97 protein-coding genes, 3 tRNA genes and 1 pseudogene (1 of these 101 only partly in view) are annotated in these 112,890 nt (G+C 71.9%); 50 read left to right on the forward strand and 51 right to left on the reverse strand.

From position 1 onward, the window contains the following. Positions 1-181: 181 nt before the first annotated feature. The 7 genes from AC4BDD_RS10390 to AC4BDD_RS10420 all read left to right on the forward strand — a co-directional run bounded on the left by AC4BDD_RS10390 (position 182) and on the right by AC4BDD_RS10420 (position 5,926). Positions 182-253: transfer RNA gene (locus AC4BDD_RS10390), tRNA-Gln, on the forward strand. A 107-nt stretch (positions 254-360) separates the two neighbouring features. Beyond that, on the forward strand, positions 361-1,815 hold the full coding sequence (gene glmU, locus AC4BDD_RS10395; RefSeq protein ID WP_490690710.1) for a bifunctional UDP-N-acetylglucosamine diphosphorylase/glucosamine-1-phosphate N-acetyltransferase GlmU: 1,455 nt from the start codon (positions 361-363) through the stop codon (positions 1,813-1,815). Between the two features lie 82 nt (positions 1,816-1,897). Then, a complete protein-coding gene (locus tag AC4BDD_RS10400) occupies positions 1,898-2,869 on the forward strand; it encodes a ribose-phosphate diphosphokinase (protein WP_490690711.1) in 972 nt (323 codons plus the stop codon). A gap of 280 nt (positions 2,870-3,149) precedes the next feature. Next, positions 3,150-3,737 (forward strand): 50S ribosomal protein L25/general stress protein Ctc, encoded by a 588-nt coding sequence (locus AC4BDD_RS10405; protein ID WP_490690712.1) that lies wholly within the window; start codon positions 3,150-3,152, stop codon positions 3,735-3,737. 127 nt (positions 3,738-3,864) lie between these two features. Next, entirely contained in the window at positions 3,865-4,455 is a 591-nt protein-coding gene (pth, locus tag AC4BDD_RS10410; RefSeq protein WP_490691730.1) for an aminoacyl-tRNA hydrolase, read from the forward strand. Positions 4,456-4,545: 90 nt separating this feature from the next. After that, positions 4,546-5,070 carry a hypothetical protein gene (locus AC4BDD_RS10415; RefSeq protein ID WP_490690713.1) on the forward strand — a complete coding sequence of 175 codons (525 nt, stop codon included), beginning with the start codon at positions 4,546-4,548 and terminating at the stop codon, positions 5,068-5,070. Positions 5,071-5,251: 181 nt separating this feature from the next. Next, a complete protein-coding gene (locus AC4BDD_RS10420) occupies positions 5,252-5,926 on the forward strand; it encodes an LAVTG motif-containing sortase-dependent surface protein (protein WP_490690714.1) in 675 nt (224 codons plus the stop codon). Positions 5,927-6,275: 349 nt separating this feature from the next. Here AC4BDD_RS10420 and ppc read toward each other — a convergent pair whose 3' ends face one another. Further along, positions 6,276-8,996, reverse strand: coding sequence for a phosphoenolpyruvate carboxylase (gene ppc, locus AC4BDD_RS10425; protein ID WP_490690715.1), 2,721 nt, complete (start codon positions 8,994-8,996; stop codon positions 6,276-6,278). Positions 8,997-9,239: 243 nt separating this feature from the next. Between ppc and AC4BDD_RS10430 the strand changes: the two genes are divergently transcribed. Beyond that, positions 9,240-10,220, forward strand: coding sequence for an acyl-CoA desaturase (locus AC4BDD_RS10430; protein ID WP_490690716.1), 981 nt, complete (start codon positions 9,240-9,242; stop codon positions 10,218-10,220). Between the two features lie 13 nt (positions 10,221-10,233). Next, positions 10,234-10,917, forward strand: coding sequence for a TetR/AcrR family transcriptional regulator (locus tag AC4BDD_RS10435; protein ID WP_490691731.1), 684 nt, complete (start codon positions 10,234-10,236; stop codon positions 10,915-10,917). 79 nt (positions 10,918-10,996) lie between these two features. Here AC4BDD_RS10435 and AC4BDD_RS10440 read toward each other — a convergent pair whose 3' ends face one another. After that, on the reverse strand, positions 10,997-11,821 hold the full coding sequence (locus AC4BDD_RS10440) for a trans-aconitate 2-methyltransferase (RefSeq protein WP_490690717.1): 825 nt from the start codon (positions 11,819-11,821) through the stop codon (positions 10,997-10,999). Positions 11,822-11,955: 134 nt separating this feature from the next. On the opposite strand from AC4BDD_RS10440, the gene AC4BDD_RS10445 reads away from it, so the two are divergent. Further along, positions 11,956-12,453 (forward strand): MarR family winged helix-turn-helix transcriptional regulator, encoded by a 498-nt coding sequence (locus AC4BDD_RS10445; RefSeq protein WP_490690718.1) that lies wholly within the window; start codon positions 11,956-11,958, stop codon positions 12,451-12,453. Here AC4BDD_RS10445 and AC4BDD_RS10450 read toward each other — a convergent pair. The 4 genes from AC4BDD_RS10450 to galT form a co-directional block, all read right to left on the reverse strand. After that, positions 12,412-13,182: a LuxR C-terminal-related transcriptional regulator gene (locus AC4BDD_RS10450; protein ID WP_490690719.1), complete on the reverse strand. Its 771-nt coding sequence runs from the start codon at positions 13,180-13,182 to the stop codon at positions 12,412-12,414. The genes AC4BDD_RS10445 and AC4BDD_RS10450 overlap by 42 nt on opposite strands. A gap of 194 nt (positions 13,183-13,376) precedes the next feature. Then, on the reverse strand, positions 13,377-14,555 hold the full coding sequence (gene galK, locus AC4BDD_RS10455; protein WP_490690720.1) for a galactokinase: 1,179 nt from the start codon (positions 14,553-14,555) through the stop codon (positions 13,377-13,379). Further along, positions 14,552-15,544 carry a UDP-glucose 4-epimerase GalE gene (gene galE / locus AC4BDD_RS10460; RefSeq protein ID WP_490690721.1) on the reverse strand — a complete coding sequence of 331 codons (993 nt, stop codon included), beginning with the start codon at positions 15,542-15,544 and terminating at the stop codon, positions 14,552-14,554. Before galE ends, galK begins: the two co-directional genes overlap by 4 nt. Then, the gene (gene galT, locus AC4BDD_RS10465) at positions 15,541-16,584 is read right to left on the reverse strand and encodes a galactose-1-phosphate uridylyltransferase (protein WP_490690722.1); all 1,044 of its coding nucleotides are present in this window, start codon (positions 16,582-16,584) and stop codon (positions 15,541-15,543) included. The genes galE and galT overlap by 4 nt, the downstream gene beginning before the upstream one ends. Before the next feature lie 144 nt (positions 16,585-16,728). Here galT and AC4BDD_RS10470 point away from each other — a divergent pair, with 144 nt between their 5' ends. Continuing rightward, positions 16,729-18,399: a sodium:solute symporter family protein gene (locus AC4BDD_RS10470; RefSeq protein WP_490690723.1), complete on the forward strand. Its 1,671-nt coding sequence runs from the start codon at positions 16,729-16,731 to the stop codon at positions 18,397-18,399. 34 nt (positions 18,400-18,433) lie between these two features. Then, on the forward strand, positions 18,434-18,754 hold the full coding sequence (locus tag AC4BDD_RS10475; protein WP_490690724.1) for a hypothetical protein: 321 nt from the start codon (positions 18,434-18,436) through the stop codon (positions 18,752-18,754). Here AC4BDD_RS10475 and AC4BDD_RS10480 read toward each other — a convergent pair. The 9 genes from AC4BDD_RS10480 to rsmI form a co-directional block, all read right to left on the reverse strand. Then, positions 18,734-19,426: a helix-turn-helix transcriptional regulator gene (locus AC4BDD_RS10480; RefSeq protein ID WP_490690725.1), complete on the reverse strand. Its 693-nt coding sequence runs from the start codon at positions 19,424-19,426 to the stop codon at positions 18,734-18,736. The two genes, AC4BDD_RS10475 and AC4BDD_RS10480, sit on opposite strands and share 21 nt — an antisense overlap. 106 nt (positions 19,427-19,532) lie before the next feature. Beyond that, positions 19,533-21,476 carry a DUF1720 domain-containing protein gene (locus AC4BDD_RS10485; protein ID WP_490690726.1) on the reverse strand — a complete coding sequence of 648 codons (1,944 nt, stop codon included), beginning with the start codon at positions 21,474-21,476 and terminating at the stop codon, positions 19,533-19,535. 319 nt (positions 21,477-21,795) lie between these two features. Beyond that, a complete protein-coding gene (locus AC4BDD_RS10490) occupies positions 21,796-23,607 on the reverse strand; it encodes an ABC-F family ATP-binding cassette domain-containing protein (protein WP_490690727.1) in 1,812 nt (603 codons plus the stop codon). A 154-nt stretch (positions 23,608-23,761) separates the two neighbouring features. Further along, positions 23,762-24,745 carry a 4-(cytidine 5'-diphospho)-2-C-methyl-D-erythritol kinase gene (locus AC4BDD_RS10495; protein ID WP_490690728.1) on the reverse strand — a complete coding sequence of 328 codons (984 nt, stop codon included), beginning with the start codon at positions 24,743-24,745 and terminating at the stop codon, positions 23,762-23,764. Continuing rightward, on the reverse strand, positions 24,742-25,680 hold the full coding sequence (rsmA, locus tag AC4BDD_RS10500) for a 16S rRNA (adenine(1518)-N(6)/adenine(1519)-N(6))-dimethyltransferase RsmA (protein WP_490691732.1): 939 nt from the start codon (positions 25,678-25,680) through the stop codon (positions 24,742-24,744). Before rsmA ends, AC4BDD_RS10495 begins: the two co-directional genes overlap by 4 nt. Before the next feature lie 17 nt (positions 25,681-25,697). After that, on the reverse strand, positions 25,698-26,849 hold the full coding sequence (locus AC4BDD_RS10505) for a resuscitation-promoting factor (RefSeq protein ID WP_490690729.1): 1,152 nt from the start codon (positions 26,847-26,849) through the stop codon (positions 25,698-25,700). A 160-nt stretch (positions 26,850-27,009) separates the two neighbouring features. After that, positions 27,010-27,882: a TatD family hydrolase gene (locus AC4BDD_RS10510; RefSeq protein ID WP_490690730.1), complete on the reverse strand. Its 873-nt coding sequence runs from the start codon at positions 27,880-27,882 to the stop codon at positions 27,010-27,012. A gap of 78 nt (positions 27,883-27,960) precedes the next feature. After that, positions 27,961-28,413, reverse strand: a complete 453-nt coding sequence (locus AC4BDD_RS10515) for a hypothetical protein (RefSeq protein WP_490690731.1) — start codon at positions 28,411-28,413, stop codon at positions 27,961-27,963. A 308-nt stretch (positions 28,414-28,721) separates the two neighbouring features. Next, positions 28,722-29,579 (reverse strand): 16S rRNA (cytidine(1402)-2'-O)-methyltransferase, encoded by an 858-nt coding sequence (gene rsmI / locus AC4BDD_RS10520; RefSeq protein WP_490690732.1) that lies wholly within the window; start codon positions 29,577-29,579, stop codon positions 28,722-28,724. 130 nt (positions 29,580-29,709) lie between these two features. Here rsmI and AC4BDD_RS10525 point away from each other — a divergent pair, with 130 nt between their 5' ends. The 3 genes from AC4BDD_RS10525 (at position 29,710) to AC4BDD_RS10535 (ending at position 34,469) form a co-directional block, all read left to right on the forward strand. Next, positions 29,710-31,479, forward strand: coding sequence for a dolichyl-phosphate-mannose--protein mannosyltransferase (locus AC4BDD_RS10525; protein WP_490690733.1), 1,770 nt, complete (start codon positions 29,710-29,712; stop codon positions 31,477-31,479). A gap of 84 nt (positions 31,480-31,563) precedes the next feature. Continuing rightward, positions 31,564-33,228 carry a penicillin-binding transpeptidase domain-containing protein gene (locus AC4BDD_RS10530; RefSeq protein ID WP_490690734.1) on the forward strand — a complete coding sequence of 555 codons (1,665 nt, stop codon included), beginning with the start codon at positions 31,564-31,566 and terminating at the stop codon, positions 33,226-33,228. 389 nt (positions 33,229-33,617) lie between these two features. Beyond that, positions 33,618-34,469 carry an EamA family transporter gene (locus AC4BDD_RS10535; RefSeq protein ID WP_490690735.1) on the forward strand — a complete coding sequence of 284 codons (852 nt, stop codon included), beginning with the start codon at positions 33,618-33,620 and terminating at the stop codon, positions 34,467-34,469. Positions 34,470-34,637: 168 nt separating this feature from the next. Here AC4BDD_RS10535 and AC4BDD_RS10540 read toward each other — a convergent pair whose 3' ends face one another. From AC4BDD_RS10540 to AC4BDD_RS10560, 5 genes are all read right to left on the reverse strand, one after another. Continuing rightward, positions 34,638-34,934, reverse strand: a complete 297-nt coding sequence (locus AC4BDD_RS10540; RefSeq protein ID WP_490690736.1) for a DUF1876 domain-containing protein — start codon at positions 34,932-34,934, stop codon at positions 34,638-34,640. Positions 34,935-34,969: 35 nt separating this feature from the next. Then, positions 34,970-36,178, reverse strand: coding sequence for a serine hydrolase domain-containing protein (locus AC4BDD_RS10545; RefSeq protein ID WP_490690737.1), 1,209 nt, complete (start codon positions 36,176-36,178; stop codon positions 34,970-34,972). Positions 36,179-36,277: 99 nt separating this feature from the next. Then, the gene (locus AC4BDD_RS10550) at positions 36,278-37,057 is read right to left on the reverse strand and encodes an energy-coupling factor ABC transporter ATP-binding protein (RefSeq protein WP_490690738.1); all 780 of its coding nucleotides are present in this window, start codon (positions 37,055-37,057) and stop codon (positions 36,278-36,280) included. Beyond that, positions 37,045-37,821 carry a cobalt ECF transporter T component CbiQ gene (gene cbiQ, locus AC4BDD_RS10555; RefSeq protein WP_490690739.1) on the reverse strand — a complete coding sequence of 259 codons (777 nt, stop codon included), beginning with the start codon at positions 37,819-37,821 and terminating at the stop codon, positions 37,045-37,047. The genes AC4BDD_RS10550 and cbiQ overlap by 13 nt, the downstream gene beginning before the upstream one ends. A 1-nt stretch (position 37,822) precedes the next feature. After that, on the reverse strand, positions 37,823-39,103 hold the full coding sequence (locus AC4BDD_RS10560; RefSeq protein ID WP_490690740.1) for an energy-coupling factor ABC transporter permease: 1,281 nt from the start codon (positions 39,101-39,103) through the stop codon (positions 37,823-37,825). A gap of 223 nt (positions 39,104-39,326) precedes the next feature. Between AC4BDD_RS10560 and AC4BDD_RS10565 the strand changes: the two genes are divergently transcribed. Together AC4BDD_RS10565 and AC4BDD_RS10570 are read left to right on the forward strand one after the other, a co-directional pair. Further along, positions 39,327-41,366: an MFS transporter gene (locus tag AC4BDD_RS10565; protein ID WP_490690741.1), complete on the forward strand. Its 2,040-nt coding sequence runs from the start codon at positions 39,327-39,329 to the stop codon at positions 41,364-41,366. Positions 41,367-41,545: 179 nt separating this feature from the next. Continuing rightward, complete coding sequence (locus AC4BDD_RS10570) at positions 41,546-41,839, forward strand: hypothetical protein (RefSeq protein WP_490690742.1); 294 nt, start codon at positions 41,546-41,548, stop codon at positions 41,837-41,839. Positions 41,840-41,935: 96 nt separating this feature from the next. Here AC4BDD_RS10570 and AC4BDD_RS10575 read toward each other — a convergent pair whose 3' ends face one another. After that, positions 41,936-44,179 (reverse strand): MMPL family transporter, encoded by a 2,244-nt coding sequence (locus AC4BDD_RS10575; protein ID WP_490690743.1) that lies wholly within the window; start codon positions 44,177-44,179, stop codon positions 41,936-41,938. Positions 44,180-44,371: 192 nt separating this feature from the next. After that, complete coding sequence (locus AC4BDD_RS10580; RefSeq protein ID WP_490690744.1) at positions 44,372-44,971, reverse strand: TetR/AcrR family transcriptional regulator; 600 nt, start codon at positions 44,969-44,971, stop codon at positions 44,372-44,374. Between the two features lie 146 nt (positions 44,972-45,117). Between AC4BDD_RS10580 and AC4BDD_RS10585 the strand changes: the two genes are divergently transcribed. Then, on the forward strand, positions 45,118-48,846 hold the full coding sequence (locus AC4BDD_RS10585; RefSeq protein ID WP_490690745.1) for a S41 family peptidase: 3,729 nt from the start codon (positions 45,118-45,120) through the stop codon (positions 48,844-48,846). A 122-nt stretch (positions 48,847-48,968) separates the two neighbouring features. Here the strand turns inward: AC4BDD_RS10585 and AC4BDD_RS10590 are convergent, their stop codons facing one another. The 4 genes from AC4BDD_RS10590 to AC4BDD_RS10605 all read right to left on the reverse strand — a co-directional run bounded on the left by AC4BDD_RS10590 (position 48,969) and on the right by AC4BDD_RS10605 (position 52,894). Next, on the reverse strand, positions 48,969-49,154 hold the full coding sequence (locus AC4BDD_RS10590) for a hypothetical protein (protein WP_490690746.1): 186 nt from the start codon (positions 49,152-49,154) through the stop codon (positions 48,969-48,971). Between the two features lie 130 nt (positions 49,155-49,284). Continuing rightward, the gene (locus AC4BDD_RS10595; protein ID WP_490690747.1) at positions 49,285-50,172 is read right to left on the reverse strand and encodes an SDR family oxidoreductase; all 888 of its coding nucleotides are present in this window, start codon (positions 50,170-50,172) and stop codon (positions 49,285-49,287) included. Further along, a complete protein-coding gene (locus AC4BDD_RS10600; protein WP_490690748.1) occupies positions 50,169-51,233 on the reverse strand; it encodes an alpha/beta fold hydrolase in 1,065 nt (354 codons plus the stop codon). Before AC4BDD_RS10600 ends, AC4BDD_RS10595 begins: the two co-directional genes overlap by 4 nt. Further along, positions 51,230-52,894: a flavin-containing monooxygenase gene (locus AC4BDD_RS10605; RefSeq protein WP_490690749.1), complete on the reverse strand. Its 1,665-nt coding sequence runs from the start codon at positions 52,892-52,894 to the stop codon at positions 51,230-51,232. The genes AC4BDD_RS10600 and AC4BDD_RS10605 overlap by 4 nt, the downstream gene beginning before the upstream one ends. 244 nt (positions 52,895-53,138) lie before the next feature. On the opposite strand from AC4BDD_RS10605, the gene AC4BDD_RS10610 reads away from it, so the two are divergent. Continuing rightward, complete coding sequence (locus AC4BDD_RS10610) at positions 53,139-54,011, forward strand: MerR family transcriptional regulator (RefSeq protein WP_490690750.1); 873 nt, start codon at positions 53,139-53,141, stop codon at positions 54,009-54,011. A 32-nt stretch (positions 54,012-54,043) separates the two neighbouring features. Here AC4BDD_RS10610 and AC4BDD_RS10615 read toward each other — a convergent pair whose 3' ends face one another. Further along, the gene (locus AC4BDD_RS10615; protein WP_490690751.1) at positions 54,044-54,841 is read right to left on the reverse strand and encodes an exodeoxyribonuclease III; all 798 of its coding nucleotides are present in this window, start codon (positions 54,839-54,841) and stop codon (positions 54,044-54,046) included. A 69-nt stretch (positions 54,842-54,910) separates the two neighbouring features. Here AC4BDD_RS10615 and AC4BDD_RS10620 point away from each other — a divergent pair, with 69 nt between their 5' ends. Both AC4BDD_RS10620 and AC4BDD_RS10625 read left to right on the forward strand, forming a co-directional pair. Then, positions 54,911-55,489, forward strand: coding sequence for a GNAT family N-acetyltransferase (locus AC4BDD_RS10620; RefSeq protein ID WP_490690752.1), 579 nt, complete (start codon positions 54,911-54,913; stop codon positions 55,487-55,489). A 169-nt stretch (positions 55,490-55,658) separates the two neighbouring features. Further along, positions 55,659-56,243 (forward strand): snapalysin family zinc-dependent metalloprotease, encoded by a 585-nt coding sequence (locus tag AC4BDD_RS10625; protein ID WP_490690753.1) that lies wholly within the window; start codon positions 55,659-55,661, stop codon positions 56,241-56,243. 351 nt (positions 56,244-56,594) lie between these two features. Here AC4BDD_RS10625 and AC4BDD_RS10630 read toward each other — a convergent pair. The 7 genes from AC4BDD_RS10630 to galU form a co-directional block, all read right to left on the reverse strand. Beyond that, positions 56,595-56,668, reverse strand: a tRNA-Ala gene (locus AC4BDD_RS10630). A gap of 75 nt (positions 56,669-56,743) precedes the next feature. Next, positions 56,744-58,207, reverse strand: coding sequence for a divisome protein SepX/GlpR (sepX, locus tag AC4BDD_RS10635; protein WP_490690754.1), 1,464 nt, complete (start codon positions 58,205-58,207; stop codon positions 56,744-56,746). Between the two features lie 150 nt (positions 58,208-58,357). Further along, positions 58,358-58,963: a GNAT family N-acetyltransferase gene (locus tag AC4BDD_RS10640; protein WP_490690755.1), complete on the reverse strand. Its 606-nt coding sequence runs from the start codon at positions 58,961-58,963 to the stop codon at positions 58,358-58,360. Between the two features lie 14 nt (positions 58,964-58,977). Then, on the reverse strand, positions 58,978-59,523 hold the full coding sequence (locus AC4BDD_RS10645) for a MogA/MoaB family molybdenum cofactor biosynthesis protein (protein ID WP_490691733.1): 546 nt from the start codon (positions 59,521-59,523) through the stop codon (positions 58,978-58,980). After that, entirely contained in the window at positions 59,508-59,990 is a 483-nt protein-coding gene (gene moaC / locus AC4BDD_RS10650; RefSeq protein ID WP_490690756.1) for a cyclic pyranopterin monophosphate synthase MoaC, read from the reverse strand. Before moaC ends, AC4BDD_RS10645 begins: the two co-directional genes overlap by 16 nt. Before the next feature lie 63 nt (positions 59,991-60,053). Beyond that, complete coding sequence (glp, locus tag AC4BDD_RS10655; RefSeq protein ID WP_490691734.1) at positions 60,054-61,325, reverse strand: molybdotransferase-like divisome protein Glp; 1,272 nt, start codon at positions 61,323-61,325, stop codon at positions 60,054-60,056. A gap of 205 nt (positions 61,326-61,530) precedes the next feature. Then, on the reverse strand, positions 61,531-62,433 hold the full coding sequence (gene galU / locus AC4BDD_RS10660; RefSeq protein WP_490690757.1) for a UTP--glucose-1-phosphate uridylyltransferase GalU: 903 nt from the start codon (positions 62,431-62,433) through the stop codon (positions 61,531-61,533). A gap of 82 nt (positions 62,434-62,515) precedes the next feature. On the opposite strand from galU, the gene AC4BDD_RS10665 reads away from it, so the two are divergent. Then, positions 62,516-63,112 carry a 5-formyltetrahydrofolate cyclo-ligase gene (locus tag AC4BDD_RS10665; protein WP_490690758.1) on the forward strand — a complete coding sequence of 199 codons (597 nt, stop codon included), beginning with the start codon at positions 62,516-62,518 and terminating at the stop codon, positions 63,110-63,112. 71 nt (positions 63,113-63,183) lie between these two features. On the opposite strand, the gene AC4BDD_RS10670 is transcribed toward AC4BDD_RS10665, so the two are convergent. Next, positions 63,184-66,009, reverse strand: a complete 2,826-nt coding sequence (locus AC4BDD_RS10670; RefSeq protein ID WP_490690759.1) for a penicillin acylase family protein — start codon at positions 66,007-66,009, stop codon at positions 63,184-63,186. A 201-nt stretch (positions 66,010-66,210) separates the two neighbouring features. Here AC4BDD_RS10670 and AC4BDD_RS10675 point away from each other — a divergent pair, with 201 nt between their 5' ends. The 6 genes from AC4BDD_RS10675 (at position 66,211) to mscL (ending at position 72,409) form a co-directional block, all read left to right on the forward strand. After that, the gene (locus tag AC4BDD_RS10675) at positions 66,211-67,725 is read left to right on the forward strand and encodes a potassium/proton antiporter (RefSeq protein WP_490691735.1); all 1,515 of its coding nucleotides are present in this window, start codon (positions 66,211-66,213) and stop codon (positions 67,723-67,725) included. Between the two features lie 456 nt (positions 67,726-68,181). Beyond that, positions 68,182-69,441: an MFS transporter gene (locus tag AC4BDD_RS10680; protein WP_490691736.1), complete on the forward strand. Its 1,260-nt coding sequence runs from the start codon at positions 68,182-68,184 to the stop codon at positions 69,439-69,441. A 66-nt stretch (positions 69,442-69,507) separates the two neighbouring features. Then, the gene (locus tag AC4BDD_RS10685; protein ID WP_490690760.1) at positions 69,508-69,834 is read left to right on the forward strand and encodes an FmdB family zinc ribbon protein; all 327 of its coding nucleotides are present in this window, start codon (positions 69,508-69,510) and stop codon (positions 69,832-69,834) included. A 125-nt stretch (positions 69,835-69,959) separates the two neighbouring features. Next, positions 69,960-70,808, forward strand: a complete 849-nt coding sequence (locus AC4BDD_RS10690; RefSeq protein ID WP_490690761.1) for an S-methyl-5'-thioadenosine phosphorylase — start codon at positions 69,960-69,962, stop codon at positions 70,806-70,808. Between the two features lie 281 nt (positions 70,809-71,089). Beyond that, complete coding sequence (locus AC4BDD_RS10695) at positions 71,090-71,680, forward strand: hypothetical protein (RefSeq protein WP_490690762.1); 591 nt, start codon at positions 71,090-71,092, stop codon at positions 71,678-71,680. Positions 71,681-71,827: 147 nt separating this feature from the next. Continuing rightward, positions 71,828-72,409, forward strand: coding sequence for a large conductance mechanosensitive channel protein MscL (gene mscL, locus AC4BDD_RS10700; RefSeq protein ID WP_490690763.1), 582 nt, complete (start codon positions 71,828-71,830; stop codon positions 72,407-72,409). A gap of 49 nt (positions 72,410-72,458) precedes the next feature. On the opposite strand, the gene AC4BDD_RS10705 is transcribed toward mscL, so the two are convergent. Beyond that, positions 72,459-72,641, reverse strand: a complete 183-nt coding sequence (locus AC4BDD_RS10705; RefSeq protein WP_490690764.1) for a hypothetical protein — start codon at positions 72,639-72,641, stop codon at positions 72,459-72,461. A 19-nt stretch (positions 72,642-72,660) separates the two neighbouring features. Next, entirely contained in the window at positions 72,661-73,302 is a 642-nt protein-coding gene (locus AC4BDD_RS10710; protein ID WP_490690765.1) for an AMP-binding protein, read from the reverse strand. Positions 73,303-73,423: 121 nt separating this feature from the next. Here AC4BDD_RS10710 and AC4BDD_RS10715 point away from each other — a divergent pair, with 121 nt between their 5' ends. From AC4BDD_RS10715 to AC4BDD_RS10725, 3 genes are all read left to right on the forward strand, one after another. Further along, positions 73,424-74,641 carry a low temperature requirement protein A gene (locus tag AC4BDD_RS10715; protein WP_490690766.1) on the forward strand — a complete coding sequence of 406 codons (1,218 nt, stop codon included), beginning with the start codon at positions 73,424-73,426 and terminating at the stop codon, positions 74,639-74,641. 205 nt (positions 74,642-74,846) lie between these two features. Further along, a complete protein-coding gene (locus AC4BDD_RS10720) occupies positions 74,847-76,094 on the forward strand; it encodes a P1 family peptidase (protein WP_490690767.1) in 1,248 nt (415 codons plus the stop codon). Between the two features lie 117 nt (positions 76,095-76,211). After that, positions 76,212-76,952, forward strand: a complete 741-nt coding sequence (locus tag AC4BDD_RS10725; RefSeq protein WP_490690768.1) for an SDR family NAD(P)-dependent oxidoreductase — start codon at positions 76,212-76,214, stop codon at positions 76,950-76,952. A gap of 185 nt (positions 76,953-77,137) precedes the next feature. Here AC4BDD_RS10725 and AC4BDD_RS10730 read toward each other — a convergent pair whose 3' ends face one another. Continuing rightward, on the reverse strand, positions 77,138-78,172 hold the full coding sequence (locus AC4BDD_RS10730) for a sigma-70 family RNA polymerase sigma factor (RefSeq protein WP_490690769.1): 1,035 nt from the start codon (positions 78,170-78,172) through the stop codon (positions 77,138-77,140). Between the two features lie 468 nt (positions 78,173-78,640). Between AC4BDD_RS10730 and AC4BDD_RS10735 the strand changes: the two genes are divergently transcribed. Further along, the gene (locus AC4BDD_RS10735; protein ID WP_490690770.1) at positions 78,641-79,234 is read left to right on the forward strand and encodes a hypothetical protein; all 594 of its coding nucleotides are present in this window, start codon (positions 78,641-78,643) and stop codon (positions 79,232-79,234) included. Positions 79,235-79,256: 22 nt separating this feature from the next. Here the strand turns inward: AC4BDD_RS10735 and AC4BDD_RS10740 are convergent, their stop codons facing one another. Continuing rightward, on the reverse strand, positions 79,257-80,018 hold the full coding sequence (locus tag AC4BDD_RS10740; RefSeq protein WP_490691737.1) for a dioxygenase family protein: 762 nt from the start codon (positions 80,016-80,018) through the stop codon (positions 79,257-79,259). A gap of 167 nt (positions 80,019-80,185) precedes the next feature. Here AC4BDD_RS10740 and AC4BDD_RS10745 point away from each other — a divergent pair, with 167 nt between their 5' ends. Next, entirely contained in the window at positions 80,186-80,767 is a 582-nt protein-coding gene (locus AC4BDD_RS10745; protein WP_490691738.1) for a MarR family winged helix-turn-helix transcriptional regulator, read from the forward strand. Positions 80,768-80,977: 210 nt separating this feature from the next. Here the strand turns inward: AC4BDD_RS10745 and AC4BDD_RS10750 are convergent, their stop codons facing one another. Beyond that, positions 80,978-82,489 (reverse strand): MFS transporter, encoded by a 1,512-nt coding sequence (locus AC4BDD_RS10750; RefSeq protein WP_490690771.1) that lies wholly within the window; start codon positions 82,487-82,489, stop codon positions 80,978-80,980. 131 nt (positions 82,490-82,620) lie between these two features. Continuing rightward, a complete protein-coding gene (locus tag AC4BDD_RS10755; RefSeq protein ID WP_490690772.1) occupies positions 82,621-83,301 on the reverse strand; it encodes a TetR/AcrR family transcriptional regulator in 681 nt (226 codons plus the stop codon). Positions 83,302-83,534: 233 nt separating this feature from the next. On the opposite strand from AC4BDD_RS10755, the gene AC4BDD_RS10760 reads away from it, so the two are divergent. Further along, positions 83,535-84,902: a M6 family metalloprotease domain-containing protein gene (locus AC4BDD_RS10760; protein WP_490690773.1), complete on the forward strand. Its 1,368-nt coding sequence runs from the start codon at positions 83,535-83,537 to the stop codon at positions 84,900-84,902. Here the strand turns inward: AC4BDD_RS10760 and AC4BDD_RS10765 are convergent. Continuing rightward, entirely contained in the window at positions 84,871-85,653 is a 783-nt protein-coding gene (locus AC4BDD_RS10765; RefSeq protein WP_490690774.1) for a TetR family transcriptional regulator, read from the reverse strand. The genes AC4BDD_RS10760 and AC4BDD_RS10765 overlap by 32 nt on opposite strands. A 128-nt stretch (positions 85,654-85,781) precedes the next feature. Between AC4BDD_RS10765 and AC4BDD_RS10770 the strand changes: the two genes are divergently transcribed. The 9 genes from AC4BDD_RS10770 to AC4BDD_RS10810 all read left to right on the forward strand — a co-directional run bounded on the left by AC4BDD_RS10770 (position 85,782) and on the right by AC4BDD_RS10810 (position 94,632). Then, positions 85,782-85,937 (forward strand): hypothetical protein, encoded by a 156-nt coding sequence (locus tag AC4BDD_RS10770; protein ID WP_490690775.1) that lies wholly within the window; start codon positions 85,782-85,784, stop codon positions 85,935-85,937. A gap of 3 nt (positions 85,938-85,940) precedes the next feature. After that, complete coding sequence (locus tag AC4BDD_RS10775; RefSeq protein ID WP_490690776.1) at positions 85,941-86,255, forward strand: DUF4190 domain-containing protein; 315 nt, start codon at positions 85,941-85,943, stop codon at positions 86,253-86,255. Between the two features lie 212 nt (positions 86,256-86,467). After that, entirely contained in the window at positions 86,468-87,508 is a 1,041-nt protein-coding gene (locus AC4BDD_RS10780; RefSeq protein WP_490690777.1) for an ABC transporter substrate-binding protein, read from the forward strand. A gap of 154 nt (positions 87,509-87,662) precedes the next feature. Further along, positions 87,663-88,586, forward strand: a complete 924-nt coding sequence (locus AC4BDD_RS10785) for a siderophore-interacting protein (protein WP_490690778.1) — start codon at positions 87,663-87,665, stop codon at positions 88,584-88,586. A gap of 289 nt (positions 88,587-88,875) precedes the next feature. Continuing rightward, on the forward strand, positions 88,876-90,519 hold the full coding sequence (locus AC4BDD_RS10790) for a pyridoxal phosphate-dependent decarboxylase family protein (protein WP_490690779.1): 1,644 nt from the start codon (positions 88,876-88,878) through the stop codon (positions 90,517-90,519). Between the two features lie 11 nt (positions 90,520-90,530). Continuing rightward, positions 90,531-91,835, forward strand: coding sequence for a lysine N(6)-hydroxylase/L-ornithine N(5)-oxygenase family protein (locus AC4BDD_RS10795; RefSeq protein WP_490690780.1), 1,305 nt, complete (start codon positions 90,531-90,533; stop codon positions 91,833-91,835). After that, a complete protein-coding gene (locus AC4BDD_RS10800; protein ID WP_490690781.1) occupies positions 91,828-92,439 on the forward strand; it encodes a GNAT family N-acetyltransferase in 612 nt (203 codons plus the stop codon). The genes AC4BDD_RS10795 and AC4BDD_RS10800 overlap by 8 nt, the downstream gene beginning before the upstream one ends. Continuing rightward, positions 92,436-94,382 (forward strand): IucA/IucC family protein, encoded by a 1,947-nt coding sequence (locus AC4BDD_RS10805; RefSeq protein ID WP_490690782.1) that lies wholly within the window; start codon positions 92,436-92,438, stop codon positions 94,380-94,382. Before AC4BDD_RS10800 ends, AC4BDD_RS10805 begins: the two co-directional genes overlap by 4 nt. Before the next feature lie 177 nt (positions 94,383-94,559). After that, positions 94,560-94,632, forward strand: a tRNA-Arg gene (locus tag AC4BDD_RS10810). A gap of 121 nt (positions 94,633-94,753) precedes the next feature. Here the strand turns inward: AC4BDD_RS10810 and AC4BDD_RS10815 are convergent. The 4 genes from AC4BDD_RS10815 to AC4BDD_RS10830 all read right to left on the reverse strand — a co-directional run bounded on the left by AC4BDD_RS10815 (position 94,754) and on the right by AC4BDD_RS10830 (position 98,179). Then, complete coding sequence (locus AC4BDD_RS10815; protein WP_490690783.1) at positions 94,754-95,440, reverse strand: response regulator; 687 nt, start codon at positions 95,438-95,440, stop codon at positions 94,754-94,756. A gap of 5 nt (positions 95,441-95,445) precedes the next feature. Next, the gene (locus AC4BDD_RS10820; RefSeq protein WP_490690784.1) at positions 95,446-96,597 is read right to left on the reverse strand and encodes a sensor histidine kinase; all 1,152 of its coding nucleotides are present in this window, start codon (positions 96,595-96,597) and stop codon (positions 95,446-95,448) included. Between the two features lie 27 nt (positions 96,598-96,624). Then, the gene (locus tag AC4BDD_RS10825) at positions 96,625-97,413 is read right to left on the reverse strand and encodes a hypothetical protein (protein ID WP_490690785.1); all 789 of its coding nucleotides are present in this window, start codon (positions 97,411-97,413) and stop codon (positions 96,625-96,627) included. A 331-nt stretch (positions 97,414-97,744) separates the two neighbouring features. Beyond that, positions 97,745-98,179 (reverse strand): hypothetical protein, encoded by a 435-nt coding sequence (locus AC4BDD_RS10830; RefSeq protein ID WP_490690786.1) that lies wholly within the window; start codon positions 98,177-98,179, stop codon positions 97,745-97,747. Positions 98,180-98,864: 685 nt separating this feature from the next. Here AC4BDD_RS10830 and AC4BDD_RS10835 point away from each other — a divergent pair. After that, positions 98,865-99,638 (forward strand): DUF3761 domain-containing protein, encoded by a 774-nt coding sequence (locus tag AC4BDD_RS10835; protein WP_490690787.1) that lies wholly within the window; start codon positions 98,865-98,867, stop codon positions 99,636-99,638. 245 nt (positions 99,639-99,883) lie between these two features. Here AC4BDD_RS10835 and AC4BDD_RS10840 read toward each other — a convergent pair. Next, positions 99,884-100,270: pseudogene (locus AC4BDD_RS10840) on the reverse strand (DNA-binding protein NsdB); the annotation flags it as partial. A gap of 581 nt (positions 100,271-100,851) precedes the next feature. Between AC4BDD_RS10840 and AC4BDD_RS10845 the strand changes: the two are divergent. Together AC4BDD_RS10845 and AC4BDD_RS10850 are read left to right on the forward strand one after the other, a co-directional pair. Continuing rightward, complete coding sequence (locus tag AC4BDD_RS10845; RefSeq protein ID WP_490690788.1) at positions 100,852-101,022, forward strand: hypothetical protein; 171 nt, start codon at positions 100,852-100,854, stop codon at positions 101,020-101,022. Between the two features lie 145 nt (positions 101,023-101,167). After that, positions 101,168-101,488, forward strand: a complete 321-nt coding sequence (locus tag AC4BDD_RS10850) for a GYD domain-containing protein (RefSeq protein WP_490690789.1) — start codon at positions 101,168-101,170, stop codon at positions 101,486-101,488. 34 nt (positions 101,489-101,522) lie between these two features. On the opposite strand, the gene AC4BDD_RS10855 is transcribed toward AC4BDD_RS10850, so the two are convergent. After that, entirely contained in the window at positions 101,523-102,941 is a 1,419-nt protein-coding gene (locus AC4BDD_RS10855; protein WP_490691739.1) for an ATP-binding protein, read from the reverse strand. A 328-nt stretch (positions 102,942-103,269) separates the two neighbouring features. Between AC4BDD_RS10855 and AC4BDD_RS10860 the strand changes: the two genes are divergently transcribed. The 3 genes from AC4BDD_RS10860 to glpK all read left to right on the forward strand — a co-directional run bounded on the left by AC4BDD_RS10860 (position 103,270) and on the right by glpK (position 106,642). Next, positions 103,270-103,929, forward strand: coding sequence for a DUF4360 domain-containing protein (locus AC4BDD_RS10860; RefSeq protein WP_490691740.1), 660 nt, complete (start codon positions 103,270-103,272; stop codon positions 103,927-103,929). A gap of 184 nt (positions 103,930-104,113) precedes the next feature. Beyond that, entirely contained in the window at positions 104,114-104,959 is an 846-nt protein-coding gene (locus AC4BDD_RS10865; RefSeq protein WP_490690790.1) for an MIP/aquaporin family protein, read from the forward strand. Positions 104,960-105,121: 162 nt separating this feature from the next. Further along, on the forward strand, positions 105,122-106,642 hold the full coding sequence (gene glpK, locus AC4BDD_RS10870) for a glycerol kinase GlpK (protein ID WP_490690791.1): 1,521 nt from the start codon (positions 105,122-105,124) through the stop codon (positions 106,640-106,642). Between the two features lie 105 nt (positions 106,643-106,747). Here the strand turns inward: glpK and AC4BDD_RS10875 are convergent, their stop codons facing one another. The 3 genes from AC4BDD_RS10875 to ligD all read right to left on the reverse strand — a co-directional run bounded on the left by AC4BDD_RS10875 (position 106,748) and on the right by ligD (position 112,504). Further along, the gene (locus AC4BDD_RS10875; protein WP_490690792.1) at positions 106,748-108,007 is read right to left on the reverse strand and encodes an acyltransferase family protein; all 1,260 of its coding nucleotides are present in this window, start codon (positions 108,005-108,007) and stop codon (positions 106,748-106,750) included. Then, a complete protein-coding gene (locus tag AC4BDD_RS10880) occupies positions 108,004-110,598 on the reverse strand; it encodes a glycosyltransferase (RefSeq protein WP_490690793.1) in 2,595 nt (864 codons plus the stop codon). The genes AC4BDD_RS10875 and AC4BDD_RS10880 overlap by 4 nt, the downstream gene beginning before the upstream one ends. 1,012 nt (positions 110,599-111,610) lie before the next feature. Continuing rightward, the gene (gene ligD / locus AC4BDD_RS10885) at positions 111,611-112,504 is read right to left on the reverse strand and encodes a non-homologous end-joining DNA ligase (RefSeq protein ID WP_490690794.1); all 894 of its coding nucleotides are present in this window, start codon (positions 112,502-112,504) and stop codon (positions 111,611-111,613) included. Positions 112,505-112,534: 30 nt separating this feature from the next. Here ligD and ku point away from each other — a divergent pair, with 30 nt between their 5' ends. Beyond that, positions 112,535-112,890, forward strand: the 5' end (the start) of a protein-coding gene (ku, locus tag AC4BDD_RS10890; protein ID WP_490691741.1) for a non-homologous end joining protein Ku. Its footprint extends 679 nt past the window's final position; the window shows 356 of its 1,035 coding nt (coding positions 1-356); its start codon is at positions 112,535-112,537; its stop codon lies off the right edge, out of view.

Genomic DNA, 112,890 nt, shown 5'->3' on the forward strand with positions numbered 1-112,890 from the left:
TCCCTCGAACTAGTGAATCGACCAGGGTTTCGAACCAGATGCTCCAGGCGTCCGCTCAGCGAGGTCACACGGAGTACGGAGCCCGATCGTCTATCGTCGCGTCGGAGGCCGGTGGTACGGCATAGTGTGAGGTGCCGAGCCCAACGGCCTGACCAAATGTCCCAAATGGGTCATTTCGCCATCCCCTGTGGTGTAATCGGCAGCACAGCGGCCTTTGGAGCCGTTTGTCAAGGTTCGAGTCCTTGCGGGGGAGCTCTCACTCCGGGTCCTGACCACCAAGGTCAGGACCCGCGCTCGTTTCGGCCGGACAACCCCCCGGTATCCTGCGGTTGTCCACCCCCGAAGCCGAAGGGCACACCCGTGAGCGCCAACCGCCCGGCAGCCGTCGTCGTTCTCGCAGCGGGTGAGGGCACCCGCATGAAGTCGGCGACCCCGAAGGTCCTGCACGCGATCTGCGGCCGGTCCCTTGTCGGACATGTCATCACCGCCTCCCGCACACTCGACCCCGAGCACCTGGTCGTGGTCGTCGGACACGCCCGCGAGCGGGTCGCCGCCCACATCGCAGAGGTGGACGCGGGCGCGCTGACCGCCGTCCAGGCGGAGCAGCGGGGCACCGGGCACGCGGTCCGGATGGGCTTGGAGCAGCTCGGCGACAGCGGCGTCACCCTCGACGGCACCGTGGTCGTGGTCTGCGGCGACACCCCGCTGCTGACCGGCGAGACCCTCGGCACGCTGGTCTCCACCCACCAGAGCGACGGCAACGCGGTGACCGTGCTCACCGCCGAGGTGCCCGACGCCACCGGCTACGGACGGATCATGCGCGGCCCGGACGGCGCCGTCACCGAGATCGTCGAGCACAAGGACGCCACCGACGTCCAGCGCGCGATCCAGGAGATCAACTCCGGGGTCTTCGCCTTCGACGCGGCCCTGCTCACCGACGCGCTCGGCAAGGTCCGCACCGACAACAGCCAGGGCGAGGAGTACCTCACCGACGTGCTCGGCATCCTGCGTGCGGCCGGCCACCGGGTGGGCGCCTCGCTGGCGGCCGACCACCGCGAGATCGTCGGCATCAACAACCGGGTCCAGCTGGCCGAGGCCCGCCGGATGCTCAACGAGCGGCTGCTGCGGCAGGCCATGCTGGACGGCGTGACCGTCGTCGACCCGGCCACCACCTGGGTGGACGCCACCGTCTCCTTCGAGCCCGACGCGCTGATCCACCCCGGCACCCAGCTGCTGGGCGCCACCCGGATCGGCGCGGGCGCCGAGGTCGGGCCGAACACCCGGCTCACCGACACGGCCGTCCACGCCGGTGCCACGGTGAGCTTCACCGTCGCCGACAGCGCGGTGATCGGCGAGGGCGCCGGCGTCGGCCCGTACGCGTACCTGCGCCCCGGCACCCGGCTCGGTGCCAAGGCCAAGGCCGGCACCTACGTGGAGATGAAGAACGCCGAGATCGGCGAGGGCACCAAGGTGCCGCACCTGTCCTACGTGGGCGACGCGACGATCGGCGAGTACACCAACATCGGTGCGGCCAGCGTCTTCGTGAACTACGACGGCGAGGCCAAGCACCACACCACGGTGGGCTCCCACTGCAAGACGGGCTCGGACAACATGTTTGTGGCTCCTGTCACGATCGGGGACGGCGCCTACACCGCCGCCGGCTCCGTCATCACCAAGGACGTGCCCCCGGGTTCGCTCGCTGTCGCCCGAGGCCAGCAGCGGAATATCGAGGGCTGGGTGGACCGCAAGCGCCCCGGCAGCGCCGCGGCGCAGGCCGCCCAGGCCGCCCGTCAGGCGGACGACGAGCGGCTGTGACGTGCGCGGGTGCGCCGTGCGGGGCGTACCGTAAGGAAGCGCACCCAATAGCACATGAAGTGATATCCAAGGAGACTGTGCTGTGACCGGGATCAAGACGACCGGCGAGAAGAAGCTGATGCTCTTCTCCGGCCGCGCCCACCCCGAGCTGGCCGAGGAGGTCGCCCAACAGTTGGGCGTCAGCTTGGTCCCGACCAAGGCATTCGACTTCGCGAACGGCGAGATCTACGTTCGCTTCGAGGAGTCGGCGCGCGGCGCCGACTGCTTCGTGATCCAGAGCCACACGACCCCGATCAACCAGTGGGTCATGGAGCAGCTGATCATGATCGATGCTCTGAAGCGCGCCTCCGCGCGGAGCATCACCGTGATCGTCCCGTTCTACGGCTATGCCCGGCAGGACAAGAAGCACCGCGGCCGCGAGCCGATCTCGGCCCGCCTGATCGCCGACCTGCTCAAGACCGCGGGTGCCGACCGGATCCTCACGGTCGACCTGCACACCGACCAGATCCAGGGCTTCTTCGACGGCCCGGTCGACCACCTCTTCGCGCTGCCGATCCTCGCGGACTACGTGGGTGCCAAGGTCGACCGCTCCAAGCTGACCGTCGTCTCGCCGGACGCCGGCCGGGTGCGGGTGGCCGACCGCTGGTGCGACCGGCTCGGCGCCCCGCTGGCGATCGTGCACAAGCGGCGCGACCCGGACGTCGCCAACCAGGTCACCGTGCACGAGGTCGTCGGTGACGTGAAGGACCGCGTCTGCGTCCTGGTCGACGACATGATCGACACCGGCGGCACCATCTGCGCCGCGGCTGACGCGCTCTTCGCCAACGGCGCGGCGGACGTCATCGTCACCGCCACGCACGGCGTGCTCTCCGGCCCGGCCGCCGACCGCCTGAAGAACTCCAAGGTGAGCGAGTTCGTCTTCACCAACACCCTGCCCACGCCGAGCGAGATCGAGCTGGACAAGGTCACGGTGCTCTCGATGGCTCCGACGATCGCCCGCGCGGTCCGCGAGGTCTTCGAGGACGGCTCGGTCACCAGCCTGTTCGACGAGTAGGCCCGGTCGGTCATGTCCGGCTTATCTGCTCCACTGAGGCCACCCGTCCGGGGTGGCCTCAGTCGTCTCCGCGGTCGTATCCGCAGTCGTATCCGCAGGCCACGGCGGTAAGCGGCACCACGGGGGCGATCAAGAAACGGTGGGATAGAATCGGTGAGTTGCTCGGCGAGGGAGGCTGTGTCCGCACAGCTCATCCGTTATCGACGCGCTCTTCGTAGCAGGTCTTTCGTGGCCGGGTGACGTCCACCAGATCGCTTTATCGACTACGAGGAGTGCTCTCATGGCCGAGGTCAAGATCTCCGCTGAGCCCCGCAACGAGTTCGGCAAGGGTGCCGCCCGCCGCGCCCGCCGCGCCGGCAAGGTTCCCGCCGTCATCTACGGTCACGGCAGCGAGCCGGTCCACGTCGTGCTCCCGGGCCACGACCTGTTCCTCGCGCTGAAGACCCCGAACGTGCTCATCGGCCTCGACCTCGAGGGCAAGAACGAGCTCGTCATCCCCAAGGCCGTGCAGCGCGACCCGCTGAAGGGCTTCGTCGAGCACGTCGACCTGCTGCTGGTCAAGCGCGGCGAGAAGGTCACCGTCGAGGTTCCGGTCCACACCGAGGGCGAGCTGGCCCCGGGCGGCAACCTGCTCGAGCACATCCTCGCCGCGCTGCCGGTCGAGGCCGAGGCCACCCACATCCCGGAGTCGGTCACCGTCTCCATCGCGGGCCTGGACGCCGGTCACTCGGTCCTCGCCAAGGACATCACGCTGCCCGAGGGCACCACGCTGGCCGTCGAGGAGGACGCTGTCGTCCTCCAGGTCGTCGCCGCCCAGGCCGAGGCTCCGGCCGAGGAGGGCGCCGAGGCCGAGGGCGCCGAGGGCTGATCCTCCCCCTCCCTCATCACCCGCCGCCGCCCCGCTCCGCTGGAGCGGGGCGGCGGTGTATGTGTGGAGCAGCAGCGAAACAGGCGAAGACGGGCCAGGAGCAGGAGAGAGAAGGACAATGAGCGAGATGAGCGACGCGGACAGCCCCTGGCTGATCGTGGGACTGGGCAACCCCGGCCCGGAGTACGCCGCCAACCGCCACAACGTGGGCTTCATGGTGGCCGACCTGCTCGCCGAGCGGATGGGCGGCCGGTTCAAGTCGCACAAGTCGCGGGCACAGGTGGTCGAGGGCCGGGTCGGTGCGCCGGGCCCGGGCAGCCGCCGGGTCGTCGTCGCCAAGCCGATGTCCTTCATGAACCTCTCCGGCGGCCCGACCACCGCGCTGCGCGACTTCTACAAGGTGCCAGTCGGCCGGGTCATCGCCATCCACGACGAGCTGGACATCGACTACGGCGCGCTGCGGCTGAAGCTGGGCGGCGGCGACAACGGGCACAACGGGCTGAAGTCGATCACCAAGTCGCTGGGCCCGGACTACTTCCGGGTGCGGTTCGGGATCGGGCGCCCGCCGGGCCGGATGGACGTGGCCGCCTTCGTCCTGAAGGACTTCTCCACGGCCGAGCGCAAGGAGCTGGACTACTTCGTGGACCGGGCCGCCGACGCGGTGGAGACGCTGATCGTGGACGGCCTGGAGCGCGCCCAAGGCACGTACAACTCCTGAATCGGGCCACGGACGACATGGCCGGACAGGAGCCGTCGAACCACCCCCGCGAGGTTGACCGGCGCCGACCGATGGCCAAGGATCGCCGCCATGCCTTCCAGCAGTGGCACTCTTCCGGTCAGACGCAGCCGTACGCGACGCATGGGCGAGAGCGCGTACGGACTGCTGCTGCTCGCCAGGCAGACCGCGCTGGCGCTGCTCGCCCTGCTCGTGATCGTCGCAGGGGTGTGGGCCTCCTGGGGCACCGCCCGGCACGCCATGTTCGCCAAGGGGCATGAGCGCGGCACCCTGCGGGTCTCCGCGTGCAAGGGCGACTGGTGCACCGGCACCTTCATCCCGCCCGGCGGACCCGCCGAGGCGCGCACCGGGATGCGGATCGACGCGGCGGTCACCGACGGCAAGGGCGACGAGGTGCCGGTGGCGGTCAAGTCCGGCACCGACGAGGTGATCCGTACCGGACTGGCCGGGACCCTGCATGCCTGGGTGCCGTTCGGCGGCTCCCTGCTGCTGGCCGCGGTGCTGGTGGGCGGGGGCATGCGACTGCGCCGTACGGCCTGGGTGATGGGCGGACTGGGCGGGGCGCTGCTGGTGGCGTCCTTCGCGACCCTGCTCTGACGCACCCCGAACATCCGGAATCGCGCATTCACCGGATCGTTACCCGGAGTAATAGGGATGGATGCGCCTCAAAGCCGCGCGAGGGGCGCAACCTCCGTTGACCAGCGGGCGAGCTGACAGGAAGCTGAGCCACCACCCCCCCGACTTCCCCGTAGCTCGACACCGAAGTTGGTATTCCCCTATGCGCACTCTCCCCTTTGCATGCGCGGTCGCGGCCGCGGCGGTATCCCCGCTGTTCGCGTCGGCCGCCGCGCACGCGACCCCGCCCGGCGACAACGGCACCGTCAAGATCCACGACGCCGCCACGGGCGAGGAGCTCCGCAAGAACGAGCCCCATGTGTGCACCTTCTACCTGGACGCCTTCGGCTTCGACGGCGGTCAGCAGGCGGACTGGAAGATCGTCGAGATGCCGCCCACCGGCACCAAGGACGCCGAGGCCAAGTCCGGTGCGATCGCGCTGGACGACGAGGGCCACGGCCGCACCGAGGATCTGACCCTGCCGGACGGCCACTACAAGCTGATCTGGAACTTCGACGGCGAACACGGCAAGGCCAAGCACAAGGTCTTCTGGACCGAGTGCGCGGACGACGACGGCGGCCAGACCCCGCCGTCCTCGTCCCCGTCCTCGTCCGCCACGGCGTCCGCGTCGGCGACGGCCTCCCCCTCGGCCGGAGCGTCCCCCTCCGAGTCGGGCTCCGCGTCGGTGCCGGGCGCCTCCGCCTCCCCCTCCGCCAAGGCTGAGGACGGCAACCTCGCCGAGACCGGCGCCGGCTCCTCGATCTGGATCATCGGCGGCGCGGCCCTCGCGCTGCTGGCCGGCGGCGGCCTGCTCGTCCGCCGCCTCTCCCGCGGCTGAGCCGCCCCTCATGTGACCGGGGCGCCGCCCCGGAGCCCCGGTCCTCAAACGCCGGACGGGCTTTACAGCCCGCCCGGCGTTTTTCGATGACGAAGACGTCACCCCGTATTGCGAAGCCCCGGCACGGTGGACAGGCGGCCAAGCTCGCCGACACCCACCGGGGGCCGGGGCCGCCAAGGGCCGGCGCCGAGCCCGCCAGGGGTCGGGGCCGGGCTCGCCGAAGGGCGGCGGCGGAGCTCGCCGGTGGGCATCCGGGGGCCGGGGCCTGGCGCCGGAAAGAGACGACTCGGCCGGGGCGCTCCGTGAGGAGCGCCCCGGCCGAGTCATGCCACGGTCGCCGACCGCGAGGTCACCCCGTGTTGCGGAGCCCCGCCGCCACGCCGTTGACGGTCAGCAGCAGCGCCCGGGCCAGCAGCGGATCGGGCTCCTCACCGCGCTCGCGGGCCGAGCGCTGCCGGTCCAGCAGCGCGACCTGGAGGTAGGAGATCGGGTCCAGGTACGCGTCGCGGACCCGGAAGGTCTGCTGCAGCACCGGGCTGGAGTCCAGTAGCTCCGCCTCGCCGGTGATGCCCAGCACCTCGCGGACCGTCAGCTCGTGCTCCGCCTCGATCGTCTCGAAGACGTGCCGCAGCTCCTGCGGGACGAGGGTGTCGACGTAGTGCCGGGCGATCCGCAGATCGGTCTTGGCCAGCGTCATCTCGACGTTGGAGAGGAAGTTGCGGAAGAAGTGCCAGTGCTGGTGCATCTCGTCCAGCACGTTGCCCAGGCCGGCCTCGCGCGCGGCCTTGAGCCCGGAGCCCACACCGAACCAGCCGGGCACGATCTGCCGGGACTGGGTCCAGCCGAAGACCCACGGGATGGCGCGGAGCCCGTCCAGACCGGCGCCGGAGTCGGGGCGGCGGGACGGCCGGGAGCCCAGGTGCAGTTCGGCGAGCTGGTCCACCGGGGTGGCGGCGAAGAAGTAGGCGGGCAGGTCGGGGTCCTCCACCAGCCGCCGGTAGGCGCCGTGCGCGGCCTCGGAGACGGTCTCCATCGCGGCGTCCCAGCGGGCCAGCGCCTCGTCGGACTGGCGGGGGGCGGTGTGCAGCGCGGACGCCTGGAGGGTGGCGGCGACCGTCAGCTCCAGGTTCTCCCGGGCGAGCGCGGGCACCAGGTACTTGTCGGAGATGACCTCGCCCTGCTCGGTCACCTTGATCTCGCCCTCCAGGGTGCCCCAGGGCTGGGCGAGGATCGCGTCGTGGGTGGGCCCGCCGCCACGGCCGACGGTGCCGCCGCGGCCGTGGAACAGCCGCAGCCGCACGCCGTGCCGGTGGGCGACGTCACGCAGCAGCCGCTGGGCGCGGTGGATCTCCCACTGGCTGGTGGTGATGCCGCCGAACTTCGAGGAGTCGCTGTAGCCGAGCATGACCTCCTGGACGTCGCCGCGCAGGGCGACCAGCCGCCGGTAGGAGGGGTCGGAGAGCATTTCGTCGAGCAGCCGGTCGGCGATCTTCAGCTCGTCGGTGGTCTCCAGCAGCGGCACGATGCCGATCTTCGCCCAGCCGGCGTGCAGGTCGATCAGCCCGGCCTCGCGGGCGAGCACGGCGGCCGCGAGGACGTCGTCCGAGCCCTGGCACATGGAGATGATGTACGACTCGATGACCTCGGGCCCGAAGCGCTCGAAGGCCTCCCGGATGGTGCGGAAGACGCCGAGCGTCTTGGCTCCGGCGGCGTCCAGCGGGGCGGGCTGGGGGGCGAGCGGGCGGCGCGAGCGCAGCTCCTTGGCGAGCAGCTTGCGCCGGTAGTCGCGCGGCATGTCGGCGTACCGCCAGGACTCCTCACCGAGCCGGTCGAACAGCTGACCGAGGGCGTGGTGGTGGGCGTCGGCGTGCTCGCGGACGTCCATGGTGGCGAGCTGGAGGCCGAAGGCGGCCAGCGTGCGCAGGGAGCGCTCCACCCGGCCGTCGGCGATCAGCCCGCCGCGGTGGGCGCGCAGCGAGTCCTGGATCAGGCTCAGGTCGGCGAGGAGTTCGGCGGTGCCGAGGTAGTCGCGGCCGGGCTGGTGCGGGGTGCCGCCCGCGAGCCGCTCCCGGGTGTTGAGGAGCTTCTGCCGTACGCAGGTGGCCTTGAGGCGGTAGGGCTCCTCGGCGTTGAGCCGCTTGTAGCGGGGGCTGATCTCCGGCAGCAGCTCCAGATCGGTGCCGAGGGAGTCGAGGAGCTCCTTGGTGGCGCCGCTGTTGCGGATGGAGTTCGACAGCGCGGCGCGCAGGTCGTCGACGAGGGCGAGGGCGTCGGTGATGCCGTGCTCGTGCTGGAGGATCAGAACGTCCCAGGTCACCTCGGGGGTGACGTTGGGGTTGCCGTCGCGGTCGCCGCCGATCCAGGTGCCGAAGGTGAGCGGTCGGGTGCTGGCCGGCAGGCTGACGCCGACGCGCTCCAGCTCGGCGATCAGGTCCTCCAGGACGTCACCGACCGCGCCCGCGTGGAGTTCGTCGAGGTAGTAGATGGCGTTGCGGGCCTCGTCGGCGGGCTCGGGGCGGGCGACGCGCAGCTCGTCGGTCTGCCAGAGCAGGTCGATGTTCTCGGCGAGGCGGACGTCGACGCGGCGGGAGTCGCCGCCGGCGGCCAGGGTGTCCAGCAGGGCGGCGATGCGGCGCAGCTTGTTCAGCACGCTGCGGCGGGCGGCCTCGGTGGGGTGCGCGGTGAAGACCGGGCGGACGTTCAGGCGCTCGACGGTCTGCCGCAGGTGCTCGGGGTCGGCGTCCTTGAGCTGGTCGGCGGTGCGGGCGAGGATGCCGCCCTCGGCGGCGCGCTTGGTGCTCAGCTCGCGGCCGCGGTGCACCTGCTCGGTGACGTTCGCCAGGTGGAAGTAGGTGGAGAAGGCGCGCACCAGCTTGGCCGCGGTCTGAAGATCGGTGGAGCCGAGCAGTTCCGCGGCTGCCTCACCATCCGTACGGGTGAGGGCGCGGACGCGCTCGACGAGATCCAGCAGCTCCGGGCCTTCCTGCCGGACGAGGGTCTCGCCGAGCAGATCGCCCAGCCGGCGGATGTCGGCGCGCAGGGCGGCGTTGGTGTTGTCGGCACTGCTCACAGGTCGGCTCCTTGGCAAGCGGTACGGGCTCAAACCGGTTAAGTGCACCTGCGGCTGTGGCCGCGGGCCCACGACCCGGTGCTTCTGGCGAGGTGCGGACCGCGCTGTCCGACGCCCTCCAGGATAGGTGCCGCGCCGCCTGCCGGGTGAACAGCCCTCTTGCCCGCCATGGTCGCCCTGCCATACTTACGACGCCGTAGGTTACGTATCTGTAGCCGTCCCCCGAGCCCCCCGAGGGATCCCATGACTGCAAGCCCCGACGTGGTCGAAGACACGCCGAAGGCCCAGGAAACCCCGCTTCCCTCCGCCACGCTCGGCGGGGACAGCAAGCGGTCCGTCGAGCAGATCACCCTGATGCTGTTCATCGTCGTTCCCTTCATCGCCCTGCTGGCGGCGATCCCGCTGGCCTGGGGCTGGGGGGTGAGCTGGCTGGACCTGGGCCTGATGGTGGCCATGTACTACATCGGCTGCCACGGCATCACCATCGGCTTCCACCGCTACTTCACGCACGGCTCCTTCAAGGCGAAGCGGCCGCTGCGTATCGCGCTGGCGATCGCCGGTTCACTGGCGGTGGAGGGGCCGCTGGTGCGCTGGGTCGCCGACCACCGCAAGCACCACAAGTTCTCCGACGCCGAGGGCGACCCGCATTCGCCGTGGCGGTACGGCGAGACGGTCCCGGCCCTGATGAAGGGGCTGTGGTGGGCGCACATCGCCTGGATGTTCGATGAGGAGCAGACGCCGCAGCAAAAGTACGCGCCGGACCTGATCAAGGACGACGCGATCCGCCGGGTCTCCCGCCAGTTCGTGCTGTGGACGGTGGTCTCGCTGGCCATCCCGCCGGTGATCGGCGGCCTGGTGACCTGGTCCTGGCAGGGCGCGGTGACCGCGTTCTTCTGGGGATCACTCGTGCGGGTGGCGTTGCTGCACCACGTCACCTGGTCGATCAACTCGATCTGCCACGCGGTGGGCAAGCGTCCGTTCAAGTCGCGCGACAAGTCGGGGAACGTCTGGTGGCTGGCGGTGCTGTCCTGCGGCGAGTCGTGGCACAACCTGCACCACGCCGACCCCACCTGCGCGCGGCACGGCGTACTGAAGGGGCAGCTGGACTCCAGCGCCCGGATCATCCGCTGGTTCGAGAAGGCGGGCTGGGCGTACGACGTGCGGTGGCCCAGTGAGGCCCGCATCGACGCCCGCCGCCAGGAGGACGCCGCGCACGCGGCATGATTGAGGCGTGGCGATCGACAGCGGACGAAGCAGTTCAACCAAGGAACGGGACCGGGGCCCGGCTTCCGGGAGCCGGCGTGCCCGCCGGGTGCGGATGACCGGCGCGGAGCGCCGGGAGCAGCTGCTGGACATCGGTCGCACGCTCTTCGCCGAGCGGGGCTTCGAGGGCACGTCGGTGGAGGAGATCGCGGCGAAGGCCGGGGTCTCCAAGCCGGTGGTGTACGAGCACTTCGGCGGCAAGGAGGGGCTGTACGCGGTGGTCGTGGACCGCGAGATGCGTCAGCTCCTGGACATGGTGACGGGCGCGCTGACCGCGGGCCATCCGCGGGAGCTGCTGGAGCAGGCCGCGTTCGCGCTGCTCGACTACATCGACGAGTACACCGACGGGTTCCGCATCCTGGTGCGGGACTCGCCCGTGGCCCAGTCGACCGGCACCTTCGCCTCGCTGATCAGCGATATCGCGACGCAGGTGGAGGACATCCTGGGGCTGGAGTTCAAGGCCCGGGGCTTCGAGCCGAAGCTGGCCCCGCTGTACGCGCAGGCGCTGGTCGGCATGGTCGCGCTGACCGGCCAGTGGTGGCTGGACGTGCGCAAGCCCAAGAAGGCCGAGGTCGCCGCGCACCTGGTCAATCTGGCCTGGCACGGCCTGGACGGCCTTGAGCCCAAGCCGCGGCTGATCGGCCACCGGCGCAGCTGACCTCCCGAAACAGCTACGTCCCCGGGCCCTTCCCCCCGCAAAAGTGCGGGGGGAAGGGCCCGGGGCGTGAGCGGAGGGATCAGCCCAGATGCTCCCTGCGGGCCACCACGAAGATGCGCCGGAAGGGGAACGGCGTCCCGTACGGGCCCGCGGGATACGCCTTGCGCAGCAGGTCCCGGTATTCGTCGAGGAACTCCTCCCGGGCCGGCGGGTCGTCGCGCAGCGCGGTCAGCACCGGCCGCAGGGCCGTGCCCTTGACCCACTCCAGGACCGGGTCCTCGCCTTGCAGCAGCTGCACATAGGTGGTCTCCCAGGCGTCGACCGCGCAGCCCAGGACGGTCAGCCGCTCCAGGTAGTCGGCCGGGGTGAGGATGTGCACGAAGGCGCGGCCGTATCCCCGCAGGCGGTCGCGCCACCGCGGGGTGTCGCAGAGTTCGCCGAGCAGCGCGTGACTGGGCGCGGTGAAGTTGCCGGGGACCTGGAAGGCGAAGGTGCCACCGGGCGTCAGCGCGTCGATCCAGGCGGGGAAGGAGTCCGCGTGGCCCCGCACCCACTGGAGGGCGGCGTTGGAGACGATCAGGTCGTAGCGCTCGTCGGGCGTCCACTCCGCGGCGTCGGCGTACCGGAAGTCGAGACGTCCGCCGCCGGGGGTGCGCCCCGCGCGGGTCCGGGCTTCGGCCAGCATCTCCGGGGAGTTGTCGAAGCCGGTGATACGGGCGTCGGGCCAGCGGTCGGCGAGCAGCGCGGTGACGTTGCCGGGACCGCAGCCGAGATCGGCGATCCGGGGCGGCCGGCCGGCGGCCGGCAGGCCGGGTATCCGGGCCAGCAGGTCATGGAAGGGGCGGGTCCGGTGAGTGGCGTGCCGCAGGTATTGGTGTGGATCCCAGGTCGGTGGGTGGTGCATGGGTCGAGCCCCCTAGCATGTGCGGGACGGTGCGAAGCGGAGCGATTGCTCCCGCCTTCGATGCCCAGCAGTCCACCATAATATCTCTTGACATCAAGAGACTTCATGTCGACAGACCTATTACACTGATCGCCATGGAGGACGAGGTCGATCGGCTGGTCGCAGCGTGGCGCCGCGAGCGCCCTGACCTCGACGTGGAACCGCTGGAAGTGCTCAGCCGGGTCAGCAGGCTCGCCCGCCATCTGGACCGGGCGCGGCGGCTCGCCTTCGCCGAGCATCAGCTGGAGCCCTGGGAGTTCGACGTGCTGACCTCGCTGCGCCGCGCGGGGGCTCCCTACCAGCTCTCACCAGGGCAGTTGCTCACCCAGACGCTGGTCACCTCGGGCACCATGACCAACCGCATCGACAGGCTGGCCAAGAAGGGCCTTGTGGAGCGCCTGCCCGACCCCAGTGACCGGCGTGGAGTGCTGGTCCGGCTCACCGCCGAGGGGCGCGACCGGGCCGATGAGGCGCTGGCCGGACTGCTGGCCCAGGAGCGGGCCATCCTGGCCGAGCTGAGCCATGCCCAGCGCGCCGAACTCGCCGCGCTGCTACGCCAGTTGACTGCCCCGTTCGACAACGTCCCCGGCTAGCGGGGCGGGGCCGACCCCGGCCCGGCGGGCGAGCGCGACGGCCGCCAGCGTGGAGTGCACCCCCAGCTTGCCCAGCACGTTCTGCATATGAGTGCGGACCGTGTGGGGCGAGAGATACAGCCGCTCGGCCACTGCCTTGCGGCCCAGCCCCGCCACCATGCAGCGCAGCACCTCGCGCTCGCGCGGGGTGAGCGACTCCACCAGCCGCTCGCTCTCCGACCGGTGCTTGCGGGCCGCGGTCAGCTCGCGCAGCACCCCGGTGAGCAGCGCGGGCGGCAGGTGGGTCTCGTCGCGCAGCACCCCGCGGATGACGACCAGCAGCCGGGAGAGCGAGCAGTCCTTGGCCACCCAGCCGCACGCCCCGGCCTGCAGCGCGGCGGCGGCCCGGCGCGGGTCGTCGCGCTCGGCGAGCACCACCGAGCGCGCCGCCGGATGGGCCGAGCGGACCGCGCTGACCAGGGACAGACCGTCGAGGACCGGCCGCGGCCCGGCGCCCTGCTCGGCCGTACAGGAGCCGAGGGCTCCATCGGACGACAGGCCCAGCTCGGCGTCGACCAGCGTCACATCGAAACGGCGCCCCTCGGCCGCGCCGCGGTCCAGGCAGCGCAGCGCGGCCGGTCCGCTGCCGGCCGCCGCCACCTCGACGTCCTGCTCGGCCGCAAGGGCAGCGGCGAGCGACTCGGCGAAGATGCGGTGATCGTCCACCACGAGAACCCGGATACGTGCCACAGCCACCCCCATGTCGCCGGATGCGGAGAAGACCCGTGGCCCTTCCGCCCGTCGTCCTCCATCACCCTCAAACCCCTGGAGAGTGTCGGCCCCCACCGATCGCAGTGGGGTCAGTGTTCCTCATCGGTGCTCAAGTCAATCAACTTTGACGGAATTTGATCGGGAAAGGTGGCCGTCGAGCGCGTCAGCGCCGTTCACACCAGCCGCCGCGCGCCGTCCGAAGGCAACGCCGGGAAGATGCGCGGCTCCTGGTGACCGGCCGCGGCGAACGCCTCGCGCACCGCCCCGCTCACCCGGCCGACCGCCTCCTCGGCCACCAGCACGATCGCGGAACCGCCGAATCCGCCGCCTGTCATCCGGGCCCCGAGGGCACCCGCGGTGACCGCGGACGCCACGACGAGATCCAGCTCCGGGCAGGAGACCTCGAAGTCGTCCCGGCAGGAGGCGTGTCCGGCGGTCAGCAGCGGCCCGACCTCCTCGATCTTCCCGGCGTCGAGGAGGTCGGCGACTTCCTCGACGCGTCGATTCTCGGTCACCACATGGCGCACCCGCCGCTGGACGGTCCGGTCACCGGCCAATTGGGTCAGGGCCTCTTTCAGTTGCACGAACGGCACATCGCGCAGGGCGCGCACACCGAGCGCCCGCGCGCCGACTTCGCAGGAGGCGCGCCGCTGGGCGTACGCGCCGTCCGCCAGCTCGTGCTTGACCCGGGTGTCGACCACCAGCAGACGCAGCCCCCGGGCCGCCGGATCGAACGGCACCTGCACCTGCCGCAGGTCCCGGGTGTCCAGGAAGAGCGCGTGCCCGGCGGTGCAGCAGGCCGAGGCGGTCTGGTCCATGATCCCGCAGGGCACGCCCACGAAGGCGTTCTCCGCGCGCTGGCACAGCCGGGCGATACGCCGCCGGTCCAGCCCCAGTCCGTACAGCTCGCTGAGCGCGGTGGCGGTGGCCACCTCCAGGGCGGCGGACGAGGACAGCCCGGCCCCGGTGGGCACCGAGCTGTCGATGTGCAGGTCCAGGCCGCCGACCGGCAGTCCGGCCTCCCGCAGCGCCCACACCACCCCCGCCGGGTACGCCGCCCAGGACCCCGCCGTCGCGGCCGGGACCAGCCCGTCCGGCGCCAGCTCCACCACCGGCCCCGGCATGGCGCCGGAGGTCAGCCGCAGCAGCCCGTCGGCGCGCCGGGAGGCGGCGGCGAGCGTGGTGTGCGGCAGCGCGAGCGGCATCACGAAACCGTCGTTGTAGTCGGTGTGCTCGCCGATCAGGTTGATCCGTCCCGGCGCCGCCCAGACCCCCTCGGGCAGCGCCCCGAAGACCTCCCGGAAGGCTGCCGCGGTGATGCCGGGGCCGTGCTCGGCCGGGTCGTGGGTCACTCCGTCTCCGCCTCCTTGAGCTGGGCGAACTCCCAGGCGTCCGCCACGATTCCGGCGAGGTCGGCGCGGCTGGGCTGCCAGCCGAGCCGCTGCCTGGCGCGGGTCGCGGAGGCCACCAGGACGGCCGGGTCGCCGCCCCGGCGGGGAGCGGTGACCTCCGGGACCGGGTGCCCGGTCACCTTGCGCACCGTCTCGATCACCTCGCGGACGGTGAAGCCGTTGCCGTTGCCGAGGTTGCAGATCAGGTGCTCGCCGCCGCGCGCCGCGGTCAGCGCGAGCAGGTGTGCCTCGGCGAGGTCGGCGACATGGATGTAGTCGCGGACGCAGGTGCCGTCCGGCGTCGGGTAGTCGTCGCCGAAGACGGAGATCGCCTCCCGCTTGCCCTGCGCGACCTGGAGGACCAGCGGGATCAGGTGCGACTCGGGGTCGTGCCGCTCGCCGTGGACGGTGCCGTCGGCGGCCCGGTAGGCGCCGGCGACGTTGAAGTAGCGCAGCGAGACGGCGGCCAGGCCGTGCGCCGCGCACTCCCCGCTGATCATGTGGTCGACGGCGAGCTTGCTCGCGCCGTAGGGGTTGGTCGGCGCGGTGACGGCGTCCTCGGTGATCGGGGTGGCGGTGGGCTCGCCGTAGGTGGCGGCGGTGGAGGAGAAGACCAGGGTGCGCACGCCCGCCTCGCGCATGGCGGCCAGCAGCTCGATGGTGCCGCCGAGGTTGTTCACCCAGTACTTCTCCGGGTTGACCACGGACTCGCCGACCTGCGAGAACGCGGCGAAGTGCAGCACCGCGTCGTAGGAGGGGTCGAGCCACTTGGCGGCGGCGATGTCCTGGATCCGCCCCTCGATGAACTCCGCGCCCTTGGGCACCCCGGCGAGGTGGCCGGTGGACAGGTCGTCGACCACCGTGACCTGGTGCCCGGCCTGGAGAAGGTGGGCCGCCACGACACTGCCGACATAGCCCGCGCCGCCGGTCACCAGGTACTTGTGGGTCATGGGATCGCTACCTCTCGCAGTCGCATCGCCGCGGCTTCCGGCGGCACATCGTTGATGAACACACTCATGCCGGATTCGGAACCCGCGAGAAACTTCAGCTTTCCGGAAGTGCGTCGAATGGTGAAAAGCTCGAGGTGGAGCGCGAACGCCTCGCGATCCGGGTGGCGGAACGGCGCCTGGTGCCAGCCCGCGATGTACGGGGTGGGCGGCTGATCGGGGCCGAAGATCCGGTCGAAGCGCCGCAGCAGCTCCAGGTAGACCCGCGGGAACTCCGCGCGCGCCGCCTCGTCCAGCGCCCGCAGATCCGGCACCCGCCGCCGGGGGTAGAGGTGCACCTCGTACGGCCAGTGCGCGGCGTGCGGCACGAATGCCGTCCAGTGCTCGCCCTCCAGCACGATCCGCCGGCCGTCCGCCCGCTCGTCCGCGAGCACGTCGTCGAAGAGGTTGCGGCCGGTGGCCTGGCGGTGCTCGGCGAGCGAGCGCAGCATCAGCCGGGTGCGCGGCGTGACGAACGGGTAGCCGTAGATCTGGCCGTGCGGGTGGGCGAGGGTGACGCCGATCTCCGCGCCCCGGTTCTCGAAGCAGAACACCTGCTCCACGCCGGGCAGTTCGGCCAGCTCGGCGGTGCGGTCGGTCCAGGCGTCCAGGACCAGGGCGGCCTGACCGGGGGTGAGGGCGGCGAAGGAGGCGTCGTGGTCGGAGGTGAAGCAGACCACCTCGCACCGGCCCATGTCCCCGGCCAGGGAGGGGAAACGGTTCTCGAAGACGACGACGTCGTACTCCGCGGCCGGGATCTCGCTGGGCCGCCCGTCCCGCGTCGGGCACAGCGGGCACTGGTCGGCGGGCGGGTGGTAGGTGCGGCCCTGCCGGTGGGAGGCGATGGCGACGGCGTCCCCCAGCAGCCGGTCCCGGCGGATCTCGGAGGTCGTGACGGTCGGCTCCAGCGGCCGCCGGTCGATGGTGTCCCGCACCGCGTCGTCCCGGGAGTCGTAGTAGATCAGCTCGCGGCCGTCCGCGAGCCGGGTCGCCGTCTTCTTCACCGTGAAGCTCCTCCCTCGCCCGCCCCCGGCCGCACTCACTCGACCACACATTACAACGCGACCGAACAGAAGTATTCAGAATCTCATACTGGCCGTGTACGTTCCTGTGCGTTCCCGTTCTCGCATCGCCGCGGAGAGTGACCCATGCACTACTTGGCCGAGGGGCTACGACTCCCCACCAACGGGCTGGACTACACCATCCTGGGCATCTATTTCGCCGTTGTGCTGGGCATCGGTTTCGCCGCCCGGCGCAGCGTGAAGACGTCGCTCGACTTCTTCCTGTCGGGCCGCTCGCTGCCGGCCTGGGTCACCGGTCTCGCCTTCGTCGCCGCCAACCTGGGCGCCACCGAGATCCTCGGCATGGCGGCCAACGGCGCGCAGTACGGGGCGTACACCGTGCACTGGTACTGGATCGGCGCCATCCCGGCCATGGTCTTCCTGGGCCTGGTGATGATGCCCTTCTACTACGGCTCCAAGGTGCGGTCGGTGCCGGAGTTCCTGCTGCACCGCTTCGGTCCCGCCTCCCACCTGCTCTCCTCGATCATCTTCGCGGTGTCCTCGGTGCTGATCGCGGGCGTCAACCTCTACGCGATGGCGATCGTGCTGGAGGCGTTGATCGGCTGGCCGCAGTGGCTGGCGATCGTGGTCGCCGGCTTCTTCGTGCTGGCGTACATCACCCTGGGCGGCCTGTCCTCCGCCATCTACAACGAGGTGCTGCAGTTCTTCGTCATCCTGGCGGCGCTCATTCCGCTCACCGTCGTCGGCCTGAAGCGGGTGGGCGGCGTGGACGGGCTGACGGACAAGCTCGGCGACAGCCACGGCGATGACTTCCTCTCCGCCTGGGGCGGCACCGGCATCGGCTCGGACAACGCGCTGGGCGCCAACTGGCTGACCATCGTCCTCGGCCTCGGCTTCGTGATGAGCTTCGGCTACTGGACGACCAACTTCGCCGAGGTGCAGCGGGCCCTCTCCGCCAAGAACCTCTCCGCCGCCCAGCGCACCCCGCTGATCGCCGCCTTCCCCAAGCTCCTCATCCCGATGGTGGTGGTCGTCCCCGGCCTGATCGCGCTGGTGATGGAGCCGTCGCTGGGCAAGGAGGGCAGCGATCTCCAGTACAACGACGCGATTCCGGTGCTCATGCGCGACCTGCTGCCCAACGGCGTCCTCGGCATCGCCGTGACCGGCCTGCTCGCCGCCTTCATGGCCGGCATGGCGGCCAACGTCTCCTCGTTCAACACCGTCTTCACCAACGACATCTGGGCCGCGTACGTCCGCAAGGGCCGCCCGGACAGCCACTACCTGGCGACCGGCCGGGTGGTCACCGCCGTCGGCGTGCTGATCGGCATGGGGACGGCGTTCATCGCCTCGTCCTTCAGCAACATCATGAACTACCTGCAGACGCTGTTCTCGTTCTTCAACGTGCCGCTGTTCTGCGTCTTCATCATCGGCATGTTCTGGAAGCGGTCGACCGCCGCCGCCGGGTTCTGGGGCCTGCTGTCCGGCACCGTCGCCGCGATGGTCAACTACTTCTGGCTGTACAAGCAGCACGTCATCGACATCCCCAGCGACCAGGGCGCCAACTTCGTCTCCTCCATCGTGGCGTTCGTCGTCGGCGGCGTGGTGATGGTCGCGGTCACGGCGTTCACCAGGCCCAAGCCGGCCGAGGAACTCGCCGGTCTGGTCTACGGCACCACCTCCCCCGGCATGACCGAACCCCCCGCCAGGGGCGATGACGCCTGGTACCGCAAGCCGGCCCTGCTGGGCTGGGGCGCGATCCTGCTGGCCGCCCTGTGCTACATCCCGTTCTCCTTCTGACCCCTCTCAGCCGGACTTCCGAGGTGACCCGCCCATGAGTGAGTACGAGTACCAGCACGAGGTCGAGGAGCTGGAGCGCAGGTCCGCGACCGCCGCCCGGCTGTTCGACGTGCGCCGCATCATCGGCGGCCTGTTCGTGGTCTACGGCGTCATCGTCACCGCCGCCGGGATCGACCCCTCGGACGCGGACCTGAAGAAGGCGCAGGACATCAACATCAACCTGTGGACGGGCATCGGCATGCTCGCCCTCGGCGCCTTCTTCCTCGTCTGGACCTGGCTGCGCCCCGCCGAAGCGCCCGCACCGCCGGACGCGCCCGCGCCCCCCAAGGCGGCCTCAGACCGGCCCGGGTCCTGAGGACGGGACGCCCCCGGCCCGGTCCAGCAGCCCGGTGCGGGCCGCCAGCGCGGCCGCCTCCAGCCGCGACCCCACGCCCAACTTCATCAGCACCCGCTGCACATGGGTACGGGCGGTGCTGGGGGCGATGCCCATGCCGGCCGCGATCAGCCGGGTGTCCTCCCCCTCGGCGACCCGCACCAGCACCTCGACCTCGCGCGGGGTGAGCATCTCCAGCAGCCGCGCCCCCTCGTCGTCGGGCTGGGCGGCGGGGTTGAGCAGCTCCGCGAACGCGCCCTGGAGCAGCGCGGGCGACACCGCGGCCTCACCCGCCCGTGCCTTGATCATGGCTCGTTCCACGCCGTCGATCCGCTCGTCGTGGCGCACGTAGCCGGACGCCCCGGCGGCGAACGCGGCGGCGATGCCGCGCGGACTCGGCACCGGACCGAGCACCACGACCGCCACCTGCGGCCGCTCCTTCTTGATGCGGCGCACCGGGTCGAAGGCGCCCGGCTCGGCCGGCGCGGAGGTGCCCAGCAGGCACACCTCCGGTGACCGGCTGACCACCAGATCGGCGGCGCCGGCGCTCGGCGCGGCGGCCGCGAGCACCCGGTGCCCGCGCAGTCGCAGGGCCGAGGCGAGAGCCTCGGCCAGCAGTCGGTGGTCGTCGACCACCATGAGTCGCACTCCCATGAACCCCCCTTGGTCCCCGACCACCGTTCTATACGGCAGCGGCCCCGCCCGTACAGTTCCGTACGGGCGGGGCCGTTGCGAATGCGACGACTTTTCAGCGGGTGGATCAGCGGCCGAAGGCCATGGCCAGCGGGTCCTTCGCGTCGTAGTCCGAGTCGCTGACGACGGTGTCGCCCATGTACAGGTGCTGGTTGTTGTACACGAACCAGTCGTCGCCGGCGTCGAAGGTGTTCTGCCCCTCGGCACTCTCGCTCGGCAGACGCATCAGCTGGTCCTTCTTGTACGACTCCGGGTTGACCCGCCACATCCCGCCGCCGCTGGTGTAGCCGGCCTTCTGCAGGGCGAGCACGTACCCGTCCTGGTCGACGCCCATCGGGACGATCTCGGAGCCCGGGAGCCCGTCGGACTTACCGATCGTCTTGCCGGTCGCCAGGCTGAACGCCACGATCTCGTTGGTCGATCCGGAGGCGTCGCTCGAGCGGGCCTCGGTGGCCATGAAGAGGGTGTCGGTCTCCTTGCTGACGGCGACCTGGCCACAGGAGGCGACCTCGGTGCTGCACTTGATCGTGTACTTGCCGCTGGAGGTGGAGATCTTGGACCGCAGGGTGGCCTTCGCGGACTTGTCGTCGAGGACCATCAGGTCCGAGATCCCGGAGTCGTCGCCGGCGGCCGACAGGGCGATCACCAGCGGGTCGGCGGAGACCACGCGCACGTACTCGATGCCCCGGGGGACGTCGAAGCGGGAGACGGTCTCGCCGGTCGTGGGGTTCACCGACTGGACCCGGACGTTCTCGTTGCCGTAGTCGCCGCAGGACTGGACCGCGATCAGCTTCTCCTCGGTGCCGAAGTAGCCCTGGTCCTTGCACTCGGTGCCATCGCGCGGCACCCACAGCTCCTTGCCGTCGACGGACCAGGCCGCGCCGCCCCGGGTGCCGCCCGCGGCGACGGTCCCGGCGCCGATGGTCACCTCGTCGAACTCCGGCATGTAGTCGCCGGAACCGACGTGCTTCTGCCACACCAGCTTGCCGGTCTTGAGGTTGACCAGGCCGACCTCGGTGCAGTCGGGGTAGTCGTCCTTCTTCTTCGGCTTGTGGTCCTGGAAGACGACCGCCGTCAGCCCCTCCTTGGTGACGCCCTGCCAGCCGGCGCAGAGGGCACCGTCGAGCGGAAGCTTCCACTTCGGCTTGCCGCCGTCCGCCGGGTAGGCGGTGATGTTGTACAGGCCCGCCTTGGCGAAGACCTCGTCGGTCGCCCACAGGCCGGGGACGTCGGAGAAGCTCTTCACGTTCTTCGGCTTGGGCAGCGTGCCCAGCAGCCGGGCCTCGATGGTCTCCGGGGCGTCGGTCGGCTTGAAGGTGCTCTTCTTCTTGGTGGGGTCGTCGTTGCCGCCGGTGGCGCCCTGGCTGGTCCCGCCGCTGTCGCCCTTCTTGCCCTGGTCGTCGCCGCCGTCGTCCTTGGTGAGGAAGAAGATGCCGCCGGCGACGATCAGCAGCAGCGCGACCACCGCGGAGATGATGATCACCAGCCGCTGCTTGGAGCCGCCGCCGGAGCCGCCGCCGACCGGCGGCTGCGTCTGGGTGGGGTAGGTGCCGTAGGGCTGCTGCGGCATACCGTACGGCTGGGTCGGCATCCCGACCTGCGTCGGCTGGGCATGCGTCGGCTGCGGATATCCGTAACCGGGCTGCGCCGGGTACCCGTAACCCCCGGCGCCCGGCGGCGGGGTCTGCGGTCCGGGCGGCGGAGGCGGCACCGGTCCGGGTGCCCCGGGCGGCGGCGTCTGCGGGGCCCCCGGCGGCGGGGGCGTCTGCGGCACGCCGGGCGGGGGCGGAGGCGTCTGGGGGGCGCCCGGCGGCGGGGGCGGCGGGGTGTACGGCCCGCCCGCCGGCGGGGTGCTCGGCGGCTGGCCGGGGGCCTGCGGGTAGCCGTACCCCTGCTGCGGAGGCGGCGGCGTACCCGGGCCCTGCGGCGCCTGCGGGTATCCGTAACCGGACTGCGGCGCGCCGAAGCCGCCCTGCGGCGGCGTGTTGGGCGGCTGGGGCGGCTGTGACATCGAAGGTTCCTTCTCGCGCGGGCTCGTGCGCCGATCGGCCTCTCCGCGAGACGAGGGGGTTCGGATCCCGCTCGGAAGGAGCGAATCGGACACAATGCCCGTCAGTCAACGGCTGGCTGGCGGGAGTTCTTTGTATCACCCGACAACGACAGGGCAGGGGGCGGTCTCCATCCCGGCAGCCAGCTGAGACCGGGCCGTGACGAGGCCGCGACCTCCCGCGCCGGGCCCCCGCCCCGGGCCCCGCCGCCCAAAGCGGGACGGGCGGGACACCGGCCAGGCGGCACGCGGACGCGCCGGAACACCGGCGCCGACCGCGCGGTCAGACGTCCTCGGCCAGCTCCAGCCAGCGGAGTTCGAGCTCGTCCCGCTCCCCCGCGAGCTCCCGCAGCTGCGCGTCGAGCCCGGCGACCTTCTCGAAGTTCGTGGCGTGCTCGGCGATCTGCTCGTGCAGCTTCGCCTCCTGCTCGCCGATCTTGTCCAGCCGGCGCTCGATGCGCTGGAGCTCCTTCTTGGCGGCGCGTGCGTCGACCGCGGACTTCTGCTTCTCCTGCTTCTGCGGGGCGACGGCCGCCAGGACCTTGGCCTCGGCCTCCTCCTCCATGCGGCGGCGGCGCTCCAGGTACTCGTCCAGGCCGCGCGGCAGCATCCGCAAGGTGGCGTCGCCGAGCAGCGCGAACACCCGGTCGGTGGTGCGCTCGACGAAGTACCGGTCGTGGCTGATGACCACCAGCGAGCCGGGCCAGCCGTCGAGCAGGTCCTCCAGCTGAGCCAGCGTCTCGATGTCCAGGTCGTTGGTGGGCTCGTCGAGGAAGAGCACGTTCGGCTCGTCCATCAGCAGCCGCAGGATCTGCAGCCGCCGCCGCTCACCGCCGGAGAGGTCGCCGACCGGCGTCCACTGCTTCTCCTTGGTGAAGCCGAACTTCTCGCACAGCTGGGAGGCCGTCATCTCCCGGCCCTTGCCCAGGTCCACCCGCCCCCGGATCCGCTCCACCGCTTCCAGCACCCGCCAGTCGCGGTCGAGTTCGGCGACCTCCTGCGACAGATAGGCGAGCTTGACGGTGCGGCCGACGACGACCCGGCCGCCGGCCGGCTGCTCCTCGCCGTCGGAGTCCGCCGCCGCGGCCAGGGCACGCAGCAGTGAGGTCTTGCCCGCGCCGTTGACGCCCACCAGGCCGATCCGGTCGCCCGGACCCAGCTGCCAGGTCAGATGCTTGATCAGCACCTTGGGGCCGGCCTGGACGGTGACGTTCTCCAGCTCGAAGACGGTCTTGCCGAGCCGGGAGTTGGCGAACTTCATCAGCTCCGCGGTGTCGCGCGGCGGCGGGACGTCCGCGATCAGCTCGTTGGCCGCCTCGATCCGGAAGCGCGGCTTGCTGGTGCGCGCCGGGGCGCCGCGCCGCAGCCAGGCCAGCTCCTTGCGCATCAGGTTCTGCCGCTTGGCCTCCTCGGTGGCGGCGATCCGGTCCCGCTCGGCGCGGGCGAAGACGTAGTCGCTGTAGCCGCCTTCGTACTCGTGGACCGCGCCGCGCTGCACATCCCACATCCGGGTGCAGACCTGGTCCAGGAACCAGCGGTCGTGGGTGACGACCACCAGCGCCGACCGCCGCGCCTGGAGGTGGCCGGCGAGCCAGGAGATGCCCTCCACGTCAAGGTGGTTGGTGGGCTCGTCCAGCACGATGAGGTCCTGCTCGGCGATGAGCAGCTTGGCGAGCGCGATGCGGCGGCGCTCGCCACCGGAGAGCGGGCCGATCACGGTGTCCAGGCCCTGCGGGAAGCCGGGCATGTCCAGCCCGCCGAAGAGCCCGGTGAGCACGTCCCGGATCTTGGCGTTCCCCGCCCATTCGTGGTCGGCGAGGTCCCCGATGACCTCGTGCCGCACGGTGGCCGCGGGGTCCAGCGAGTCGTGCTGGGTGAGCACCCCCAGCCGCAGGTGCCCGGCGTGGGTGACGCGGCCGTCGTCGGCCGACTCCAGCTTGGCGAGGATCCGGATGAGGGTGGTCTTGCCGTCTCCGTTCCGGCCGACCACGCCGATCCGGTCGCCCTCGTTGACGCCGAGGGAGACGCCGTCGAGCAGTGCACGGGTGCCGTACACCTTGCCGACGGCTTCCAGATTGACGAGGTTGGTGGCCATCTCACTCCCGGGACGCGGATCGATCGACATCCCAGGGTAGTCGGCGTACGGAATGCCCGTGCGGGCCGCACCAGGCGCTCCGCCGCCGCCCGGGCCGGCCCGCGTTGGCCCGAGTCAGCCCGGGTCAGCCCGGATCAGCCCGGGTCAGCCCGGGTCAGCCGGTGAGCAGGGTCGCTCCCGGCACCGGGCCGAAGGCCACCCGGGCCGCGCGGCAGGTGCCGGACGCCGTCAGCTCCGCCGCGATCCGCGTCGCCGCCGCGGCGTCCTGGGCGAGGAAGGCCGTGGTCGGGCCGGAGCCGGAGACCAGGGCGGCGAGCGCGCCGGCTTCGGTGCCCGCGCGCAGGGTGTCCGCGAGCGAGGGGCACAGCGAGACGGCCGCGGGCTGGAGGTCATTGGTCACGGCGGCGGCCAGCGCGGCGGCGTCGCCGGTGCGCAGGGCCGCCAGCAGCGCCGCGGACGCCTCGGGCTCGGGGACGGACTCCTCGGCGCGGAGCCGGTCGCACTCGCGGTAGACGGCCGGGGTGGAGAGTCCGCCGTCGGCGAGGGCGAAGACCCAGTGGAAGGTGCCGCCGACGGAGAGGGGTTCGAGGATCTCACCGCGTCCCCGGCCCAGCGCCGCCCCGCCGACCAGGCTGAACGGCACGTCGCTGCCGAGTTCGGCGCAGATGTCGAGGAGTTCTTCGCGGCTGGCGCGGGTGCCCCACAGCGCGTCGCAGGCGAGCAGCGCACCTGCGCCGTCGGCGCTGCCGCCCGCCATGCCGCCCGCGACGGGGATGTCCTTGGCGATGTGGATGTGGACCGCCGGGTCCGCGATGCCGTGCCGGGCGGCGAGCAGCTCGGCCGCCCGCGCCGCCAGGTTGGTCCGGTCCGCCGGGACGAGATGGGCGTCCGGGCCGGAGACCGTGACCCGCAGGGTGTCGGCCGCGGTGACGGTGACCTCGTCGTGGAGGCCGACGGCGAGGAAGACGTTGGCCAGGTCGTGGAAGCCGTCGGGGCGGGGCGCGCCGACCGCCAGCTGGACGTTGACCTTGGCCGGGACCCGGACGGTGACGCTCGTGGCGGGGACGCTCGTGGCGGGGACGGCGCCAGTGCCGGACGCGTCCGCGCCGGACGGGCCTGGCTGGTATCCGGTCGTCATGCCCCGGCCCCCTTGATCTGCTGCCGCGCCTCGGCGATGGCGGCGAACTGCTCGACGGTCAGTGATTCGCCGCGGGCCTGCGGCGAGATCCCGGCGGCGACCAGCGTGGTCTCGGCCGCCGCGGCGGATCCGGCCCAGCCGGCCAGTGCGGCGCGCAGCGTCTTGCGGCGCTGGGCGAACGCGGCGTCGACCACCGCGAAGACCTCGTCCCGGGTGGCGGTGGTGGCCAACGGCTCGGTGCGGCGGACCAGGGAGACCAGGCCGGAGTCGACGTTGGGCGCGGGCCAGAAGACATTGCGGCCGATCGCTCCCGCCCGCTTGACCTGCGCGTACCAGGCGGCCTTCACCGAAGGGACGCCGTACACCTTGGAGCCGGGCGGGGCGGCGAGCCGGTCGGCGACCTCCGACTGCACCATGACCAGGGTGCGGTCGATGGTCGGGAAGGTGGCCAGCATGTGGAGCAGCACCGGCACCGCGACGTTGTAGGGCAGGTTGGCGACCAGGGCGGTCGGCGCCGGGCCGGGCAGCTCGGTGACGTGCATCGCGTCGGAGTGCACCAGCGCGAAGCGGTCGGCCCGCTCCGGCAGCCGGGCGGCGACCGTGCCGGGCAGCGCGCCGGCCAGCAGGTCGTCGATCTCCACCGCGATCACCCGGTCGGCGGCCTCCAGCAGGGCCAGGGTCAGCGAGCCGAGCCCCGGTCCGACCTCGACCACGACGTCGTCGGGGCGCACCTGCGCGGTGCGCACGATGCGGCGCACGGTGTTGGCGTCGATGACGAAGTTCTGGCCGCGCTGCTTGGTGGGGCGTACGCCCAGGGCGGCGGCGAGCTCGCGGATGTCGGCCGGGCCCAGCAGGGCGTCGGCCGTCTCACCGGCCGTACCGGGCGCGCCGGCGGGCTCGGGCGCGGCGTCCGCGGCTTCGTGCGGGTCGGTCATGGACTCAGGTCGCTCGCTCACCGCAGAAGTTTACGGCCGCAGCCGGGCCAGGGGGCGGCCCCCCGCAGCACGTACAGCTTCTTGGCGCGGTAGGTCTGCTCGGCGGCGGGCGCGTCCTGCGGCCGTCCCGCGCCGCCGAGCCGGTGCCAGGTGGGCACGTCGAACTGGTACAGCCCGCCGTGGGTGCCGGCGGAGTTCACCGCGTCGGGCCGCCCGCCGGACTCGCAGCGGGCCATCGCGTCCCAGTTCAGACCGTCCACGGGGCCGCCGACCGAGTTCGGCAGCGGCATGCTGCCGACCCGCACGATCCGGTCGGTGGGCTGCCGCAGGATCCGGGTGCCGACCACCCTGGGCCGCTGCCGGACGCCGTTGACGGTCCGTACCGCGTAGGTGATCCGCTTCAGGCCCGGCCGGCCCTGCTGCTCGACCATCTCGGTGCCCTGGAACGCCGTCGGGTCCGGGCGCCGCACGCTGCGGTAGGGCAGTACCAGGTCGCGGTGCTCGGTGCCGCTGCGGATCCGCATCACCGAGACGGTCTGGCCGTCGCGCGGGGGGCTGCCGGGCGGCACCGAGGTGGTGTCCTCCTCGCCCAGCGCCAGCCCGGCCTGCTCGACGGCCTCACGCACGGTCGCGGCGTTGGTCCGCACCGTGTGCTCCCGTCCGTCGGCCAGGACCGTGACGGACCGCTCGGTGCGGACCTCGAGGACGAGGCCGGTGCGCGGGATGGGGGCGTCGAGCGGGGCGGTCAGGCTGGCTCCCGCGGTGCGCACGCCGAGTCCGCGCAGCGCTTCGCGCACGGTCTCCGCGGTGGTCCACACCCGGCGGCGCTCGCCGTCGAGCGTGAGGATGAGCGGGCGGCCGTGGCGGACGCCGACCTTCGCGCCGTCGGTGAGCGGCCGTCCCGGGGCCGGGACGACGGTGTCGTGCTCACCGAGCGTCACGCCCTGTTGGGCGAGGACTCCGCGGACGTCGTCGGCGTAGGTGTGCAGGGTCTGGGTGGTGCCGTCGACGTCGAGGGTCACCTTCTTGTCCTGGGCGACGAAGGCCGAGGTGCCGCCGGCCAGCGCGGCGACCACCAGGGCCCGCGGCAACAGGCTGCGGACCGGGTCGCGTTCGGGCGCGGGTCGGCGGTGGCCGCGACGGCGGTGGGCGGCCTGGGTACGGCTCATCACGTCACTCCACGGAGCCTGAAGGGTGGTGCTGGGGGTGGGCCGGGACTCTAGCCCAGCCGGGGTGGTGACCCAAGGCGACACCACCACGCAGGGTGATCGGCTGTGTGTGCGAGTGCCCGGCCCGCCGGGTGCGCGGGAGCGGCCGGCGCCCCTGGTGTCACCCGAGTCCGAAGGCGCGGACGGTGTTGGCCATGATGTGCGCCGCCAGGGTGTCCTCGTCCACTCCCTTGACCTCGGCCATCGCCCGGAGGGTGTACGGGATGAGGTAGGGGGCGTTCGGCCGTCCGCGGTACGGCGCCGGGGTGAGGAACGGCGCGTCCGTCTCCACCAGCAGCAGCTCCGGCGGGGCGACGGCGAGGGCGTCGCGCAGCGGCTGGGCACTCTTGAAGGTGACGTTGCCCGCGAAGGACATGTAGTAGCCCGCGGCGGTGCACGCCTTGGCCAGCTCGGCGTCGCCGGAGAAGCAGTGGAAGACGACCCGGTCCGGGGCGCCCTCCTCGGCCAGCACCCGCAGCACGTCATCGTGCGCCTCCCGGTCATGGATGACCAGGGCCTTGCCGTGCCGCTTGGCGATCTCGATGTGGCGGCGGAAGGAGAGCTCCTGCGCGGCGACGCCCTCCGGGCCGGTACGGAAGAAGTCCAGGCCGGTCTCGCCGACCGCTCGCACCTGCGGGAGTGCGGCGAGGGCGTCGATCTCGGCGAGCGCGGCGTCCAGCGCCGCCTCGCCGCCCGCCGCCCTGGGCCCCTGCCGGTGGGTTCCTTCCGGATCGCCCAGCACGATCCGCGGCGCCTCGTTGGGGTGCAGCGCGACCGCCGCCCAGACGTTCTCCCAAGCGGCGGCCGTCTTGGCGGCCCAGCGCGACCCCTCGACGTCGCAACCCACCTGGACGACGGTCTCGACGCCGACCGAGGCGGCCTTGGCGAGGGCGTCCTCCACCGAGCCTTCTTGCATGTCGAGGTGGGTGTGCGAGTCGGCGACCGGGACCCGGAGGGGTTCCGGAAGCGGCGGCGGGGTCTGCTTGGCGCTCATATGCGCGATTCTAGGATCGCGCGGACCCGGCCGACCGCGGTCGCCAGTCGATCGCGATTTCGGTAGCCGCGCTCGCGGTCAGTCGCGCTCGCGGTTCCGGAAGGGGTGCAGCAGGTGCGACAGGTGCCAGCCACGGGCGGGCGCGGCCGGTTCCTGGGCGCGCGGGCCCGGACCCACCGGCTCCTGGGCCGGCACCAGCGGGCCGGCCATCGGCTGGTAGTCGCGCCCGGCGAAGTGCCTGACCTGGCCGGACCGCATGATCCGGACGACCTGGCCGCCGCAGTTGGCGCAGCTGGGACGGGTGAGCGGAGACGGCACGCGCTCACCGCCCGCCCGGTACACCACGAACGGGCTGCCCTTGGCGTCCACGTGGTGCTCTATCTCGTACGCCTGCTCCCAGCCGTGCCCGCATCGCATGCAGGCGAAGGCGTACGCCTCGTGGACGACCTCGCGAGACGTGGTCTGCACGGGGGTGTGGACGGTCGACGGGGCACCGCTCGCGGCGCCCGATGTACGCGTGGTCTCGCTCATGGCAGCAGCTCCTCTTGCCCGCTGGACAAGTCGTCCGGGATTGAACGTCCCACCTCCCAGTGGACGCCTTTCCCGACGGGACCGCAGCAGCCCTACCCGCTCCTTGGGGCAGATTTGGCGGCGAGATGCCGAAACGCCCCTGATACGCGGTTCGGGCTTTGCTTTTCACGATAGTCCTTTACCTGTCCGTGGGCCTGCCCACGGACAGGTGGCCGGTTCCGGCCGGCGCCCGGTGAACCGTTTCCGGCCACCGCCCGGTGGCCCCGGTTCCGGCCGGCGCCCGGCGGGCCGGTCGCGGCCAGGAAGGCTCAGCCGCCCGCGGGACCGGCGTTCTTCGCCGCGACCACCGCGTCGAAGACCTCCCGCTTGGGCCGGCCGGTGTCCTGGGCGACCGCCGCGATGGCCTCCTTGCGGCGCTCCCCCGCCTCCTCCCGCACCGCGACCCGACGGGCCAGCTCAGCGGCGTCCAGCACCTCCGCACCCCGCTCGGGGGCGCCCTCCACCACGATGGTGATCTCGCCGCGCACGCCCTCGGCCGCCCAGGCGGCCAGCTCCGCCAGCGGGCCGCGGCGGACCTCCTCGTAGGTCTTGGTCAGCTCGCGGCAGACGGCGGCGCGGCGGTCCGCGCCGAAGACCTCGGCCATCGCGGCCAGGGTGTCATCCAGCCGGTGCGGCGCCTCGAAGTAGACGAGGGTGCGGCGCTCCTCGGCCACCTCACGCAGCCGGCCGAGCCGCTCGCCCGCCTTGCGCGGCAGGAAGCCCTCGAAGCAGAAGCGGTCCACCGGCAGCCCGGAGACGGCGAGCGCGGTGAGCACGGCCGACGGGCCGGGCACCGCGGTGACCGTGATGCCGCGCTCGACGGCCGCGGCGACCAGCCGGTAGCCGGGGTCGGAGACCGAGGGCATGCCCGCGTCGGTGACCAGCAGCACCCGCGAGCCCGCGGCCAGGGCGTCGACCAGCTCGGGGGTGCGAGCGGACTCGTTGCCCTCGAAGTAGGAGACGACCCGGCCGGCCGGGCGCACGTCGAGGGCCTGGGTGAGGCGGCGCAGCCGCCGGGTGTCCTCGGCGGCGATCACATCCGCGGCCGCGAGTTCGGTGGCCAGCCGCGGCGGCGCGTCCGCGGTGTCGCCGATCGGGGTTCCTGCCAGTACGAGCGTTCCAGTCACACCGACCATCCTCGCAGGGCGCCGGGGTTCCCCGTAGCCGGTGCGCGTCCCCCGGGCCCGAGCCCACCCCGCCCGAGGCCACCACTCGAGGTGACGCGACGCGCGAAGACACGTTCCCTACGATGGCGCGGTGACCAGTGACACCGCGACCCGGGCCCCGCAGGGCCGAGCCGCCGCCCGGCAGCCCTCCTGGCAGCGCCGGTTGCGCCGCTTCGGCTACGTCGGCCGGCCGCACACCGATGTCCGCGACCGGCTGGTGCCGCCGTACGCGGAACCGGACGTCCGGCTGTTCGCGATGCTGGGCGCGTCTCCCGCCGCGGCGGACCGGATGGCGCGGTGGACCGGCTGGGCCGGGCCGCTGGTCGTGGCGCTCTTCGCCGGGCTGCTGCGCTTCTGGCGGCTGGGCAGCCCGAACAAGGTCATATTCGACGAGACGTACTACCCCAAGGACGCCTGGTCGCTGCTCCACTACGGGTACGAGACCACCTGGCCGGAGAAGGCCGACGCCCGGATCCTGCGCGGCGACATCCCGCTGACCGACACGCCCGCGTATGTGGTGCACCCGCCGGTCGGCAAGTGGGTCATCGCGGTCGGCGAGCAGCTCTTCGGGCTGACCCCCTTCGGCTGGCGGTTCATGGTCGCCCTGCTCGGCACCCTCTCGGTGCTGATGCTGTGCCGGATCGGGCGGCGGCTGCTGCGCTCCACCTTCCTGGGCTGCCTGGCCGGTGTGCTGCTGTCGGTGGACGGGCTGCACTTCGTGATGAGCCGCACCGCCCTGCTCGACCTGGTGCTGATGTTCTTCCTCCTGGCGGCCTTCGGCGCTCTGCTGGTGGACCGGGACAAGGCGCGGGCCCGGCTGGCGGCGGCGCTGCCGGTCGGCACCGACGGCTTCGCCCGGCCGGACGCGGAGGTCGCCGAGCGGCTGAAGCTGGGGCTGCGGCCGTGGCGGATCGCGGCCGGTGTCTGCCTGGGCCTGGCCTGCGGCACCAAGTGGAACGGCCTGTACGTACTGGCCGCGTTCGGCCTGATGACGGTGGCGTGGGACATCGGCTCGCGGCGGGTGGCGGGCGCCCGGCATGTTTACCGAGCGGTGGGCCGCCGGGATCTGCCGTGGGCGTTCCTGTCCACGGTTCCGGTGGCGATCGGGGTGTACATCGCCTCCTGGACCGGCTGGTTCGCGGGCAGCGGGACGTACTCGAAGAAGACCGGCTGGCGGCACAGCGGCTACTTCCGGCACTGGGCGGAGTCGCCGGAGCCGGGCGGCGGCGGATACAGCGACAGCGGGCCGTTCTCCTGGCTGCTCAATCCGCTGCGCAGCCTGTGGCATTACGAGCACGAGGTCTACAAGTTCCATGTGAAGCTGGACTCCCCGCACATCTACGAATCCAACCCGTGGAGCTGGCTGGTCCAGTCCCGCCCGGTCTCCTACTTCTACGAGTCGCCCGCGCCCGGCCAGTCCGGCTGCCCGGCCGGCACCACCGAGAAGTGCGCCCGCGAGGTGCTGGCGCTGGGCACCCCGCTGCTGTGGTGGACCGCCTGCTGCGCGCTGGTCTACCTGCTGTTCCGGTGGGCGCTGCGCCGTGACTGGCGGGCGGGCGCGATCCTGTGCGGGGTCGCGGCCGGGTATCTGCCGTGGTTCCTCTACCAGGACCGGACGATCTTCTCGTTCTACGCGGTGGCCTTCGTGCCGTTCCTCTGCCTGGCGGTGGCGATGCTGATCGGCGCGCTGCTCGGGGGCCCGGGGGGCTCGGAGACCAGGCGGGTGGTGGGCGCGGTCGGCGCGGGCACCCTGGTCCTGCTCATCCTGTGGAACTTCATCTACTTCTTCCCGATCTACACCGGCCAGACGATCACGGTCGACGACTGGCGCGGCCGGATGTGGCTGGACACCTGGATCTGACCGCCGGGGCGTTTCTCGGTAAGGTGCGCGCACCGCGCCTTCGTCGGGTGATGAAGGCTTTTCAGGAGCTGTGGGGGTTCTCGCATGCCAAGTGGCGCCAGAGCCGCGGTCGTCGGTGGCGTTTTCGTCATGCTCGTCGGTACGGCCGGTTGCGGGGGCGGCGGCTCGTCCGCGTCCGGCCGCGAGGACGGCGGCAGTGGCATCAAGGGCGGGAAGCCGGTGACCAAGCGGCTGCCGTCCGGTCCGCCGAGCGCGGCCGAGGTCCGGGCCACCACCAAGGACTTCCTGGCGGCGTGGGCGGCGGGTGACACCGCGAAGGCCGCGTCCCTGACCGATGACGAGCGAGCCGCCACCGCCGCGCTCACCTCCTTCCGCAAGGACGCCCACATCGGCACGGTGCGCCTGGTGCCCGGCCGCCGGAAGGGCGGCACGGTGGCGTTCTCGGTGAACGCCGAGGTGGCGTACGCCAAGCAGCGCGCCCCGCTCGCCTACGCCTCCACGCTGACCGTGGTGCGGGACAAGACCACCGGCAAGGCGGTCGTCGACTGGCAGCCCTCGGTAGTGCACCCGGGGCTCAGGCCCGGCGACACCCTGCGGACCGGCCCGGCCGACGCCCCGCCGATCAAGGCCGTGGACCGGAACGGCAAAGAGCTCAAGGCCGCCGAGCACCCGGCGCTCAAGGCCGTACTGGCGGGCCTGCGCGAGCGGTACGGCAAGCAGGCGGGCGGCACGGCGGGCGTGGAGACCTGGATCTCCCGCGCCAAGAAGACCACGAGCGGCAAGGGCGCCGACGGCAAGCGGCTGCCCGACGAGACGCTGAAGGTGCTCTCCAAGGGGACGCCGGGCACCCTGCGCACCACCATCGACGCGTCGCTGCAGACCGTCGCCGAGCAGGCGGTCGCCAAGCGCTCCAAGGCCGCGGTGGTGGCGGTCAAGCCGAGCACCGGGGAGATCCTGGCGGTCGCCAACGCCCCCGCCGAGGGCTTCAACCTGGCCTTCCAGGGCTCGCTGGCGCCCGGCTCCACGATGAAGGTCATCTCCTCGGCGCTGCTGATCGACAAGGGCCTGGCCGGGTACGGCAAGCCGCACCCCTGCCCGAAGTTCTCCTCGTACGGCGGCTGGAAGTTCCAGAACGACGACAAGTTCCAGATAGAGGGCGGCTCGTTCGCGCAGTCCTTCGCGCGCTCCTGCAACACCGCCTTCATCAGCCAGGCGCCGAAGCTCGCCGACGACGACCTCACCAAAGAGGCCCGTGACGTCTTCGGGATCGGCCTGAACTGGCAGACCGGGGTGGCGACCTTCGACGGGTCGGTGCCGGTGCAGAGCGACGCGCAGATGGCCGCCTCGCTGATCGGCCAGGGCGGGGTGCGGATGAACCCGCTGAACATGGCGTCGGTCGCGGCCACCGTGCACAGCGGCGTCTTCCGGCAGCCGTACCTGGTCTCGCCCGCGCTGGACCATCGCACCCTGGCCAAGGCCGCCCGGTCGCTGAAGCCGGGCACCGCCAAGCAGTTGCGCGACCTGATGCGGCTCACCGCCACCTCGGGCACGGCGGCGCAGGCGATGTCCGGGGTCGGCGGCGACATGGGCGCCAAGACCGGTTCGGCGGAGGTGGACGGCCAGGAGAAGCCGAACGGCTGGTTCACCGCCTACCGCGGTGATCTCGCGGCGGCGGCCGTGGTCCCGGCCGGCGGACACGGCGGCGACACGGCGGGCCCGATCGTGGCATCGGTGCTGAAGGCGGGCTGACGCCCGACGGGATGAGTCCGGGCGGGGACCCGGCGCGCCCTGCGGGGCCGCCGGATCCCCGCCCGGTTCCGTTTCCCGGACGGCGCCGGCGCGACGGGCGCCGGCGCTACGGGTTCCGGTGCGACGCGCTCCGGCACGGGCTCCGGTGCGACGGGCTCCGGCACTCAGGTTCCGGCGCTCGCGTTCCGGCTCGACGGGCTTCCGCTCCCGGTCTCCGGTGCGGCCGAAAGCCCCTGTGAGGCGGGCGACATCACCTCGCGTGGCATGTACATCCACCGCTACCGTCACATCATGATCGCTTGCCCTGAGCGCACCCTTCCCCGTCCGCGACGCTCCCTCGCGGGTCCACCGCGCCCCCGTCCCGGCGCCGGGACGGCGGGCGGGACACCATGACCCCGCTGATAGCCGCAGCGGTCCTGCTGGCCGCGGTCACGCACGCCAGTTGGAACGCCATCGCCCACGGCATCAAGGACCAGCTCCTCGCCTTCACCCTGATCGCCGGTGGCGGCGCGGCCATCGGGGCCGGGCTCGCCTGCTTCACGCCGCTGCCCGCGGCCGGGGCCTGGCCGTATCTGATCGCCTCCGCGCTGCTGCACGTCGGCTACCAGGTGCTGCTCATGCGGTCGTTCACCCTCGGCGACTTCGGCCAGATGTATCCGATCGCCCGCGGCACCGCGCCGCTCGCGGTGACGGTGCTCGCGGCGCTCCTCGTCGACGAGACGCTGAACGCCTGGCAGGCGGCCGGAGTGGCGGTCGCCTGCGCCGGCCTGGTCGGAGTGGCGCTGTGGGGTTTCAGGGGCTCCGCGGCCCGGCCGCACTGGCCGGCGCTGCTCGCCGCGCTGGCCACCGGTCTGTCCATCGCCGCGTACACGGTGGTCGACGGTCTGGGCGTGCGGGCCTCGGACACCCCGCTCGGCTACATCGCCTGGCTGATGGTCCTGGAGGGGCTGATCGTCCCGGCGTACGCCTGGGCCCGCCACCGGGGGCGGCTGATCGCCCTGGTGCGGCCGTTCGCGGTCCGCGGGCTGCTCGGCGCGGCGATGTCCGTCGCGGCGTACGCGCTGGTGCTGTGGGCGCAGACCAAGGCGCCGCTCGCCCCGATCGCGGCGCTGCGCGAGTCGTCCATCATCGTCGGCGCGGCGATCGGCGCGGTCTTCTTCAAGGAGCGCTTCGGGGGGCCGAGGATCGCGGCGGCGGGCCTGATGGTGCTGGGCATCGGCCTGATGCTGCGCGCCGGCTGAGGCGGCGGGGCCCGCGGATACGCGTCGGCTGAGCCCACGGCGCTTTGCGCGCCGGCCGGGCCCGCAGGCCGTGGCGGGCGGCGCCGGCCCGTGGGCGGCGCACGCCGCGGCGGGCTTCCTACGGAGCACGCGGCGGGCCGAAGCCGGCTACTCCGCCACGTACGTCCACTACTCCGCCAGGCCCTGCACCCTCTCGTGGGTGTGCTCCTCGATGTCCCGCACCGCGGTGTGCAGCAGCTGGTGCGCCAGGTCCGACAACGCCCGCGCGGCGGCGAGTTCGTTGCCGATGGCGGGGACGTTCTCATCGGCGGGATTGGTCCGCGCCGAACCATCGCCAACCAGCACCACACCTTCCTTGCCGGTGAGCCGGGCCTCGCACATGGTGACCCGGTCCACCGCGGTGATGCTCATCTGTACGTTCCAGTTCACGCCCATGGTGATCACCGCCTCCTGCCCAGTGCCCACTTCCCATGGTCACACCGATGGAGGCGGCGCACACCTCAGCCCCGGTCGATCACCTGGCGCACGGCCCGCACCAGCGCCTGGGCGCGCGGGTCGGCGGTGACGCCGCGCTGCATTCCGTTGGTGACGTAGCCGAAGCCGATGCCGGATTCGGGGTCGGCGAAGCCCAGCGAGCCGCCGCGGCCGGGGTGGCCGAAGGAGCCGGGGCCCAGCAGCGGGGAGGCTGGGCTGTGCAGCATGTAGCCCAGGCCGAAGCGCGTGTTGACCACCAGCACCCGGTCCGGTCCGGCGGACTCCTCGGTGCGCGCCAGGGTGACCGTGGCGGGGGCGAAGAGGGCGCGGCCGTACGAAACGGGGCCGATCAGCGCGGCGTAGAAGCGGGCCAGGCCGTCCGCGGTGGCGACCCCGGAGGAGGCGGCGAGCTCGGCGCCGCTGTACGCCGGGTCGTTCTCGTCCGGGGTGGGGGTGATGGCGGCGAAGGCCCGCCGGGTCAGCGAGGTGGGGTCGTCGTACGCCTCGGTGACCGACCGCTTGGGGCGGACCCGCAGCCCGGCCGAGGCGGGCGGCACCGGGGCCTGGACGGAGGCGATCCGCCCCAGCCTGCCACGCTCGGCCTCCGGCAGCCCTATCCACAGGCCCAGGCCCAGCGGGCGGGCGATCTCCTCGGCGACCCAGCGGCCGATGGTGCGCCCGGTGACCCGGCGGACCAGCTCGCCGACGGTCCAGCTGTAGGTCTGGGCGTGGTAGCCGTGCGCGGTGCCCGGCTCCCAGACCGGCTGCTGGGCGGCGACGGCCCGCGACCCGGAGACGCCGTCCGCGGCCTCGGCGGTGGTGAGCGGGGTGTCCAGCACGGGCACCCCGGCACGGTGCGAGAGCAGGTGCCGCACCAGCACCCGCTCCTTGCCCGCCGCCTTGAACTCGGGCCAGTACCTGCCGACGCGGGCGTCCAGATCGAGCTGGCCACGCTGGTGGAGCAGGAGGGGCACGGCGGCGGCGACACCCTTGGTCGCGGAGCGGACGACCTGGGCGGTGTCCCGGGTCCACGGCACCTCGCCGTCCGCTCCCTCGCCATCGGCATCCTTCGTGCCGCCCCAGAGTTCGACCACCTTGCGGCCGTGCAGGTAGAGGGCGAGTGCGGCGCCGCGCTCACCGCGCCGCGCGAAGTTCTCCGCGAAGGCGTCCCGGACCGGTTCGAAACCGTCCGCCACCGCGCCCTGGACGTCCACCACTGATGCACTCCCTGCCATGACCGTCGTCGCCTGGTCCCCTGTCGGTCCCCCATGGTGCAACAGCGCGCCGGCGGCGCATCATCCCGGGGCGGGGAGGTCCGGCGGGTGGCGAAGCGGTCAGCCGCGCGGGTCCGGGACGGTCACCGACCTGGGGTCGAAGCCGAACGGCAGCTCCAGGCGGTGCTCCCGCATCAGCCCCTCGTCGCAGAGCAGGTCGTGGGTGGTGCCGTCGGCGACGATCACCCCGCCGCTGAGCACCACCGAGCGCGGGCAGAGCTCCAGCGCGTACGGCAGGTCGTGGGTGACCATCAGCACGGTGACGTCCAGGGAGCGCAGGATGTCGGCGAGTTCGCGGCGGGAGGCCGGGTCGAGGTTGGAGGAGGGCTCGTCGAGCACCAGGATCTCCGGCTCCATCGCCAGCACGGTGGCCACCGCCACCCGCCGCCGCTGGCCGAAGGAGAGGTGGTGCGGCGGCCGGTCGGCGAACTCGGCCATGCCGACCTGCTCCAGGGCAGAGGCCACCCGGCGCTCCAGCTCGGCTCCGCGCAGTCCCGCCGTGGCCGGGCCGAAGGCGACGTCCTCCCGCACGGTCGGCATGAACAGCTGGTCGTCGGGGTCCTGGAAGACGATGCCGACCCGGCGGCGGATCTCCGCGAGGTGCTTCCGGCCGACCGGCAGCCCGGCGACGCCGACCGTGCCCGCGCCGGGCTCGAGAATGCCGTTGAGGTGGAGCACCAGGGTCGTCTTCCCGGCGCCGTTCGGCCCGAGCAGCGCCACGCGCTCGCCCCGGGCGATGGTCAGGTCCACGCCGAACAGGGCCTGGTGGCCGTCGGGGTAGGCGTACGCCAGGCCGGACACCTGGAGGGAGGGCGGCGGGGGAGGCGTCATGTCATCCATCCGGTGAGGGTCCATCCGGTCAGGCAGACCGCCAGCGCGGCCAGCGGCAGCGCGGCGGCGTACGCCCACTGGGCGCGGGTCGCGGTCACATCATCGATCACCGGCATGCTGCCGGCGTAGCCCCGGCTGATCATGGCCAGGTGGACCCGCTCACCGCGCTCGTAGGAGCGGATGAACAGGGCCCCGGCGGACTTGGCGAGGACGCCCCAGTGCCGCACTCCGCGGGCCTCGAAGCCGCGCGAGACGCGGGCGATCCGCATCCGCCGCATCTCGTCACTGATCACATCGCCGTAGCGGATCATGAAGGAGGCGATCTGCACCAGCATCGGGGGCATCCGCAGCCGCTGGAGTCCCAGCAGCAGGGCGCGGAGCTCGGTGGTGGCGGCGAGCAGTACGGATGCGGCGACGCCCAGGGTGCCCTTGGCCAGGATGTTCCAGGCGCCCCACAGCCCGGACTCGCTGAGCGACATCCCCAGCACCTGGGTGCGCGGGCCCTCGGCGACGAACGGCATCAGCAGCGCGAACGCGACGAAGGGGATCTCGATCAGGAGCCGGCGCAGCAGGAAGCGGGCCGGGACGCGCGCCACCGCGGCGACGGCGACCAGCAGCAGCGCGTAGGCCCCGAAGGCCCAGACGGCCTCGCGCGGCGTGGCGACGACCGCCAGCACGAAGCAGACCACGGCCGCGATCTTGCAGTGCGGAGGGAGTTGGTGCACCGGCGAGTGCCCCCGCCGGTAGAGCTTGTGCGCGTGGCCCGCCCCCATGTCAGACCGTCTTGTTCCGCTGCTCGGACCCCGAGGCGACGGGCTCCGGCGACGCGGCGGACTCGGCGAGGCTCTCGAGCTCGGGCAGGCCGCCGGGCTCGGGCAGCGCGGCCGGGCCTGCCTCGGCGGACTTGCGGCGGCGGACCACCACGAAGACCCCGGAGCCGACGGCGAGGGTGGCGCCGACCCCGATCACCCCGGCCAGCCCGCCGGACAGCCGCGGGTCGGTGATGTCCTCCACGCCGTAGTCGGCGAGCGGGGAGTCCTTCGCGGCGTGCTCCTCGGCCTTCCTGTCCATGCCCTTGTCGTGGGCGACCTTCTCCAGGCCGTCGGGGTCGGCGGAGGCGTAGTAGCTGACGATGCCGGCGCAGGCGAGCGCGGCGGCCAGCCCGCCCAGCCACAGCTTCCGGTTCGATCGGGGCGCCGCCTGCGGCGCGGGCCGCGAAGCGGGCTGCTCCGCGGCCCCGGGCTCCGGCCGCGCCGCGGGCCGCTCCTCCCCGTCACGCTGCTCCCCGACCCGTGCCGTGGACCGTGCCGTGGCCCCCGGGACCGCCGGGGTGGCGACCTGGACGGTGCGCAGCTGAAGCGGACGGGACAGGCCCCGGGCGCCGTGGACCAGGTCCGGGCGGACGGCGATCACGGCGCCGACGGTCAGCGCGGTGATCACCGCCTCGCCGATGCCGATCAGCGTGTGCACGCCGACCATGGCGGTGAAGACCTTGGTCACGGAGACGTCCGTGGTGCCGCCGACGGCGAAGATCGCGGTGAAGGCGATGGCGGAGGCCGGTACGGAGACCAGCGCGGCGACGAAGGAGGCGACGGTGACCGTGCGCCGGCCGCGCGGCCCCACCTTCACCAGCGCCCGGAAGATCCCGTACGCCACGACGGTGGTGACCACGGCCATGTCGGTGATGTTGACGCCGAGCGCGGTGAGGCCGCCGTCCGCGAAGAGCACGCCCTGCATGAGCAGCACCACGGACACGCACAGCACACCGGTGAAGGGGCCGACGAGGATGGCGGCCAGCGCGCCGCCCAGCAGGTGTCCGCTGGTGCCCGCGCCTACGGGGAAGTTCAGCATCTGCACGGCGAAGATGAAGGCGGCGACGAGACCGGCCAGTGGCGCGGTCCGCTCGCCGCCGGGGCCGGTGCCGAGGCCGTCAGCGCCCGCGGTGTCCGCGAACTCCTTGCGTGCGCCGCGCAGACTGACCGCGACGGCGGCGGCCGCGACCGCGCCGGTCGCCACCGACACCGGGGCGTCGATGAATCCGTCGGGGACATGCATGCTTCGAAGCTCCGTATCCGGGGGGTTCGTGATCGGCCGCGGACATCCACGCCAGGCCATACCAGGCCATGGATATCCGCTCGATGATAGTGGCCAGATGCGAAGGGTTTGCAAGAGCTGGACGAGTGCGAGAAGCCCGTTCGCGGCTCCACCGGTGGCGCCTGCGGCCATTCGGCCGAATGCTGGGGAGACGGGTTACCTGCCTTGCGGAGGTGACACGACCATGACGACGGTCGCCGAGGAGAGCCCCGCGAGCCCCGCGCCGCCGGCCGCGCTGGGCCGGCGGCACACCAATCTGGTCTTCACCACGATCGTGCTCGGCATGCTGCTGGCCGCGCTCGACCAGACGATCGTCTCCACCGCGCTGCCGACGATCGTGGCCGATCTGGGCGGTGGCGGGCACATGGCGTGGGTGGTCACCGCGTATCTGCTCGCGGAGACGGTGTCGACGGTCCTGGTCGGCAAGTTCGGCGACCTCTTCGGCCGGAAGGTGATCTTCCAGATCAGTGCGGTGGTCTTCGTCGGCGGCTCGGTGCTGGCCGGCGCTGCGAACAGCATGGTGATGCTGATCGTGGCCCGCGCGATCCAGGGCTTCGGTGGCGGCGGGCTGATGGTCACCGCGATGGCGCTGATCGCCGATGTGATCCCGCTGCGGCAGCGCGGCAAGTACCAGGGCGCGCTGGGCGCGGTCTTCGGCGTCACCACCGTCGTCGGACCGACGCTGGGCGGGGTCTTCACCGACCACGCGACCTGGCGCTGGTGCTTCTACGTCAACGTGCCGATCGCCGCCGTGATGATCGTGATGGCCGCCCGGACCATTCCGGCGGTGAAGGCCGCGGTCCGGCCGGTGATCGACTACGCCGGCATCGTGCTGGTGGCGCTGGGCGCCTCGGGCCTGGTGCTCGCCCTGGAGTGGGGCGGCAACGAGTACGCCTGGGGGTCGGCCGTCATCATCGGCCTCTTCACGGCCTCCGTGCTGCTGCTGATCGCCTTCGTGGCCGTGGAGCTGCGGGCCGCCGAGCCGACGCTGCCGATGCGCCTGTTCCGCAATCCGGTGTTCGCCGTCTGCTGCACGCTCAGCTTCATCGTCGGCTTCGCGATGCTCGGCGCGCTCACCTACCTGCCGACGTACCTGCAGTTCGTGGACGGGGTCTCGGCCACCACGTCGGGGGTCCGCACCCTTCCGATGATCGTCGGCCTGCTCGGCACCTCGATGCTCTCCGGGATCGTGGTCAGCCGGACCGGGCGCTACCGCTACTTCCCGGTGGCGGGCTGCGCGGTGATGGCACTGGGCCTGTACCTGATGTCGACGATGGGCCCGGACACCGGCGTCTGGCTGGTGTCGCTCTACATGTTCGTGCTGGGACTGGGCATCGGCCTGGCCATGCAGGTGCTCACCATCGCGGTGCAGAACACCGTGTCCTACCACGAACTGGGCTCGGCCACCTCCGGGGTGACCTTCTTCCGCACCCTCGGCAGCTCCTTCGGCACCGCGATCTTCGGCACCCTCTACAGCAGCCGGCTGGAGACCGACCTGCGCGCGGCGTTCACCGACTCCCCCGGAGTGCCGCCGGAGGTCGCCCAGAGCCCGCAGGCGCTGCGTGATCTGCCGGACGCGCGGGCGGCGCCGTTCATCGACGCGTACGCCGACAGCATCAACTACGTCTTCGGGTGGGTGGTGCCGGTCGCCGCCGCCGGCTTCGTCATCGCCTGGTTCCTCAAGGAAGTGCCGCTGCGTGACAGCTCACGCGCCGGGGCGGCCGACATGGGCGAGGGCTTCTCCGCCCCCGACTCCCCCGACGCCGAACGCCAGCTGGAGCGGGCGGTGGCCGGGGTGATGCGCCGGGCGAAGGAGCCGGTGGACCGCCTGCTGATCGCCGAGTCCGGCTCCCCGCTCGGCCCCGGCGACGCCTGGGCCCTGGGCCAGATCCACTGGCGCACGCGGCTGCGCGGCCGGGCGCCGCTCAGCGAGATCGCCGCCGCCCACCGGATGCCACCGGAGGTGCTGGAACCCGCCTTCACCCGGGTCGCCGCCGCCGGTTACGCCCACCGGGACGGCGACGAACTGTCGCTGACCCCCGCCGGCCAGACCGAGATCGACCGGCTCGGCACCGCCTGGCGGAGCTGGCTGGACGAGCGCCTGGAGGACTGGGACGTGGTCGGCGACGCGGCGGACCGGCAACGGCTGGACCGCGCGCTGGACCGGATCGCCGCCAAGCTCCTGGAAGAGGCCGAGGAACACCAGTCCCACGCCCCGGTCTGACCAAGCGCTCCCGCGGATAGGCGTTTGAGGGTCGGCGGCGGGGCGGTTGCGCCAACGACGGGTCTGACAGCCGGACTTCGCTCGGCATGCGAGCGACATTTTGTCGACTTAGCATGAAAAACAGCGCCTGCTAGTCGATTACTGCCCGAGCAGGAAAGCAGGGCCACATGATGTACATGATGCGCGAGGTCTACCAAGCTGAACGCGGGAAAGCGCCGGAGATCGTGGCGGCTTTCAAGACCCTCACCAAGGTGTTTGAAGAGGCCGGGTACGCGAACCGGCGAATCTACGTCGATTACGCCGGTCCCATGGACACGGTCGTCTGCCAATGGGAATTCGACAGCCTCGACCAGTACTTCACCATGGAGCGATCGTTCTTCGTGAATCCGGATGAGAACGCCCAGTCACTGATCGATACGCTCAACAGCAACGCGGTATCCGGCTACAAGGAGATCTACGAGGTCATCCAGTAGCGGATCGCCTGGGCGGCAGAGACCACCGTCATGCGAAGGGGCGGGGCCGGGGAGAATCCCCGAACCCCGCCCCGCCCGCAGGTCAGAACGTCAGGCTCAGACGCGCGTCAGCTCCGCGTCCGGGTCCTGGTTCCGCTGCGCCGACTGCTGCGCGGTCAGGTGCTTCTGCAGGCCCTCGCCCTCGACGTCCACATTCGGCAGCAGCTTGTCCAGCCACTTCGGCAGCCACCAGGCGGACTTGCCGAGCAGGGCCAGCACCGCCGGGACGATGGTCATCCGGACCACGAAGGCGTCGAAGAAGACCGCGATCGCCAGGCCGAAGCCGATCATCTTGACCATCTGCTCGGAGGAGCCGATGAAGCCGGAGAAGACGGCGATCATGATGATGGCCGCGGCGGTGACCACCCGGGCGCCGTGCCGGAAGCCGGTGACGATGGCCTCGCCGGGCTTCTCGCCGTGCACGTACGCCTCCCGCATCCGGGTCACGAGGAAGACCTCGTAGTCCATCGCGAGACCGAAGACCACACCGATCATGAAGATCGGCATCATGCTCATGATCGGGCCGGTCTCCTCGACGCCGAACAGACCGCCCAGCCAGCCCCACTGGAAGACCGCGACCACCGCGCCGAGCGCCGCGACCACCGAGAGCAGGAAGCCCAGGGCGGCCTTGAGCGGCACCAGCACAGACCGGAAGACGATCATCAGCAGCAGGAAGGCGAGGCCGACGACGAGCAGCAGGTAGGGCACCAGCGCGTCGTTCAGCTTCTTGGAGATGTCGATGTTCATCGCGGTGGTGCCGGTCACCAGCACCTCGGCACCCGTCTCGGCCTGGATCTTGTCGGCCGTGTCCCGGATCTCCGCGACCAGGTCCTCGGTGTCGACGCTGCTCGGCTTGTACTTGGAGATGACCGTCAGCAGGGCCGTGTCACCGGCCTTGTTGAAGGAGTGCTCGGTGACCGGGGAGACCATGGCGACACCCTTGTCCTTGAGTCCCTCAAGGGTGTCGTGGGCCTCCTTGACCGCGGCCTTGGGGTCCTTGCTGCCCTTGGCGTCGATGGCGATCATCAACGGGCCGTTGAGGCCGGGGCCGAAGCCCTCGGACACCATGTCGTACGCCTTGCGCTTGGTGCTGCTGGTCGGCTGGTAGCCGTCGTCCGGCAGGCCCAGCTCCAGCTTGGCGGCGGGGACCGCGGCGGCGCCCAGACCGATGATGCCGATCAGCAGGACGAGCACCGGGCGGCGCAGGATGCCACGCGCCCAGCGGGTGCCCATGTTGGGCTTGTCGGACTTGGCGGGCGCGTTGCCCTCCTCCATCCGCTTGCGCGCCTTCTTGCCGTAGACCCGCTTGCCCGCGAAGCCCAGCAGGGCCGGGATGAGGCTGATGGCGATGAGGACGGCGATGACGACCGTACCGGCGGCGGCCCAACCCATCTTGGTGAGCACCGGGATGTTGACCACGGCCAGGCCGACGAGCGCGATGACGACGGTCAGACCGGCGAAGACGACCGCGGAGCCCGCGGTACCGACCGCCCGCCCGGCGGCCTCCTCGCGCTCCCGGCCCTCGGCCAGCTCGGCTCGGTAGCGGGAGACGATGAAGAGGGCGTAGTCGATGCCGACCGCCAGGCCGATCATCATCGCCAGTGTGGAGGTCGTGTTCGACAGGCCCAGCGGGTGGGCCAGCGCGGTGATCGAGGAGATGCCGATGCCGACGCCTATCAGCGCGGTGAGCAGCGGCAGTCCGGCGGCGACCAGCGAGCCGAAGGTGATCGCGAGCACGACCGCGGAGATGGCGATACCGATGATCTCGGTGGCGCCCTGCTCGGGCATCTCCTCCAGCGCGTCACCGCCGATCTCGACGGCGAGGCCCGAGTCGCGGGCGTTCTCGCCCGCGTCCTTGAGCGCTTCCTTGGAGTCCTTGTCCATCTCCATCGCGTTGACCTTGTAGGAGGTCAGGATGTACGCGGTGGTGCGGTCCTTGCTCACGGCGCCGGTCAGATACGGATCGTCCACCCGGGCAATCTCGTCGGAGCTTCCCTTGAGCTCCTTGATGACCTTGGCGACGACGGCCTTGTTCTTGTCGTCGTCCATGTGCTGGCCCTTGGGGGCGCGGAAGACCACGCGGGCGGTGGCGCCGTCGGCGCTGACGTCCGGCATCCGCTCTTCCAGCAGGTCGAAGGCCTTCTGGGCCTCCGTACCGGGCACGGAGAACTCGTCATTGGGCGGGGTGCCAGCGCTGCCGGCGCCAACTATGGCGACCACGAGCAGTGCGATCCAGGTCAGTGCGACAAAGCGGCGTTTTCTGAACGCGAAACGGCCGAGTTTGTAGAGGAACGTGGCCACGAGGAGAGGTGCTCCCGTCGGGTAGGAGTGGCAACTGCGGAGACCGGCCCGGCGACGAGAGCGGCGTACCGGGTCGGGCGTGGACATGCTGGTGGTGCTGTTCTTGCTGGTGGTGCCGGGTGGTGCTGGTGGTGCTTCTCTATGCGGTTGTTCCGGTGCCGGTGAGGAGGGACGCGGGCACCGGTGGGGTCTTCAGACTCCGAGGGCGGGGAGGACCACGGCGTCGATGTAGGTGAGGAGGTATTCGGGGTCGGCCTCGGCGTCGTCGATCAGCGGGCGGGCCGTGAAGGCGCCGCACATCATGTGCGGCACATAGGCCAGAGCCGGCCGGTCCGGGGCGATCTCGCCACGGTCGACGGCACGCTTGAGCAGGCCGTCGAGAGCGGCGATCTCGGGGACGATCAGCAACTCCCGCAGCGCCTGCCGCAGATCGGGGTTCTCGTGGGCGGCGAAGCCGAGTCCGCGCATCAGCGCCGCGTCCTGCTCCGCCCGGTCACGACCGGAGAGCACGACCTCGCGCAGATCGCCGCGGAGCGATCCGGTGTCGATGTCCTCCAGCGAGACGGGCTTGGTGCTGCGCAGCGCCGTGACCACCAGCTGCGGCTTGCTCTTCCACTGCCGGTATAGCGTGGCCTTGCTGGAGCGCGTGCGGGCCGCGACGGCGTCCATGGTGAGGCTGTCGTAGCCGACCTCGGCGAGGAGTTCGACCACGGCTTCGTACAGCTCGACCTCCCGCTCAGGGGTCAGCCGGCTGCGGCGCGAGGGGGCCGATTCCACTGTCGTCGCCTCCATCTGCATCGCACACCCCCCCAATTCGAACGAAACGGTTTCGTACACATCCACCTTACGATATGACGTATCGAAACCCCTCGGTTTCGATGGTGTTCTCTGTCACAGAACAAGTTGCCGCGGGCAGCGGGGGCCGAAAGCATGGACTTGTGAGCGCCTATCTCCGGTTTCCTCATCTCCATGGCGACCTGCTGTGCTTCGCGGCCGAGGACGATCTGTGGGTGGCCCCGCTGGCCGCTCCGGGCTCGCCCGCCGGGCGGGCATGGCGGTTGACCGTCGACCGCACCCGCGTGGGACATCCCCGCTTCTCCCCCGACGGCTCCCAGATCGCCTTCACCACCTGGCGCAGCCTGGACCCCGAGATCCATCTGGCCCCGGTCGACGGCGGCACGACCCGCCGCCTCACCTACTGGGGCAGCATCGACGCTCGGGTCTGCGGCTGGACACCGCCGGACAAGGACGGCACCTCCCAGATCCTCGCCGTCTCCTCCCACGACCAGCCGTTCTCCTACTTCTCCTGGGCCTACACCCTGCCCACCGACGGCAGTCCGGGCGGGCGGCTGCCCTGGGGCCCGGTCTCCGACATCGCCGTCGGGGACGTGGACGGCGAGCGCCGCACCCTGCTGCTGACCGGCACCCCGCCGCACGAGCCGGCCGCCTGGAAGCGATATCGGGGCGGGGCCATGGGCCGGATGTGGCTGCACGGGACCCGGCTGCTCCCCGATCTCTACGGACATCTGGACTCGGTGATGTTCGTCGGCGGCCGGATCGCCTTCCTCTCCGACCACGAGGGTGTCGGCAATCTCTACTCCTGCGCGCCGGACGGCTCCGACCTGCGCCGGCACACCGATCACGACGACTTCTACGCCCGGCACGCGTCCACCGACGGCAGCCGCGTCGTCTACCAGTGCGCGGGCGACCTGTGGCTGGTGGACGACCTGAGCCCGGACGCCGGTCCCCGCCGGCTGGAGGTCCGGCTGGGCGGGCCGCGCGCCGGGCGGCGCGGCTACCAGGTGCCGGCCGCGGCACATGTCGACTCGCTCTCCGTGGACACCACGGGCCGGGCGAGCGCGGTGTGCGTGCGCGGCAGCCTGTACTGGCTGACCCACCGGGACGGCCCGGCCCGGGCGATCGCGGACACCCCCGGGGTGCGGATCCGGCTGCCCGAGATGCTGGGGTCGAGCGGGCGCGTCGCGTACGTCACCGATGCCGAGGGGGCGGACGCGATCGAGATCGCGCATCTGCCGCGGGTGAGCGGGCCCCGGCGGCCGCGGCGCATCGCGGTGGGCGAGCTGGGCCGGGTCCATGAGCTGCTGGCCTCGCCGGACGGGCGGCAGCTGGCGGTGGCCGCGGACGACGGCCGGCTGCTGCTGGTGAACGTGGACGAGGACGAGGGGGAGGCGCCGACGGCGGAACCGGCCGCACCGACGCCCGGCGGGCCGGGCGGGCCAGGCGGGCCGGAACCGGGCGCGCCCGGACCGGGTGCGCCGACGCCCGGAGAGCCGGGGCCGACGGCACCGGAACCGGGCGCCCCGGAACCGGGGGCGCCCGAACCCGGGGCGCCCCAGCCCGACGCGCCCGAACCCGGTGCGCCCCAGCCCGGTTCGCCGGAACCAGGCGCGCCGCAGCCCGGGACGCCCGAGCCCGGAGCACCGGAACCCGGGTCACCGGAACCAGGCGCAACTCAGCCCGGGACGCCGGAACCAGGCGCGCCGCAGCCCGGGGCACCGGGCGTCTCAGGCGAGCCCGGGGCCGGCGGGCCTGGCGCCGGCGGCAGCGAGCCCGGGGCGGGGGCCGGCGGGCCGGGAGCCGGGGCCGGCGGTGGCGCGCCGCGGCCAGGTGCGGTCGTCGAGCTGACCCGCTCGGTCAACGGACCAGTGCGCGACCTGGCCTTCTCCCCCGACTCGGCCTGGCTGGCCTGGTCGCATCCGGGGATCGGGCGGTCACTGCGGCAGATCAAGATCGCCCGGCTCAAGGACCGGACGATCGTGGACGTGACCAACGGCCGCTTCGAGGACGAGCAGCCGGTGTTCACCCGGGACGGCCGGTACCTGGCCTTCCTCTCCTGGCGCGGCTTCGACCCGGTCTACGACGTGCACACCGGCGACCTGTCCTTCCCGCTGGGCTGCCGCCCGTATCTCGTCCCGCTGTCCTCGGCCACCCCCTCCCCCTTCGCGCTCTCCCCCGAGGGGCGCCCGGCGGCCGGCGGGCTCGACCCCGAGGACTGGACCCGGCCCGGCATCGACGCGGAGGAGGGCGAGGCCGGCGGCGAGGGCCATGTGATGGTGGAGGTCGAGGGGCTGGCGAGCCGGGTGACGGTCTTCCCGGTGGCCGCCTCGAAGTACTCCTCCCTCCATCCGGTCAGCGGCGGCGGGCTGGTGTGGCTGCGCTGGCCGATCTCCGGCGCGCTCGGCGAGACCTTCGCCAACCCCGCGGACACCTCCGGCCGCCCCACCCTGGAACACTTCGACCTGGTCAAGGCCAAGCGGACCGAACTCACCAGCGGCCTGGACTGGTTCGCGGTCAGCGGCGACGGCACCCGGCTGGTGGTCAACGACGAGGGCGAGCTGCGCGCGGCGCCCGCCAACGAGCCGGGCGACAGCGACTCGACCGTCTACATCGACATGCGGCGCATCCAGCACACGGTCGACCCGGCGGCGGAGTGGCGGCAGGCGTACGACGAGGCCGGGCGCATCATCCGCGCGTACTTCTGGGAGCCGGGGATGTGCGGCGTCGACTGGGACGGGGTGCTGGACCAGTACCGGCCACTGGTCGAACGGGTCGCCTCGCCCGACGAATTCGCCGACCTGCTGCGCGAGGTGCTCGGCGAGCTGGGCACTTCGCACGCCTACGTCGGGGTGGCCCGGCGCAATGAGGGGCCGCGCCACTACCAGCGGCCGATCGGCCTGCTGGGCGCCAACTTCGTCCATGGCAAGGACGGCTCCTGGACCGTCGCCCGCATCCTGCCCGGCGAGTCCTCCGACCTCCGGGCGCGTTCCCCACTGGCGGGCTCGGGCATCCGCGAGGGTGCCGTGCTGACCCATGTCGACGGCCGGCCGGTGGACCCGGTGGCCGGGCCGTATCCGCTGCTCACCGCGGCGGGCGGGACGACGGTGGAGCTGACCTTCGAGCAGGACGGGCATCAGCGCCGGGTGGCGGTCGTGCCGCTGATCGACGAACGCCCGCTGCGCTACCAGTACTGGGTGGCCAAACGCCGCGAGGTGGTCCGCGAGTTGAGTGGCGGCAAGTGCGGCTACCTGCACATCCCGGACATGGGCGGCTCGGGCTGGGCGCAGTTCAACCGCGATCTGCGCCGCGAGATGTCCTTCCCCGCACTGATCGTGGACGTCCGCGGCAACGCCGGCGGCAACATCAGCGAGCTGGTGGTCGAGGCCCTCACCCGCACCGTCATGGGCTGGGACCTCACCCGCAACGCCCAGCCCGTGTCGTACACCAGCAACGCCCCGCGCGGCCCGATCGTCGCGATCGCGGACGAGATGACCTCCTCCGACGGCGACATGATCACCGCCGCGTTCCGGCTGCTGGGCATCGGCCCGGTGGTGGGCCTGCGCACCTGGGGCGGGGTGGTGGGGATGACCGGCCGGCACCGGCTGGTGGACGGCACCACGATCACGGTTCCGATGAACGCCGCGTGGTTCGACGCGTACGGCTGGGGCGTGGAGAACCACGGCGTCGAGCCGGACATCGAGGTGGAGCGCACCCCGCTGGACTGGGCCGAGGGCCGGCACAAGCAGATGGACGACGCGGTACGGGTCGCCCTCGACCTGCTGGAGCGGCACGGTTCGGCGGGCCCGCCGGACTACTCGGACGTGCCGGACCGGCGGCGGCCGAAACTCCCGCCCCGCAACGGGAGCTGACGGGGGCCGGCGGGAGCCAACGGCGGTCGGTCGGCACGCAGAAGGGGGCATGGAGAAGGGGGCGCACTCCGCGGGGTGCGCCCCCTTTCGTTTCCCTCACGCGGTGCACGCGCGTGAGGGAGTCAGAAGTCCAGCTCTTCCTGGGTGTCTTCGGGTCGCTGGGCGTCCTCGCGGCGCGGCTGCTCCCGCTCGCGGTCCTGGCTCGTGTCGCGAGCCTGCCGACCACGCTCCTGCGCCTGCTCCTTGGCCTGCTGGGCCTTCCGCTTGGCCTGCTGGGCCTTGCCCTGCATCTCGTCCTTGATGCCCATCGGTGTCACTCCTCAGTGGGTGATAGGGGGTTGGGCCCCGACCAGACTGACACGCAGCGAAATACTTCGCATTCCGGACCGGCAAATGGGCATCGCCGCAGGTCAGCGCCGTCTACCCAGGGTGAACGGCTCAGCCCCCGCGCTCCGCGCGCGCCTTCTCGTCCGCCGCGCCGCCCGCGCCCACCAGCCCTCGGGACATGGTGCCCAGCCGGGGCGCGAAGCGCCGCACCTCGCGCTGTCCGACGGTGGCGATGAGCCCGGGCAGGTAGCCGCGCACCGACTGCATGCCGCGCAGCCACCACTGCGCGTAGACATGCGGTGAGCGGCGCTCGATGCCCGCCACGATGCGGTCGACCGCCGGGCCCAGCGGGTAGGTGCGGTTGGACGGCCAGGGCAGCCGCTGCCGCAGCTCGCGCATCACCTCGTCCTGGTCGGCGCCGCGCACCATGTCGGTGTCGGTCCAGCTCAGATAGCCGACCCCGACCCGCACGCCCTGGTAGCCGACCTCGGCGCGCAGGCTGTGCGCGAAGGCTTCCACCCCGGACTTGGAGGCGCAGTAGGCCGTCATCATCGGGGCCGGGGTGATCGCGGCGAGCGAGGCGATCTGGAGGAAGTAGCCACGGCTGGCGGCGAGCGCGGGCAGGAAGGCCCGGCAGGTGACCGCGGAGCCGATCAGGTTGACCTCGATCACCCGCCGCCATGCCTGGGGGTCGGAGTCGGCGAACGGGCCGCCGGTGGCGACACCGGCGTTGGCGACGACGATGTCCACCGTGCCGAAGTGGTCCCGGACTTCCTCGGCGACCCGTGCCATCGCCTCGTGGTCGGTGACATCGGCGTGCCAGTACGCCGACTCGGTGTGCAGCCGCTCCGACACCGCCTTCAGCTCGTCCGGCTCGAGTCCGACCAGCGCCACCCGGGCGCCGCGCGCGGAGAGCTTGCGGGCGAGCAGTTCGCCGACGCCGCGCGCGGCACCCGTCACCACGGCCACCTGGCCCTCCAGGCTCCTGCGTGCGCTCATGCCGTTCGCTCCTTCGGTTCGTCGGTGTGCTGTGCGGTGTGCTGCACCGTGCTCTGTGCCGGGTTCTGTGCGGTGTGCTGTGCCGTGTGCCGAGTGTTCCGCGCGGCGGGCTGCCGGGGGACCTGGTCCCGCGCACGTTCAGGGTTCCCGTCGGCGGTCAGATAGCGGGTGACGAGGTCGCGGATGCCACCGCTGATCGCCGCCGGGTCCTCGATCGGGGTCATGTGCCCGAGCCCGGGCAGTTCGGTCAGCCCGACGCACTCCGGCAGGCGTGCGGCGATCTCGCGCGCGTGCCGGATCGGGGTGAGCCGGTCGTCGGTGCCCTGCATCACCAGGGTCGGCACGTCCAGCCGGGCCACTTCGGCATCCAGGTCCAGGGTCGCCAGCACCCGGCCCCAGTCGGCTCGTACGCCCCGGGGACAGGCGTAGACGATCCGGGTACCCGCCTCGACCATCAGCGGCGTCGCACGGCGGCCCATGGTCACGTACCGCACCGAGAGCCGGGCCAGCGGGGTGACCGGGCCCAGGGCGGCGCGGGCGATCACCAGCAGCCGGGTCAGGGCGGTGCGGATCCGGCCCTCGGGCAGCGGCCAGACCGTGCACACCTCGACCAGCCGGGAGCTGCCGGTGCTGCACAGCAGCAGGGCCGCGGCGTGCTCGCGCAGCTCCGGGCGGTCGGCGGCGGCCATCAGGGTCATCCCGCCCATGGAGTGACCGGCCAGCACCGCCCGCTCACCCGGTTCCAGGGTGGCCTTGACCACCGCGACCAGGTCGTCGGCGAGGGCGCGGGTGCTGCACCCGTCCCGGCCGGCCGCCGGGCTGCGGCCGTGGCCGCGCTGGTCGTAGACGATGACCCGGTGCTCGGCCGACAGCTGCCGCAGGACCGCCGCCCAGAAGACGGTCGAGCAGGTCCAGCCGTGCACCAGCACGACGGCCGGGGCGCCGTCCGGGCCGTGCACCTCGGCGTGGATCCGGGAGCCGTCGGCCGAGGTGACCGTCAGCTCGCGGCGCGGTGCGGGCGGCGCGTACGGGCCGACCAGCCCGCGAGGCCGGCGGCTCACGCGGCCACCTCCCCAGAACCCTCGGCCCCGGCAGGCGCGGAGGCTTCGGCGGACGCGGAGGCTCCGGCGGGCGCGGCTGGGGCTGGGACCGCGGCTCCCGCGGACGCGGCTCCCGCGGACCGCCGGGCGGCGTCGGGCCGGGCGGCCGGGGCGCGCAGCACCTCGTACTCCGCGAGGTCGACCCGCGCGGTGGCCCGCCGGAACTCGCCCGTGGTGCCGGGCCACACGGTGGTGTTGCGTCCGGCCGCGTCCAGGTACCAGCTGTCGCAGCCGCCGGTGTTCCACACCGTGCGCCGCATCCGCTGCTGGATGTGCGAGGTCCAGGAGTCGACCGCGGAGCGTCGGGCGTTCAGCGCGGCCTTGCCTTCCCGGCCGCCCAGCATGTTCAGCTGCCGCAGATAGTCCGCCAGGTAGTTCAGCTGGGACTCGATCATCAGGATCATCGAGCTGTTTCCCAGGCCGGTGTTGGGCCCGATGATGGTCAGGAAGTTGGGGAAGCCGGTCGCGGTGGTGCCGCGCAGCCCCTCCATGCCGTCCTTCCACGCCTCGGCGAGGGTGATGCCATCGGCCCCGGTGACGCGTTGCGCGATCGGCATGTCGGTGACGTGGAAGCCGGTGCCGAAGATGATCACGTCGGCCTCGCTCTCCGTACCTCCCCCAGAGCCTCCGGCCTGGGAGGTACCCCCAGCGGCGATCAGCGTGGAACCGCGCACCTCCGTCAGCCCCGAGGCGATGACCTCGGTGTTGGCGGCGGCGAGCGCCGGATAGTAGCTGTTGGACAGCAGGATGCGCTTGCAGCCGATGCGGTAGTCGGGGGTGAGCTTGGCACGCAGCGCCGGATCCTTCACGGCCCGCCGCATGTGCGCCTTGGCCAGGTTCTCGACCAGGCCGAGTTCGCGGGGCCGCTTGGTGAAGGCGCTGACCTGGAGCTCCCGCAGTCCCCACAGCGCGCCGCGGCGCAGCGCGCGGGTGGCCGGCACCCGGCTGTGCAGCCAGCGCTCAACGCCGGTGATCCGGCGGTCCATGCGCGGCAGGACCCAGGCGGGGGTGCGCTGGAAGAGGGTGAGCCGCTCGACCTCCGGCTGGATGGCGGGCACGATCTGGATCGCCGAGGCGCCGGTGCCGATCATCGCGACGCGCTTGCCGCGCAGGTCGGCGTCGTGGTCCCAGCGGGCGGAGTGGAAGACCTTGCCGGGGAAGGAGTCCAGGCCCGGGATGTCGGGGATCCGTGGGTCGGAGAGCGGCCCGGTCGCGGAGACCACCACATCGGCGGTGAGCCCGCCGCGCGTGGTGGTGATCTCCCAGTGCAGCGCGTCCCCGTCCCAGCGCAGGCTCCGCACCTCGGAGTCGAAGCGCAGGTGCGGGCGGAGCCGGAAGGTGTCGGCGACGTGCTCCAGGTACGCGCGGATGTGCGGCTGGCCGGAGAAGTTCCGCGGCCACTCGGGGTTGGGCGCGAAGGAGAACGAGTACAGATGCGAGGGCACGTCGCAGGCGCACCCGGGGTAGGTGTTGTCCCGCCAGGTGCCGCCGACCGCCCCGGCCCTCTCCAGCACCACGAAGTCGGTGATGCCCTCGCGGCGCAGCCGGACGGCGGCCCCCAGGCCGCCGAATCCGGATCCGATCACCGCCACCCGTACGTGCTCACGCGTCAGCCCCGCCATGGCGCCGCCTCCCGAGTCCCTTGAAACCGCCCGCCGAATGCCCATGAAGCCGTCGGCGCCCGCAACCGCGCCAGTAATCACTGGCACGATCGCAGGGTAGGGCAGGGAGCTACTCGGCGGTAGGGGTGTGACAACAGGAGTTACCGCCGGTTGCACCCAGGTGGTCGCCGAGGGGGGCCCGTCACCCACCACCCCCTCGAAGGAAGGCGCCCGGACTTCGTCCGCGGGCCCCTACGCTGTTGGCGTGGCGAAGAGCGAACAGGCGCGCGAGTACCGGGTGGCGGAGCTGGCCAAGGCGGCCGGCATCACCGTCCGCACCCTCCGCTTCTACCGGGAGCGCAAGCTCATCGATCCCCCGCGCCGCGAGGGCCGCATCGCCTGGTACAACGACCACCACCTGGCCCGGCTGCGCACCATCGCCGCGCTGCTGGAGCGGGGCCACACCCTGGGCGGCATCGCGGACCTGCTCACCGCCTTCGAAAGCGGCCGGGACGTCGGCGAGCTGCTCGGCCTGGAGAGCGCGCTCCCCGTCCCCTGGTCCGAGGAGACCCCGGTCCGGCTGACCCCCGAGGAGCTGGCCGACTACTTCGAGGGCGAGGTCACCGCGGAGAACCTGGCCGCCTCGCTCGACCTCGGCTATCTGGCGGTCGACGGCGACAGCATCGTGCACATCAGCCGCCGCCTGCTGGATGCCTCCAGCGCCCTGGTCGACCATGGCATCCCGCTGGCCGCGGTCCTCGGCGTCGCCCGGGAGCTGCGCACCCAGGTGGACGCGATCGCGGGCGCGTTCACCGAGCTGATCCGCACCCATGTGCTGGCCGAGGCCCTGGAGCGCCCGGCGGACACGGCGGACGGTCCGGAGGGCAAGCAGGCCGCGGACGAGACGGCGGACGGGGAGGGCAGGCAGGCGGTGGCCGGCCGGGGCGGTGCGGCGGACACGCCCCTCGCGGACCGGGCGGAGGTGACCCGTATCACCGAGATCGTCGAGCGGCTGCGCCCGATCGCCAAGAGCGTGGTGGACGCGGAGCTGTCCATGGCGATGGACCGCCGGATGCGCAGCGAGCTGGCGGCCTGGCTCAAGGAGCAGGCGGACCGGCCGGAGCCGCCGCCCCATTGACCAGGTGACGCGCTCGGGTGACCGCGCGTGCGCTACAGCTCGTACACCACGGTGACCGGCGCGTGGTCCGACCAGCGCTGGTCATAGCTCGCGGCCCGCTCCACCTGCGCCTTGACCGCGCGCTCGGCCAGCCGGGCGGTCGCCACGTGGTAGTCGATGCGCCACCCGGAGTCCCGGTCGAACGCCTGGCCCCGGTAGGACCACCAGGAGTACGGGCCGTCGACGCCCGGGTGCAGCGCGCGCACCACATCGACGTACTCCGCCTCGTCGAAGACCCGCGTCAGCCAGGCGCGCTCCTCCGGCAGGAACCCCGCGCTCTTGCGGTTGGCCTTCCAGTTCTTCAGGTCGGCCTCCTGGTGCGCGATGTTCCAGTCGCCGCAGACCAGCACGGAGCGTCCATCCGCCGCGGACCGCTCGCGCAGCTCCTTGAGGTAGGGCAGGAACTCCGCCATGAAGCGCAGCTTCTCGTCCTGCCGCTCGGTGCCGACCTCACCCGAGGGCAGGTAGAGGCTGGCGACGGTGACACCGGGCAGGTCGATCTCCGCGTAGCGGCCGCTGCCGTCGAACTCGGCCGACCCGAAGCCGATCCGCACCTCGTCGGGCTCCCGCCGCGAGTAGAGCGACACCCCGGCCCGGCCCTTGGCGGCGGCCGGGGCGTGGACCGCGTGCCAGCCCTCCGGCTCCCGCGCCTCGACCGGGAGCTGCTGGGGCTCGGCCCGCACCTCCTGAAGGCACACCACGTCGGCGGTGGTCTCCGCCAGCCACGGAAGGAAGCCCTTCTTGGCGGCGGCGCGCAGCCCGTTCACATTGACGGTCGTCACAGTCAGCACAGCTTGCTCCCGAATCGCATAGGACCCGGGGCAGCCTACGTGCTCACCCGCTGCCGTACGATCGTACGAATGGAGATCCGCCGCGTCCGCTACGACCACCCAGACGCCGTCATGCTCAATGACGAGGTCCAGCTGGAGTACGCCGAGCGCTACGGCGACGGCGACATGACCCCGCTCGAACCGGCCCAGTTCGACCCGCCGCACGGGCTGTATCTCCTGGTGTACGACGCCCAGGGCCGCCCGGTCGCCTCCGGCGGCTGGCGCTCCCGGGAGCGGAGCGAGGAGGGGTACGCGGACGGGGACGCCGAGCTCAAGCGGATGTACGTGATCCGCGAGGCGCGCGGCCTCGGTCTGGCCCGCCGGGTCCTCGCCGAGCTGGAGGAGAGCGCGCGGGCGGCGGGCCGGGTGCGGATGGTGCTGGAGACCGGCATCAAGCAGCCGGAGGCCATAGCGCTGTACGCCTCCTCCGGGTATGTCCCGGTGACCAAGTTCGGGCTGTACCGCCACGAGGAGGCCAGCCGCTGCATGGGCAAGCCGCTGCGGCAGCCGACGCCGCCCTCCGTTCCGCCGGCTCGGCAGGCGTCGGCCCCTCAGTCGCCGGCCCCTCAGTCGCCAGCCTCTGAGACGTCGGCCCCCCAGCGCGGCTAGCAGCGCGCCCGAGCGGGCGGGCGCGGGGGCTCGCGCCCGCACCCTGGCATCCGCGCCCGGCCGCCGGCGAGATGGCCGGATTCCGGGGTTGGCCACGCCCGGGGGTGGGCAGTGAGGCCGAGAGCGGGTTGTCATGACCCGCTCACCTCACCCCCCACGAGGAGGCCCCATGTCCTTCCGTATGTCCTCCCGCACGTCCCGCAGACTCGTCCCCGCCGTGCCGGCCGCGCTCCTGGTCGCCCTGACCCTGTCCGGCGGACCGGCGACCGCCGCCCCCGCCGAGGGGCAGGACCGCGCCGCCGTGCCCCGGATCGTCACCTATGACGCGAGCGCCGCCGCCGAGTTCAAGAGCGCGGTGGACCGGGGCGCGGCGGTCTGGAACGAGAGCGTGGAGAACGTCGAGCTGCGTCCGGTGGCGGCCGGGCAGCGCGCCAACATCCGTGTCATCGCGGACAACGGCTGGCCCCGCGCGCTGCCGACCAGTCTCGGCAACGGCACGGTCTACATCGGGCGTCAGGCCGTCGACGAGGGCTACAACACCGTCCGGATCTCCGCCCATGAACTCGGCCACATCCTCGGACTGCCGGACCGGAAGCCCGGCCCCTGCTCCAGCCTGATGTCCGGTTCCACCGGCGGGGTCTCCTGCACCAACCCGTACCCGAACGCGGCGGAGAAGGCGGAGGTCGAGTCCGACTTCGGCGGCGCCTTCGCCGATCTCGCCGGGGTCCGGCCCACCCCGGTCTTCAAGGACTGAGCCCCGGCCGCTCGGGAACGGCAGCCCGTCGCCCCTCCGCTCCGCCGGCCCTCGGCTCCCGCTCGGGCGGTGAGTCCTCGTCATCGGCCACCCGGAGCGCCGGGGATTCCACCGCGCAGGGGAACGGCGGTGCGTGCCCGGGCGATGCGTGCCGCGAGCGGCAGACCGGCCTGGATCGCCGTCCCGACGCTGCCAACGGTGATGCCGGGTCAGACCGAAGCCATGTCCCCTCCGGCAGGTGCCCGTTGACGACAAGGTATCCCGCCGCGCCGACAACGCCGCTGAGGAGACACGGAAACGACGAAGGCCCCGGCTGATCGAGATGATCGGCCGGGACCTTCGTCTGTGCTGTGGACCTGAGGGGATTTGAACCCCTGACCCCCTCGATGCGAACGAGGTGCGCTACCGGACTGCGCCACAGGCCCTTGCAACGAGTGAAACTCTAGCATCCCCACGCGGGTGCTCTGAAATCCGTTCCCCCCTGGTCGGCGGCGCGGGACTCACTCGTTGGCGGCACGCGGTCGATCGTCGTCCGCGTACTGGTCGAACAGGGGGGTGCGGCCGCGGTCCCGGGTGCGACGGGAGCCGGTGGCCGGGCGGGACGAGGCGTCCGGGGCGGAGGCCGGCTGGCCCGCCGCGGGGTCAGCGGCGCTGGAGCGGGCGGAGCTCCAGGTGTCGGGGGCGTCCAGGTCGACGTTGCCGGTGGCGCGCGGGGCGACCGGGGCCGTGACGTAGGTGGGCAGCGGGACCGGCACCGGCTCCCAGCTCTCCCCGGCGGCCGGGCCCTGCTCGCGCTGCTGGTCCACCCACTCCGCGTGGTCGGTCTGCTCGACGAGGGCGCGGCGGTCCGCGGCGCGCGCCGAGGGGTCGGCGGCGGCCGCCTCCCCGGCCGGGCGGCGGTCGGCACGCCGGCCCTGGGCGGGCTCGGCGGCGCGGTCCGCGGGGCGGTCGCCGGGGCGGTCCGCGGCGCGGCGGTTCCCCCGGGTCTCGGAGCGGCGGTCTGAGCGGGTGTCCGAGCGGCGGTCCGGGCGGGCGTCGGAGCGGCGGTCCGGGCGGGCGTCGGAGCGGCGGTCCGGGGTGTGGTCACGCCGGTCCGGGGTGTGGTCACGCCGGTCCGGGGCGCGCTCGGGGGTACGCCGGTCCTGGTGGCGGTCCGGGGCGTCGGCGCGATGGCGGTCGGCGCGGGCGGCGCGGCCGGTGGCGGTGTCGCGCGGGCTGCCGTCGGACGGGTCCGGGTCGGCCGGGCCGGAGGCCGGGCGGGGCCGCGAGCCGCGCTCGCGGAGCCGCTGGGCGGCCAGCTCGGCGCGGCGCTGATCCATGGTGAAGGCGAAGCGCCGGCGCTCCTGAGCGCGCAGATGGACGATGTACGCGCTGAGCAGGACCGCCGGGATGCCGGGCGCCCACAGGAAGGCCAGGCCACCGACGGCCGCGACCACCGCGCCGAGGGTGAAGACGAGGAAGAGGACGACAGTGGTGCGCCGGCGGCGGGCGAGCACCTGCGCGCGCCGGGTGCGCTCGGCGGAACCGGCCGTCGGGACGCCGGAGCGGTCGGCGGCGGCCGGCTGGCCGGTGCGGTCAGCGCCGGGGTACTCGGCCGGGACGGACGCGGAGTGGTCGATCGCGGTGGCGCTCAGCGGGGGTGCCGGATCGCCGGCGGCGGGGTCGACAAAGGCCCGGACGTCGACCAGGTCGGTCTGCGCGTCCGGGTCCGTCACGCCCCGCCCGTGGTCCGCGGGATCCATCCCCTCCTCGGGGAGGTCCGCGTCCTCGGCGGCACGCGCCTGGAGGTCCCTGGCGTACCGGCGCTCCATCGCCGCCCGACCGGACAGGAGCCGGATGGCGGTACTGAAGCGCTCGGTCGGACGGGCCTCGTTGAGCTCGTCCTGCCTACGGAGCCACATGGGCACCAGGTAGGCGGCCCAGGCCCCGACGATGACTGCGTAGATGAGGCCACTGCTGCTCACGCTCACACGGTAGAGGGGTTTCCACGGGGCAATCGGCCAATTGGCGCGGTGTGTCGCACGATCTGGCTGATATCTCGAACATTTTTTGTGATTGTTGAGATGAGTGGAGGGGAATTGTGTTCACTTGATGGCTAATTTCGAACACACATTTTATTTCTGCGATGCCCCAGGCTGCAGCCGGTGCCACCGGGTGAGCAGTCCCTCCGGCACCTCCTCGGCGGTCATGGCGTAGACCAGGTGATCCCGCCAGGCCCCGTCGATGTGGAGATAGCGGGGCCGCAGCCCCTCCTCGCGGAATCCGAGTTTCTCCACGACGCGGCGGCTGGGCGCGTTCTCCGGCCGGATGCACACCTCGATCCGGTGCAGTCCGACGTTGCGGAAGCAGTGGTCGACGGCGAGGGCCACGGAGGTGGGCATCACTCCGCGCCCGGCGACGGCCTGGTCGATCCAGTAGCCGATGTGGCCCGAGCACATCGAGCCCCAGGTGATTCCGGCGACGGTCAACTGCCCGGCCAGCCGGCCCCGGTGCTCGACGACGAACGGCAGCATCCGCCCGGCGCGCGCCTCGGCCCGCAGGTGGCGGACCATCTGCCGGTAGGTGGGCCGGTGGGTGACCGGCCCGCCCGGCGGAGGCGGGGGGATGGTGGCCTCCCAGGGGCGCAGCCAGTCGCGGTTGCGCTGGTTGACCTCCCGCCAGGCGTCCTGGTCGCGCAGCCTTATCGGGCGGAGGGCCGTGTCGCCGTCCACCAGACGCACCGGCCACCAGGCGCTCAGCTCGGGCTCCCGGGAACGGTGACGGGTCTGGGGTGGTCACCGCCGCGGATCTGGTCGACGGCGTGGACCAGCAGCCGGCCGAGGACGGCGAGACCGTCCCGGACCCCGCCGGTCGAACCCGGCAGATTGACGATCAGGGTGGTCCCGGCCACCCCGGCCAGGCCCCGGGAGAGCGCGGCGGTGGGCACCGTGGCGAGCCCCTCGGCGCGGATCGCCTCCGCGATGCCGGGGATCTCGTAGGCCAGGACCCGGCGGGTGGCCTCCGGGGTGCGGTCGGTGGGCGAGATCCCGGTGCCGCCGGTGGTGACCACGGCGTCGTAACCGGAGGCCACCGCCTCGCGCAGGGCCGCCTCGACCGGTTCGCCGTCCGGCACCACCCGGGGCCCGTCGACCGCGAAGCCGAGCCCGGCCAGCCCCTCGGCGACGAGCGGCCCGCCCTTGTCGGGGTAGACCCCGGCGGCGGCGCGGTTGGAGGCGGTGACCACCAGCGCGCGGTACGCGGGGGCGTCCGGGTCCGCGGGGCCGGTCACGCGCGGCTCCAGTCGCCGGACTTGCCGCCGGTCTTCTCCTCGACCCGCACGTCCGTGATCACGGCGGCCTTGTCGACCGCCTTGACCATGTCGATCACGGTGAGCGCGGCGACGCTGACGGCGGTCAGCGCCTCCATCTCCACCCCGGTGCGGTCGGTGGTCTTCACCGTGGCGAGGATCTCGACCGCGTCGTCGGTGACGGCCAGGTCGACCTTGACACCGGAGACCGCCAGCGGATGGCAGAGCGGGATCAGCTCCGGGGTCCGCTTGGCGCCCATGATCCCGGCGATGCGGGCGGTGGCCAGGGCGTCCCCCTTGGGCACCCCCTCGCCGCGCAGCAGCTCCACCACGCGCGGCGAGACCAGTACGCGGCCGCTGGCGCGGGCGGTGCGCGCGGTGACGTCCTTGGCCGAGACGTCCACCATGCGCGCGGCACCGGCGTCGTCGAGGTGGGTGAGATGGTCCTGGGCGCTGCTCATCGTTCTCCCGGTCCGGGCCGCATGGCTCCTGTGGGACGACACCGTACCCGCCACGGGCCCCGGTTACGTGAGCAGGACCACGTCGATCTCGGTGCCGGCGGCGACCTCGGTGGAGTCCTCGTCGACCACGATCAGCGCGTTGGCCTGGGCGAGCGCCTTCACCAGGTGTGAGGAGGCGCCGCCCACCGGGGTGACGGTGCCCACCTCGCCGGCTGCCGCCGGCTCGTACCGGCCGCGCAGGAACTGCCGCCGGCCCGCCGGGGAGGAGGCGATGGCCTCGGCGCACACCGCCCGCCGGGTGGTGCGGTGCACCGACTCCAGGCCCATCAGGGTGCGGATCACCGGGCGCACGAACAGCTCGAAGGAGACGTAGGCGCTGACCGGGTTCCCGGGGAGGGCCAGCAGCGGGACGCGGTCCGGGCCGATCCGGCCGAAGCCCTGGGGCTTGCCCGGCTGCATGGCCACCTTCCGGAACTCGATCTCGCCGCCCATCGCCTCCTTGACCACGTCGTACGCGCCGACGCTGACCCCGCCGCTGGTGACGATGACGTCGGCGCGGATCAGCTGGTCGTCGATGGTGGCGTGTAGGGTCTCCGCGTCGTCGGCGACCGCCCCGGCGCGGTAGGCGATGGCACCGGCGTCCCGGGCGGCGGCGGTGAGCTGGAAGCTGTTGGAGTCGTGGATCCGGCCGGGGGCGAGCTCCTCGCCGGGCTGGACCAGCTCGCTGCCGGTCGACATCACCACCACCCGCGGGCGGGGGCGGACCGTCACGGTGGCGCGGCCGATGGCGGCCAGCAGCCCGATCTGCGGGGGGCCCAGGACCGTGCCGGCGGCCAGCGCCAGCTCGCCGGTGGTGACGTCGCTGCCGCGGGCGCGGACATGCTGCCGGGCGGTGGCCGGGCGGTGGATCCGGACCTCGCCGGTGGCGCCCTCCGGGGCGGCGCTGTGCGCGCGCATGGTGGCGGCGGGGCCCTGGCCGGTGCCGCCGTCGGTCCACTCGACGGGCACCACGGCCTCGGCGCCGGGCGGCAGCGGGGCGCCGGTCATGATGCGGGCGGCCTCGCCGGGGCCGACCGTGGGCAGCTCGCCGCTGCCGGCCGCGACGTCCCCGATGACGGTGAGCCGCACCGGCGAGTCCTCGCTCGCACCCGCGACGTCGGCCACTCGCACCGCATAGCCGTCCATGGAGCTGTTGTCGAAGGGCGGCAGGGCACCGGGAACGGTGACGTCCTCGACCAGCACGCAGCCCTGGGCCTCCAGGATCCGCAGCTCGATGGGCTCCAGCGGGCGGATCCTGGTGAGGATGTCGTCGAGGTGCTCGGCCACCGACCACAGCCGGTCCCGGTCCGCCTCGCGGACCGGGCCGCCGCCTCCGGACGGGCCGCCACCGTGGCCGGGGCCGCCGTGGCCGCCATGGCCGGACCCGGCGCCATGGCCCAGGGCACCGCCGCTGCCCGGGCCGCCGCCGTGCTCCGGGGCGGGACGGTGACCGGGGCCGGGGCCCTGGCCGGCGGCCTGTGCTGCGGTGCTGCTCAAAGTGCTACATCTCCTCGTCGACGTAACTGCGGAGCCAGGCTCGGAAGTCCGGTCCCAGATCTTCACGTTCGCACGCGAGTCTGACAATGGCACGCAGATAATCGCCGCGGTCCCCGGTGTCGTACCGGCGGCCCTTGAAGACGACGCCGTGCACCGGGCCGCCGAGGTCCGGGTCGGTCGCCAGCGCCTGGAGCGCGTCGGTCAGCTGGATCTCACCGCCCCGGCCCGGCTTGGTCTCGCGGAGCACGTCGAAGACGGCGGGGTCGAGCACATAGCGGCCGATGACGGCGTAGTTGCTGGGCGCGTCGGCCGCGTCCGGCTTCTCCACCAGCCCGCTGACCTGCACCACGTCTTCCTCGAAGGTCGGCTTGACGGCGGCGCAGCCGTAGAGGTGGATCTGCGCGGGGTCGACCTCCATGAGGGCGATGACGCTGCCGCCGTGCTCCTCCTGGATCTCGACCATCCGGGACAGCAGCGGGTCGCGGGCGTCGATCAGGTCGTCGCCGAGCAGGACGGCGAAGGGCTGGTCGCCGACGTGCGGCGCGGCGCACAGCACGGCGTGCCCGAGGCCGCGCGGGTCCCCCTGGCGGACGTAGTGCATGGTCGCGAGGTCGCTGGACTCCTGGACGCGGGCGAGCCGGGTCTCGTCGCCCTTGCGGGTCAGCAGCTCCTCGAGCTCGTAGTTGCGGTCGAAATGGTCCTCCAGCGGGCGCTTGTTGCGGCCCGTGATCATGAGGACGTCCGACAGCCCGGCGGTCACCGCCTCCTCCACGACGTACTGGATCGCCGGCTTGTCGACTACCGGCAGCATCTCTTTTGGCGTGGCCTTCGTCGCCGGGAGGAAGCGGGTGCCCAGTCCGGCGGCAGGGATGACAGCCTTGCTGATCCGAGGACGCGATTGAGTCATGTCCCGAACCCTATCGGGTGCCTTTGGGCGGATGATGTGGGTTCGGTGAATATGACATGAGACAAGGGATATGCGCACCCCTATGACCAGACCCGACGACGCTACTAAGGCCGGATTGCGGAAACGTCTCCTCGCGGTGAGATCCGCGTTGACTGAAGATGACGTGGAGGCGGCGGAGTCGGGGCTGGCGCGGCACGCGCTCCAGCTGCCCGAGCTGGCGGCCGCCGGGACGGTCGCGGCCTATGTGTCGGTGGGGCGCGAGCCCGGCACCCGGGCCCTGCTGGATGCGCTGCGCGCCCGGGGCGTCCGGGTGCTGCTGCCGGTGCTGCTCCCCGACAACGATCTGGACTGGGGTGTCTACGAGGGGGCCGGGCGGCTGGAGCGCGCCGCGCGCGGGCTGCTGGAGCCGGCCGGGGAGCGGCTGGGCCGCGATGCGGTGCTGGCCGCGGACACCGTGCTGCTGCCCGGCCTGGCGGTCGACCGCACCGGGCTGCGGCTGGGCCGCGGCGGCGGCTCCTACGACCGGGTACTGGCCCGGATCGACGCGGCGGGGGCGACGCCCGCGCTGGTGGTGCTGGTGTACGACGCGGAACTGCTGGACCGGGTGCCGGGCGAGGCGCACGACCGGCCGGTGCGGGCGGCGGTGACGCCGTCGGGGGTGCGGCGCTTCGCCCCCTGATACCGCTTTGTCCCCAAATGCCGGACGGGCTGCATTCGCAGCCCGTCCGACGCTTGAGGACATGTGCACCGCTACGGCGTGAGCGCCAGTTCGTCATCGGTGGACGACTTGACCGCCCGCTCGCTGAACACCCAGGGCAGCAGCTCGCCCTTGACCCACTTGCCCGTCTGGTCGGTGTAGTGGTCGTGGTAGGCGTGGCCGGAGGCGCCGGTGAGGTTGATCCAGCGGGACTTGTCGAGGTCCTTGAGGTTGACCACCATGCGCATCGAGGGGACCCACGAGACGCCGTAGCCGCCCGCCGCGTTCCAGCCGGTGGCGTTCACCGCCGCCTCACCGCCGCTGAGGTTCCACGGGCCGCGGTTGAGGAGCCACTGCACATAGCCGGGGCCCTCCTTGCCGAGCGTCTGGTTCTTCAGGGTCAGGCGGTGCAGCCGGCCCCAGCTCCAGCCGTCGATGTCCTTGCCGAGCTTCGCGGTGAGCTCGTAGCGGGCCTCCTTCATCGCCTTGGCCAGCAGCTCGTCGCGGTTGGTGGCGCCGGGCTCGGCCTGCGTGCCGGAGGTCTTCCACCAGTCGTTCTTCGGGTCGTCGAGCAGCTTGCGTACGACCTCGTACCAGCGGTCGCCGCCGTCCGGCTGGGCGGAGTCCTCGTCGCGCTCGCCGCACTCGCGGACCCTGCGGGTGTTGCCGTCGAGGTCCTCGACCGGTCCGGAGTCGTCGGCGGGCCGGACCCACAGGCACTGGCCCTTGACCCGCATCTCCTTGGGCAGCTTGTTACCGAAGGCGAACATCAGGGTGTTGCGCCAGACGGCGTTGAAGTACGCGGCGGCCGCGGAGTCGGCGTCCTGGGTGTAGTCCCAGCCCTCCAGCAGCTCCTGCGCCTCGCGGATGTAGCCGTCCTTGATGTTGATCTTGAGCAGGTAGGGCGTCAGCAGCTCGGCGATCTCGCTGCTGTTGTCCATCTGCATCTTCTGCATGTCGTCGGTCGAGATCTTCCCGTTGTCCTTGATCTTCGACTCGATGAGGTCGTTGATCCGCTGGCTGCGGGCGCCGTAGCCCCAGTCGTCGGTCAGCTGGTAGCGGTACTTGTCGTCCACCACGGCCTGGTTGGCGGTGACGATGTAGCCGCGCTTGGGGTTCTTCTCCCACGGCAGCGCGGACTGCGGGATGTAGCCCTTCCACCGGTAGGCCGGGTCCCAGCCGGGGGCGGGGTAGCGTCCGTCGCCCTTGCCGCGGACCGGGATCAGGCCGGGGGCCTGGTAGCCGATGTTGTCGTCGGTGTCCGCGTAGATGAGGTTCTGCGCGGGGACGGCGAAGTCGGCGGCGGCCTTGCGGAAGGCGGTGAAGTCCTGCGCGGCGTTGAGCTCGAAGACCGCGTCCATGCTCTTGGACGGGGTCAGCGCGGTCCAGCGCAGCGACACCGCGTAGCCGTCGCCGCGGTCCGGGGCGACGTTGCCGACCGGAGCGTTCTCGCCGACCTCGTCCAGCTCGTCGTCGAGCACGTCGTCACGGTCGGAGATCAGCGGCCGCCCGTCCTGGGTGGAGCGGACGGTGATCGTGCGGCTCTTGCCGCCCGCGACCTTGATGGTCTCCTTGCGGGTGATGAACTTCTTCTGCTCGCCGCCGTAGAGGTAGCTGTCGGCGGTGACCTTCTCCAGGTAGAGGTCGGAGACGTCGGCGCCGAGGTTGGTCATCCCCCAGGCGATCTTGGCGTTGTGGCCGATGATCACGCCCGGCATGCCGGAGAAGGTGAAGCCCGCCACGTCATACGGGCAGGAGGCGTCGACCCGGTTGCAGTGCAGGCCCATCTGGTACCAGACGGAGGGCAGCTGCGGGGCCAGGTGCGGGTCGTTGGCGAGCAGCGGCTTGCCGGTGGCGGTGTGCTTGCCGGAGACGACCCAGGAGTTGGAGCCGATGCCGGAGCCGTTGGGCCCGAGCAGCGCGGGAAGCTTCTCGACCGTGCCGGAGAGCCGGGACAGCTGGCTCTGCATGCCCTGCGCGGTGGACTGCGAGGCGCTGCCGCCGGTGGCGGGAGTGGCCCCCGTGGCGCCTCCCTCGGTGGCGCCGCCGGGGGTGGTGGAGCCGGGGAGGCCCCCGCCGGGGGTCTGCTCACCGGCGGCCGGAGTGGTGCCCTTGGCGTCGAAGCGGCCGGTGACCGGGTCGACCGAGCCGCCCTCGATGATCGGCTTGTTCCGCTCGTACGGATAGGGCGGGTACAGCTCCTCGATCTGCTTGTGGCTCAGGCGGGCGGCGGACAGCGCGCGGTCGATCTCGTCCTGCATGTTGCCGCGCAGGTCCCAGGCCATGGCCTTGAGCCAGGCGACGGAGTCGACCGGGGTCCACTTCCCGGGCTTGTAGTCGTTGACGAAGTCCAGGGCCGCGTACTCGACCGAGAGCTCCTTGCCGTGGTGGTCCTTGAGGTAGGCGTTGACCCCGTCGGAGTAGGCCTGGAGGTACTTCTTCGTCTGCGGCGACAGCTTGGTGTCGTACTCCTGCTGCGCGACGCGCCGCCAGCCCAGGGTGCGCAGGAAGGCGTCGGTCTCCACCTGGTCCTTGCCGAACATCTCGGACAGCCGGCCCGCCGTCAGGTGGCGGCGCACGTCCATCTCCCAGAAGCGGTCCTGCGCCTGCACGTAGCCCTGGGCGCGGAAGAGGTCCTCGGGGGTGTCGGCGTAGATCTGCGGGATGCCGTATCCGTCGCGCTTGACCTGGACCGGCCCGGACAGCCCCTTGACCTGGATGGATCCGGTGGTCTCCGGGAAGGAGGCGCGCACCGTGCTGATGCTCCAGTAGGTCCCGTAGCCGACGCCCGCCACAAGCAGCAGCACGACTGCGATCACGATCAGGCGGGCACGTCGGCCCTTCTTCTTACGAGAAGGGCCGTTTTCGTTGGCGGGCATCGCTGTCCTTCGAGGGGCAGGGTGGTCCTGGAGTGCTGGAGCAACCATAGGCGCAGCGCCCGGGCGGTCCTTAACGGGAGTCTTCTCCAGGGGCGGGAGGCAGCCGCCGCCCGCTGGGACTCGCGTCAAGAACCCGTAAAATGTTAGGCAAGGCAATGAAGTTCCGGTCAGCCGGGAGGACGTCACGAAGGAACGTTCCGGCTGAAATCCGCGAGAAAGGCTCGGCCCCTGACTGTTCACCACCTCAACGAACTCCTGCTGATCGGCTCGCTCGTCCTCCTCGTGGCGGTGGTGGCGGTGCGGGTCTCCACCCGCAGCGGGCTGCCCACGCTGCTCATCTACCTCGGCATCGGTGTCGCCATCGGACAGGACGGCATCGGCGTCAGGTTCGACGACGCCCAGCTGACCCAGGTCCTCGGCTACGCGGCACTGGTCGTGATCCTGGCCGAGGGCGGTCTCGGCACCAAGTGGCGGGAGATCAGACCGGCCTTGCCGACGGCGGCGATGCTCGCCACGGTCGGTGTCGCGGCGAGTGTGGGGATCACCGCGGCGGCCGCGCACTTCCTGGTGGGACTCGACTGGAAACAGTCGCTGATCATCGGTGCGGTGGTGTCGTCCACGGACGCGGCGGCGGTCTTCTCGGTGCTGCGCCGGGTGCCGTTGCCGCCGAAGCTGACCGGTGCCCTGGAGGCGGAGTCCGGATTCAACGACGCCCCCGTGGTGATCCTGGTGGTGGCCTTCTCCGCGCACGGCCCCATCGAGGACTGGTACGTGCTGATCGGCAAGATCGCCGTGGAGCTGGCGATCGGCGCGGCGGTCGGTGTGGCGGTCGGCTGGCTCGGCGCCTTCGGGCTGCGGCACGTGGCGCTGCCCGCCTCCGGCCTGTACCCCATCGCGGTGATGGCCATCGCGGTCACGGCGTACGCGGCCGGGGCGCTGGCGCACGGCTCCGGCTTCCTCGCGGTCTACCTCGCCTCGCTCCTGCTGGGCAACGCCAAACTGCCGCACGCGCCCGCCACCCGCGGCTTCGCCGAAGGGCTGGGCTGGATAGCCCAGATCGGGATGTTCGTGCTGCTCGGCCTGCTGGTCACCCCGCATGAGCTGGGCGACGACATCTGGCCGGCGGTGGTGGTGGGCCTGGCACTGACGATGGTGGCCCGGCCGCTGTCGGTGATGCTGAGCGTGGCGCCGTTCCGGATGCCCTGGCAGGAGAAGGCGCTGCTGTCCTGGGCCGGGCTGCGCGGCGCGGTGCCCATCGTGCTGGCCACCATCCCCATGGTGAGCGAGGTACCGGACAGCCGCCGGATCTTCAACGTGGTCTTCGTCCTGGTGATCATCTACACCCTGGTCCAGGGCCCGACGCTGCCCTGGCTCGCCACCCGGCTGCGACTGGGCGACCGGGACATGGCATCCGACCTGGGCATCGAGTCCGCGCCGCTGGAGCGGCTCCGCGGCCACCTGCTGTCGGTGACCATCCCGGCGGAGTCGCGGATGCACGGCGTGGAGGTCAGCGAGCTGCGGCTGCCGGCCGGGGCCGCGGTCACCCTGGTGGTGCGGGACGGCAAGAGCTTCGTACCGCTGCCGTCCACGGTGCTGCGGCGCGGCGACGAACTGCTGGTCGTCGCCACCGACCCGGTGCGGGACGCGGCGGAGGCCCGGCTGCGGGCGGTCGCCAGGGGCGGCAAGCTGGCCGGCTGGCTGGGCGCGGACGGGTAGCCGGAGGGGGAGACGGGGGCGCCGGGGCTGCGGCGCTGGGCGGGGCCGGCCGGCGGCGAGCGGCGGACGTCGCCCGCCAGGTGCCGAGCGTGGCCGCTTCAGTGACCGGGAACACCGCATGACCTGGGTGGACGGTGATCTGGACCACTCCGGCCCCGCCGGATCACCAGGTAACATAACCGGGCAAGAACCAACCCAACTCTGTCTGATGCAGAGCTGGCGCGACCGCACGGCGGCCGCGGTCCCCGTCCGAGGGCGACCGGTCCGGCATCTACCACGGTCCCGCGCAGAGAGGACAGCTCTCGGCGCGCTCCGCGGCAACCCCGGCACGAGTGCGCTACCAGACGGCAGAAAGGCCCGGCCGTGGCATCCACGGTCACCGAGCGAGACACCGAGCACTCCACCCCCGTTGCTCAACCCCGGCGTGAGGCCGAGCGCCGCCCCGGATACGGGCAGCTGCTGCGGACCCCGGGTGCTCTGACCTTCGTTCTCCCCGGCTTCCTGGCCCGGCAGCCGTTCGCCATGCTCACCATCGGCATCGTGCTGCTGGTCCAGCACACCACCGGCTCCTACGGCACGGCGGGCGCGGTGTCCGCGACCGCGGGCGTGTCCATGGCCCTCTTCGCCCCGCAGAGCGGCAAGCTGGCCGACCGCTTCGGACAGGGCGCAGTGCTGCTGCCCGGCGTCCTGATCCACGCCACCGCGATCGCCGCGCTGACCACCCTCGCGCTGCTGCACGCCCCGCTGTGGGCGCTGTGCGTGGCGGCGGTGCCGGCCGGCGCCTCGGTGCCGCAGATCGGGCCGATGGTGCGGGCCCGCTGGGCCGCGCGGCTTGAGGGCTCGCCGCTGATGACGACCGCGGCCGCCTTCGAATCGGTCACCGACGAGTTCACCTTCGTCATCGGACCGGTGCTGGCGACCGCGCTGTGCACCGGGGTACACCCGGCGGCCGGTCTGATCGCCGAGGCGTCGCTGACGGTCGTCGGCGGCCTGCTGTTCGCCACCCAGCGCGCCACCCAGCCGCAGCCCAGCCGGGTCGGCCGACCGGAGGCCGCCGCCGGCGAGCACGGCGGTTCGGCGCTCGCGGTGCCGGGCGTCCGGGTCCTGATCGCCGTCTTCCTCGGCATCGGCGCCGTCTTCGGCGGTATGCAGGTCTCGCTGACCGCGTTCACCGAGGACATCGGCGAGCCGGGCATGAACGGCGTGCTCTACGGCATCTTCGCCGCCGGCAACATGCTGGCCGGCATCGCCTGCGGCGCCCTCTTCCCGCGCCTGGCGGCCGGCAAGAGCCCGCAGGCGGCCGCCCGTAGCCGGCTGCTGATGGCCTACCCGCTGCTGACGCTGGCCACCGCACCGCTGTGGGCGGCGCACGCCGTGCCGCTGCTGGGCGGACTCGGCCTGTTGGTCGGCCTGTGCATCGCCCCGGCGCTGATCACCGGCTACACCCTGGTCGAGTCGCTGGTGCCGGCCACCGCCCGAACCGAGGCGTTCACCTGGTTGACCGGCGCGGTCGCGCTGGGCCAGGCGGCCGCCGCGACCACGGCCGGGCAGCTGGCCGACGGCTTCGGCCCGAGCACCGGATTCCTGGTGCCGCTGGCCGGTACGGGCCTGGCGCTGGCGACCCTGCTGGTGCTCCGCGGACGGCTGGTCCCGGCACCGCGGGGACGGGTGGCCGCGCGTGGAGTCGGTCACCGTGTGACCGTTCCGGTGGACTGACAGGCCGGAATACTGCACTATGGACCGTCGTTAGCACTCATCGAGTGAGAGTGCCAGGAGGAGCAAGTGCCGACCTATCAGTACCAGTGCACCGAGTGCGGCGAAGGCCTCGAGGCGGTGCAGAAGTTCACCGACGATGCGCTCACCGAGTGCCCCAGCTGCAAGGGACGCCTGAAGAAGGTGTTCTCCGCGGTCGGCATCGTCTTCAAGGGATCCGGCTTCTACCGCAACGACAGCCGCGGCTCGTCGTCCAGCAGCAGCCCGGCCAAGCCCGCCGCCGCCAAGAGCGACAGCGGCTCGTCGTCCTCCTCGACGACCTCCACCACGACGGCCGCCCCCTCGGCGTCCTCCTCCGGCTCCAGCTCGTCCGGCAGCGCTTCGTCCGCCGCCTGACACCCGCACTCCCGGCCCCCGCCCGCGCCTCGCGCGAGCGGGGGCCGACGCATGCCCGCACGGCGCTTGCCCGGCCGACGCAGGTCTGCCCTCCGCGTATCGGCGCGGCCGCTAGGGTGACAGCCATGGTCGAGACGAGCAACGCACTGGCGGACATAGGTGTCATCGGCGGATCGGGGTTCTACTCCTTCCTCGACGACGTGACCGAGATCACTGTCGAGACGCCCTATGGCCCGCCGAGCGACTCCCTCTTCCTCGGCGAGATCGACGGACGCCGGGTCGCCTTCCTTCCCCGGCACGGCCGGAAGCACCACATCCCGCCGCACCGGATCAACTACCGCGCCAACCTGTGGGCACTGCGCTCGCTGGGCGTACGGCAGGTGCTCGGGCCGTGCGCGGTCGGCGGCCTGCGACCGGAGTACGGGCCGGGCACGCTGGTCGTGCCGGACCAGCTGGTGGACCGTACGAAGTCGCGTGCGCAGACCTACTTCGACGGCGAGGCCCGCGCGGACGGCAGCGTGCCGAACGTGGTGCACGTGACCTTCGCGGACCCCTACTGCCCGACCGGGCGCAAGGCGGCGGTGTCGGCGGCGCGCGGCCGCGAGTGGGAGCCGGTGGACGGCGGCACGATGGTGGTGATCGAGGGGCCGCGCTTCTCCACCCGCGCCGAGTCGAAGTGGCATGCCGGGCAGGGCTGGTCGGTGATCGGCATGACGGGCCACCCGGAGGCCGTGCTCGCCCGTGAACTGGAACTCTGCTACACCTCACTGGCCCTGGTCACGGACCTGGACGCGGGCACCGAGACCGGCGAGGGCGTCTCACACGGCGAGGTCATGCGGGTCTTCGCGCAGAACGTGGGCCGGCTGCGCGAGGTGCTCTTCGACACCGTGCGCGAACTGCCGGACACCCGGGGCCGGGCCTGCCTGTGCACCACGGCGCACGAGGGCTGGGATCTCGGCATCGACCTGCCGTAGGCGCACCGGCGTCGGGCCTGCTGTGGTCCGGGGGCCGCTGTGGTCCGGGGCGGCTGTCGGGCTTCGGGGCCGCTGTCGGGGTCCGGGTGCGGCTGTCGGGATCTGGTGGGCGGCCCTCGGGTCCGGGGGCCGCTATCGGGGTGGCCGCGCCCGTCGGGGTGGCGGAGTTGTCCACAACCGGGCCGCCGTCCACAGGCCCCGGCGGGATCGGGCGGCGGCGGGCATCGTGAGGGGAACCGACGACCCGGCTTCGGCCCTTCTCCGACAGGTGGTGCCCCACCATGGCTTCCCCCGGCTCTCCCTTCTCCGCCCCCGTCTCCACCCCCGCCGATGGCCCGCACACAGCCGCGGGCGCCCAGGTGTGCGGTGTGCCGGAGTTCGGTCCGGTGCGGGTTCGGGGCCGGCATCGACACCGGCTGCGACGGTGCCTGACCAGACGCCGGCGGCCGCTGACGGCCGGGCTGGTGCTGGCGGCGGCCACGCTGGCGGTCTCCGGCCCGCGCTCGGGCACGGAGGGCGGCGGCCGGGTGGACGGCGACGGCGCGGCGGCTCCGGGGCCGCGGTCCCGAGCGCCGGTGGGGCCGGCGCCCGCCGCGATGGTGTCGGCCCCGGTCCGGATCGCGGACGCGGCGGCGGTGCGGCTGCTGCGCCCCGGCGATCGGGTGGACGTCCTGGCGGCGTCCGAGGAACGGGTCGGCGGCCCGGCGGCGCGGGTGATCGCGCGAGGCGTCAGGGTCGCCAGGGTGCCCCAGCCGTACGACTCCGCGGCGGACGGCGAGGGCGCGCTCGTCGTGCTGGTGGTGGAGCGGAGGACCGCCACGGCACTGGTCGGTGCCTCGGTTGGCACCCGGCTGGCGGTGACCCTGTGCTGACCCGGCGCGGCCGCGGAAGCCGCATCATCACATCGTCACTTTCACTTCTCCGGAACCGGGTACGCGCGACGAAGGCCGGCCTCTACCCTTCCGTAGGTTCCGGAATGATTCGTTCCGACGGGGACGCCGAGGAGAAGAGGCAGAAGGTTGACCGAGGAGAAGAAGAGCGTCGTGGAGGGTTTCAAGACCTTCCTGATGCGCGGCAACGTGATCGATCTGGCTGTCGCGGTCGTCATCGGAGCCGCCTTCACCGCCGTGGTGAACAGCGTGGTGAAGGGCGTGATCAATCCGGTTGTCGGCGCCTTCGGCACCAAGGACCTGGAGCGGTACCGCTCCTGCCTCAAGGGCCCCTGCGAAACGAACGCGGCGGGCGACGTCGTCAGGGGCGTGCCCATCCTGTGGGGCACGGTGCTCAGCGCGGTGCTGACCTTCCTGATCACCGCCGCCGTCGTGTACTTCCTGATGGTGCTGCCGATGTCCCGCTACCTGGCCCGCAAGGCCGCCAGGGACAGGAAGGCGGAGGAGGCGCACGCCGAGGCCGAGGCGGTCGAGATCGCGCTGCTTCGCGAGATCCGCGACGCGCTGCTCAGCGAGCGGGGCGCCGGCCCCGGACCCTCCGGCTCGGGCCCAGGCCCGGAGGCCGGCCCGGGATCGGGCTCGGGGTCCGGCTCCGGATCCGGTCAGGGTTCGGGCTCGGGGTCCGGCTCACCGGCCGGCTCAGGGAGCTGACATGCGTCAGGCGCCGGTCATACCGGCGCCTGACGGGTCCTGCGGGCCGTCACAGATGGTGGGGCGGCTTCTCCTGCAGGAAGCGGTCGAGGTCGGCGGCGCCATCGGCGCCGCCGGGGGCCCGCTCGCCCCACCCGTGGTCCGTATCGTCCGAGGACTGCTGCGCGAGGGGATCGTCGAAGATCAGCGCGCTCGAGGGATCGCGCGGTCCAGAGGCGGGGGCGGTACTCATACCTCAAGAGTACGACCGCTCAGCGGGGCGCGAACTCCCCCGGACCCGTCATCCGGACCAGACCCATGATCCCGGCCTCGGCCCCCGCCCCGGGCCCGGTCGGCGCGGGAGTGCCCCAGCCGTCGGACTCCGCGGCGTACGGTGCGCCGCCGGGCAGCAGCGCCTCGTGCCACCACATGTCCCGCCCCGGGGTCCACGCCACAGGCCGCGCCACCCGGTGCACCACCAGGACGGTGCGCACCTCCGGGCAGCCCGCGAGCGCCCGGTCCACGACCGACTTGAGCGCGCGCGTCTCCCCCGCCCGCTCGTCGCCGTCGGCGGTGATGAGCACCCGCGCGCCCAAGCGCCGCATCCGGTCGCGCAGTTCATCGGCGCGCAGGCCCACCGGAAGGCTGGAGCGCACGGCGTCGATCCGGCCGCAGGCGAGGGTGGCGATCACGGACTCGGGGACGAGCGGCAGGTGCACCGCCACTCGGTCCCCGGCCCGCACGCCGAGCCGGGTGAGGGCCTCCGCCGCGCGAGCCGCCTGGTCCAACAGCTCGCCGTGCGTCAGCTCCTCGGTGCGATCCGGCTCGCTGATCCAGCGCAACGCCACCCGAGGGGCCGGGCGAGCGGTGGAGCCAAGCGGCGGCAGGGATTCCGTCCGAACGGTACGGGCCATGGTGATCTTCCTTCGGACGGGGTCAATCGGCATGCCGAAGATGCTGCCGGGAGGTCATCAACGTCTGCTCAACGTCTGATACACGTCGCGCGGGATCACCTGATACCCGATGATTTCGCCCATGAGCGACGAGAACACCCTCGGCACCGGGCACGCCCGCCCGGCCGCCCCGCTCCGCCGAATGGCCGCACGGGACCGCACCGAGCGGCACCGCGTGGCGACCCCGCTCGAGCTCTTCTTCGACCTGTGCTTCGTGGTCGCCGTGGCCCAGGCCGGGTCGCAGCTGGTGCACGAGCTGGCCGAGAGCCACACCGGCGCCGGGGTCGCCGACTACGCCATGGTCTTCTTCGCCGTGTGGTGGGCCTGGATGAACTTCTCCTGGTTCGCCTCCGCCTACGACGTGGACGACGTGCCGTACCGGGTCGTCACCCTGATCCAGATCGCGGGGGTGCTGATCCTGGCCGCCGGGGTGCCGCGCGCCGTCGAGCACCACGACTTCGCGGTGGTCTGGCTGGGCTACCTGGTGATGCGGCTGGCCCTGGTCAGTCAGTGGCTGCGGGTGGCCCGAGGCTCCACCGGGGAGGAGCGCCGCACCGCCCTGCGCTACGCCGCCGGGGTGACGCTGTGCCAGGTCGGATGGCTCGGCCTGCTGCTCCTGCCGGAGGACGGGCGGCCCTGGCTGTTCCTGGCGATGGCGATGCTGGAGATGGCGGTGCCGGCGTGGGCGGAGCACGTCCACACCACGTCCTGGCACCCGCACCACATCGCGGAGCGGTACGGGCTGTTCACCATCATCGTGCTCGGCGAGACCATCGCGGCGGCGACGGTGGCCGTGCAGTCCGCGCTGGACGAGTCGGACGTGCCGGCCGATCTGCTGCCGATCGCGGCCGGCGGGCTGCTCATCGTCTTCGCGGCCTGGTGGATCTACTTCGCCGTGCCCATCCATGAACATCTGGCGTCCAACCGGGAGGCATTCCTGTGGGGTTACGGCCACTACCTGGTCTTCGGCTCCGCCGCCGCGATCGGCGCCGGGATCGAGGTCGCCGTGGAGGAGGCCACCGGCAAGGCGCACATCTCCACGGCAGCCGCGGCGGCCGCCGTCACGGTGCCCAGCGCGCTCTTCCTGATGACCGTCTGGCTGCTCCACGCCCGCCACCACAAACGCGGCGCGGGACAGCTGACGCTGCCGGTCGCCTCGGTGCTGGTGCTCGCCGGCACCTGGGCGGGGAGCTGGGCGGTGCTGGTGGCCGGGGTGGTGTGCGCGGCGACGGTGGTCGCCGGGGTCACCATCGCCGCCGCGCAGAGCCGTGCCAGGCCGGTCCCTTCCCAGGCTCGCTGACCTCGGTCTTCCCAGGCCCGCTGGCCTGGGCCCTCCCGGGCCCCTGACGTCTGGCCGCTGCCCTCCCGGGCCTCCTGGCCGTGCCCTCCCGGGCCCCTGGCGGAGGCCTTCCCAGGCCTCCTGACGCCGGCTGAGGTCGCGGCGCCACCGCCGGCCGGCGGCAACGCCCTGCCCTCGCCGCCGGTCCGTGCTACCCATGTTGTCCATGTCACACGCCGATCCCACACCTCCGTCGCCCCGCTCGCCCGCACCCTCCGTCCCGCCCCCGCAGCCCGCCGGGCCCCGGCCGGGCCCGCGGGACGCGCTGACCGACGTCGCCGGTCTGCGGGTCGGTCACGCGCAGCGCACCGGCGACGGCTGGCTCACCGGGACCACGGTGGTCCTGGCGCCCGAGGGGGGTGCCATCGCCGCCGTGGACGTGCGGGGCGGCGGCCCGGGCACCCGGGAGACCGATGCCCTCGATCCGCGGAATCTGGTGCAGCGCGTCGATGCCGTGGTGCTGACCGGCGGCAGCGCCTTCGGCCTGGACGCGGCGGCCGGGGTCGCCGCCTGGCTGGAGGACCAGGGCCGCGGCTTCCAGGTCGGCCCGGACCCCGCGCAGATCGTCCCGGTCGTCCCCACCGCCGCGCTCTTCGACCTCGGCCGCGGCGGTGAATGGCGGGCCCGGCCGGACGCGGCGCTCGGCCGGGCGGCCGCCGACGCCGCGATCCGCTCCCAGCCGGGCGGCCCGGTCGTCCGGGGGAACACCGGCGCGGGCACCGGCGCGGTGGCGGGCGGGGTCAAGGGCGGTATCGGCTCGGCGAGTCTGGTCCTGCCGTCCGGAGTCACGGTGGCCGCGCTGGTGGCGGTGAACGCGGCCGGCTCGGTCGTCGATCCGCTGACCGGCTGCCTGTACGGCCAGGCGTACCAGCCGGGGTACGCGCCCGACGGTGGCCCGCACCGGCCCGACGGCCCGTACCGGCCCAGCGGCGCCGCGCACGCCCGGGCGCAATCGCGGCTGGAGGTCGCGCGGGCCGAGTCGATCCGGCGGTCGACCGCCTCGGTGCACCCGCCGTTCAACACCACGCTGGCCGTGGTCGCCACGGACGCCGCGCTCACCCGCGCCCAGGCACAGAAGCTCGCCGGCACCGCCCATGCGGGCCTGGCGCGCGCCGTGCGCCCGGTGCACCTGCTGACCGACGGGGACACCGTGTTCGCGCTGGCCACCGGGGACCGCCCGCTGGTGGCGGGTCATCCGGTGACTCCGGAACAGGGCACGGCCATGGACCCGCAGACCGGTCAGATGTTCGCGCAGCAGGCGGACGCCATGGCGCTGAACGACGTGCTGGCGGCCGGCGCGGACGTGCTGACCCGCGCCGTGGTGGACGCGGTGCTCGCCGCCGAGGGGGTGGACGGGCCGGGCGGCGTGTTCCCCTCGTACCGCGATCTGTACGGACCGGACCGAGAGGGATAGTCACGCGTAGAACGATGTCCGAATGCCGCCGGAATCGCGCTCCGCGCCGGGCGAGGATCACGTCATGTCCCGGGGCTTGCACGGGACTTCGACCGGATCCTGAGAAAGAGAGCGATCATGAAGCAGCTCGACGGCAAGGTGGCCCTGGTGACCGGCGGCGGCCGGGGTATCGGCGCGGCGGTGGCCCGGCGGCTCGCCGAGGAAGGCGCCGATGTCGCGCTGACCTACATGAGCAACGAGGAGGCGGCGCAGGGGATCGTCGAGGAGATCAAGGCCCTGGGCCGCCGGGCGCTGGCCATCCGGTCCGACAGCGCCGACGCGGTGGCGGTCGGGGCGGCCGTGGACGCGGTCGCCGCCCAGTTCGGACGACTCGACATCCTGGTCAACAACGCGGGCGCCGGTGTGCTCGGGCCGATCGGTGACCTGACCCTGGCAGACATCGACCTGGTGCTCTCCGTCAACGTCCGGGCTCCGTTCCTCGCGGCCCAGGCAGCGGCGGAGCACCTGGGTGAGGGCGGCCGGATCATCAACATCGGCAGCTGCATGGTCGAGCGGTCCGCCTTCCCGGGCGGCTCTCTGTACGCGGCGAGCAAGAGCGCGCTGACCGGGCTGACCAAGGCGCTCGCCCGCGAGCTCGGTCCGCGCGGCATCACCGTGAACCAGATCAACCCGGGACCGGTCGACACCGACATGAATCCGGCCGACGGTCCGAACGCCGACGCGCAGAGCGGTCTGACCGCCCTGGGCCGGTACGCCCGGCCGTCGGAGATCGCGGCGACGGTCGCCCATCTCGTGGGCGACAACGGCGCGTACATCACCGGCGCCTCGGTCGCGGTGGACGGCGGCTTCGCCGCCTGAGCCCGGGGCCGGACGAGCAGGAGGCGGCGGCGTCACCGCGAGGCCGCCTCACCACCCGGTGGCCTGAGCAGCAGGCCGCCTGACCAGCGGATCCGGCAGGTCTTGGAGCAGGAGGGAGCCCCGGCGCTGGGGGGGGAGTCGCGCCGGGGCTCGTTCGTGGGGGCGGCCCGGAGCGGGCCGCCGGATCAGGCAGCGGCGTCGAACCCGGTGTCGCGCGCCATCTTCTTCAGCTCCAGCAGGGCGTGCTTCTCGATCTGCCGGATCCGCTCACGGGTCAGCCCGTGCTGCTTGCCGACCTCGGTCAGCGTGCGCTCGCGCCCGTCGTTGATGCCGTACCGGGCCTTGATGATCGACGCGGTGCGATCGTCCAGCCGCCCGATCAGGCCCTCCAGCTCCTCACTGCGCAGCAGCGTCAGCACCGACTGCTCGGGCGAGACCGCCGAGGTGTCCTCCAGCAGATCGCCGAACTGCGTCTCACCCTCGTCGTCCACCGACATGTTGAGACTGACCGGGTCGCGCGCCCAGTCGAGCACATCGGAGATCCGCTCGGTGGAGGTGTCCAGCTCGGCGGCGATCTCCTCGTGCTCCGGCTCGCGGCCGTGCTCGCGGCTGAACTCCCGCTGCACCCGGCGGATCCGCCCCAGCTCCTCCACCAGGTGGACCGGGAGCCGGATGGTGCGGGACTGGTCGGCGATCGAGCGGGTGATGGCCTGACGGATCCACCACGTCGCGTAGGTCGAGAACTTGAAGCCCTTGGTGTAGTCGAACTTCTCGACCGCGCGCACCAGACCGGCGTTGCCCTCCTGGATCAGGTCGAGCAGGGGCAGCCCGCTGCGCGGATAGCGGCGCGCCACCGCCACCACCAGCCGCAGGTTGGAGCGGATGAAGACGTCCTTCGCGCGGGCGCCCTCGGCGGCTATCGCCTCCAGCTCCGCCCGGCTCGCGCCACCACCGACGGCGAACTCCGCACCCGATTCCGAGTCCGCCTCGGCCGAGGTCACACAGCCGTCCAGGACCTGCTGGGCGTAGACACCGGCTTCGATGGCCTGCGAGAGCTCGACCTCCCTTGCCGCGTCCAGCAGCGGGGTGCGTGCGATCTCGTCGAGATACATGCCGACCAGGTCGCGGTCGGCGATCTCCCCGCCTGTGGCGCGAACACTGCTGCCCCCGTCAGCACCGGTGCTGCTGGTCTGACGTTGGGCGACGGCACGGGTTGCCATGCGTGGTGCTCCCTTGCGATGAGTCGGTCGCGGGACGGTGAACGGAACCTCCTTGCGGTACCTGCCGGTACCCCGCCCGGGTGCCCCGTTCGATGGAAACAACGTCTGCAATCCGGACAGAATTCCCCCTCCGTCCATCTCCTTTTGCGATCATGCAGTACCCTGTCCGCCCGCAGACCAGGCGGCTCGGTCTCGGAGTGCTCGGAAGCGCAGGTCAGGGCCGGTTTCCGAGAGGGATCCGGTGGCCTTCACGGAGCCGTGGAATCTTTCCGGCCGGGAGACGCTCATCACTTCCGGCGTCGCCCCCTTCCCCTCGGACAACGCCGTCCGTGGCCGCTCTCCCACCCGGAAGACGACCTCCACCGGTTTCCGGTTGCGCGAGGCAGGACCGGGCCGGCGGCTCGAGTTGCCGTCGGCGGCGCGCGGGTGGACCTTGAGGATCAGGGAATCGGGCGGAAGGGATCTGCCATGAACGCGCACACAGCCGCTCCGACACACCAGCACATCCATGTCCCGGCCGCCGGGTGGGTTCCGGTCGTCCTCGGTCTTCTCTACGGCGCCTGGGTGGGCTGGCTGGCCCACAACAAGGGGCAGGAGATGTTCCGGGCCGAGATGCACGGGCTGGCGGCGGCCGGCGTCCTGATGGCGCTCTGCGCAGGCGTCGCCGCGTTCCAGCACAAGGTCATGAACGAGATCCGGGCCGCGATGTGGGGGGCGGTCTTCGGCATGGTGATGGGCTACGGATACCGGCTGAGCGGCTCCAGCATCCTCAAGGGGTCGATGATGGGCCTGCTCTTCGCCTTCCTCATGGGCGGGATCGTCTTCTACTTCCTCCACAACGCCACCCCCGCCCGGCCGCCGGCCGGCGAGCTCGCCACCCAGGCCCCGGGCCGGGACGCCGCGCTCATGGGCCGGGCCAGGGGCCGCATCGAGGGCGGCGGCACGGACCGCCGAAGCATCGAGGAGAGGTCCCAGGACAAGCGGCTCATGGGCGAGCGGACCCAGCCCCCCGGGCCGGGTCCCGGATCCGCGGGCCCGGGCCCCGCGGGCCCCGTCGCCTGAGACCCGCGGCCTGGCGGCCCGGTCAGCCGAACTGCACCGACCGCTTGGCCAGGCCCATCCAGAAGCCGTCGATCACCGAACGCTGCCGCGTCAGGTCGTCACCGGCGGCACCGAGGGTCACGAACAGCGGCGCGAAGTGCTCCGTACGCGGATGGGCGAGGCGGCCCGCGGGGGCGGTGTGCCCGAAGTCCAGCAGGGCGTCCACGTCCCGCGCGTCCAGGGCGCGCCGCCCCCAGTCGTCGAACTCGGCGGACCAGCCCGGCACCCCGGCCCCGGCATGGCGCAACGCGGCCAGGTTGTGGGTGAAGAAGCCGCTGCCGATGATCAGCACGCCCTCGTCGCGCAGCGGAGCCAGCTTCCGGCCGATGGCCATCAGCCGCTGGGGGTCCAGGGTCGGCATGGAGACCTGGAGCACCGGGATGTCGGCCTGCGGGAACATCTCGACCAGCGGCACGTACGCGCCGTGGTCGAGCCCCCGGTCCGGGATGTCCTGGACCGGGGTGCCCGGGGCGCGGAGCATCGCGCGGACCCGCTCGGCGAGCGCGGGCGCGCCGGGGGCGGCGTAGTGGACGCGGTAGTAGTGCTCGGGGAAGCCCCAGAAGTCGTACACCAGCGGGACGGTCCTGGTGGCGCCGAGAGCGAGGGGCGCCTCCTCCCAGTGCGCCGAGACGATCAGGATGGCGGTGGGCCTGGGCAGGTCGGCGGACCAGGCCGCGAGCTGGCCGGGCCAGACCGGATCGTCGGCGAGGGGCGGGGCGCCGTGGCTGAGGTAGAGAGCGGGCATCCGCCCGGAAGCGTGCGGGGTGGCGGCGGACTCGGGTGCGGTGACGGACATGACGACGACCCTCCGGTCATGTGCTCAATTACTTGAACTCTAAAGCTCTACTGCCACCCTAGCAGTCGTTGTTTAAAGTTCAAGTACAGACTCCGTAGACTGGTTCCGTGGCAGGAATGACGACGGACAGCACTGACAGCACCGACAGCACCGACAGCACCCACGGCCCCGACCGCCGCCCTGACAGCGCCCACGACGCGGACGGCACCGCTCAGCCCCGTGAGCCCCGCTGGCTCAGCGAGGCCGAGCAGCACACCTGGCAGGCGTATCTGCACGCCAGCACGCTGCTGGAGGATCACCTCGACCGCCAGCTGCAACGCGACGCGGGCATGCCGCACATCTACTACGGACTGCTGGTCCAGCTCTCCCGGGCGCCCCGGCGGCGGATGCGGATGACCGAGCTGGCGCAGAACGCGAAGATCACCCGTTCCCGGCTCTCGCACGCCATCGCGCGCCTGGAGAAGAACGGCTGGGTACGCCGGGAGAACTGCCCGTCCGACAAGCGCGGCCAGAACGCCGTGCTCACCGAGGAGGGCTTCGAGGTGCTGCGGCAGGCGGCCCCCGGGCACGTCGAGGCGGTCCGATCGGCCCTCTTCGACCGGCTCACCCCGGAGCAGGTCGCCCGGTTCGGCGAGATCTGCGCCCTCGTGGCCGAGGGGTTGCAGCCGGAGGGCGCGGACCTGCCCTGGCTGCGCTGACCGCCCCGAGGGACGGCCGCCACGCGCGCGACGGCCGCCACAGCAGAGGCGGGACGGCCGCACCGGGCGCGGCGAGGCTGCAGGACGGCCGCCAGCCCCTGCCGCCGCCGCTGCACGCAGAACGGCCCCGGCTCCGCGATCCGCGGAGCCGGGGCCGTCCCGACTGCTGTCACCACACCGCTGGGGTGGCGTCGGCCGACCGGCCTGGCGTCAGTGCGCCATCACCGGCACCGGCGCGTCCTGCGCCTCGCCGTCGCCGGCGCCCTGCTGGGCCTGGCCCGGGTCCGGCTTGGGCGCGTTGATGAACACGATGGCGACCACCGCGGCCAGCAGCAGGATGCCGACCGCCCACCAGATGGCGACCGAGAAGCCGTGCACCATGCCCTCGGCCCCGAGGAGCTGCGGCGAGGTGGCACCCGCCTTGTGCGAGTCGATGTAGGAGGTGGTGGCGCTGGTCGCGATGGTGCTCAGCAGCGCGGTGCCGATGGCGCCGCCCACCTGCTGGGAGGTGTTGACCATCGCGGAGGCGACACCCGCGTCCTGCGGCTGCACGCCGTGCGTGGCCAGGCTCATCGCCGGCATGAACGCGGTGCCCATGCCCAGGCCCAGCAGCAGGAAGGCCGGCAGGATCAGCGCCGGGTAGGAGGTGTCCAGGTCGATCTGGGTCAGCATCGTCATGCCGACCGCGGCCACCAGGAAGCCCGGGCCCATCAGCAGCCGCGGAGCGACCCGGATCATCAGCCGGGTGCCGATCTGGGTCGAGCCGGTGATCATGCCCGCGATCATCGGGAGGAAGGCCAGGCCGGTCTTGACCGGGCTGTAGCCCCGGACCTCCTGGAGGTAGAAGGTCAGGAAGAGGAAGAGACCGAACATGCCGATGATGGCCAGACCGAGCGAGGCGTAGGCGCCGCCACGGTTCCGCTCGGTGACCACGCGCAGCGGCAGGAGCGGCGCCTTGACCTTGGACTCGACCAGCACGAAGGAGCCCAGCAGCACGGCGCAGGCGACGAACATGCCGATGGTCAGGCCGTCGGACCAGCCCTCCTCGGCGGCCCGGGTGAAGCCGTACACCAGGGAGACCAGGCCGGATGTGGCCAGGATGACGCCGGGGATGTCGAGCTTGGCGGAGTTGCGGCTGCCCTCGGGCTCCCGGATGACCAGGACGGCACCGGCGGCCGCGATGACCGCGAACGGGATGTTGACGAAGAAGGTCCAGCGCCAGTTCATGTACTGGGTCAGCACACCGCCGAGGATGAGGCCCACGGCACCGCCACCACCGGCGATGGCGCCGAAGATGCCGAACGCCTTGGCACGCTCCTTGGCCTCGGTGAACATCACCGCGAGCAGCGAGAGCGCCGAGGGGGCGAGCAGCGCGCCGAACACACCCTGGAGGGCGCGCGAACCGAAGAGCATGGCCGGGTTCATCGCGGCGCCGCCCAGCGCGGACGCGGCGGCGAAGCCGACCAGACCGACGATGAAGGTCTGCTTGCGGCCCCACAGGTCGGCGAGCCGGCCACCGAAGAGCAGCAGTCCACCGAAGGCGAGGGCGTAGGCGGTGATCACCCACTGCTTGCTGGCGTCGGAGATGTCGAGGTCGTGCTGCGCGTGGGGCAGCGCGATGTTCACGATGGTCGCGTCGAGCACGACCATCAGCTGGGCGAGAGCGATGAATATCAGCGCTTTCCAGCGCCGGGGATCTGCTTGTGTTGCCGTTTCAGGCATGGATGGGCCTACCTAGCGATGCGGTGGTGAGCAGATGGGACGTTGCGGAGGCGCCCTGAAGGCATCACGGGGCGCGGCACTCAAGAACTGTCAGGACAGGTGTCCGGCAGGTGGTCTGGCAAGGACGGGCATCACTGCCTGCGTCGCAGATCCTCCAATGTCGTGGCGGAGCCGGGGAGTTCGGAGCGCGCCGGCGTCATCAGGCCGTCCAGGAACAGCTGGAGATGCCGGTGCACGAATTGGTCGAAGCTCATGCAGCCTTCCCCGGGCTCCGTCCTGCCGGACTGCCCCCAACCGGGCAGCGGCCGGGTGAGCTGGGTCAGGGCGACCATCAGGTCACCGACGTCGATGTCGGTGCGCAGCTGGCCGGTGTCGCGCGCGGCCCCCATGAGGGTCTCGATACCGGCCACCAGCCGGTCGCGCGCGGCGACTTGGTCAGGGTGCTCCTTATCGATGACACCGTCGGAGAGCAGCGGGCACAGGGCCCCGATCCGCTCGTCGGCGGCCGCGTGCACGAAGTGCCGCAGTGCCTGGAAGGCATCGGGCTCCTCGGCTCGGGCCTGCTCGGCCTGGTCCGCGATGCGGTCCATGACCGAGAGGGTGACATGGTGGATCAGCTCGCGACGGTCCGCGAAGTGCCGATAGATCGTGGCATTGCCGACGCCTGCGCGTCGAGCGATTTCATCGAGCGGTACGTCCGTGCCGTACTCGACGAGCACCTCGCGGGCTGCCGCGATGATCCGCTCCCGATTGCGCAGCGCGTCCGCGCGCAGCCGGGGCTGCGGCGTCCTCTCGGCGGTCCTGGCGGCCACGGGCACTCCTTCCCTTGCTTCCGGGGATTGAGTCCCCGTTTTCGTTGGCATCCGGTTAAACGGGGAGACGGTCCCCGGAAATTTCGCGAATCAATGTGACCTACATCACATCTCATGATTCCAGGGTTTCACACCCGCGGAAGCCGGAATCCGTCCGCGCGGAGCAGGGATGCCACCCGTTCGGCCGCGCCTCGCGAGCGCCTGTCCACCGCCCCGCCGCACCGTTGGCGGCAATGAAGCGAACCCGCCCCCGAATACGCGGGGCCCCCGGCCGACGGACCCGGATACGCCCGCAGGGCGATCGACGGTCCGGCCGCAGGGCCGTGCTCACCGCCACCGCCGTCCTGCTCCTCGCCCACGCGGCGCCCGCCGCCTCCACCCGCACCCCCGGCGGCCTCGCGGCACCGCCCTCGGTCCGCGCCCCGGCCCTGCCCGGCGCCACCACTCCCGACCGCCGCCCCTCCTGCACCCTCGCCCCGGTCAAGGGGGTCCAGCTCTCCGAGGGGATGCCGACCGGCCCCGGCCACAGCCGCAGCGTCGGCACGGTCCATGCGCTCACCCTCATGATCGACTTCCCGGACGTGCACGGCGAGGGCACCGCCCGGCAGCGCTTCGCCGAGTTCTTCCCGCGCACCACTCAGTGGTTCACCCGCTCCTCGTACGGGCGGCTCGACTACCGGCCGAAGGCCCCGATCGACCGCTGGCTGCGGATGCCGCGCGCCTTCCGCGCCTACGGCATCAAGCGCGGCAGCCCGTTCGATCCCGGCTACCGCAAGCTGGTGCGCGACATCGCAAAGGCGGCCGACCCGCTGGTGGACTTCCGGCGATACGACCTGGTCAACGTACTGATCACACCGAACGCCGGGCCGCAGGCGGCGCAGACCGTGCTGTCGGTGACCTTCGCCGGGAACGACGAGGCACCCACCGCCGACGGCGTGCCGCTCTCCAACGTCTCCTTCATCTACAGCCGGCAGGACGACGGCACGGGCTCGTTCGCCGCCAACGGATTCCGGGTACTGCCGCACGAGAACGGCCACGCCTTCGGCCTGCCCGACCTCTACACCGCGGACGGCGGAGGCAAGGCCGGGCACTGGGACGTGATGTCCGAGGACTGGGGCCCGGGCAACGACCTGCTCGCCTGGCACAAATGGAAGCTGGGCTGGCTGACCGCCGGCCAGGTCCGGTGCGCGGCCGCACCCGGCACCTCGGTCCACCGGGTCGGCCCCCTCGGCCGGACCGGCCGACCGGACGGGGCCAGACTCCTCTACGTGCCGGTCTCGGCCTTCGGCGGCTACACCGTCGAGGTGCGGACCAACGAGGGGAACGACGACGGGGTGTGCAAGCCCGGCGTCCTGATCTCCTGGGTGGACGCCCGCCGGGACTCCGGCGAGGGCCCGATCTCGGTGATGGACAGCGCCCCGGACGGCGCGGGCTGCACCGAGGAGCCGAACGTGCACCCGCAGCTCAGCGACGCGACGTTCCTGCCGGGCCAGTCCCTGGACGACACCGCGAACGGCATCCGCATCGCCGTCACCGGCCGCGAGACGAACGGCGATTACCGGGTGAAGGTCACCCGTCGCGCCAGTGGCGGCGGCCGATAGCGATCAGCCGCAGCTGCTTGCGGGCGATGGCGGCGATGCGCCGCTCGTCCTCGGTGGCACCGGCGTCCAGCCCGGAGACCGCGCCGGCGGCGCCCATGCCGGACTCCGCACCGCCGCCCGGCCCGGGGCCCGCGCCCGTCGCCTCCAGGCCCGCGCCCGCTTCCGCTCCTGCCCGCTCCCCCGCCCCCGCCCCCGGGGTCTCGCCCGGGCGCGTCGCCCGGGCCTCCAGGAAGGCCGTCGCGGTCATCACCATGTGGTCCACGTGGAGTTGGGCGAGCATCCGGATGTCCGCCGCGCTCCAGCCCTCCGCCGTCAGCCCCGGGGCGAAGGCCTCCGCGACCTCGTCGGCGAACCGCCCGAGCTCGGCGGCGATCGCCTCCCGCACCGGACGCACCCCACCGTGCCGCTCGCGCGCGATGAAGCGGACATGGGCGGGGTGGGTACGGACGTGCTCGGCGACGGCCCGCACCGAGCCGTCGATCCGGCCGTCGTCACCGTCCTGCTCGGCGAGTATCGCGCGGATCACCCGGTGCAGACTGCCCAGCGACTCCTCCACCAGCGCCACGCCCAGGTCGGCCATGTCGCGGAAGTGCCGGTAGAACGCGGCGGGCGCCACGCCCACCACCCGGGTGACCTCGCGCAGGCCCAGGCTGCTCAGGCTCTGCTCCTCCAGCAGCCGCAGCGCCGCGTCCAGCAGGGCCTGCCGGGTCTTCTGTTTCTGGGCCTGCCTGACCCCGACGGTGTGACTCATGTCATTCAGTAAACAACCGTTCTCTCACTTTGGCCAGCGTACGATGGAGGCGTCAGTGAACAGTTGTCATCCCAACTGTTCACTGAAACGAAACACGCAGGCCACATTCCACCCGAGAAAGGCCGCACATGATCCTCCTCGTCGCAGTCCTCCTCCTGATGGGAATCCTCCTGGGCGCGGCGGCACACACTCCGCTCCCGGTCTTCCTGGTCGCGGCCGCCGTGATCGGCGCCTGGCTGCTCATCTTCTTCGTCCGCGAGCGTCTCGCGCAGAACAGGAGCTGACCGATGAACCTCACCGCATCCACCCGATCCACCCGCACCCCGGCACCGGCCGCCAACTCCCTGGCGGGGAAGGCCCGTCGCCGCGCGGACGCCGACGGCATGGCCGTCGCGTCCTTCGTGATGGGCCTGATCGGCCTGCTGCTGTTCAACCTGGTCTTCGGACCCTGCGCACTGATCCTGGGCGGGCTCGCCCTGGCGCGCGGCACCCGCCGCCGGGGCCGGGCGGCGCTCGGCATGGCGCTCGGCGTGGCGGACCTGATCGTCCTGGCCGCCCTGGTGACCGCCGACAACTCCGTCGTCTGGCAGTTCGGCGGCTGACGGACCGGCACCCCTGGCGCGAGGCCCGAAACGCCGGGCCCCACACCGCAAGGCCCGCACCTCAAGACCCGTCACACCAAGCCGTATCGCGAGGTACGCACCCGGGGCGACCGGGGACCCCCCGCTGGACAAGCTCTTTGGTTAGGCTAACCTAACTTCGAACTTGGTCCAGGGGCCCGTCCCCGTGCCCGCCTTGAGAGAAAGACCTCGCCATGTCGCACGCCAGATCCCTCACTCTGTCCCGTCGCGGTCTGCTCGCCGCCGGCGGCGCCGCCGGTCTCGGCGCCCTGGTCACCGCCTGCGGCAGCAACGACAAAAAGGGATCCGCGTCGGGCAGCTCCAAGGGCGGCGCCGAGAAGGGCCCCTGGTCGTTCACGGACGACCGGAAGACGAAGGTCAGCCTCGGCAGCACCCCGCAGAAGATCGTCGCCTACATCGGATCCGCCGCCGCCCTCCACGACTTCGGCATCGACGACCAGATCGTCGGCGTCTTCGGCCCCACCAAGCTGGAGAACGGCAAGCCGGACGTGCAGGCCGGCGAGGTCGACATCGACAAGGTGACCAACCTGGGCAACGTCTGGGGGCAGTTCAACGTCGAGAAGTACGCCGAGCTGGGCCCCGAGCTGCTGATCACCAACATGTTCGACCCGGGCGCGCTCTTCTACATCCCGGATGACTCCAAGGACAAGATCCTCTCGCTGGCCAAGAGCGTCGCGATCACCACCGGCCGGGTCTCCCTGCTCGAGCCCATCAGGCGCTACGCCGAGCTGGCCGCGTCCCTGGGCGCCGATCTGAAGGCCAAGAAGGTCGTGGACGCCAAGGCCCGCTTCGAGAAGGCCGCCGAGACGCTGCGCCGGACCGCCAAGTCCAGCCGCATCAAGGTCATGGCCTGCTCCGGCAGCGCCGACCTCTTCTACGTCTCCAACCCCGAGATCAACGCCGACCTGATCTACTTCCGCGAGCTCGGCGTCGACTTCGTGGTGCCCGAAAAGACCAGCCAGGGCGGCTACTACGAGGAGCTGAGCTGGGAGAACGCGGACAAGTACGACGCGGACCTGATCTTCCTGGACAACCGGACCGGGACCCTTCAGCCCAAGGACCTCAAGTCCAAGCCCACCTGGGCGCAGCTGCCCGCCGTCAAGGCCGGTCAGATCACCCCGTGGAGCAGCGAGCCCCGCTTCAGCTACGCGGGCTCCGCCCCGCTCCTGGAGGCCCTGACCAAGGCCATCCAGGACGCCAAGAAGGTCCGCTGACGCCCCGGCGGCCGGCCGTCCTCTCCGTCGGCCGGCCGCCACCGCGGCGCACCACGGCCGCGCAGGGCTCCAGCGACATCCCCCGGCACCTCGATGCGGTGAACACCGCACCGATCAGCACCCCCCACGGCACGTGAAAGGAAGTCCCTCTCACATGACCATCACCGACACCGCGGCGACGGCCGCCCCGGCCACCCCCACGGCCGCCCCCGCCGCCGTCCCCTTCCGCTTCTTCGACTCCCGCGTCGTACGGACCGAGGCCGTGGGCCGCTCCATGGTCCGGGTCACCTTCGGCGGACCGCTGGACGGTTTCGCCTCCGGCGGCCGCGACCAGCGGTTCAAGATCTTCCTGCCGCACCCCGGCCAGAACGCCCCGGTGGTGCCGATCGAGGCCGGTGAGAACTGGTTCCCCGTCTGGCGGGCCATGGACCCGGCCGAGCGCGGCATCATGCGCTCGTACACGGTGCGCGCGCAGCGCACCACGGCCGACGGATCCACCGAGGTCGACGTCGACTTCGCGCTGCACGGGAGCGCTGCCCCCGGCCTGCACGCGGCCGGACCGGCCGCAGACTGGGCCGCCCGGGCCGAGCCGGGCGACGCGGCCATCCTGCTGGGCCCGGTGGTCGCCGACAACGCCGGCATCGACTTCCGCCCGCCGCCGGGCACCGACTGGGTGCTGCTCACCGCCGACGAGACCGCGCTGCCCGCGGTCGCCGGAATCCTGGAGACACTCCCGGAGGGCACCCCGGCCCGGGTCTGGATCGAGGTCCCGCACCCCGAGGACATCCAGCAGCTGGCCACCGCGGCGAACGCCGAGATCACCTGGCTGGTGCGGGACACCGCCACCGGCCGGCGCACCGACCTCGTCCTGGACGCGGTCCGCGCCGCCGAACTGCCCCCGGGCACGCCGTACGCCTGGATCGCGGGCGAATCCGGCACGGTGCGGGCGCTGCGCCGCCACCTGACCGGCGAGCGGGGCATCGACCGCACCGCGATCACCTTCACCGGCTACTGGCGCCGCGGCACCACCGAGGAACAGCTCGTGGAGGAAGCCCTGGCCGGCGCCACCGAGCGCTGACCGACTCGCAAGCCACCACCCCCGCCCCGTCACCCGCCACCCACCACAGCCCGTCACTCCCCACCACCCACCCCACCCGGCCACTCACCACACCCCACCCCGCGCGCCCACACCCCACACCCCACATCGCCGCGCGCCGAGCCCCGGCCTCCTCACCCCCGCCGCTGGGCCATTCCCCCATGCCGTGACGCCTCCTCGCGACGGCCTGGGCACATCCGCACGCCATCGCCAGGGCACCCCCATGCCCGCCCCAGGGCCCACGCACGCCCGGACCCGGAAAGGACAGACCGTGACTCCCCTCGCGCCGACCGCTGAGGACACCTCGTCAGACGCCGCGACAGCCGCCCTGCCGGGGTCGGCGGACACCCCGTCCGCCCGCTCCCACCTGTTCAACGGGCGCACCGCGGCGGAGTACCGGCGCACCATCGCCGACGGTGTGGCCCTGGTGGCCGGCACGGTCGCCCGTGTCGACCGCCCGTTCACCGGCGTCACCCCAGCCGAGCTGGCACCGCGCATCTCGGGCATCGACCTGGACCGGCCACTGGGCGACCCGGCCGCCGCGCTCGGCGAGCTGGAGGACGTCTACCTCCAGGACGCGGTCTACTTCCACCACCCGCGCTACCTCGCCCACCTCAACTGCCCCGTGGTGATCCCGGCGCTGCTCGGCGAGGCGGTGCTGTCGGCGGTCAACTCCTCGCTGGACACCTGGGACCAGAGCGCCGGCGGCACGCTCATCGAGCGCCGGATGATCGACTGGACGGCCGAGCGCATCGGCCTGGGCCCGCACGCCGACGGCATCTTCACCAGCGGAGGCACCCAGTCCAACTTCCAGGCGCTGCTGCTGGCCCGTGAAGAGGCCGTGCTGCGGATCCGGAAGAACTCCGCCGAGCCGCTCGACCTGCACGAGGTCCTGCCGCGGCTGCGCATCCTCGCCTCCGAGGTCAGCCACTTCAGCGTCAAGAAGTCGGCGAAACTGCTCGGACTCGGCCAGGACGCGGTCATTCCGGTGGAGACCGACCCCAGCCGCCGGATGCGGCCCGCGGCACTCGCCCGCGAGCTGGACCGCTGCCGCCGCGAGGGCCTGACCGTGATGGCGGTGGTCGCCACCGCCGGAACCACCGACTTCGGTTCCATCGACCCCCTGCCGCAGATCGCCGACCTGTGCGCCTGGGCCGAGACCTGGTTCCACGTGGACGCCGCGTACGGCTGCGGACTGCTGGCCTCCCGCACCCGCCGCCACCTGCTGGACGGCATCGAGCGCGCCGACTCGGTGACCGTCGACTACCACAAGTCCTTCTTCCAGCCGGTCAGCTCCAGCGCGGTGCTGGTCCGCGACGCCGCCACGCTGCGGCACGCCACGTACCACGCCGACTACCTCAACCCGGCGCGGATGGTCGAGCAGCGCATCCCCAACCAGGTCGACAAGTCGATCCAGACCACCCGCCGCTTCGACGCGCTCAAGCTCTGGCTGACGCTGCGCGTCATGGGCGCCGACGCCATCGGCGACCTCTTCGACGAGGTGGTGGACCGGGCCGCCGAGGCGTGGCAGCTGCTGGACGAGGACCCGCGCTTCGAGGTGGTCACCAAATCCCAGCTCAGCACCCTGGTCTTCCGCTACCTGCCGCCGGAGGGGCCGGCCCGGAACCTGGCCGACGAGGCCAATCTGCACGCCCGGGAGGCGCTCGCCGCCTCCGGTGAGGCCGTCGTCGCCGGGACCACCGTCGACGGCGTCCACTACCTGAAATTCACCCTGCTCAACCCGGAGACCTCGCTGGACGACATCGCCATCGTCCTCGACCTGCTCGCCGAGCACGCCGGCCGCTACCTCAACGACCGCCTCACCGGCACCGACACCGAGTCCCGTACCGCCACCCCCGGCATGACCCCCACCACCGCCCGCACCACCCCGGCGCCCGCCCGCCGCGCCAGCTGAAGGAACACCGCATGTCCACCCATGACTTCATCGGCATCGGCCTCGGGCCCTACAACCTGGGCCTGGCCTGCCTGACCGAGCCCATCGACGAACTCGACGGCCTGTTCCTGGAGAGCAAGCCGGAGTTCGACTGGCACCCCGGCATGCTGCTCGACGGCGTCACCCTCCAGACCCCCTTCATGGCCGACCTCGTCACCCTGGCCGACCCCACCTCCCCGTACTCCTTCCTCAACTACCTGAAGGACTCAGGGCGGATGTACTCCTTCTACATCCGCGAGATCTTCTATCCGCTGCGCGCCGAGTACAACGACTACTGCCGCTGGGCCGCCGCCCGGCTGCGCGGCGTCCGCTTCGGCCACACCGTGACCGGAGTCGAGTACGACGAGCGGGACGGGCTCTACACCGTCCACGCCCGGCAGACCGCCACCGGCGAGACCACCACCCACCGGGCCCGGCACCTGGTCCTGGGCACCGGCACCCCGCCGTACATACCGGACGCCTGCCAGGGGCTGGGCGGCGACGTCGTCCACAACGCGCATTACCTGGCGAACAAGGCCGCGCTCCAGGCCAAGGAGTCCATCACCGTCGTCGGCAGCGGTCAGAGCGCCGCCGAGATCTACCAGGACCTGCTCGCCGACATCGACACCCACCGCTACCGGCTCAACTGGGTGACCCGCTCCCCGCGCTTCTTCCCGCTCGAATACACCAAGCTGACGCTGGAGATGACCTCCCCGGAGTACGTGGACTACTTCCACGCGCTGCCGGAGGACACCCGCTACCGCCTGGAGACCGAGCAGAAGAGCCTGTTCAAGGGCATCGACGCGGAGCTGATCAACAGCATCTACGACCTGCTCTACACCAAGAGCGTGACCGGCCCCGTCCCCACCCGGCTGCTCACCAACACCGCGCTGGACACCGCCTCCTGGGACGAGGAGTCCGGTACGTACACCTTGGGCCTGCGCCACACCGAGCAGCAGCGGGACTTCTCGCTCACCACGCAGGGCCTGGTGCTGGCCACCGGCTACCGCTACCGGACCCCGGACTTCCTGGAGCCGGTCCGCGACCGCATCCGCTGGGACGGCCACGGCCGCTTCGACGTCGCCCGCAACTACAGCATCGACACCACCGGACGCGGCATCTTCCTGCAGAACGCCGGCACCCACGCACACAGCATCACCTCCCCCGACCTGGGCATGGGCCCGTACCGCAACTCCTGGATCATCCGTGAGCTGCTCGGCCGCGAGGTCTATCCGATCGAGAAGTCCATCGCCTTCCAGGAGTTCGGCGCGCCGCAGGGAGGCCGGACCGATGCCTGAGACCTCTCAGTTCTCCGAGACGTCCGAGACCGTCTTCACCCGCACCGACACCTGGCTCGGCGACTTCTCCGTACGCCGACTGGACCCGGACGCCGACGCGGAACTGCTGCACGGCTGGGTCACCCACCCCAAGGCGGCCTTCTGGCTGATGCAGGGGATGGACGTGGCGCAGGTGGCGCGCGAGTACCGCGCCATCCACGAGAACCCGTACCACGAGGCGTTCATCGGCCTGCACCAGGACCGCCCGGCCTTCCTGGTCGAGCGGTACGACCCGTCGCGGGTGGAACTGGTCGGGCTGTACGAGCCGGACCCCGGCGACGTCGGCATGCACTTCCTGTGCGCGCCCACCGACACCCCGCTGCACGGCTTCACCCGCGCGGTGATCACCACCGTCATGGAGCTGCTCTTCACCGATCCGGGCACCCGCCGCGTCGTGGTGGAGCCCGATGTCCGCAACACCGCGGTGCACGCGCTCAACGCCGTGGTCGGCTTCGAGCCCGTCGGCCCCATCCGCAAGCCGGAGAAGGACGCCCTGCTGAGCTTCTGCACCCGCGAGCAGTTCCTGGCCGCCCGAGTGGCCGCCCCCCAAGGAGTATCCGCATGACCCCCGCCGCCCAGACCGCCTCCGCCCCGGCCCCCGCCCTGCCCGACGCCCTGGCCGCCGCCCCCGCGCCCGCGTCCGCCCTGGCCACCCCGGCCGCCGCTCCGCCCGACGCCCGGGCCGCCGTCGCGCACCTCACCCCCGAGCTGTGGGAGCGCGCCGGCCGGCAGCTGATCCGCAAGGCGCTGGCCGAATTCGCCCACGAGCGCCTGCTCCAGCCCGAGCCGCTGCCGGACGGCGGCTGGTCGGTCCGCGCCCACGACCACGGCCCCGACGACGCCACCGCGTCAGCCGGCAACAGCGGTGGAACGGAGTACCGCTTCCAGGCCCGCCTGCTCTCCCTGGACCACTGGCAGGTCGACGTCGACAGCATCACCCGGTACCGCGACGGCGTGGAACTCCCCCTCGACGCCCTGGACTTCTTCATCGAGCTGCGCCACACGCTGGGCCTGAGCGACGCCATCCTCCCCGTCTACCTGGAGGAGATCAGCTCCACCCTGGCCGGCGCCGCCTACAAGCTCGCCAAGCCCGAGCTGTCCGCCGACGAGCTCGCCACATCGGGCGACTTCCAGGCCATCGAGACCGGCATGACCGAGGGCCACCCCTGCTTCGTCGCCAACAACGGCCGGCTCGGCTTCGGCGCCCACGAGTACCACGCCTACGCCCCGGAGGCCGCGGCCCCGGTCCGGCTGATCTGGCTGGCCGCCCACCGCTCCCACTCCACCTTCACCTCCGCCGCCGACCTCGACTACGACACCCTGATACGCGAGGAGCTCGGCGAGGAGCAGCTGGCGCGCTTCGCCCGCACCATGTCCGACCTCGGCCTGGACCTCGCCGACTACCACCTGATCCCGGTCCACCCCTGGCAGTGGTGGAACAAGACCTCGGTGACCTTCGCCGCCGAGGTCGCCCAGCGCCGCCTGGTCTTCCTCGGCGAGGGTGACGACACCTACCTCGCCCAGCAGTCCATCCGCACCTTCTTCAACACCAGCGCCCCCGCCAAGCACTACGTCAAGACCGCGCTGTCCGTCCTGAACATGGGCTTCATGCGCGGCCTGTCCGCGGCGTACATGGAGGCGACCCCGGCCATCAACGACTGGCTCGCCACCCTCGTCTCCTCCGACGAGATCCTCCGCGCCACCGGTCTGACGATCATCCGCGAGCGCGCGGCCATCGGGTACCGCCACCGCCAGTACGAGGCCGCCACCGACCGCTACTCCCCGTACCGCAAGATGCTGGCCGCCCTCTGGCGCGAGAGCCCGGTGCCCCGCCTGGAACCCGGCGAGCGCCTGGCCACCATGGCCTCCCTCCTCCACACCGACCGGGAGGGCCGCTCCCTCGCCGCCGCCCTCATCGCCCGCTCCGGCCTGCGCCCCGAGGAATGGCTGCGCCGCTACCTGGCCGCCTACCTCACCCCGCTCCTCCACAGCTTCTACGCCTACGACCTGGCGTTCATGCCGCACGGCGAGAACGTCATCATGGTGCTCGGCGAGGACGGCACGGTCCGGCGCGTGATCTTCAAGGACATCGCCGAGGAGATCGTCGTCATGGACCCGGACGCGGCCCTTCCGCCCGCCGTCCAGCGCATCCGCGCCGACATCCCCGAGGATCACAAGATCCTCTCCCTCTTCACCGACGTCTTCGACTGCTTCTTCCGCTTCCTGAGCGCCCAGCTCCACACCGACGGCACCCTCGACGAGACGACCTTCTGGCGCACCGTCGCCGAGTGCGTCACCGACTACGAGCAGTCCGTCCCCCACCTCGCCGACAAGTTCCGCCGCTACGACATGTTCGCCGAGCGCTTCGCCCTCTCCTGCCTCAACCGCCTCCAGCTCCGCAACAACCAGCAGATGGTCGACCTCTCCGACCCCTCCGCCGCCCTCCAGCTCATCGGCACCCTCAACAACCCCCTGGCCCCCTTCGCCCCCACCCGCCCCGCCACGTGACCCGACGGGGCGGGCCCAGGAGGAGACCCCGCCTCTCCGCATGCGGGCCCGGCCGCTCCCCCGGCCGGGCCCGCACCCGCACCGCCCACCACCCCCTCCGACCTGCGAAAACTCACCCCTCTCCGGCGTCAGGCAGCTGTCGGCTAACCACCCGCTACACTGTGGCGATGAATCCCCGCCTCCGTAGCTCAGGGGATAGAGCACCGCTCTCCTAAAGCGGGTGTCGGCAGTTCGAATCTGCCCGGGGGCACAGAGAAGTAGCAGGTCAGAGGCCCTGTCGCTCTAGTGGGCGGCAGGGCCCTTCGTTCTCGCGGCGCACATGAGGTGCGCGCGCCTCGGGGCTCCGATGACGGCCGGCCGTCCTGTGAACGTCAGACTCCACGTCGGCGGTCGCCCACGAGCCCGGTCTCGTAGGCGACGATCACGAGCTGGGCGCGGTCGCGTGCGTGCAGTTTGGCGAGCAGGCGCCCGATGTGGGTTTTGACCGTGGCCAGGCTCAGGTGGAGGTGCTCTGCGATCTCCGTGTTGGACAGGCCTCGGGCGATCAGGCCGAGTACCTCCAGCTCGCGGTTGGTTATCGCGTCCAGTGAGTGGCTCGGCGGTCGCGTCGGCTCTGGGCGGCGGGCGAACTCCGCGATCAGGCGGCGGGTCACCGAGGGGGCGAGCAGTGCCTCGCCCGCAGCGACAACGCCGATGGCGGTGAGGACCTCGGTCGGCGGGGTGTCCTTCAGCAGGAAGCCCGCGGCGCCGGCGCGCAGGGCGGCGTAGACGTACTCGTCCAGGTCGAAGGTGGTGAGGATGAGGACGCGGACGCCGGACAGGGCCGGGTCCGAGCAGATCTGCCGGGTCGCCTCGATGCCGTCCAGCTTTGGCATGCGTACGTCCATCAGCACGACGTCCGGCCGTTCGCGGCAGGCGAGTTCCACGGCCTCCGCTCCATCCGCGGCCTCACCCGCGGCGGTCATGCCGGGCGTGTGGTCGACAAGGACGCGGAAGCTGCCGCGCACCATCGCCTGGTCGTCGGCGACCAGCACCCGGACCTGGGACTGGTCAGTCATGGCTGTCACCTCCCTTCGGCGGGCAGTCGGACGGACACCGAGAAGCCGCCCTCCTGCCGGGGCCCCGCCTCGAAACTGCCGCCGTACATCATCGCCCGTTCGCGCATCCCCAGAAGACCATGTCCGCCTGCCAGTTGGCGGTTGGCCGGTGGGCGTCCGGGCGATGGGCCCTCGTCCACGATGTCGATGCGGATCTCGCGCGCATCCGCCTCGACCGCGACCTGACAACGGGTCGGGGCGGCGTGCCGGACCGCGTTGGTGAGGCCCTCTTGGACGATCCGGTAGATGGTCAGCTGTGTGCCCTCCGCCAGGCCCTGCGTACCGTGCACCGTCAGGTCGACGTCCACCCCCGCGCGGTTCGCCTCTGCGGCGAGCGAGCCGAGGCGGTCGAGGCCCGGTGCAGGCCCCAGGGGCGCGCCCTCGGTGCGCAGCACGCCGAGCGTGCGCCGCATCTCGACCAGCGCGGAGCGGCTTGTCTCCTCGATGACCTTGAGCGCGGCCCGCGCTTCCTGCGGGTCGGCCTCCGCCACATGCCCGGCGACGCCCGCCTTGACGGCGATCAGGCTGAGGTTGTGCGAGACGATGTCGTGCAGCTCGCGGGCGATCCGCAGGCGCTCCTCGGCCAGCGCGCGCTCCGACTGGCGCCTCTCTTCCCGCCCGGCCTCGACCCGACGGCCGCGCACGGTGAACCCCACGCCCCAGGACCCGCCGATCACCAGCAGCACCAGCCCGGCCACTCCAACGGCACCCCGCCAGTCCTCGGCGGGGGTGACCACCGCCTCGCCGAGGTAGACGGCGCCGCACGCCACCGGCAGGGTCACCGCGAGTGCGGGCACGGACCGGCGGGCGGGCTCGGCCAGTCCGACGAGGTAGGCCGCCAGACCGGCGGCGGTGTACGGCTCGCGAGGGATGTCGAGGAGCGACGCCGCGACCAGGGCCGCGAGCACGGTCCCCAGGACCGCGAGCGGCCAACGGCGGCGTACGGCGATCGGCAGGCCGACAGCGGCGGCGATCAGGCAGCCGAGCCAGATCGGACCTGTGTAGGCGGGTTGGCCGTCGTCGGCGGTCAGCCGGGCGAAGCCGATGTACACGGCGGTCAGGGCCAGGGCCGCGCCGAGGTCGAGGGCGTAGAGATGGCGCTGTCCCCTCGGTTTCATGGCCCGACCGTACCGGTACGGGCGCACTCAGCCGGCCTGCCCGAGCAGCACCATCAGCCCGAGCGTCACCAGGGTCAGCGGCACCCAGCGCAGCACCGCCTTCCGGCTGGGACGGGGCCCTTCGCGCAGCAGCGCCAGGCCCAGCGGCATCAGCCCGGCACACAGTCCGGCCAAGGCCACGAGCGAGAGAGGGGTGGTCCCCTTGAGTACTCCGAGGGGCAGTGCCGCTGTGAGGCCGAGTGCGGCAGCACGGACCGGGCCGAGCACCCCGGTGCGCCAGGCCCCGAGGGCAAGGACGATCCACCCCGCGAGGATGGCGAGGTTCAGCGCGGCGAAGACGTGGAAGGCTCCGTAGCCGGCGGAAACCGCCTCGGTGGCAGCCTCAGCCCCCTGTGAACGCACCAGCTGAAAGGCCAGGTGGTCCACTCCTGCGTGGAAGGCGCGGGCGAACAGCCCGAACATCACCAGGACCCCGCCCCACAGGCCCCAGCCAGCGCTCCGGGTCCCGATCCGCGCGGCCACCACCGCCACAGCGGGCCAGAGCAGCAAGCTGCCCGCGGCGAAAAGGCCGTATGCGGTGGCCATCAGGGTGGGATGCCGCTCGTACGCAGCGAGCTGGTCGGGGTAGAAGAAGTGGAAGCGGGCCCGCAGCAACGCGCCGGCCAGCATCAGGAGTGGGCCGAGCACCATGGCAGCCCCGCCCACCCAACGTCCTGGGAAGCCGGTGCCTTCCAGCCGCTCCACAGGCAGCGCGCCACGCAGTCGGGCGCCGATCGTCGCGGCCGGGGTGACCGTGGATCTCGTCGGGTTCGTCATGCCGACGACGATGCCTTCGCCGGCCCCGCGGAGCGTCGGACCAAGAGCTGAACTGCCGGGTCAGACCTGGGTATGACCCGTCGGGCTGCCTGAACAGGCCCCGTCTCCAGCGGCTGGACCAGGAAACTGACGCCTTGCCAGGAAGGCATCCGTGCGGCAGAAACTCCCAAAGCGGGTGTCGGCAGGTCGAATCTGCCTGGGCCACAGAGGACAACAGCCCAGAGCCCCTTCCGCTCAGTGTGCGGAAGGGGCTCTGGGCTTGGCGCATCGGGCGGGCGGTGGCTGAGCGCCCCGCTGTCAGGTCACTCGCTTCCGCCCGCGTCCGGGACGGTCAGCCTGCCAGGGGCACGGCTGCCGCAATCGCGTGCCGGTCCTTGCGCCCGACCAGCGGGAAGATGATCTTCAGGCCCTGCTCGTTGTCCGGCGAGGAAACGACGAAAGACGAGTTGAGCAGGCGCTCCTTGATCTCCGAGCGAACGAGGCCGGCGCGCGGAATCGTCATCAGGTGCTCTTCCGGCCGGGCGAAGGTCGGGTTCGCCCGGAAGACGAAGAAGCGACGGTCGGTCATCGCCAGATACATGGGCGTCGGTACCGGGATGACGGACATCCCGCCACCACTCACGATCGCCGAGGCTGCCGCGAACGCGGCGGTCCGGCGCACCGAGACCGAACTCAGGTTCACGATCGTCGCCACCTCGACCCGCTCCCCGGGCTCGAGCATGGGGTCGATGGCCGCCAGCAGCAATCGGCGGCGCTTTCCGTTCACGTGCGTACTCCTGCGAGGTTGCATGGGAACCGGACGGTGGATGCTTCCGCCCGGCACGCAGCAGTCCGGCTTCGGAGCGTCGCCACAGGTGCCGTAGCCCGGGAGGCACCACGGGTCGGACTCCCTCGCGAGGCACGGCCGGCGTGAGCTGTCGGCATACCTTGCCACACCCGGTCCCGGCCCCCCGCGCGGCCTCCGGCTCTGGGCCCACTGCCGACGTTTCCACTGATAGAGCGCCCCTGCCGCGCGGCGAGGTCCCGGCCGCTCTTGTAGGCCCTTCCAGCGACGCGTCCCCGGTCAGTGACAGCGGCTTCATATGCGGCGGACCTGCCATCCAGGTCGCCCAGGAGCAGGTGGTCGCGGGCGAGGTCGACGTGGGCGGCGAACAGGTCGCCGACGGACTGGTGAGCGAACGCCGCGCGGCGGTAGAGCCGGATAGCGCCGTCCGCGCAGGCGGTGGCCTGCTGAATATGGTCGTGTCCACCGACCGCCGCTCATGGTTCCTGCTCAGCCACTCTCCGTACCTCTTCTTTCCATTGAACGGTCATCTACTCGGCAGTACGAAGCTAGAGTCATCGCCCTCACGGCACCTGCTCTCCGCCGTAAGCGGGCACCGCTCCGCGCGAAGAGCGGGGCCCTGCGCGCTGGGGAGCGCGCAGCAGTCAGTAGCAGGGGGGATCAGTACGTGGTCCGAAACCAGAGACCTCAGCCGACGGCGGAGGACAAGAAGAACGCCCGCATCGGCTGCGGCATCATCCTGGCCGCACTTCTCGTAATCGGCGGATGCGGTGCCTTGAGCGACGACAACAACGACTCCTCGCCCACCTCACCGTCCTCATCAACCCCATCGTCCCGGTCATCAACCCCATCGTCCCGGTCATCCGTGGACGACGGTGCGGCAAAGACTGCCGAGGTCGAAGACTTCGTCGGTATGGGGCTCCAGGCAGCACAGGACGCGGCACAGGACGATGGGATCTACCACCTCGACTCAACGGACGCCACCGGCCAGGGCCGCATGCAGCTCTGGGATCGCAACTGGACGGTCTGCGCCCAGACACCTGCGGCTGGCGAGACGATGAGCACCGATGACACGCTCACGTTCGACACGGTCAAGTCCAGCGAAGGTGAAACCTGCGACGACCCCGCGGGGTCTGGCAGCGACGCCTACGACGAAGGCGACACCTCAACGGTCTCCGGCGTGGAGGACGATTACGACGACGACAGTTCATCAACCGTCGCGGGCACCGGGGACGACTACAGCGACGACTCCTCCAGCAACGGCTCCGACTCTTCGGGGGACGACTCCAGCTCTTCTTCGTCCTCGGGCGGCTCGCAGCAGGCGCCCGCCGGTGCCACCGCCCAATGCAACGACGGTACATACAGCTATTCCGCCCACCGCCGCGGTACCTGCTCGCACCATGGTGGCGTGGCCGTCTGGCTCGCCAGCGTGCCTTCGTAGAGCCAAGTGCGGGGATGCTGTTCGGCGCCGCTTCACCTGGAGCGTTGCAGCAGGCGCGCCACGTCGTGGGCACAGGCACGGCAGATTCCGCCCCTGGCCTCCATAGGCGATAAGAGGGGTTCGAAGGGCCGGTTCCCGCAGAGCGCACACGTGGGGAGTGGGCGTTCGCGGCGGGTGGCGGAGGCAAGAGCCTCCTCCGGTGTGACAGGCGGGGACTCAAGCATCACAGCGCTGCGAGTGTCCACGACCACACAGGACCGGTCCCATTCAAGGTCCATGCCGGTGAACTCGACCAAGACCGCCGCGGTGCGCTCGGGCGACCACGGAAATGTGCCGGTCTCCGACGACGCCGACTTGCGCGCGCTCGAGAAGAGCGGGATCCCCAGGTCCTCGATGGTCACCACGCGACCGAGTCGCTCGGTGAACAGCGCTGACAGGACCATCGGGATCGGTGCGCGTGGGACCTCGCCGGCTTCTATCCAGCGTCGGACTCGTGAGGCGTCGACAGTGAGCGGTGCGTGGCCCATCTCCACCGCCCGCTGGTTTACGAGTCGGGCCAACTCGCCTTTGGACCAGCCACAGAGGCTGAACAGGTCCGACAGCTTGGTGTTCGGAGTGCGGTCTCCGCCCACGGCGCCGGTGGCGGGCACGGGCTCAGGCTTGGGCACGCGCCCGCGAGGCGAATCATGGGGCGTCGGTGTGGAGCCCGGGCCGACGGCGGGGTCGGAGGTGGTGGTGTCGTCGGCCCAGGCCTCCTGCCAGAGCATGTGCAGGCGGTCCATCTCCCGGTCCGGGTCCGCGTTCCGCACCCGGCGCAGCAGGGCCTCCGCGACTGCCATCATCGGATCCCGCCTCGGTACGGCCTCGGCCGAGAACAGGCCGTGCACGACCGACCGAGAGTATGCCTTGCCCGTCTCCCGCACGATCTCCCCGACCGACGGTGCCCCGGCTCGTAGATGCAGATCGTGCAGCGCGCGCTTGAGCCTCAGGGCTGAACCTGGTGTCAGATCCGGTATCCGCAACCGGCCGGCTCGCCCCACGGCTCCCCTCCCCGCCCCCAGCCGTCACACGGCAGTGGCGTCTCGCTGTTCCCAGTCGTTCACAGCCGTTCGTAGCCGTGCGAAAGCATTCCAGCTCGGCCGCCCACAGCGCACGGTTATCCGGAAGAATCCGCGCCCGTACTGAGGCACGAGGCAACAGCGACTCTGGCACCATGCCTGAACTTGATCGAAGTGCTGTCGATCTGCTGACCCATGACGTGGTCGGCGGCTACCTGGCGGCGGTTTGCGCCTCGCTGACGTTATGGGCGGTCCGTGCGATGCGCGCCGTGGTGCGCCGTCGGGCCCAGCGGCAGGAAGGCACCGGCCGCGACCACACCGACTGAGAATTCCCCTGGTCCGAACGACGGTCGATGCCGCCTGGGTCGGGCGAGCGTAGGCCGGATGGCCGCGATCGGCGCGACGGGGAAGGGGAGCGGCCTGAGGATTCGGATGGGGTGATGGTCGAGACGTAGATGAGAGGCGGAATCCATGCCGAAGTACCTCTTCAAGGTCAAGCTGACCGTGGACGGGCTCAAGGGCCTGCTGCGGGAGGGCGGTGCCGCGCGGCGGGAGGTCGTGGAGCGCATGGTGGAGAGCCTGGGAGGCCGGCTGGAATCGATGTACTGGGCGTTCGGCGAGGAGGACGTCTACGTCACGGTGGAGCTGCCGGGGAATGCTTCCGCTGCTGCGATGGGGCTGGTCACATCCGCGGCCGGCGGGGTGCGCACGAATACGGTCGTGCTGCTGACGGCCGAGGAGATCGACGAGGCGGCAGGCAAGAAGGTGGATTACCGGGCGCCTGGGGCCTGAGCGCCGTCTGGCCCGATTCTCCGTCGTGCCCCGGTCAGGAGCGCCAGGCCGAGAGGAGGTCGGCTGGGCCGAATGCCGCGTCCAGGCCGGTGCAGTCGGTGCCGCTGCGGGAGATCGCCACCAGCGGCACGGGATCCGGGGTGAGGGCGGCGCGGTGGCGGTGAAGGGCAGCCAGGTCGTGGCGGTCGAAAGGCGCGTTCTCCAGCCACTTGACCGAACCGACGAACAGCAGCTCCTTGGCGATCGGGGCGCGGTCGGCTGCCACGATGTCGATCTCCACATCGTTGGTACGGGTCCAGTAGCCGCCCAGAGCCGGGGCGGCGGGGAGGTCTGCGGTGGGAAGGAGCCGCGCCAGCGACTCCCGGACCAGGGGCTCGACGGCCCGGCCACGCCAGCTCGTCCAGTGGTCACGGATCCGTCGCAGGGTCAGGTCGCCACGGCCTCGCTCGATCTCCTCCATCGCGGGCCCCAGGAAGCGCAGCCAGAAGCGGAGATAGGGATCGGCGACCCGATAGCGGCGATCCTTCGAGGCACGGGTGGACAGCGGGAGTTCTGCGGCTACCACCCGCTTTTCGACCAGGATCTCCAGCGACCGCTGAAGCGGAGTCGACGCGATTCCGCCAGCGGCACGGCCGATGTTGGTGAACGTCCGCTCTCCGCTGCCGATCGCCGACAGAACGGCACGGGCCTGGGCCTGCTGAGGGAATTCCGCCGCCAGTGATCGCTCCGCCGACACCAGCAGGGCCGAGACCGGATCGACCAGCGCGGAATCCAGAAAGTCCCAGACGCCCATGCCATGCGGCCACTCCGCGCAGATCAGCGGCAGTCCGCCGGTGATCAGAGCCGCATCGAAGGCCGAGGCGGGGTCGAGTTCCAGCATCGCGCCCACCTCCGCGGGGTTGAGCGGGCCCAGCACCATCTCCCGCCCGCGCTGATGGAAGGGGCGGCCGTAGCTGTTCAGCGCCTCCATCATCGACAGATCCGAGCCGATGAGGATCAGCAGGACCGGTCGGGACTCGAGCACCCGGTCCCAGGCGCGCTGCAGCAGTCCCTCGAAGGAGCCCTCCGGATCCATCAGATAAGGCACCTCATCCATGACGACGACGCTCGGCCGGTCCTGTGGCAGTGCCGCGGCGAGGACATCGAGCGCCGCTCCCCAATCGGCTGGACGTGCGGCGGCCAGCAAACCCGCCATCGGCAGAGTGGACGCCTGCGCGTCCTGCGCAAGCCGCTCCAGATCGGCTCGGGGCGACGCGCCGGTGGCGGTGTAGAAGAGGAACGGCGCACCGGACCGCTCAGCGAACCGCTCGACCAGGCGCGACTTGCCCACGCGCCGGCGTCCTCGGAGCATCAGGCATCGGCCGGGGCGCTCCCCGCCCACGCCGGCCGCTACCTTGTCCAGCTCGCGGGTCAGCGATTCGAGCTCCTGCCGCCTGCCGACGAAATTCCCCATGGCGCCACTCTCCGTGCTGCTCCACTTACCCAAACAAGCTAACATCAGTGTTACTAACATTGAAGTTAGCAACATCAGTGTCACTCGAAGAGGTGCATTCCGGTCCGGCTGGTTGTCGCTCTGGACGGTGGGTGCGGGCGCTCTTATGGTTCGACTGCTCTCCAGGCCCCGTGGGGGAAAGGGGCGGATGGGCTTCGTGTGGCATGTGTGGCATGTACGGCCGACACGTCATGGCAGCCAAGGCTTTGGTCGACGCCGGTCAGTGGCGCCGCTGACCGCCGTCGACGCGCTCCAACGACATTCGATCACCACATTCGATCGGAGAACCATGAAGCGTGCCTTACTCGCAGGCGCCGCGCTGGCGGCGTTATGCGGATCGACGGCCTCTGCGCAGGGTGCTGAGGCCCAGGGTGGGCCGGTGGCCCCGCCGGACAAGATGCAGATCGAGATCGCGACGGTCAACGGCTCGGGGTGTCGCCCGGGGACCGCGGCCGTGGCTGTCGCCCCGGACAACACCGCCTTCACCGTGACGTACAGCGAGTACCTCGCCAAGGTGGGCGTCGGGGCCCAGCCGACCGACTTCCGGAAGAACTGCCAGCTCAACCTGATCGTGTATGTGCCGCAGGGCTTCACGTACGCGATCGCCAGCGCGGACTACCGCGGCTTCGCGCATCTGGAGCGCGGCGCCACCGCGATGCAGAAGGCTTCGTACTACTTCCAGGGCTCCTCGCAGACGGTGCCGAGCAGCCACCCGTACCGGGGCCCGTTCAGCGACAACTGGCAGCAGACCGACCGGACGGACATCGGTGCGGTGGTCTGGGCGCCGTGCGGTGAGCGGCGGAACTTCAACATCAACACCGAGCTGCGGGTGAACGCGGGCACCTCGGATCCGGCCACGACCACCAGCTTCATGGCGATGGACTCCACGGACGGGGACATCAACACGGTCTACCGGCTGTGGTGGAAGGAGTGTCCGGAGAAGAAGTAGCGAGAAGGAGTAAGGCGTAACGAGGATGCGGGTGCGGGTTCCGGGTCGCCGTGGCGGCCCGGGACCCGCTCGTTGCGGTCGGGGTGTTCCGGGGGGCCGGATGGGCGTACTCGGCGGGCAGGGGGGTGCGGCCGCGCCGAGGATGGACGGGACGTCGTCCGGTCCCTCGGGAAGCGGGTATCCCATGTCTGAACAGACCTCACGATTCACACGGTCAGGGCTGATCGGTGAACTCGCCGCCGAGTTCGCGGGCACCATGATCCTCATCCTCTTCGGCTGCGGTGTGGTCGCGCAGGTCGTGGCGGGCGGGATCCTGACCGACGGCGGGCTGGGCGATCACGACAGCATCGCCTGGGCCTGGGGGCTCGGTGTCACCCTCGGCATCTACGTCGCGGCGCGGCTGAGCGGCGCGCACATCAACCCCGCGGTCACCCTCTCGCTGGCGATGTTCAAGGGGTTTCCGTGGAGCAAGGTCGCGCCGTACGCGGTGGCGCAGACGGCCGGCGCCTTCGTGGCGGCGCTGCTGGTGCGGTGGAACTACACCGAGGTGCTGGCCAAGGCCGACCCCGGGCACACCATCAAGACGCAGGGGGTCTTCTCCACCCTGCCGGGCAACGGGGTGCTGCCGGTCAGCGACCTGGGCGCCCTGCGCGACCAGGTGATCGGCACCGCGATCCTGGTGATGCTGGTCTTCGCCGTCACGGATCTGCTCAACACGCCGCCCGGCGTCAACCTCGCGCCGTTCATCATCGGACTCATCGTGGTGGCGATCGGCATGGCCTGGGGCACGGATGCCGGGTACGCCATCAACCCGGCGCGTGACTTCGGACCCCGGCTGGCCTCGTTCTTCACCGGCTACAGCGGAGCGTGGCGCGACCAGTACGGGGATCTCTATTTCTGGGTGCCGATCGTCGGCCCGCTGGTCGGCGGTCCGGTGGGCGCGGCGGTGTACAAGGTCTTCATCAGCCGCTACCTTCCGGTCCCCGAGCAGCAGGAAGTGGGCGAAACGCCCCGTCTGGACGAGGGCTGATCCGGCCCGACCTCCCCTTCACCTCCGCCTCCGCCTCCGCCTCCATCAGGCTCCGGCCCGACCTCCCCTTCACCCCCGCCTCCGCCTCCATCAGGCTCGGCCCCGCGTTTCCGGCCGCCCATTTCCGTGCGTACGAACTCGTGATCACGTCAGGGAGCAGCGATGCCCGACTTCGTCGGTGCGGTGGATCAGGGAACCACCAGCACCCGTTTCATGATCTTCGATCACTCCGGGAGCGAGGTGGCCAGGCACCAGCTCGAACACCGGCAGATCCTGCCGCGTTCGGGGTGGGTCGAGCACGATCCGGTGGAGATCTGGGAGCGCACCAACACGGTGATCCAGAACGCCCTGCGGGCCGGTGGCCTCTCCCCCGATGACCTGCACGCCATCGGGATCACCAACCAGCGTGAGACGACGGTGGTCTGGGATCCGCGGACCGGTCGCCCGTACTACAACGCCATCGTCTGGCAGGACACCCGCACCGACACCATCGCGGCGGCGCTGGAGCGGGACGGGCACGGCGAGGTGATCCGGCGCAAGGCGGGCCTGCCGCCGGCCACCTACTTCTCCGGGGGCAAGCTGAAGTGGCTGCTGGAAAACGTCGACGGGCTACGGGAGGCCGCCGAGCAGGGGCACGCGCTGTTCGGCAACACCGACGCCTGGGTGCTGTGGAATCTGACCGGCGGCCCGGACGGCGGGGTGCACGCCACCGATGTGACCAATGCCAGCCGCACCATGCTGATGGATCTGGAGACCCTGGACTGGGACGACGAGTTGCTGGGAATCTTCGGCATTCCGCGCCGGATGCTGCCGACCATCCGCCCCTCCTCGCACCCGGAGGCGTTCGGCCAGGCCCGCACCTCCCGGCCGCTGCGGGCCGCCATTCCGATCGCCGCGATGCTGGGCGATCAGCAGGCGGCGACCGTGGGGCAGGTCTGCTTCTCGCCGGGCGAGGCGAAGAACACCTACGGGACGGGTAACTTCCTGGTCCTCAATACCGGTACCGAGCTGGTCCGTTCCCACTACGGGCTGCTGACGACGGTGGCGTACCAGTTCGGGGACGCGCCCGCGGTGTACGCCCTGGAGGGGTCGATCGCCGTCACCGGGGCCGCCGTGCAGTGGCTCCGCGACCAGCTGAAGATCATCAAGGACGCGGCGGAGAGCGAGCGGCTGGCGGGCGCGGTGGCGGACAACGGCGGCATGTACTTCGTGCCGGCCTTCTCCGGACTGTTCGCCCCGTACTGGCGCTCCGACGCCCGGGGCGCGATCGTGGGCCTGGCCCGCTACAACACCAACGAACATCTGGCGCGGGCCACGCTGGAGGCGATCTGCTACCAGAGCCGCGACGTGGTCGAGGCGATGGAGCGGGACTCCGGGGTGCATCTGGACGTGCTCAAGGTGGACGGCGGGGTGACCGCCAACGACCTGTGCATGCAGATCCAGGCCGATGTGCTGGGGGTGCCGGTCAGCCGCCCGGTGGTCGCCGAGACCACCGCGCTCGGCGCGGCGTACGCGGCCGGACTGGCCACCGGCTTCTGGCAGGACACCGACGAACTGCGCACCCACTGGCAGGAGTCCAGGCGGTGGGAGCCGCGCTGGAGCGAGGAGCAGCGGGCGGAGGGGTACGAGGGGTGGAAGAGGGCGGTGGAGCGCAGCCTTGACTGGGTGAAGGTGGCGGGCTGAACCCGAATCCGGGCCGCCGACCTGGGGTGAGGTTGCGTCGCGGGTCCTCCCGTCCTGGTGGACGGAAGGACCCGCGTACCGGTACCGGGCGGTCTCCGGTCAGGGCTACCGCGCCGCCTCCGGGTAGAACTCGCGGGGCCGGCCCTTGGCGTCCTTGAGCCGGCCGAGCAGGCTCGTCGGGTACTCGATGAACCAGTAGCTGAGCGCCGCGGCGGGCAGCGCGACCAGCAGCACCACGGCCACCGCCGGCACGAAACCGTCCTGCCCGGCGGGGAGCAGCCCGCACTTGGCGAGTTCCAGCAGGATCGGTTCGTGCCAGATGAACAGGCTGTAGCTGATCAGCCCGACGCCGGTGAGCCAGCGGGCGCACAGCGCGTGGTGCCAGCGTCCCCGGTCTCGGACGTGCACCGTGCTGAACAACAGCAACGCCCACAGCAGGCTCGCCACCGGGTGGAAGAAGGTGGTGGCGGCGTTCTCCGGGTCCGTGGTGAGCAGGGACATGGTGTACACCCCGGCCAGCGCAGCCACCCGGATCGGCACCGCCAGCGCGGCGGGCAGTGCGCCCCGCCCGCCGAGGGCGACGGTGAGTACCGCCAGGCACATGCCGGCCGCGAACCCGCCGAAGCGCGCCTGGGGCCCGAAGTAGACCGGCCAGTCGTTGTGCGGCACGCCGAAGCCGTAGTGGGCGACGGCGATCCACACCACCGGGCCGACGAAGAGCACCGCGCAGCCCGCGGCGCAGACCGCAACCCGGGTGGCGCGCCGCTCGAACCTCCGGCAGGCTCGGGCGGCCGGCGGTCCCAGCGCCACCAGCGCGAGGTAGAAGAAGATCTCCAGCGACAGGGACCAGGTGGGGCCGATGGTGTAGAAGATCTGGTCCTGGTCGAAGACATGGGTGAACGTGAGGTGTTCGACCAGGTCGCGCCAGTTGCCGGGCAGGGTCGGGTTGCGCGTCGCCCAGACGAGCAGCACGGCGAGGAAGTAGAGCGGGACGATCCGGATCGCCCGGCGGTAGAGGAAGGAGCGGGCGGGCCGGGTCGATCCGCCGTCGATCGCCGCGCGCGCGTAGGCGAGGGTCAGCAGATACGCGGACATCACGAAGAAGAGGTCGATGACCTCCAGCGAGATCAGCGCCCCGGCGAACTCGTTGTCCACCGGCGGATGCGCGCCGCTCCCGTCGTACCGGAAGTACTGCTGCCAGACGTGGAAGATCACGGTGCTGAGCGCGGCGAGGCCGCGGAAGCCCTCGATCTCCCGGGCGCGGCTGCGGGCGGGCGCGCCCTCGGGGGGCCGGGGAGCCCTGGCCCGGGGGCGTCCGACCGTACCCACGGCCGGCGGGCCGGAGGCGGCGGCGGTCGCGCTCACGGGTTGTCCACCGCCTTCGCCGTGCTGGTGGCGGCGCGCGGAGTGACCCGCCACTGCCGCTCCCCCAGCGCCTCCTTCAGGCACGCCTGCCGGGCCACCATGTTCTTGAAGTGGGAGTAGAAGAAGGTGGCCACGAAGAGATACCGCCAGAACCACGCGCGGCGCCGCCGGATCTCGGGCGCGGCCAGCCGCCAGGCGAACGCGGCCTGCACCACCCCGGCGGAGAGTGTGAACGCCATGGCGAGCACGCAGACCGGCACCGCCCAGTCGAGCTTGTCCGGGCCGCCCGCGTGCCACATCGCGTAGAGCAGCACGGGCAGCATCTGGAGGGTCAGCCAGGGCTGCGCCTCGCGCCAGCCGAGCAGCACGAAGAACCCGGCCTTCTGGCGGCGGGTGAAGACCGGGGAACGCAGGACGCGCCAGAGGTGTTTGAGGGAGACCTGGAGCCAGCCCTGGGCCCAGCGGGACCGCTGGTTCCACAGCGACTTCAGGCTGGTGGGCGCCAGTTCCCGGGAGATCAGGGTGCGGTCGACGGTGAAGCGCGCGCCCTCGCGCAGCGCGCGCAGGGTGGAGTCGATGTCCTCGGTGAGCATCGAGCCGTGCATGCGGGTGCGGGCGAGCACATCGGTGCGCCAGAAGCCGTTGGAGCCGCCGAAGACCCCGAAGCCGTACAGCCGGGTACGGCCCGGATGGCTCACCGCGTAGATGGACTCGAACTCGACGGCCACCAGCCGGGAGACCCAGGAGCTGTCGCCGTTGCGGACCACGCAGTGGCCCTGGACCACGTCGTAGCCGCCTGACAGCCAGTGCCAGGCCTGCTGGAAGGCGCCGGGCGCGGGGTGGTGGTCGGCGTCGAAGATCCCCACCATCTCGCCGCGCACCCGGGTCACCGCCGCGTTGACGTTCTGCGCCTTGGAGGTGCTGCCCTGCACCGGGAGCAGTACCAGCCGCGGATCGCGGCGGGCCATCTCTCGCAGGGTGTCCTCGACGGGCAGCGGGTGCGGTGTGTTGTACGCCAGCACGATCTCCAGCCCGCCCGGGTACTCCAGGCGCAGGAACGATTCGACGGTGTCGACGATGGTCGCGGCCTCGTTCGGCAGGTAGGCGGCGATGACCGCGCTGGCCGGCGGATACGGCGCGGCCGGCTTGTCGGGCCGGGCGGGGGCGTCCAGCGAGAACAGGCACTCCAGCAGGATCAGCGCCGCGGAGACCAGCAGCCCGGCGACCACCACCCAGTACATCGCCGAGCCCAGGTCCCAGCCCAGCCGGTAGGTCTGCTGGTAGACGAGGAAGGGCAGGCCCACCCCGATCAGCAGCACCACCACCGGGGAGAGTGCGTTCAGCAGGGCGCGGACGGCCAGCTTGGACCGGCGCCGGTGCCGGGGGGTGCGCATCGACGGGACGTACATCACCGGACGCAGATCGCGGTGGCCGACCGCCTCGGCCGCCGCGTCCCGGGCCCGGCACACGGCGTGGCCCGGCTCGCTCCAGTCGGCCAGCGGCGTCCAGCCGATCGCCGGAGTCAGCCGGACGTTCTCGTCGGCGACGATGAACCGGGTTCCGGCGGCGGCACCGGCGAACTGCTGGAGGCTGTGGACCGCGGTCTCCTCGTCGACCTCCGGCAGCAGGATCAGCAGATGGCCGTCGTCGTCCCAGCCGAACCGGTCGCAGGGGCCGCCGAGTTTCTCCGCGACCCCGGCCAGCCGCTCGGCGACCTCCCGGCGGACCCGCGGGCCCAGGCGGGACTCCAGGGCGTCCATCTCGGCCACGCTGACCACGGCCACCACGCCGCCGCGCCGGCCGGAGGCGGGGCGGCGCAGTTCGCGGTCGAGCTCGTCGAGGAAGTGCGGCAGCGAGTACAGGCCGGTGCGCGGGTCGAGCAGCAGGTTCTCGACGGGGACCGGCACCCGGCGCAGCTTGGCCTCGATCCTGGCCGCGAGTTCGACCGGGTCGGAGGTGTCGGGGATGCAGTCGTCCGCCCCGTGCCGCAGCATCTCGGCGACCTCCGCTGGACGGGGGTCGGCGGTGACCATCAGCAGCGGCAGCGCCCGGCCCGCGGAGGCGGCGCGCACCTCGCGGATCACCGCCAGACCGGTGGCATCGCCGAGGTGTCCGGGTATCAGACCGGCCGGCGCGCCGGGGCCGGGGCCGGGGCCGGAGAGAGCGTCGAGACCGGGGGCGGGCCGACCGAGCCGAGTGGCCACGCCGGCCGGGGCGGAGACGCCGGCCTGGGCGGGTTCGCCGTACGCGATGGTCTCTCCGTACGGGGCGGCTTCGCCGTAGGTGGCGGGTTCGCCGGGCCGGTCGTCCAGGGCGACGATCGCGTCCGGCGGCGTCTGCCGTATGTGCCGGCTCACCTGACCGGGCGTCGCGAGGCTGACGTGGTATCCGGTCGACACCAGGGTCCGGGTGAGCTGGTCGAGCCTCGGCCCGGGGGTGCCGACCGCGAGTATGCGGCCATAGGCGGGGGCGGGGGCCGGTTCGGGGCGGCGGGAGCCGAGCGGATGCGGCGGTGGGGCGGCGCCGGTTGGGAGGTCGGTGCCGGTGTCGGCGTACTGCGGGCCGACGTCGGGTTGGAACGAGGCGAGCACCTGGGAATTCCTTCCGTACTCATCAAGCATGTGGGGGGACGGCCGCGCGGAGGGCGGCCCGTGCCGATGGCCCGGGCAGCGGACGTCACCGGGGCGGGTGCCGACGGGCACGCGCGGACGTACGCGCGCCGGGGCGTGGCTGCCGACCGCGTGGTGCGGTGACGGGCCACGCCGGTGTCGGCACCGCCGACCGGGCATGACGCCCCGTCGGGAACCGGTTCCTGGGCGGCGGGGCGCTCCGGGGCCGCGAGGGGCGCGGCGGGGCTGGGTCCGTACGGTCCGGAAGTCAGGGAGGACCGGTGGGCGGGCCCGCCTGGCGCGCGCCTTCCTGGGGGCACCTACGGACGGAGTCCGGGGTGAGGGTGCCACGGCGAAGCCGGGTGGGGCGGCTGAGGAGAGCGCGGTGCGGTCATCCGGTCTGCTCGGTTCTTCGGCCGGTCGGCTGCCGTCGGGCGGCGGTGCAGCCCGGGCAGGAGAAGGAAGGCGGGGTCGCCACCCGGCCGCCGGCGGGCGCGGTGGCGCCGGCCGGGCGGACGGGCGGGGCCCAGGCCGCGGGGGCCGGCCGGAGGCGTGGCCGCTGCCCGCGGCTCCGGCTGGTGAACAGGGCTGGTGGGGGCTGTCCTTCGGGGCGCCGGGTGCCCGGCCGGCGACGCGCGCCAGTGGGCCCCCGGAGCGCACGGGCGCGCTCCAGCAGATTCCGCATATGTGGTCCCATCCTGGTCGGATTGTGGGGGGAGGACCGAATGTCTCGTCAGCGCCGGTGAGACCGATTCGGTGGCGGCACGCCGGCACCCTCAGCCTCAACGATCACTGTGACACCACACCTACCACGCCGTAAAACATTGGTTAAGCCCTGCGGGGCATATGGACGCAATAACTCCCGTCATTCGGCTGGCGCTTCGCCCATTCGGCAGCTCATCGTCAGACGATGTCGCACCGGAGCGCCGGAGCACCGGAGCACCGGAGCACCGGAGCGCCGGAGCACCGCGCGCACCGGACAGCGCGTCAGGCGTCAGCTCGCGGGCAAGGGCCGGGCACGGTCGGCGTCGAAGAGCGGGGCGAGCAGGTCCCCGTACCGCTCCAGGCGCGCCGGGACGTCCTCGATCCGGAAGCTGAGCCGTTCGGGGCTCTCGCATTCCGCGATCTCCTCCCAGGTGACGGGCGTGGAGACGGTGGGCTCCGGTCGGGCGCGCGGGGTGTACGGGGCGGCGGTGGTCTTGGCGGCGGTGTTCTGGCTGAAGTCGACGAACACCTTGCCGGGGCGCAGGGCGCGGGTCATCCGGTGCAGGGCAAGGCCGGGCATCGCCCGTTCCGCCTCGATCGCCAGCCGTTTGGCGTAGGCGGTGGTGAGCGCGGACTCGACCGGCTCCACCGGGGCGAGCAGATGGAGCCCCTTGGAGCCGCTGGTCTTGGCGAAGACCGCCAGCCCGTCATCGGCCAGCCGGGCGCGCAGCCATCCGGCGACCGCGCAGCACTCCACCACGGTGGCGGGGTCGCCGGGGTCCAGGTCGAAGACCAGCCGGTCGGCGAGCCCGTGCCCCTCCTCGGCCCGCCACATCGGCGTGTGGAACTCCACGACCAGGTTGGCCGCCCAGATGAGGCTGGGCAGGTCCTGGATCATCACCTGCCGCGCGGTACGGCCCTCGTGACGCTGGACTTCCGCCGTACTCACCCAGCCGGGCGTACCGGGCGGCGGGTTCTTGGTGAAGAACTTCTCGCCGTCCGGGCCGTCCGGATACCGGAGGAAGGCCAGGGGCCGTCCGTACAGGTGCGGGAGCAGCGCGTCGGCGGTGGCGGCGATGTAGTGCAGCAGCTCGCCCTTGGTGGTGCCGGTGGCCGGATGGATGACCTTGTCGAGATTCCGGAGAGCGAGTCGTCGCCCCTCCACCTCCGTGATCGGCGACATACGATAAGAATCTCATGAAAGGGATCAATGATGCGATCCATATGGAATGGGACGATATCGTTCGGCCTGGTCAGCATCCCGATCAAGATGTATCCGGCGACCGAGGACAGCCACACGGTCTCCTTCAAGCAGATCCACACCGCCGACAGCGGCCGGATCCGCTACCGCAAGGTGTGCGAGCTGGAGGAGGAGCAGGTCGAAGCCCAGGAGATCGGCAGGGCGTACGAGGACGCCGACGGCAGCCTCATCCCGATCACCGACGATGACCTCGCCGCGCTTCCGCTGCCCACCACGCACACGCTGGAGATCGAGGCCTTCGTGCCGGCGAGCGACATCGACCCACTCCAGATGGCCGACGCCTACTACCTGGGCGTCAACGGCGCCAC

This window comes from Streptomyces sp. JLBT605, assembly GCF_058215555.1.

Excerpts from the sequence above, each read along its gene's own strand:
- AC4BDD_RS10405 (WP_490690712.1), top strand. The coding sequence starts at position 3,150 with ATGGCCGAGGTCAAGATCTCCGCTGAGCCCCGCAACGAGTTCGGCAAG.
- pth (WP_490691730.1), top strand. The coding sequence starts at position 3,865 with ATGAGCGACGCGGACAGCCCCTGGCTGATCGTGGGACTGGGCAACCCC.
- AC4BDD_RS10415 (WP_490690713.1), top strand. The coding sequence starts at position 4,546 with ATGCCTTCCAGCAGTGGCACTCTTCCGGTCAGACGCAGCCGTACGCGA.
- AC4BDD_RS10420 (WP_490690714.1), top strand. The coding sequence starts at position 5,252 with ATGCGCACTCTCCCCTTTGCATGCGCGGTCGCGGCCGCGGCGGTATCC.
- AC4BDD_RS10430 (WP_490690716.1), top strand. The coding sequence starts at position 9,240 with ATGACTGCAAGCCCCGACGTGGTCGAAGACACGCCGAAGGCCCAGGAA.
- AC4BDD_RS10440 (WP_490690717.1), bottom strand. The coding sequence starts at position 11,821 with ATGCACCACCCACCGACCTGGGATCCACACCAATACCTGCGGCACGCC.
- AC4BDD_RS10445 (WP_490690718.1), top strand. The coding sequence starts at position 11,956 with ATGGAGGACGAGGTCGATCGGCTGGTCGCAGCGTGGCGCCGCGAGCGC.
- galE (WP_490690721.1), bottom strand. The coding sequence starts at position 15,544 with ATGACCCACAAGTACCTGGTGACCGGCGGCGCGGGCTATGTCGGCAGT.
- AC4BDD_RS10470 (WP_490690723.1), top strand. The coding sequence starts at position 16,729 with ATGCACTACTTGGCCGAGGGGCTACGACTCCCCACCAACGGGCTGGAC.
- AC4BDD_RS10475 (WP_490690724.1), top strand. The coding sequence starts at position 18,434 with ATGAGTGAGTACGAGTACCAGCACGAGGTCGAGGAGCTGGAGCGCAGG.
- AC4BDD_RS10480 (WP_490690725.1), bottom strand. The coding sequence starts at position 19,426 with ATGGGAGTGCGACTCATGGTGGTCGACGACCACCGACTGCTGGCCGAG.
- AC4BDD_RS10485 (WP_490690726.1), bottom strand. The coding sequence starts at position 21,476 with ATGTCACAGCCGCCCCAGCCGCCCAACACGCCGCCGCAGGGCGGCTTC.
- AC4BDD_RS10490 (WP_490690727.1), bottom strand. The coding sequence starts at position 23,607 with ATGGCCACCAACCTCGTCAATCTGGAAGCCGTCGGCAAGGTGTACGGC.
- AC4BDD_RS10495 (WP_490690728.1), bottom strand. The coding sequence starts at position 24,745 with ATGACGACCGGATACCAGCCAGGCCCGTCCGGCGCGGACGCGTCCGGC.
- rsmA (WP_490691732.1), bottom strand. The coding sequence starts at position 25,680 with ATGACCGACCCGCACGAAGCCGCGGACGCCGCGCCCGAGCCCGCCGGC.
- AC4BDD_RS10505 (WP_490690729.1), bottom strand. The coding sequence starts at position 26,849 with ATGAGCCGTACCCAGGCCGCCCACCGCCGTCGCGGCCACCGCCGACCC.
- AC4BDD_RS10510 (WP_490690730.1), bottom strand. The coding sequence starts at position 27,882 with ATGAGCGCCAAGCAGACCCCGCCGCCGCTTCCGGAACCCCTCCGGGTC.
- AC4BDD_RS10515 (WP_490690731.1), bottom strand. The coding sequence starts at position 28,413 with ATGAGCGAGACCACGCGTACATCGGGCGCCGCGAGCGGTGCCCCGTCG.
- AC4BDD_RS10530 (WP_490690734.1), top strand. The coding sequence starts at position 31,564 with ATGCCAAGTGGCGCCAGAGCCGCGGTCGTCGGTGGCGTTTTCGTCATG.
- AC4BDD_RS10535 (WP_490690735.1), top strand. The coding sequence starts at position 33,618 with ATGACCCCGCTGATAGCCGCAGCGGTCCTGCTGGCCGCGGTCACGCAC.
- AC4BDD_RS10545 (WP_490690737.1), bottom strand. The coding sequence starts at position 36,178 with ATGGCAGGGAGTGCATCAGTGGTGGACGTCCAGGGCGCGGTGGCGGAC.
- AC4BDD_RS10550 (WP_490690738.1), bottom strand. The coding sequence starts at position 37,057 with ATGGATGACATGACGCCTCCCCCGCCGCCCTCCCTCCAGGTGTCCGGC.
- cbiQ (WP_490690739.1), bottom strand. The coding sequence starts at position 37,821 with ATGGGGGCGGGCCACGCGCACAAGCTCTACCGGCGGGGGCACTCGCCG.
- AC4BDD_RS10560 (WP_490690740.1), bottom strand. The coding sequence starts at position 39,103 with ATGCATGTCCCCGACGGATTCATCGACGCCCCGGTGTCGGTGGCGACC.
- AC4BDD_RS10565 (WP_490690741.1), top strand. The coding sequence starts at position 39,327 with ATGACGACGGTCGCCGAGGAGAGCCCCGCGAGCCCCGCGCCGCCGGCC.
- AC4BDD_RS10570 (WP_490690742.1), top strand. The coding sequence starts at position 41,546 with ATGCGCGAGGTCTACCAAGCTGAACGCGGGAAAGCGCCGGAGATCGTG.
- AC4BDD_RS10580 (WP_490690744.1), bottom strand. The coding sequence starts at position 44,971 with ATGGAGGCGACGACAGTGGAATCGGCCCCCTCGCGCCGCAGCCGGCTG.
- AC4BDD_RS10590 (WP_490690746.1), bottom strand. The coding sequence starts at position 49,154 with ATGGGCATCAAGGACGAGATGCAGGGCAAGGCCCAGCAGGCCAAGCGG.
- AC4BDD_RS10595 (WP_490690747.1), bottom strand. The coding sequence starts at position 50,172 with ATGAGCGCACGCAGGAGCCTGGAGGGCCAGGTGGCCGTGGTGACGGGT.
- AC4BDD_RS10605 (WP_490690749.1), bottom strand. The coding sequence starts at position 52,894 with ATGGCGGGGCTGACGCGTGAGCACGTACGGGTGGCGGTGATCGGATCC.
- AC4BDD_RS10620 (WP_490690752.1), top strand. The coding sequence starts at position 54,911 with ATGGAGATCCGCCGCGTCCGCTACGACCACCCAGACGCCGTCATGCTC.
- AC4BDD_RS10625 (WP_490690753.1), top strand. The coding sequence starts at position 55,659 with ATGTCCTTCCGTATGTCCTCCCGCACGTCCCGCAGACTCGTCCCCGCC.
- moaC (WP_490690756.1), bottom strand. The coding sequence starts at position 59,990 with ATGAGCAGCGCCCAGGACCATCTCACCCACCTCGACGACGCCGGTGCC.
- galU (WP_490690757.1), bottom strand. The coding sequence starts at position 62,433 with ATGACTCAATCGCGTCCTCGGATCAGCAAGGCTGTCATCCCTGCCGCC.
- AC4BDD_RS10665 (WP_490690758.1), top strand. The coding sequence starts at position 62,516 with ATGACCAGACCCGACGACGCTACTAAGGCCGGATTGCGGAAACGTCTC.
- AC4BDD_RS10670 (WP_490690759.1), bottom strand. The coding sequence starts at position 66,009 with ATGCCCGCCAACGAAAACGGCCCTTCTCGTAAGAAGAAGGGCCGACGT.
- AC4BDD_RS10690 (WP_490690761.1), top strand. The coding sequence starts at position 69,960 with ATGGTCGAGACGAGCAACGCACTGGCGGACATAGGTGTCATCGGCGGA.
- AC4BDD_RS10695 (WP_490690762.1), top strand. The coding sequence starts at position 71,090 with ATGGCTTCCCCCGGCTCTCCCTTCTCCGCCCCCGTCTCCACCCCCGCC.
- AC4BDD_RS10705 (WP_490690764.1), bottom strand. The coding sequence starts at position 72,641 with ATGAGTACCGCCCCCGCCTCTGGACCGCGCGATCCCTCGAGCGCGCTG.
- AC4BDD_RS10710 (WP_490690765.1), bottom strand. The coding sequence starts at position 73,302 with ATGGCCCGTACCGTTCGGACGGAATCCCTGCCGCCGCTTGGCTCCACC.
- AC4BDD_RS10715 (WP_490690766.1), top strand. The coding sequence starts at position 73,424 with ATGAGCGACGAGAACACCCTCGGCACCGGGCACGCCCGCCCGGCCGCC.
- AC4BDD_RS10720 (WP_490690767.1), top strand. The coding sequence starts at position 74,847 with ATGTCACACGCCGATCCCACACCTCCGTCGCCCCGCTCGCCCGCACCC.
- AC4BDD_RS10725 (WP_490690768.1), top strand. The coding sequence starts at position 76,212 with ATGAAGCAGCTCGACGGCAAGGTGGCCCTGGTGACCGGCGGCGGCCGG.
- AC4BDD_RS10730 (WP_490690769.1), bottom strand. The coding sequence starts at position 78,172 with ATGGCAACCCGTGCCGTCGCCCAACGTCAGACCAGCAGCACCGGTGCT.
- AC4BDD_RS10735 (WP_490690770.1), top strand. The coding sequence starts at position 78,641 with ATGAACGCGCACACAGCCGCTCCGACACACCAGCACATCCATGTCCCG.
- AC4BDD_RS10740 (WP_490691737.1), bottom strand. The coding sequence starts at position 80,018 with ATGCCCGCTCTCTACCTCAGCCACGGCGCCCCGCCCCTCGCCGACGAT.
- AC4BDD_RS10745 (WP_490691738.1), top strand. The coding sequence starts at position 80,186 with ATGACGACGGACAGCACTGACAGCACCGACAGCACCGACAGCACCCAC.
- AC4BDD_RS10750 (WP_490690771.1), bottom strand. The coding sequence starts at position 82,489 with ATGCCTGAAACGGCAACACAAGCAGATCCCCGGCGCTGGAAAGCGCTG.
- AC4BDD_RS10760 (WP_490690773.1), top strand. The coding sequence starts at position 83,535 with ATGAAGCGAACCCGCCCCCGAATACGCGGGGCCCCCGGCCGACGGACC.
- AC4BDD_RS10765 (WP_490690774.1), bottom strand. The coding sequence starts at position 85,653 with ATGAGTCACACCGTCGGGGTCAGGCAGGCCCAGAAACAGAAGACCCGG.
- AC4BDD_RS10770 (WP_490690775.1), top strand. The coding sequence starts at position 85,782 with ATGATCCTCCTCGTCGCAGTCCTCCTCCTGATGGGAATCCTCCTGGGC.
- AC4BDD_RS10775 (WP_490690776.1), top strand. The coding sequence starts at position 85,941 with ATGAACCTCACCGCATCCACCCGATCCACCCGCACCCCGGCACCGGCC.
- AC4BDD_RS10780 (WP_490690777.1), top strand. The coding sequence starts at position 86,468 with ATGTCGCACGCCAGATCCCTCACTCTGTCCCGTCGCGGTCTGCTCGCC.
- AC4BDD_RS10785 (WP_490690778.1), top strand. The coding sequence starts at position 87,663 with ATGACCATCACCGACACCGCGGCGACGGCCGCCCCGGCCACCCCCACG.
- AC4BDD_RS10795 (WP_490690780.1), top strand. The coding sequence starts at position 90,531 with ATGTCCACCCATGACTTCATCGGCATCGGCCTCGGGCCCTACAACCTG.
- AC4BDD_RS10800 (WP_490690781.1), top strand. The coding sequence starts at position 91,828 with ATGCCTGAGACCTCTCAGTTCTCCGAGACGTCCGAGACCGTCTTCACC.
- AC4BDD_RS10805 (WP_490690782.1), top strand. The coding sequence starts at position 92,436 with ATGACCCCCGCCGCCCAGACCGCCTCCGCCCCGGCCCCCGCCCTGCCC.
- AC4BDD_RS10815 (WP_490690783.1), bottom strand. The coding sequence starts at position 95,440 with ATGACTGACCAGTCCCAGGTCCGGGTGCTGGTCGCCGACGACCAGGCG.
- AC4BDD_RS10820 (WP_490690784.1), bottom strand. The coding sequence starts at position 96,597 with ATGAAACCGAGGGGACAGCGCCATCTCTACGCCCTCGACCTCGGCGCG.
- AC4BDD_RS10825 (WP_490690785.1), bottom strand. The coding sequence starts at position 97,413 with ATGACGAACCCGACGAGATCCACGGTCACCCCGGCCGCGACGATCGGC.
- AC4BDD_RS10845 (WP_490690788.1), top strand. The coding sequence starts at position 100,852 with ATGCCTGAACTTGATCGAAGTGCTGTCGATCTGCTGACCCATGACGTG.
- AC4BDD_RS10850 (WP_490690789.1), top strand. The coding sequence starts at position 101,168 with ATGCCGAAGTACCTCTTCAAGGTCAAGCTGACCGTGGACGGGCTCAAG.
- AC4BDD_RS10855 (WP_490691739.1), bottom strand. The coding sequence starts at position 102,941 with ATGGGGAATTTCGTCGGCAGGCGGCAGGAGCTCGAATCGCTGACCCGC.
- AC4BDD_RS10860 (WP_490691740.1), top strand. The coding sequence starts at position 103,270 with ATGAAGCGTGCCTTACTCGCAGGCGCCGCGCTGGCGGCGTTATGCGGA.
- AC4BDD_RS10865 (WP_490690790.1), top strand. The coding sequence starts at position 104,114 with ATGTCTGAACAGACCTCACGATTCACACGGTCAGGGCTGATCGGTGAA.
- glpK (WP_490690791.1), top strand. The coding sequence starts at position 105,122 with ATGCCCGACTTCGTCGGTGCGGTGGATCAGGGAACCACCAGCACCCGT.
- ligD (WP_490690794.1), bottom strand. The coding sequence starts at position 112,504 with ATGTCGCCGATCACGGAGGTGGAGGGGCGACGACTCGCTCTCCGGAAT.